This window comes from Streptomyces sp. NPDC006487 (assembly GCF_042870555.1).
GTDB lineage: Bacteria > Actinomycetota > Actinomycetes > Streptomycetales > Streptomycetaceae > Streptomyces.
In genome coordinates, this window is the sequence record NZ_JBIAHN010000003.1 from 169339 (window position 1) to 284017 (window position 114679).

General features: G+C 72.2%; 96 protein-coding genes, 4 pseudogenes and 1 riboswitch (2 of these 101 running past the window's edge). Of the genes and pseudogenes, 44 read left to right on the plus strand and 56 right to left on the minus strand.

What is annotated here, in order from left to right:
* From ACFYM0_RS05965 to ACFYM0_RS05975, 3 genes are all read right to left on the minus strand, one after another.
* Positions 1-144, minus strand: the 5' end (the start) of a protein-coding gene (locus ACFYM0_RS05965; RefSeq protein WP_388497036.1) for an SGNH/GDSL hydrolase family protein. 750 nt of this gene lie to the left of the window's left edge; only the first 144 of its 894 coding nucleotides appear in the window; its start codon is at positions 142-144; its stop codon lies beyond the left edge, outside the window.
* 109 nt (positions 145-253) lie between these two features.
* A complete protein-coding gene (locus ACFYM0_RS05970) occupies positions 254-1408 on the minus strand; it encodes a winged helix DNA-binding domain-containing protein (protein ID WP_388497039.1) in 1155 nt (384 codons plus the stop codon).
* A gap of 66 nt (positions 1409-1474) precedes the next feature.
* A complete protein-coding gene (locus tag ACFYM0_RS05975; protein WP_388497041.1) occupies positions 1475-2467 on the minus strand; it encodes a LysM peptidoglycan-binding domain-containing M23 family metallopeptidase in 993 nt (330 codons plus the stop codon).
* A gap of 4 nt (positions 2468-2471) precedes the next feature.
* Positions 2472-2666, minus strand: a riboswitch (cyclic di-AMP (ydaO/yuaA leader).
* 345 nt (positions 2667-3011) lie between these two features.
* On the opposite strand from ACFYM0_RS05975, the gene ACFYM0_RS05980 reads away from it, so the two are divergent.
* On the plus strand, positions 3012-3833 hold the full coding sequence (locus ACFYM0_RS05980; protein ID WP_388497044.1) for a tyrosine-protein phosphatase: 822 nt from the start codon (positions 3012-3014) through the stop codon (positions 3831-3833).
* Between the two features lie 19 nt (positions 3834-3852).
* Here the strand turns inward: ACFYM0_RS05980 and ACFYM0_RS05985 are convergent, their stop codons facing one another.
* From ACFYM0_RS05985 to ACFYM0_RS06055, 15 genes are all read right to left on the minus strand, one after another.
* The gene (locus tag ACFYM0_RS05985) at positions 3853-5235 is read right to left on the minus strand and encodes an aspartate aminotransferase family protein (RefSeq protein WP_388497045.1); all 1383 of its coding nucleotides are present in this window, start codon (positions 5233-5235) and stop codon (positions 3853-3855) included.
* A complete protein-coding gene (hpnH, locus tag ACFYM0_RS05990) occupies positions 5232-6266 on the minus strand; it encodes an adenosyl-hopene transferase HpnH (protein ID WP_388497046.1) in 1035 nt (344 codons plus the stop codon). Before hpnH ends, ACFYM0_RS05985 begins: the two co-directional genes overlap by 4 nt.
* Before the next feature lie 5 nt (positions 6267-6271).
* Positions 6272-6955, minus strand: a complete 684-nt coding sequence (locus ACFYM0_RS05995; RefSeq protein ID WP_388497047.1) for a 1-hydroxy-2-methyl-2-butenyl 4-diphosphate reductase — start codon at positions 6953-6955, stop codon at positions 6272-6274.
* The gene (gene shc, locus ACFYM0_RS06000; protein ID WP_388497050.1) at positions 6955-9039 is read right to left on the minus strand and encodes a squalene--hopene cyclase; all 2085 of its coding nucleotides are present in this window, start codon (positions 9037-9039) and stop codon (positions 6955-6957) included. Before shc ends, ACFYM0_RS05995 begins: the two co-directional genes overlap by 1 nt.
* A 125-nt stretch (positions 9040-9164) precedes the next feature.
* Positions 9165-10259 carry a polyprenyl synthetase family protein gene (locus tag ACFYM0_RS06005; protein ID WP_388497705.1) on the minus strand — a complete coding sequence of 365 codons (1095 nt, stop codon included), beginning with the start codon at positions 10257-10259 and terminating at the stop codon, positions 9165-9167.
* Between the two features lie 92 nt (positions 10260-10351).
* Positions 10352-11725 carry a hydroxysqualene dehydroxylase HpnE gene (gene hpnE, locus ACFYM0_RS06010; RefSeq protein ID WP_388497053.1) on the minus strand — a complete coding sequence of 458 codons (1374 nt, stop codon included), beginning with the start codon at positions 11723-11725 and terminating at the stop codon, positions 10352-10354.
* 91 nt (positions 11726-11816) lie between these two features.
* On the minus strand, positions 11817-12770 hold the full coding sequence (gene hpnD / locus ACFYM0_RS06015) for a presqualene diphosphate synthase HpnD (protein ID WP_388497055.1): 954 nt from the start codon (positions 12768-12770) through the stop codon (positions 11817-11819).
* A 53-nt stretch (positions 12771-12823) separates the two neighbouring features.
* Positions 12824-13783, minus strand: a complete 960-nt coding sequence (gene hpnC, locus ACFYM0_RS06020; RefSeq protein WP_388497056.1) for a squalene synthase HpnC — start codon at positions 13781-13783, stop codon at positions 12824-12826.
* A 364-nt stretch (positions 13784-14147) separates the two neighbouring features.
* The gene (locus ACFYM0_RS06025) at positions 14148-14924 is read right to left on the minus strand and encodes an ABC transporter ATP-binding protein (RefSeq protein ID WP_388497059.1); all 777 of its coding nucleotides are present in this window, start codon (positions 14922-14924) and stop codon (positions 14148-14150) included.
* A complete protein-coding gene (locus ACFYM0_RS06030; protein ID WP_388497061.1) occupies positions 14917-15846 on the minus strand; it encodes an ABC transporter permease in 930 nt (309 codons plus the stop codon). Before ACFYM0_RS06030 ends, ACFYM0_RS06025 begins: the two co-directional genes overlap by 8 nt.
* A 96-nt stretch (positions 15847-15942) precedes the next feature.
* Positions 15943-16815 (minus strand): glycosyltransferase family 2 protein, encoded by an 873-nt coding sequence (locus tag ACFYM0_RS06035; RefSeq protein WP_388497707.1) that lies wholly within the window; start codon positions 16813-16815, stop codon positions 15943-15945.
* Between the two features lie 35 nt (positions 16816-16850).
* Complete coding sequence (locus ACFYM0_RS06040; protein WP_388497063.1) at positions 16851-17630, minus strand: CDP-alcohol phosphatidyltransferase family protein; 780 nt, start codon at positions 17628-17630, stop codon at positions 16851-16853.
* On the minus strand, positions 17608-18669 hold the full coding sequence (locus ACFYM0_RS06045; protein ID WP_327256158.1) for an iron-containing alcohol dehydrogenase family protein: 1062 nt from the start codon (positions 18667-18669) through the stop codon (positions 17608-17610). The genes ACFYM0_RS06040 and ACFYM0_RS06045 overlap by 23 nt, the downstream gene beginning before the upstream one ends.
* A complete protein-coding gene (locus ACFYM0_RS06050; RefSeq protein ID WP_388497064.1) occupies positions 18657-19409 on the minus strand; it encodes a sugar phosphate nucleotidyltransferase in 753 nt (250 codons plus the stop codon). Before ACFYM0_RS06050 ends, ACFYM0_RS06045 begins: the two co-directional genes overlap by 13 nt.
* Positions 19406-21196, minus strand: a complete 1791-nt coding sequence (locus ACFYM0_RS06055) for a DUF5941 domain-containing protein (RefSeq protein ID WP_388497709.1) — start codon at positions 21194-21196, stop codon at positions 19406-19408. Before ACFYM0_RS06055 ends, ACFYM0_RS06050 begins: the two co-directional genes overlap by 4 nt.
* A gap of 512 nt (positions 21197-21708) precedes the next feature.
* On the opposite strand from ACFYM0_RS06055, the gene ACFYM0_RS06060 reads away from it, so the two are divergent.
* Together ACFYM0_RS06060 and idi are read left to right on the plus strand one after the other, a co-directional pair.
* Positions 21709-22956: a methyltransferase domain-containing protein gene (locus ACFYM0_RS06060; protein ID WP_388497712.1), complete on the plus strand. Its 1248-nt coding sequence runs from the start codon at positions 21709-21711 to the stop codon at positions 22954-22956.
* 161 nt (positions 22957-23117) lie between these two features.
* The gene (gene idi, locus ACFYM0_RS06065) at positions 23118-23717 is read left to right on the plus strand and encodes an isopentenyl-diphosphate Delta-isomerase (RefSeq protein ID WP_388497067.1); all 600 of its coding nucleotides are present in this window, start codon (positions 23118-23120) and stop codon (positions 23715-23717) included.
* A gap of 92 nt (positions 23718-23809) precedes the next feature.
* Here idi and ACFYM0_RS06070 read toward each other — a convergent pair whose 3' ends face one another.
* Positions 23810-24328: an ATP-binding protein gene (locus ACFYM0_RS06070; protein ID WP_388497715.1), complete on the minus strand. Its 519-nt coding sequence runs from the start codon at positions 24326-24328 to the stop codon at positions 23810-23812.
* 130 nt (positions 24329-24458) lie between these two features.
* A complete protein-coding gene (locus tag ACFYM0_RS06075) occupies positions 24459-25160 on the minus strand; it encodes an HdeD family acid-resistance protein (protein ID WP_388497070.1) in 702 nt (233 codons plus the stop codon).
* Positions 25161-25283: 123 nt separating this feature from the next.
* Here ACFYM0_RS06075 and ACFYM0_RS06080 point away from each other — a divergent pair, with 123 nt between their 5' ends.
* Positions 25284-26033: an enoyl-CoA hydratase/isomerase family protein gene (locus tag ACFYM0_RS06080; protein WP_388497072.1), complete on the plus strand. Its 750-nt coding sequence runs from the start codon at positions 25284-25286 to the stop codon at positions 26031-26033.
* 36 nt (positions 26034-26069) lie between these two features.
* On the opposite strand, the gene ACFYM0_RS06085 is transcribed toward ACFYM0_RS06080, so the two are convergent.
* Together ACFYM0_RS06085 and ACFYM0_RS06090 are read right to left on the minus strand one after the other, a co-directional pair.
* A complete protein-coding gene (locus ACFYM0_RS06085; protein WP_388497075.1) occupies positions 26070-26717 on the minus strand; it encodes a DJ-1/PfpI family protein in 648 nt (215 codons plus the stop codon).
* Between the two features lie 47 nt (positions 26718-26764).
* Positions 26765-27727 (minus strand): GlxA family transcriptional regulator, encoded by a 963-nt coding sequence (locus tag ACFYM0_RS06090; protein WP_388497078.1) that lies wholly within the window; start codon positions 27725-27727, stop codon positions 26765-26767.
* A 201-nt stretch (positions 27728-27928) separates the two neighbouring features.
* Here ACFYM0_RS06090 and ACFYM0_RS06095 point away from each other — a divergent pair, with 201 nt between their 5' ends.
* The 3 genes from ACFYM0_RS06095 to ACFYM0_RS06105 all read left to right on the plus strand — a co-directional run bounded on the left by ACFYM0_RS06095 (position 27929) and on the right by ACFYM0_RS06105 (position 32839).
* A complete protein-coding gene (locus ACFYM0_RS06095; RefSeq protein WP_388497718.1) occupies positions 27929-29179 on the plus strand; it encodes an SLC13 family permease in 1251 nt (416 codons plus the stop codon).
* A 65-nt stretch (positions 29180-29244) separates the two neighbouring features.
* Positions 29245-30882 (plus strand): ABC-F family ATP-binding cassette domain-containing protein, encoded by a 1638-nt coding sequence (locus ACFYM0_RS06100; RefSeq protein WP_388497080.1) that lies wholly within the window; start codon positions 29245-29247, stop codon positions 30880-30882.
* A 52-nt stretch (positions 30883-30934) separates the two neighbouring features.
* On the plus strand, positions 30935-32839 hold the full coding sequence (locus tag ACFYM0_RS06105; RefSeq protein WP_388497083.1) for a hypothetical protein: 1905 nt from the start codon (positions 30935-30937) through the stop codon (positions 32837-32839).
* A gap of 33 nt (positions 32840-32872) precedes the next feature.
* Here ACFYM0_RS06105 and ACFYM0_RS06110 read toward each other — a convergent pair whose 3' ends face one another.
* From ACFYM0_RS06110 to ACFYM0_RS06135, 6 genes are all read right to left on the minus strand, one after another.
* On the minus strand, positions 32873-33652 hold the full coding sequence (locus ACFYM0_RS06110) for an SDR family NAD(P)-dependent oxidoreductase (RefSeq protein WP_388497086.1): 780 nt from the start codon (positions 33650-33652) through the stop codon (positions 32873-32875).
* A 62-nt stretch (positions 33653-33714) separates the two neighbouring features.
* Positions 33715-34896, minus strand: a complete 1182-nt coding sequence (locus ACFYM0_RS06115; protein WP_388497088.1) for an MAB_1171c family putative transporter — start codon at positions 34894-34896, stop codon at positions 33715-33717.
* The gene (locus ACFYM0_RS06120) at positions 34886-35431 is read right to left on the minus strand and encodes a hypothetical protein (RefSeq protein WP_388497091.1); all 546 of its coding nucleotides are present in this window, start codon (positions 35429-35431) and stop codon (positions 34886-34888) included. Before ACFYM0_RS06120 ends, ACFYM0_RS06115 begins: the two co-directional genes overlap by 11 nt.
* Positions 35432-35671: 240 nt before the next feature.
* Positions 35672-38164 (minus strand): Tex family protein, encoded by a 2493-nt coding sequence (locus ACFYM0_RS06125; RefSeq protein WP_388497093.1) that lies wholly within the window; start codon positions 38162-38164, stop codon positions 35672-35674.
* A gap of 145 nt (positions 38165-38309) precedes the next feature.
* Positions 38310-39173 (minus strand): hypothetical protein, encoded by an 864-nt coding sequence (locus ACFYM0_RS06130; protein ID WP_388497096.1) that lies wholly within the window; start codon positions 39171-39173, stop codon positions 38310-38312.
* A 258-nt stretch (positions 39174-39431) separates the two neighbouring features.
* On the minus strand, positions 39432-40007 hold the full coding sequence (locus ACFYM0_RS06135) for a cysteine hydrolase family protein (protein WP_388497099.1): 576 nt from the start codon (positions 40005-40007) through the stop codon (positions 39432-39434).
* Between the two features lie 296 nt (positions 40008-40303).
* On the opposite strand from ACFYM0_RS06135, the gene ACFYM0_RS06140 reads away from it, so the two are divergent.
* Entirely contained in the window at positions 40304-41830 is a 1527-nt protein-coding gene (locus tag ACFYM0_RS06140) for a M1 family metallopeptidase (RefSeq protein ID WP_388497102.1), read from the plus strand.
* Positions 41831-41864: 34 nt separating this feature from the next.
* On the opposite strand, the gene ACFYM0_RS06145 is transcribed toward ACFYM0_RS06140, so the two are convergent.
* Complete coding sequence (locus tag ACFYM0_RS06145; RefSeq protein ID WP_388497105.1) at positions 41865-42728, minus strand: oxygenase MpaB family protein; 864 nt, start codon at positions 42726-42728, stop codon at positions 41865-41867.
* 95 nt (positions 42729-42823) lie between these two features.
* Between ACFYM0_RS06145 and ACFYM0_RS06150 the strand changes: the two genes are divergently transcribed.
* Complete coding sequence (locus tag ACFYM0_RS06150) at positions 42824-43072, plus strand: hypothetical protein (RefSeq protein WP_388497107.1); 249 nt, start codon at positions 42824-42826, stop codon at positions 43070-43072.
* A gap of 131 nt (positions 43073-43203) precedes the next feature.
* Positions 43204-44193: a sphingomyelin phosphodiesterase gene (gene sph / locus ACFYM0_RS06155; RefSeq protein ID WP_388497110.1), complete on the plus strand. Its 990-nt coding sequence runs from the start codon at positions 43204-43206 to the stop codon at positions 44191-44193.
* Positions 44194-44504: 311 nt separating this feature from the next.
* Here the strand turns inward: sph and ACFYM0_RS06160 are convergent, their stop codons facing one another.
* From ACFYM0_RS06160 to ACFYM0_RS06175, 4 genes are all read right to left on the minus strand, one after another.
* Positions 44505-46163, minus strand: coding sequence for a bifunctional aspartate transaminase/aspartate 4-decarboxylase (locus ACFYM0_RS06160; protein WP_388497112.1), 1659 nt, complete (start codon positions 46161-46163; stop codon positions 44505-44507).
* A gap of 81 nt (positions 46164-46244) precedes the next feature.
* Positions 46245-47948, minus strand: a complete 1704-nt coding sequence (aspT, locus tag ACFYM0_RS06165) for an aspartate-alanine antiporter (protein ID WP_388497115.1) — start codon at positions 47946-47948, stop codon at positions 46245-46247.
* A gap of 43 nt (positions 47949-47991) precedes the next feature.
* On the minus strand, positions 47992-49674 hold the full coding sequence (aspT, locus tag ACFYM0_RS06170) for an aspartate-alanine antiporter (RefSeq protein ID WP_388497117.1): 1683 nt from the start codon (positions 49672-49674) through the stop codon (positions 47992-47994).
* A gap of 121 nt (positions 49675-49795) precedes the next feature.
* The gene (locus ACFYM0_RS06175) at positions 49796-51688 is read right to left on the minus strand and encodes an AMP-dependent synthetase/ligase (protein ID WP_388497120.1); all 1893 of its coding nucleotides are present in this window, start codon (positions 51686-51688) and stop codon (positions 49796-49798) included.
* A 97-nt stretch (positions 51689-51785) separates the two neighbouring features.
* Between ACFYM0_RS06175 and ACFYM0_RS06180 the strand changes: the two genes are divergently transcribed.
* Together ACFYM0_RS06180 and ACFYM0_RS06185 are read left to right on the plus strand one after the other, a co-directional pair.
* Positions 51786-52562 (plus strand): MerR family transcriptional regulator, encoded by a 777-nt coding sequence (locus ACFYM0_RS06180; RefSeq protein WP_388497123.1) that lies wholly within the window; start codon positions 51786-51788, stop codon positions 52560-52562.
* Positions 52525-53196: a 1,4-alpha-glucan branching protein gene (locus tag ACFYM0_RS06185; protein WP_388497126.1), complete on the plus strand. Its 672-nt coding sequence runs from the start codon at positions 52525-52527 to the stop codon at positions 53194-53196. The genes ACFYM0_RS06180 and ACFYM0_RS06185 overlap by 38 nt, the downstream gene beginning before the upstream one ends.
* Before the next feature lie 128 nt (positions 53197-53324).
* On the opposite strand, the gene ACFYM0_RS06190 is transcribed toward ACFYM0_RS06185, so the two are convergent.
* From ACFYM0_RS06190 to ACFYM0_RS06215, 6 genes are all read right to left on the minus strand, one after another.
* Positions 53325-55496: a 3-hydroxyacyl-CoA dehydrogenase NAD-binding domain-containing protein gene (locus ACFYM0_RS06190; RefSeq protein WP_388497128.1), complete on the minus strand. Its 2172-nt coding sequence runs from the start codon at positions 55494-55496 to the stop codon at positions 53325-53327.
* 53 nt (positions 55497-55549) lie between these two features.
* Positions 55550-56764: an acetyl-CoA C-acetyltransferase gene (locus tag ACFYM0_RS06195; protein ID WP_385371577.1), complete on the minus strand. Its 1215-nt coding sequence runs from the start codon at positions 56762-56764 to the stop codon at positions 55550-55552.
* A gap of 76 nt (positions 56765-56840) precedes the next feature.
* Positions 56841-57983, minus strand: coding sequence for an acyl-CoA dehydrogenase family protein (locus tag ACFYM0_RS06200; RefSeq protein WP_388497131.1), 1143 nt, complete (start codon positions 57981-57983; stop codon positions 56841-56843).
* An 11-nt stretch (positions 57984-57994) separates the two neighbouring features.
* On the minus strand, positions 57995-59020 hold the full coding sequence (locus ACFYM0_RS06205) for an LLM class F420-dependent oxidoreductase (RefSeq protein ID WP_388497133.1): 1026 nt from the start codon (positions 59018-59020) through the stop codon (positions 57995-57997).
* The gene (locus ACFYM0_RS06210) at positions 59020-60174 is read right to left on the minus strand and encodes a CaiB/BaiF CoA transferase family protein (RefSeq protein WP_388497136.1); all 1155 of its coding nucleotides are present in this window, start codon (positions 60172-60174) and stop codon (positions 59020-59022) included. Before ACFYM0_RS06210 ends, ACFYM0_RS06205 begins: the two co-directional genes overlap by 1 nt.
* Before the next feature lie 104 nt (positions 60175-60278).
* Entirely contained in the window at positions 60279-60680 is a 402-nt protein-coding gene (locus tag ACFYM0_RS06215; RefSeq protein ID WP_388497138.1) for an MmcQ/YjbR family DNA-binding protein, read from the minus strand.
* 248 nt (positions 60681-60928) lie between these two features.
* Between ACFYM0_RS06215 and ACFYM0_RS06220 the strand changes: the two genes are divergently transcribed.
* Positions 60929-62134, plus strand: coding sequence for a saccharopine dehydrogenase family protein (locus tag ACFYM0_RS06220; protein WP_388497141.1), 1206 nt, complete (start codon positions 60929-60931; stop codon positions 62132-62134).
* Between the two features lie 13 nt (positions 62135-62147).
* Here the strand turns inward: ACFYM0_RS06220 and ACFYM0_RS06225 are convergent, their stop codons facing one another.
* Entirely contained in the window at positions 62148-62828 is a 681-nt protein-coding gene (locus ACFYM0_RS06225; RefSeq protein WP_388497143.1) for an endonuclease V, read from the minus strand.
* 26 nt (positions 62829-62854) lie between these two features.
* Here ACFYM0_RS06225 and ACFYM0_RS06230 point away from each other — a divergent pair, with 26 nt between their 5' ends.
* The 3 genes from ACFYM0_RS06230 to ACFYM0_RS06240 all read left to right on the plus strand — a co-directional run bounded on the left by ACFYM0_RS06230 (position 62855) and on the right by ACFYM0_RS06240 (position 65748).
* Entirely contained in the window at positions 62855-63154 is a 300-nt protein-coding gene (locus ACFYM0_RS06230; protein WP_388497146.1) for a YciI family protein, read from the plus strand.
* A 277-nt stretch (positions 63155-63431) separates the two neighbouring features.
* A complete protein-coding gene (locus ACFYM0_RS06235) occupies positions 63432-63848 on the plus strand; it encodes an SsgA family sporulation/cell division regulator (RefSeq protein ID WP_388497148.1) in 417 nt (138 codons plus the stop codon).
* 259 nt (positions 63849-64107) lie between these two features.
* Entirely contained in the window at positions 64108-65748 is a 1641-nt protein-coding gene (locus tag ACFYM0_RS06240; protein WP_388497149.1) for an ABC-F family ATP-binding cassette domain-containing protein, read from the plus strand.
* Between the two features lie 55 nt (positions 65749-65803).
* Here ACFYM0_RS06240 and ACFYM0_RS06245 read toward each other — a convergent pair whose 3' ends face one another.
* Entirely contained in the window at positions 65804-66271 is a 468-nt protein-coding gene (locus ACFYM0_RS06245) for an ATP-binding protein (protein WP_388497151.1), read from the minus strand.
* 212 nt (positions 66272-66483) lie between these two features.
* Between ACFYM0_RS06245 and ACFYM0_RS06250 the strand changes: the two genes are divergently transcribed.
* The 6 genes from ACFYM0_RS06250 to ACFYM0_RS06275 all read left to right on the plus strand — a co-directional run bounded on the left by ACFYM0_RS06250 (position 66484) and on the right by ACFYM0_RS06275 (position 70990).
* A complete protein-coding gene (locus ACFYM0_RS06250; protein ID WP_388497153.1) occupies positions 66484-67335 on the plus strand; it encodes a helix-turn-helix domain-containing protein in 852 nt (283 codons plus the stop codon).
* 67 nt (positions 67336-67402) lie between these two features.
* Positions 67403-67642 (plus strand): hypothetical protein, encoded by a 240-nt coding sequence (locus tag ACFYM0_RS06255; protein ID WP_388497154.1) that lies wholly within the window; start codon positions 67403-67405, stop codon positions 67640-67642.
* A gap of 166 nt (positions 67643-67808) precedes the next feature.
* The gene (locus ACFYM0_RS06260; protein WP_388497157.1) at positions 67809-68780 is read left to right on the plus strand and encodes an acyl-ACP desaturase; all 972 of its coding nucleotides are present in this window, start codon (positions 67809-67811) and stop codon (positions 68778-68780) included.
* A gap of 95 nt (positions 68781-68875) precedes the next feature.
* On the plus strand, positions 68876-69187 hold the full coding sequence (locus ACFYM0_RS06265; RefSeq protein WP_388497159.1) for a hypothetical protein: 312 nt from the start codon (positions 68876-68878) through the stop codon (positions 69185-69187).
* A complete protein-coding gene (locus tag ACFYM0_RS06270; RefSeq protein WP_388497161.1) occupies positions 69180-70340 on the plus strand; it encodes a hypothetical protein in 1161 nt (386 codons plus the stop codon). Before ACFYM0_RS06265 ends, ACFYM0_RS06270 begins: the two co-directional genes overlap by 8 nt.
* Complete coding sequence (locus ACFYM0_RS06275) at positions 70337-70990, plus strand: hypothetical protein (protein WP_388497164.1); 654 nt, start codon at positions 70337-70339, stop codon at positions 70988-70990. The genes ACFYM0_RS06270 and ACFYM0_RS06275 overlap by 4 nt, the downstream gene beginning before the upstream one ends.
* Positions 70991-71067: 77 nt before the next feature.
* Here the strand turns inward: ACFYM0_RS06275 and ACFYM0_RS06280 are convergent, their stop codons facing one another.
* The gene (locus tag ACFYM0_RS06280) at positions 71068-71322 is read right to left on the minus strand and encodes a WhiB family transcriptional regulator (protein ID WP_388497167.1); all 255 of its coding nucleotides are present in this window, start codon (positions 71320-71322) and stop codon (positions 71068-71070) included.
* A 110-nt stretch (positions 71323-71432) separates the two neighbouring features.
* Between ACFYM0_RS06280 and ACFYM0_RS06285 the strand changes: the two genes are divergently transcribed.
* Positions 71433-72203, plus strand: coding sequence for a TetR/AcrR family transcriptional regulator (locus ACFYM0_RS06285; RefSeq protein ID WP_388497170.1), 771 nt, complete (start codon positions 71433-71435; stop codon positions 72201-72203).
* Here ACFYM0_RS06285 and ACFYM0_RS06290 read toward each other — a convergent pair.
* Both ACFYM0_RS06290 and ACFYM0_RS06295 read right to left on the minus strand, forming a co-directional pair.
* Positions 72166-73668: a DHA2 family efflux MFS transporter permease subunit gene (locus ACFYM0_RS06290; protein ID WP_388497172.1), complete on the minus strand. Its 1503-nt coding sequence runs from the start codon at positions 73666-73668 to the stop codon at positions 72166-72168. The two genes, ACFYM0_RS06285 and ACFYM0_RS06290, sit on opposite strands and share 38 nt — an antisense overlap.
* Positions 73665-74555, minus strand: a complete 891-nt coding sequence (locus ACFYM0_RS06295; RefSeq protein WP_388497175.1) for an alpha/beta fold hydrolase — start codon at positions 74553-74555, stop codon at positions 73665-73667. Before ACFYM0_RS06295 ends, ACFYM0_RS06290 begins: the two co-directional genes overlap by 4 nt.
* A gap of 244 nt (positions 74556-74799) precedes the next feature.
* On the opposite strand from ACFYM0_RS06295, the gene ACFYM0_RS06300 reads away from it, so the two are divergent.
* Entirely contained in the window at positions 74800-76260 is a 1461-nt protein-coding gene (locus tag ACFYM0_RS06300) for a S41 family peptidase (protein WP_388497178.1), read from the plus strand.
* A gap of 45 nt (positions 76261-76305) precedes the next feature.
* Here the strand turns inward: ACFYM0_RS06300 and ligD are convergent, their stop codons facing one another.
* On the minus strand, positions 76306-77325 hold the full coding sequence (ligD, locus tag ACFYM0_RS06305) for a non-homologous end-joining DNA ligase (protein WP_388497180.1): 1020 nt from the start codon (positions 77323-77325) through the stop codon (positions 76306-76308).
* A 75-nt stretch (positions 77326-77400) separates the two neighbouring features.
* Between ligD and ACFYM0_RS06310 the strand changes: the two genes are divergently transcribed.
* Both ACFYM0_RS06310 and ACFYM0_RS06315 read left to right on the plus strand, forming a co-directional pair.
* Positions 77401-78471, plus strand: a complete 1071-nt coding sequence (locus tag ACFYM0_RS06310) for an ATP-dependent DNA ligase (RefSeq protein WP_388497183.1) — start codon at positions 77401-77403, stop codon at positions 78469-78471.
* A 117-nt stretch (positions 78472-78588) separates the two neighbouring features.
* Positions 78589-79104 (plus strand): NUDIX domain-containing protein, encoded by a 516-nt coding sequence (locus tag ACFYM0_RS06315; protein ID WP_388497186.1) that lies wholly within the window; start codon positions 78589-78591, stop codon positions 79102-79104.
* 80 nt (positions 79105-79184) lie between these two features.
* On the opposite strand, the gene ACFYM0_RS06320 is transcribed toward ACFYM0_RS06315, so the two are convergent.
* The 4 genes from ACFYM0_RS06320 to ACFYM0_RS06335 form a co-directional block, all read right to left on the minus strand.
* Positions 79185-79844: a GPP34 family phosphoprotein gene (locus tag ACFYM0_RS06320; protein ID WP_388497188.1), complete on the minus strand. Its 660-nt coding sequence runs from the start codon at positions 79842-79844 to the stop codon at positions 79185-79187.
* 131 nt (positions 79845-79975) lie between these two features.
* Positions 79976-82054: an MDR family MFS transporter gene (locus ACFYM0_RS06325; protein WP_388497190.1), complete on the minus strand. Its 2079-nt coding sequence runs from the start codon at positions 82052-82054 to the stop codon at positions 79976-79978.
* Positions 82055-82155: 101 nt separating this feature from the next.
* On the minus strand, positions 82156-83505 hold the full coding sequence (locus ACFYM0_RS06330) for a 6-phospho-beta-glucosidase (protein ID WP_388497193.1): 1350 nt from the start codon (positions 83503-83505) through the stop codon (positions 82156-82158).
* 64 nt (positions 83506-83569) lie between these two features.
* Positions 83570-84559: a helix-turn-helix domain-containing protein gene (locus ACFYM0_RS06335; RefSeq protein ID WP_388497195.1), complete on the minus strand. Its 990-nt coding sequence runs from the start codon at positions 84557-84559 to the stop codon at positions 83570-83572.
* A gap of 225 nt (positions 84560-84784) precedes the next feature.
* On the opposite strand from ACFYM0_RS06335, the gene ACFYM0_RS06340 reads away from it, so the two are divergent.
* The 3 genes from ACFYM0_RS06340 (at position 84785) to ACFYM0_RS06350 (ending at position 87250) form a co-directional block, all read left to right on the plus strand.
* A complete protein-coding gene (locus ACFYM0_RS06340; protein WP_388497198.1) occupies positions 84785-85453 on the plus strand; it encodes a helix-turn-helix domain-containing protein in 669 nt (222 codons plus the stop codon).
* A gap of 64 nt (positions 85454-85517) precedes the next feature.
* A complete protein-coding gene (locus tag ACFYM0_RS06345) occupies positions 85518-86075 on the plus strand; it encodes a toxin-antitoxin system, toxin component (protein ID WP_388497200.1) in 558 nt (185 codons plus the stop codon).
* Positions 86072-87250, plus strand: a complete 1179-nt coding sequence (locus tag ACFYM0_RS06350) for an MAB_1171c family putative transporter (protein ID WP_388497203.1) — start codon at positions 86072-86074, stop codon at positions 87248-87250. Before ACFYM0_RS06345 ends, ACFYM0_RS06350 begins: the two co-directional genes overlap by 4 nt.
* Positions 87251-87307: 57 nt before the next feature.
* On the opposite strand, the gene ACFYM0_RS06355 is transcribed toward ACFYM0_RS06350, so the two are convergent.
* Both ACFYM0_RS06355 and ACFYM0_RS06360 read right to left on the minus strand, forming a co-directional pair.
* The gene (locus ACFYM0_RS06355; protein WP_388497204.1) at positions 87308-88087 is read right to left on the minus strand and encodes a hypothetical protein; all 780 of its coding nucleotides are present in this window, start codon (positions 88085-88087) and stop codon (positions 87308-87310) included.
* A gap of 47 nt (positions 88088-88134) precedes the next feature.
* Positions 88135-88719, minus strand: a complete 585-nt coding sequence (locus tag ACFYM0_RS06360; protein ID WP_388497207.1) for a hypothetical protein — start codon at positions 88717-88719, stop codon at positions 88135-88137.
* A 348-nt stretch (positions 88720-89067) separates the two neighbouring features.
* Here ACFYM0_RS06360 and ACFYM0_RS06365 point away from each other — a divergent pair, with 348 nt between their 5' ends.
* Positions 89068-90489, plus strand: coding sequence for a M20/M25/M40 family metallo-hydrolase (locus ACFYM0_RS06365; RefSeq protein WP_388497210.1), 1422 nt, complete (start codon positions 89068-89070; stop codon positions 90487-90489).
* Positions 90486-92057 (plus strand): YfcC family protein, encoded by a 1572-nt coding sequence (locus ACFYM0_RS06370; protein ID WP_388497213.1) that lies wholly within the window; start codon positions 90486-90488, stop codon positions 92055-92057. The genes ACFYM0_RS06365 and ACFYM0_RS06370 overlap by 4 nt, the downstream gene beginning before the upstream one ends.
* 119 nt (positions 92058-92176) lie before the next feature.
* Here the strand turns inward: ACFYM0_RS06370 and metG are convergent, their stop codons facing one another.
* Together metG and ACFYM0_RS06380 are read right to left on the minus strand one after the other, a co-directional pair.
* Positions 92177-93892, minus strand: a complete 1716-nt coding sequence (gene metG, locus ACFYM0_RS06375; protein WP_388497215.1) for a methionine--tRNA ligase — start codon at positions 93890-93892, stop codon at positions 92177-92179.
* A 329-nt stretch (positions 93893-94221) separates the two neighbouring features.
* A complete protein-coding gene (locus ACFYM0_RS06380; protein ID WP_388497217.1) occupies positions 94222-96393 on the minus strand; it encodes a hypothetical protein in 2172 nt (723 codons plus the stop codon).
* A 313-nt stretch (positions 96394-96706) separates the two neighbouring features.
* Here ACFYM0_RS06380 and ACFYM0_RS06385 point away from each other — a divergent pair, with 313 nt between their 5' ends.
* Both ACFYM0_RS06385 and ACFYM0_RS06390 read left to right on the plus strand, forming a co-directional pair.
* On the plus strand, positions 96707-97234 hold the full coding sequence (locus tag ACFYM0_RS06385; protein ID WP_388497220.1) for an RNA polymerase sigma factor: 528 nt from the start codon (positions 96707-96709) through the stop codon (positions 97232-97234).
* A gap of 812 nt (positions 97235-98046) precedes the next feature.
* Positions 98047-98817, plus strand: a pseudogene (locus ACFYM0_RS06390) (IclR family transcriptional regulator C-terminal domain-containing protein); the annotation flags it as partial.
* 450 nt (positions 98818-99267) lie between these two features.
* On the opposite strand, the gene ACFYM0_RS06395 reads toward ACFYM0_RS06390, so the two are convergent.
* Positions 99268-100917, minus strand: coding sequence for a protein kinase (locus tag ACFYM0_RS06395; protein WP_388497222.1), 1650 nt, complete (start codon positions 100915-100917; stop codon positions 99268-99270).
* Here ACFYM0_RS06395 and ACFYM0_RS06400 point away from each other — a divergent pair.
* The 5 genes and pseudogenes from ACFYM0_RS06400 to ACFYM0_RS06420 all read left to right on the plus strand — a co-directional run.
* A pseudogene (locus tag ACFYM0_RS06400) lies at positions 100838-101518 on the plus strand (hypothetical protein); the annotation flags it as partial. The gene ACFYM0_RS06395 and the pseudogene ACFYM0_RS06400 sit on opposite strands and share 80 nt — an antisense overlap.
* 268 nt (positions 101519-101786) lie before the next feature.
* Positions 101787-104279, plus strand: a complete 2493-nt coding sequence (locus ACFYM0_RS06405; protein WP_388497226.1) for an NACHT domain-containing protein — start codon at positions 101787-101789, stop codon at positions 104277-104279.
* A 127-nt stretch (positions 104280-104406) separates the two neighbouring features.
* The gene (locus ACFYM0_RS06410; RefSeq protein WP_388497228.1) at positions 104407-104988 is read left to right on the plus strand and encodes a TetR/AcrR family transcriptional regulator; all 582 of its coding nucleotides are present in this window, start codon (positions 104407-104409) and stop codon (positions 104986-104988) included.
* 395 nt (positions 104989-105383) lie between these two features.
* Positions 105384-106342: pseudogene (locus ACFYM0_RS06415) on the plus strand (agmatine/peptidylarginine deiminase).
* A gap of 83 nt (positions 106343-106425) precedes the next feature.
* Positions 106426-106833 (plus strand): annotated as a pseudogene (locus ACFYM0_RS06420) (urease subunit gamma); the annotation flags it as partial.
* Here the strand turns inward: ACFYM0_RS06420 and ACFYM0_RS06425 are convergent.
* Both ACFYM0_RS06425 and ACFYM0_RS06430 read right to left on the minus strand, forming a co-directional pair.
* On the minus strand, positions 106785-107381 hold the full coding sequence (locus ACFYM0_RS06425) for a GNAT family N-acetyltransferase (protein ID WP_388497231.1): 597 nt from the start codon (positions 107379-107381) through the stop codon (positions 106785-106787). The pseudogene ACFYM0_RS06420 and the gene ACFYM0_RS06425 sit on opposite strands and share 49 nt — an antisense overlap.
* Positions 107382-107453: 72 nt before the next feature.
* Positions 107454-108026 (minus strand): TetR/AcrR family transcriptional regulator, encoded by a 573-nt coding sequence (locus ACFYM0_RS06430; protein ID WP_327256079.1) that lies wholly within the window; start codon positions 108024-108026, stop codon positions 107454-107456.
* A 253-nt stretch (positions 108027-108279) separates the two neighbouring features.
* Between ACFYM0_RS06430 and ACFYM0_RS06435 the strand changes: the two genes are divergently transcribed.
* The 6 genes from ACFYM0_RS06435 to ACFYM0_RS06460 all read left to right on the plus strand — a co-directional run.
* Complete coding sequence (locus ACFYM0_RS06435) at positions 108280-109293, plus strand: agmatine/peptidylarginine deiminase (RefSeq protein WP_388497233.1); 1014 nt, start codon at positions 108280-108282, stop codon at positions 109291-109293.
* Between the two features lie 112 nt (positions 109294-109405).
* Entirely contained in the window at positions 109406-111127 is a 1722-nt protein-coding gene (locus ACFYM0_RS06440; protein ID WP_388497236.1) for an ABC transporter substrate-binding protein, read from the plus strand.
* Positions 111124-112083, plus strand: coding sequence for an ABC transporter permease (locus ACFYM0_RS06445; RefSeq protein ID WP_388497239.1), 960 nt, complete (start codon positions 111124-111126; stop codon positions 112081-112083). The genes ACFYM0_RS06440 and ACFYM0_RS06445 overlap by 4 nt, the downstream gene beginning before the upstream one ends.
* On the plus strand, positions 112080-112934 hold the full coding sequence (locus ACFYM0_RS06450) for an ABC transporter permease (protein WP_388497243.1): 855 nt from the start codon (positions 112080-112082) through the stop codon (positions 112932-112934). Before ACFYM0_RS06445 ends, ACFYM0_RS06450 begins: the two co-directional genes overlap by 4 nt.
* Positions 112931-113968 (plus strand): ABC transporter ATP-binding protein, encoded by a 1038-nt coding sequence (locus ACFYM0_RS06455; RefSeq protein ID WP_388497245.1) that lies wholly within the window; start codon positions 112931-112933, stop codon positions 113966-113968. The genes ACFYM0_RS06450 and ACFYM0_RS06455 overlap by 4 nt, the downstream gene beginning before the upstream one ends.
* Positions 113965-114679 carry the 5' portion of an ABC transporter ATP-binding protein gene (locus ACFYM0_RS06460; RefSeq protein WP_388497247.1) on the plus strand. Its footprint extends 125 nt past the window's final position, so only the first 715 of its 840 coding nucleotides appear in the window; its start codon is at positions 113965-113967; the stop codon falls past the right edge of the window. The genes ACFYM0_RS06455 and ACFYM0_RS06460 overlap by 4 nt, the downstream gene beginning before the upstream one ends.

The window sequence follows — 114679 nt, forward strand, 5'->3', positions numbered from 1 at the left end:
CGCCCAGCCGAGGAAGGTGCCCCCCGGTCCCGGGTCCCCCACGCCCTCGGTGAAACTGTCCCCGAGCGCCGCGTACGAGCCAATGGTCTTGGTCTTGGATGTCGTCGTCGCTGCCACGGGACCCCATACTTCACCGCGGATCATGACCTACGCGACCGTAGCCAGGGCCTTACGGACCGTGATCTTCACCACCCCCCGTGCGGGGAATAAGAAAGGTGGGACCGGGACCCCCCTCCGGTCCCGGCCCCACGGCTCAGACGAGCAACCGGGTCTCGGCGCTCGGCAGTTTGCTCCACCAGTGGCCGTACCGCCGGTAGACCTCCGGTTCGCGGTCGGCCAGGAAGGCCGTCAGCGCCCGGGCCTCGCCCGCGAGCGCCTCCCAGACCTCCTCCGGCAGGGAGTGGAAGGCGGTCGCCTCGATCCCGCCGCCGGGCCCGGCCGGGCGCCACACCCCGGCGACGTGCCCGTCGACCAGCAGGGTCGCCAGGGTGTCGCCGTTCATCCGCGCGACGAGCTTGCGGTACTGCGGCGGGACGATGCGGCTCCGGTCGGAGTACGCGAGCAGCACGCTGTCCCACATGGCCATCAGCCGGGGCGGCGCCGGCGTGTCCTGCGCCGGGCGCGGTGCGCCCCGGACGTCGAACAGCTCCTCCCCGTCCGGCCCCTCCAGCCGGTCGAGCCTCCCGGAGAGCTCCAGCGCCCGCAGCGCCTGGCGGACCCTGACCCGCTGGACCAGGGAGAACTGCGCCACGTCCGCCGCCGACGCCGGCCCGAACCCCTCCAGGTAGCGCAGGACCAGCGTCCGCAGGGATTCCTCCGCCGCCTCCGGGTCCGCCGGTACGGTGCGCGGCCGGCACGGGGGCGCGACGTAGGACGGCCGCTCCCCGAACGACCACGGCGCGGCGGTGGGCGCGTGCAGCAGCGGTGCGTACTGCCGCAGCCCCCACCAGGCTCCGGGCCGCGGCGCCACTCCCAGCCGCTGTCCGAGCCAGTCCTCGCACTCCGCCGTCGTACGGGGCCGGTCGGCGAAGTCCAGCAGCTGCGGCACGAGGAGGTCGGCGTCCGCGGCCGTCAGCCCGGAGTCCGTGAAACGGGTCCCGAGCCGGGCGGCCCGTACGGAGGGCTGCACGGCCTCCCGGAAGGCCGGGTAGTCCTCGGCGTGCACGGCGTGCAGGGTCAGCCGCATCAACGTCGACTTGACGACCTCGCGCCCCGTGAAGGCGGCGTCGAGGTCTGCCGGGTCGAAGCCGGCGAGCCGGTTCCACAGCGCGAGGTACGGCGAGGCGGCGTGCTGCGCCTGCAGGGCGACCACCCGGCGCACCGCGTCGCCCACGTCCATCGCCTCGCGCCCCAGCAGCAACTGCCGTGCGAGCGTGGAGCGGTTGAGCTCCCCGGCGCTGACCTTCATGCCATGACCGTCCCGTCCCCTGTCGGAACGGGCAGCCTAACCGGCACCTCCGACAGCGCCTCGGATTCAGATGCTGACGCCCTTGGACCGCAGGTAGGCCAGCGGGTCGATGTCCGAGCCGTACGAGGGACCGGTGCGGATCTCGAAGTGCAGGTGCGGGCCGGTCACGTTGCCCGTGGCACCGGAGAGGCCCAGGGTCTGCCCGGCGCTGACGCTCTGCCCGGTCGAGACGGAGAGCTGGGAGAGGTGCGCGTACTGGCTGTAATTGCCGTCCTCGTGCCGGATCACGACCTCGTTGCCGTACGCACCGCCCCAGCCGGCGGAGACCACGGTGCCGGCGCCGACCGCCTTGACGGTGGTGCCGGTGCTCGCGGTGAAGTCGACACCGGTGTGGTAGCCGCTGGACCACATGGAGCCGGCGGTCTTGTAGGCGGTGGACGGGCCGCCGCTGACCGGGGCGACGAAGCCGGTCGGCGCGGAGCCGCCCTGCTGCTTGGCGGGCACCTTGGCGGCGGGCACGGCCTCTTCGGAGGAATCCGACGAACCGGCAGAATCATCCGAAGCAGCGGAGCCGGAGGAATCCGATGAACCGGAAGAAGCGGAGTAAGCGGACTTCTTGGCCGGCTTCGGCGTTTCGGCCGGCGCGGACTCGGCCGCCGCGGCCGGAGCCGCGCCCTTCGCGCCGAGCGTGAGCTCGAGGCCCGGGTGGATCAGCGACGGGTCGGTGCCGACGGCCTCGAGGTTGTCCGCGTAGAGCTGCTCCCAGCCACCGGCGAGGTGCTGGCGCTCGGCGATCTTGGAGAGGTAGTCGCCCGGCACGACGGTGTAGACGGTGGGGGCGGCCTGCACGGCGGCGGGCGCGGCCGCGGCCCGGAAGGCCACGGCCTGCGGAGCCTGGACCGGAGCGGCGGCGGGCGCCGCGGCCGGGACACCCGCGGCATGGGCGCCGGTGGCGCCGAGCAGCGGAAGCGCGAGGGCCGCGCCACCGGTGCCCGCGACGGCGAACCCACGGGATATCGAGCGGGACTTGGGACGGCGGTGCTTACCCGTTCCGGACATGGCGAATTCCTCTCCGACGCCTGCGAGGTGAGCTGTCGGGTTCGGACTGGAGATGTCCGGCGGTGTATGTACCGGTGAACAGCACATGCACGGCTTCACCCCGAGCTGTCCCGTTGTAAAGATCCCGAAGGAGCTCCGGAACAGCGGCTTACCTGGTTCCCCCGCTCCTGCCGCGCGCGTGAATAGTCGGGTGCGGTTTCCGGACGGCGGCAGGATTAGGCGGTCCATCCGGATCGATCGCGAAGGTAATCGAGCCCGGCCGCAAGGAACAAGTCCCGAATTCCCCGATGGATTCCCAGTGATGATGGACCGACGGAATTACGGTCACCCTGTGTCCATTCCCCTCGCCCAACAGCCGTCCGGACAGGGGAATTCGCCATTCGCGATCAGACACTCACGGTCACCGTATGATCTGGCTCACGGGGACGTGTCCGATCTCGCCTCTCGCTATGGCAAGTTGGCCTCAAGTGGCGTAATTCGGACACGGGCGACGGCGAGCAACGAAGAGCGGCGACGACCGCACGGACGACACGGAGGAGCCCCTGTGACCCAGCAGATACCCCAGAGCGCCCACACCGATCCGGCAGCGCCCGAAGCGGCACTGACCGGAGTGCGCAACTTCCGCGACGTGGGCGGCTTGCCGACCACGGAGGGGCGAAGGGTCAAGTCGGGACGACTGTTCCGAAGCGGACATCTGGCGCATGCCACCGAAAGCGATGCGGAATTCCTCGGGTCGCTCGGACTGCACACCGTCTTCGACTTCCGCAACGGCGCCGACCACGCGCTGGAGGGGGCGGACGTCGAACTGCCCGGGGTGCTCAACGTCAACATTCCGCTGTCGGATCCGGCCGACGGAAGCGAGTTCTGGAAGATGGTCCGCGACGGGGACCTGGCGCAGCTCCGCGAGATCCTGGGCGAGGGCAAGGCCGCCGCGCGGATGTCCCGTTCGTACCGGACGATGATCCGGACCCGTACCGCCGAGCACAGCCGGGTCGTGCACGCGCTCGCCGAGGACAGCGTCCCGGCGCTGATGCACTGCGCCGCCGGGAAGGACCGGGCCGGCCTGTCGATCGCCGTCACCCTGCTCGCGCTGGGCGTCGAGCGGGAGGCGATCCTCGCGGACTACCTGGAGTCGAACGCCCCGCACAACCGCTACCGGGTCCGCCGGGGCAGCGACTCCCCCGAAGCCCGCGCCCCCGAGGTGATGGAGCTGCTCGCCCCGCTCTTCGACGCCCGCGCCCCGTATCTGACCACGGCCTTCGACACCATCGACGAGGAGTGGGGCGGGGTGGAGCGCTACCTCGCCGAGGGCCTCGGGCTCACGCCCGAGACCCTCGACAGGCTCCGGGGCCGGCTGCTGGACTGACGCCCCACGAGGTGGGCCGTCAGCGGTTCGCGACGGCCTGCCTCACCAGTGTCCGGCCGAAGTCCCACATCAGCGCGCCGCCTCCGTGGGCCTCGTCCATGACCGCGCGGAAGGCGCCGACGAACCGGTCGACGTCCGCCTCGTTCACGATCAGGGGCGGGATCAGCTTGATCACCTCCAGGTGGTCGCCGGAGACCTGCGTGAGGATCCGGTGCTTCTGCAGCAGCGGTACCACCACCATCTGCGCGAACAGGCCCTTGCGCGCCGCCTGCAGCATGCTCCAGCGGCTCCGCAGCCCCAGCGAGGACGGCCGGCCGAATTCGATGCCGATCATCAGCCCGCGCCCCCGTACCTCGTGGAGCAGTTCGTACTCGTCCACGAGCGCGGCGAGCCGGCCGCGCAGCAGGTCGCCCATCGCGCGGGCGCCCGCCACCACCTGCTCGTCCTCCATGACGGACAGGACGGCGAGCCCGGCCGCCATCGCCTGCGCGTTGGAGCCGAAGCTGGCGGAGTGGACGAGCACCCGGTCCATGGAGGAGTAGACCTTCTTGAAGATCCAGTCCTTGCCCAGGGTCGCACCGACGGGCACGTAGCCGCCGGAGAGCGCCTTGGCCACGCAGACCAGGTCCGGTTCGACTCCGGCCTCGTGCTGGTAGGCGTAGAAGTCGCCGGTCCGCCCGAGGCCGGTCTGCACCTCGTCCGCGATCAGCAGTGCTCCCCGCCGGTGCAGCAGCTCCTGCGCGGCGAGCAGGAACCCGGGCGGGGCGGCGAGCACCCCCTTGCCCTGGATCGGCTCGACCACGAAGGCCGCGACGTCGCCCTTCTTCAGCTCCCGCTCCAGCGCGGCCAAGTCCCCGAGGGCGACCTTGGTGTCCGGCAGCAGCGGCGCGAACCCGTCGCGGAAGCCGGCCTCGCCGTTGACCGAGAGCGAGCCCGTGGTGAGCCCGTGGAAGGCGTGGTCGCAGTAGAGGACTCTGGGGCGCCCGGTGGCGTACCGGGCGAACTTCAGGGCGGTCTCCACCGCCTCGGTGCCGCTGTTGCCGAAGAAGACCCGGTCCAGGTGCGGACTGTGGGAGAGCAGCTTCTCGGCCAGCAGCCCGGGCAGCGGCTGGCAGTCGAAGCGGGTCAGGTCGGCGAGCTGAGCGTCCAGCACGTCGTGCAGGGCTTGTCTGACCACCGGATGGTGGCGGCCCAGGCCCATCACTCCGAAGCCGGCCAGCATGTCGAGGTAGTCGTTGCCCTCGGCGTCCCAGAAGTGGGCTCCTTCGGCCCGCTCGTAGACCTTGTCGAAGCCGATGGTGTGCAGCATCCGGGGCAGCTGGTGGTTGAGGTGGCGGGCGTGCAGTTCGTACCGCTCGCCACCCCTCTCGGCCAGCAGGGCGCCGAGATCGAAGCCGGTCATGCCGACTTGTCCCGGTTCCCGCCCCCCACGGTCTCGCGGACCGCCCGCAGCGACTCCTTCAGCGACCCCATGGTGGCCAGGACGGCCGTGGGCTCGTACCCGCAGTGCGCCATGCAGTTCGCGCAGCGCGGGTCCTTCCCTCGGCCGTACTTGCTCCAGTCGGTTTCCTCGATCAGTTCCCGGTACGTGGGCACGTACCCGTCGCTCATCAGATAGCAGGGGCGCTGCCACCCGAAGAGCGAGTAATTCGGAATGGCCCAGGCGGTGCAGGGGAAATCGGCTTTGCCTTCCAGGAAGTCCAGGAAGAGCGGGGAGTGGTTGAGCCGCCAGCGCCGCCGGTTGCCGCCCGCGAAGGCCTTCTTGAAGAGTTCGCGGGTCTGTTCGACGCCGAGGAAGTGCTCCTGGTCGGGTGCCTTTTCGTAGGCGTAGGCCGGCGAGATCATCATCTCGTCCACCTGGAGATCGTCATTGAGGTAGTTCAGGACCTCGATGATGGTCTGCGGGGTGTCGGTGTTGAAGAAGGTGGAGTTGGTCGTCACCCGGAATCCGCGCTTCTTCGCCTCCTTGATGGCCTCGACCGCCTCGTCGAAGACGCCTTCCTTCGCCACCGACTCGTCGTGGCGCTCGCGCAGACCGTCGATGTGCACGGCGAAGGCGAAGTACGGGGAGGGCGTGAACTTCTCGATCTTCTTGCGGAGCAGCATCGCGTTGGTGCAGAGGAATACGTACTTCCGCTTCGCCACCAACTGGCGCACGATCTCGTCGATCTGCGGGTGCATCAAGGGCTCGCCGCCCGCGATGGACACCATCGGCGCGCCCGATTCCAGCACGGCGCCCACCGCCTGGGCCACGGGCATGCGCTGCTTGAGCACCCCGGCCGGGTGCTGGATCTTCCCGCACCCCTCGCAGGCCAGGTTGCAGGCGTACAGCGGTTCCAGCTCGACGATCAGCGGGAACTTCTCACGCTTGCGGAGCTTCTGTTCGAGCAGGTACGTCCCGACCCTGATGGTCTGTCGCAGTGGCATGGCCATCTGGCTCACCTCCTGGGGAGCAGCAAAGAACGGTGCCATTCATAAAACGCGGGCAGTACGGCACGCAGTACGCGAAAGGCCGATATTCCCCCGCGAACGGTGCCGATACGGACGAGCTCATGCTCCGGAGCGTCCACGATCACCCGGACGGCCGCAACCGGACGGTCCCGGGCTCCCGGGGCGCTCCCGCCCCGGGTCGCGGTCCACAGGGTGGCGGCCGATTCCATGTCGACCCCGATGGCGCCGCCGGCGCGCAGCTGCGCGCGCTCCTGGCCCCGGACGACGTGGTCGGATCCGGTCAGTGCACCGAGGTGTACGGTCCGGCCGGGTACGGCCCGGGCCAGCGCCTCGGCGAGCAGGGCGGTACCGGCGCAGGCGACCGTGCCGCGCGGGTCCCGGGTCTCCTCGGCGACGATCAGGTCGCCGGGGCTCATGCCGGGCAGCAGCCCGGCGCAGAATCCGGTGGCGAGCACGGCGGCGCCGTGCAGCTCCGGCTCGGCCAGCTTCCGGCCCACGGCGCGCTCGGCCGCGCGCGGGCCCATGCCGGTGCGCAGGACCTCGTACCGCTCGGGCGCGCCCCGTTCCCGGCCGCCCCGGTACGGGGCGCTGCGCAGGGCGGTCCGTTCGATGCGCAGTGCGCAGGCGATCAGCAGCGGCGGCGGGGTCGCCTCGGCGGCGGGGCCGGCCATCAGGCCTCCCCGGGGGACGGGGCCGCGTGCGGGAGGGCTGCGGGATCCGCGTACCGCCCGCCCGGGCCGAACGGTTCTCCGTGCAGGTAGCGGCCGAGCGCGGTGAGCGGGAAGACCTGGCGGTACAGGTGGTAGTTGATGGAGAAGTCCCAGGGGAAGCCGGTGCCGGTGAAGTACGGCTCGTCCCAGGTTCCGTCGGAGCGCTGGGTGGAGACGAGGTAGTCGATCCCCCGTTCCACGGCGGGCGCGTCGCGCTCCCCGGCCGACAGCAGGGCCATCAGCGCCCACGCCGTCTGCGAGGCGGTCGAGGCGCCCTTCCCCGCCCAGGACGGATCCTGGTAGGAGCGCTGGTCCTCGCCCCATCCACCGTCCTCGTTCTGTACGGATTCCAGCCAGTGCACGGCCCGCCGGATCGCGGGGTGCGAGGAGGAGAAGCCTGCGGCGGTCAGGGCCGGGATCACGGACCCGGTCCCGTAGACGTAGTTGGTGCCCCAGCGGCCGAACCAGCCGCCGTTCGGGTCCTGTTCGGCGAGGAGCCAGGCGATGCCGCGCCGGGTCCGCGCGTCGCCCGCACGGCCCTCGACGGCGAGCATCTCCACCACGTGGGCGGTGACGTCGGCCGAGGGCGGGTCGATGACCTCGCCGAAGTCGCAGAAGGGCAGCTTGTTGGGGAAGGGGCTGGTGTTGTCGGCGTCGAAGGCGCCCCAGGCGCCGTTCTTCGACTGCATGCCGAGGTTCCAGGACACTCCCCGGGCGATGGCCCCCTCCAGCCGTGCCGCGTCGGGGTGCTTGATCCGGCGCAGGGCGAGGACGACCTCGGCGGTGTCGTCGATATCGGGGTAGTTGTCGTTGTGGAACTCGAACGCCCAGCCGCCCGGGGCCAGTCCGGGCCGGCGCACGGCCCAGTCCCCGCTGCGCACGATCTCCTCGCCGAGCATCCAGTCGGCGGCCTTGACCAGGGCCGGGTGGTCGGGACGCAGCCCCGCGTCGGCCAGGGCGATGGCCGCGAGGCAGGTGTCCCAGACCGGGGACTGGCAGGCCTCGATCATGCGGGCGCCGTCCGCGCGCCAGACGGCGAAGCGGTCCAGTGACTCCAGTCCGGCGCGCATCACCGGGTGCCGGAGGTCGTAGCCGAGCAGGTGCAGGGCGATGACGGAGTACACGGCGGGCGGCTGGATGCCGCCCCAGCAGCCGTCGTTCTCCTGCCGTTCCACGATCCAGCGGCCGGCGCTCGCCATGGCCGCCGCGCGCAGCCGGCGCGGGGCGAACCGGCGGTAGACGTGCAGGGCCTTGTCCATGCGCTGGAAGGCGCCGCCCCAACTGGTCAGCGGAGCGAGCTTCTTGACGGGGTACGGCGTCCGCGCGTCGGTGTGCAGTTCGTCCAGGGCGAAGGGGGCCGGGCGGACCGGGCGCAGGGCGGAGACCACGGTGAGCGGGACGATCGTCTGCCGGGCCCAGCAGCCGAAGTCGTAGATGTTCAGCGGCACCCAGGGCGGCAGGAACAGCAGTTCGGGCGGGAGTTCGGGCAGGTGGTCCCAGCTCCACCAGCCGAACAGCGCCAGCCAGATGCGGGTGAACACGCGGGCTCCCGCGACTCCCCCGTGGGCCCGGATCCACGCCGAGGCGCGGGCCATGTGCGGGGCGTCGGGCGCGTCTCCGGCGAGGCGCAGGGCCACGTAGGCCTCGATGGTGGCGGAGAGGTCGCAGGGGCCGCCGTGGAAGGTGGCCCAGGTGCCGTCGTCCTGTTGCTCTCCGCGGATGAACAGGGCCGCGGCCCGGGTGGTGGCCTCGTCCCTGATGCCGAGGAACTGGCGCAGCAACAAGTCCTCGGCGTCCATGGTGACGTTGGTCTCCAGGTCGCCCTTCCACCAGCCGGCCGGGTCCTGCCGCCCGAGCAGGTCCCGGACCGCCCGCTCGGTGGCCTCACGGACCCCGCGCACCCCGGCGGGGCCGGGGTCCGGTCCGGCTCCCGGAGCAGGGCCGGCTCCGGGAGCCGGGCCCGGCGGCCCGGCTCCGGGCCCGGGAACGGGTTCGTTCGGGTCGGCGCCGCAGGCACTGGCGCCGCCGTCGGTCGTCGCAGTCATGGCTTCCCCTTTGCGTGCAGTGTCCTCTGCTGTCATCCGCTGTACTGGGGGCCGCCGTCGGCCGGTACTACTGGCAGGAAGTACCGGCCGGCGACTCGCGATTCATATGCGCGTACGGGTGGCGATCACCTCTTGCGCACGACGACGAAGTCGGCGAGCGCCACGAGCTGGTCGCGCACGCGCTGGTCCATGTCCACGTCGTCGAGGGCCTTGATGGCAATCTCGTACTGGCGGCGCGCCTCGTCGGCGGTCCACCGGCGGCCGCCGGCGGCCTCGATGAGAGCGGCGCGGGCCGCGAACTCCTCCTCGGAGAAGTTCTCGAAGTCGTTGCTCTTGGCATCGGCGGCGAGCAGCTCGGTGAGTTCCTCACTGGCCGGTCCGCCGGCGGCGAGGGCGGCGACGACGGGCAGCGACTTCTTGCGCTGGCGCAGGTCGCTCCAGGTCTGCTTGCCGGTGGACTCCGGGTCGCCCCAGATGCCCAGGAGGTCGTCGACGGCCTGGAAGGCGAGGCCGAGGTGGTAGCCGTATTCCTCCAGCTTGTCGGCCGTACGGTCGTCCGCGCCGCCGAGCACGGCGCCGATGGAGACCGCGCAGGCGAGCAGGGCACCGGTCTTGTTGCCCTCCATCTCCAGGCACTCTTCGACGGTGACGCTCTCGCGGTGCTCGTAGGAGATGTCCTGGGCCTGTCCGTCGATGAGCTTGCGGCTCGCCGTGGTCAGGCGGCGCGCCGCGCGGCCGGCCTCGACCGTGCCGAGCTCCAGGAGCACCTCGTTGGCCAGGGCGAACAGCGCGTCGCCGACCAGGATCGCGAGGGCGGGTCCGTGGACCTTCCACACCGTGTCGCGGTGGCGGCGCTGCTCGTCGCCGTCCATCAGGTCGTCGTGCAGCAGCGAGAAGTTGTGGACGAGCTCGACGGCGACGGCGCCGGGGATGCCGACCTCGGCGGCGGCGCCGGCGGCCTCCGCCGAAAGCAGCGCGAGGGCGGGGCGGACGGCCTTGCCGCCGTCGCCGTCCGCCGGGTTGCCGTGGGCGTCGATCCAGCCGAAGTGGTAGGCGGCGACGGTGTCCATGGGCGCGGCGAGCCGGTCCACGGCGGCGCGGAGCACGGGCGTCGAGAGCGTACGGCCTCGTTCGAGGAGGGCGAGCGTGTCCGCCTTCTCCCCGCCGGCCGGGCCCGCACTGGCGTCCGTGTTCTCGACGGCCGGATTCCCCGGGTTCACTGGCTCTCCTCTGGTTCCTGTACGTACTGCGGTGCGTGATGCGGTGGTGCCGGTCGTGCCGGTACCGGTGGCGCCGACGGTGCCGGTGGTGGTCATACCGCCTCCTGCAAGGGGTGTTCGCGGTGGCGGCCCAGCGGGACGAGCGCGGCATGGGCCGCGCTCAGTCCGCTGCGGACGGCGCTCTCCATGGTCGCGGGCCAACCCGTCGCGGTCCACGCACCGGCGAGGAAGAGCCCCGGCGTGTCGGTCCGGGGTCCGGGCCGCAGCCGTCCGACGCCGGGAGTGGGGGCGAAGGTCGCGGTGCGCTCCCGGGTGACGAAGAAGTCGCGCACCTTGGCTCCGCGCGCGGCGGGCAGCAGCCGTTCCAGCTCGGGCAGGTACTTGGCGCGCAGGACCGAGACGGGTTCGTCGATGTCCTCGTGGGCGACCGACTGGGACAGCGCCAGGTACTGGCCGCCGTCGGGCAGTCCGGACGAGTCGGTGCGGTCGAAGACCCACTGGACCGGGGAGCCCAGAGCGGCGAAGAAGGGCTGCTTGAGCACCTTGCGGTCGTACACGACGTGCACGTTGAGGATCGGCGCGGTGCCGATGTCGAGCAGCTTGTCGGGGTCGGCGAGCGCTCCGGCGGGCAGCAGCCCGTGCGCCTCGCGCTGCGGGACGGCCAGCACGACGGTGCCGGCGTCGAAGGACCCGCCCTCGGTGGTCACCCGCCAACCGTCCTGCGGGGTACGGGAGATGTCGGTGACCCGGGTGCGCAGTTCGGTGCGCACCCCGGCGGCGTCCAGGGCCTTGCGGGCCAGGGTGTCGTGCAGGTCGCCGAGCGGTACGCGGGCCCAGCCGATGTCGGCCGCGCCGTTCTCGGAGAGCAGGCCGGTCTTGAAGACCATGGCGGCCAGGCCCAGCGAGGACTGCCCGGCGGTGGCGTTGAGGGTGGCGATGCCGACGAGGTCCCACAGCGCCTCGATGGTGCGCGGGGACTGGCCGTACCGGCCGAGCCAGGTCGCGAAGTCCACGCCGTCGAGGGCCGGGTCGGCGGGGTCGAGGCGGCGCAGCGCGAGCGCGGCGCGCCCGACGGACGCCCGCTCGGCGAGCGAGAGGTGCGGGTACCGGGCCAGCGAGCCGGCCAGGTGCAGCGGTACGGGCAGGGCGCTGCGGCGCAGCCGGCCGAGCCGGGGGCCGCCGGGGTGGGCGACGTCGAGCACGGGTACGTCGAGCCGGTCCTGCAGGGGCGCCAGGCCGGCGCCGTCGACGCGGTCGAGGAACCACCGGTAGGCGGTGCAGCAGCGCAGGTAGACGTGCTGGCCGTTGTCGACGGTCAGCTCGCCGCGCTTGAAGGAGAACGCCAGGCCGCCGAGGCGGGGCCGGCCCTCCAGCAGGGTCACCCGCAGGCCCGCGTCGGCGAGTTCCAGCGCGGTGGTGACGCCGGCGAGCCCGCCGCCGACTACCACGGCGTGGTGCGCGGTCATGCGTCCTCCTCTGTCGCTCCCACAGACGCCGCCGGGCGCTGCGGGGTTGCTCCCGTCCGCCCCTGCGGCACGGCTCGCCGGCCCGCCGTCATCAGAGCCGCCTCCTGGTGCTCTGGCGCGCGATGGTCCGCGCGTCCAGGCCGGAGAGGCCGCGGACGGCCACGTACGCCTTCTCGTGCGGCGGCAGCGAGACCCGGCCGCGGAGCACCGCCTCCGGCTCGCGCTCGATGCGGTCGAGGAGGCGCCGGTAGATGCCGGCCATGGCCGCGACGCAGGCGCCGCTGCGCCGGTCGAGCAGGGGCAGCAGCCGGTAGCCCTCCACGAACAGGGCGCGGGCGCGCCGCACTTCGTGGTGGACGAGTCCGGCGAAGTCGGAGCCGCTGGGCATCCGCTCGCTGCCGAAGCCGTCCGAGCAGCCGAACTTGGCGAGGTCCTCGGCGGGCAGGTAGGTCCGGCCGTTGCCCGCGTCCTCGCGAACGTCCCGCAGGATGTTGGTGAGTTGCAGGGCGAGACCGAGGGTGTCGGCGTACTCGCCCGCCCGTGCCGCGTCGTGCGCGCCGGAGCCGGCCGTGCCGCCGGAGGTGCCGAACACGCCGAGCGAGAGCCGGCCGATGGCCCCGGCCACGCAGCGGCAGTAGACCTTGAGGTCGTCCCAGGTCTCGTACGTCTCGCCGCGGACGTCCATGAGGACGCCGTCGATGAGTTCGTCGAGCCCTTCGAGGGGGATCGGGAAGCGGCGCGAGGCGTGCGCGAGGGCGACCGCGACCGGGTCGGTGTCGTCCTCGTCGATCTCCTCGGCGCGGATCCGGCCGAGCAGGGTGCGGGTCTCCTCCAGCCGGGTCAGCTTGACCTCCGGCGGCAGCGTGCCGTCGCCGATGTCGTCGACCCGCCGGGAGAAGGCGTACAGCGCGGACATCGCCTGCCGCTTGTCCGCGGGCAGCAGCCGGATGCCGTAGGCGAAGTTGCGCGCCTGCGATCCGGTCACGGCCTCGCAGTAGCTGTAGGCGGCGGAAACCGGTGAAGACATTGCAGCCGGTGCGGACATCGCTGTCGGCGCGTCCGGTGCGGACGCGTGTGTGGGGCCCTCCACGGTCGGGCTCACCCCTTTCTCGGCGCTGTGCGCAGGACGGTGGCCACTTCACGGAGCAGGCCGCTCTTGGTGGCCTTGGGCGGGCCGGGAAGGACGTCGAAGCCGGCGGCGGTGACGGCTCGCAGGGCGGCGCGTCCTCCTCCCACGAAGCCCGCGAGCAGCAGCCGGAGCCTTCCGTGGACGCTGCCCACGAGCGGTGTTCCTTCGTCGAGGAGTTCCCGCGCCCGTTCGGTTTCGAAGGCGACGAGGGCGCGTACGGACGCCCCCGCGGACGGGGCCTTCAGGTCGGTCTCGGTGACGTGGAAGCGGCGCATGTCCTCGCCCGGGAGGTAGATCCGGTCCCGGGCGAGGTCCTCGGCGACGTCCTGGAGGTGTTCGGCGATCTGCAGGGCGGTGCAGACGGCGTCGGAGCGGCGGATCCGCTCGGGGGTGCTGGTGCCGGTGAGGTCGAGGACGAGGCGGCCCACCGGGTTGGCGGACAGCTCGCAGTAGCCGAGGAGGTCGCCGTACGTCGCGTAGCGCGCGACCCGCTGGTCCTGGCGGTTGGCTTCGATGAGACCGAGAAACGATTCGGGAGTGAGCCCGTGGGTGCGCACGACGGGCTGCAGGGCCAGCATCAGCGGGTGGCGCGGAGGCCCGTCGGTGCCGCCGAAGACGCGTCCGAGGTCGGCTTCGAGGGCGTCGAGCATCGCGGGCCGGTCGTCCGCGGCGGCGGGGTCGAGACCGAGCAGCACGGCGTCCTGTCCGCCCGGGGCGAGGTCGCCGTCGCCGATGTCGTCGACCAGGCGGGCATACCCGTAGACCGCCATCAGGCCCTCGCGCCAGGCGCGGGGCAGGAAGGCGGGGGCGACGGGGAAGTTCTCGGAGCGCGCCTTGCCGAGGGTGGTGGCGCCCGGGTGGACGGGGAAGGAGGCGGAGGCGTCGGGCTGCTCGTGCGGCCGGGGGCTGGTGCCGTGCCCCGGGGTCACCGCCCGCCGCCCGCGGGGACGGCCGTCGTGCCTGGGGGCCGGAGAATTCCCGTAGCCATTGCCGTCACATCTCCCGTTCTACACTGCCAACCCAATACATCCTATTTCGGACACGCCGCCGGGTTTTCCCCGGGGCGTCCTGGGCTATTCACCTATGGGGGAATCGCCCCCTCTTGCCCGCGATTGAGGCCTGGCCCAGCTTACGCTGTACAACGCCGCCGGGCCTCGACGGGTATTCGGTCCACCACACAATGTCGCCCGCACGCCACCGCGGGAAAAGGGGGCCGCCCTGTGCGCCCGGCACCCGCACGGCATGCGACGGCCCCCGCCGCCGGACGCGGTGGGGGCCGTCGGTGGAAATCCGTCAGCTGGTCGCCTTCTCGTACGCGGCGACGACTTCCTCCGTGGGACCGTCCATGAGGAGTTCGCCCCGCTCCAGCCACAGCACCCGGTCGCAGGTGTCGCGGATGGACTTGTTGTTGTGACTCACGAGGAAAACGGTTCCGGCCGTCTTGCGCAGTTCACGGATGCGGGCCTCGGAACGCACCTGGAACTTCCGGTCACCGGTGGCCAGCGCCTCGTCGATCATCAGGACGTCGTGGTCCTTCGCCGCGGCGATGGAGAAACGCAGGCGCGCGGCCATGCCGGAGGAGTAGGTCCGCATCGGCAGGGAGATGAAGTCCCCCTTCTCGTTGATGCCCGAGAAATCGACGATGCCCTCGTAGCGTTCCCGGATCTGCGCGCGGGTCATGCCCATCGCGAGACCGCCGAGGACCACGTTGCGCTCGCCGGTGAGGTCGTTCATCAGCGCCGCGTTGACACCCAGCAGCGAGGGCTGGCCGTCGGTGTAGACCTTGCCCGACTCGCAGGGCAGCAGACCAGCGATGGCACGCAGCAGGGTGGACTTGCCGGAGCCGTTGGAGCCGATGACACCGATGGCCTCGCCCCGGTACGCCGTGAAGGAGACCCCGCGCACGGCGTGGACCCGGCGGACTCCCGGTGCGTCGCCGCGCCGGCGGAGTATCTTGCTGAGCGCCGCCGTGGCGCTGCCCCTGCCGGAGCTGCCGGTGTTGACCCGGTAGACGATGTGCACGTCGTCGGCGATGACGGTGGGGACGTGCCCCTGGTTGTTCTCAGCCACGGCCGTAACGCTCCTCAGCCTTCCAGAAGTACACGAATCCGCCGACGCCGAGCAGCAGGGCCCAGCCGACCGCGAAGGCCCAGACGTGCGGCGGCAGGTTCTCCCGGCCGTACCCGTCGATGAGCGCGAAGCGGATCAGGTCCATGTAGATCGCGGCCGGGTTCCACTGCAGGACGTCCGCGATCCACGCGGGCTTGCCCTCCAGCTGCGTGGTGATCGAGAACATGACGCCGGAGGCGTACATCCACGTACGCGTCACGAACGGCATGAGCTGCGCGAGGTCGGGGGTCTTGGACCCCATCCGGGCGAAGACCAGGGCCAGACCGGTGTTGAAGCCGAACTGGAGGATCAGCGCCGGGATCACGAGCAGCCACGACAGGGACGGGTAGTTGCCGAACCCGATCGTGACCACGAACACGACGACCATCGAGAACATCAGCTGCTGGAGCTGCTGCAGCGAGAAGGAGATCGGCAGCGAGGCGCGCGGGAAGTGCAGGGCGCGGACCAGGCCGATGTTGCCCGGGATCGCTCTGACACCCGCCATCAGCGAGGTCTGCGTGAAGGTGAAGACGAAGACGCCGATCACCAGGAAGGGGATGTAGTCGTGCTTGTCGATGCCCCGGCCCGCCTCCAGGATCAACCCGAAGATCAGGTAGTAGACCAGCGCGTTCAGCAGCGGGGTCGCCACCTGCCAGATCTGGCCCAGCTTCGCCTGGCTGTACTGGGCCAGCAGCTTGGCCCGGGAGAACGCGATGATGAAGTGGCGGCGCTCCCACAGCTGGCGCACGTAGGCGGTCAGACCCGGCCGCCGTCCGCTGACGGACAGGCCGTACTTCCTGGCGAGCTCCGCGGGGCTCAGCCCGGCGTCTTCGGACGGCCGCTTGCTCGTGGCAAGGGTTCCGTCCTGGGTTGTGTCACTCACAAGATGAAACTTTCCGTCTTCATGATGCGGCAGAAGGTGGCATCGGGCCTGAGTCGATCGGATCGTGATCGCGCCATGGTCTCAGACCCGGACGTGTCAGATGACAGGCGGTCGGCCCAGCCGGGTCAGCCGCCAGACCGTACGCCATTTCATGGGGCGCCGCGGACCACAGGGGGTGGTCCAGCCCTCCTTGAAACCGCCGAACCAGGCCTTGAGCGCGGGCCCCGAGGGCTTGCGCAGGAGCGTCAGCAGGAGCCAGACGCCCACGTAGACCGGGACCAGCGGGGCGGGCAGGTTGCGGCGGGCGAGCCACACCCGGTTGCGAGCCACCATACGGTGGTAGACCGCGTGCCGGGAGGGGGCCGTGGCGGGGTGCAGGAGGACCATGTCCGCCCGGTAGTCGATCAGCCACCCGGCGTCGAGCGCCCGCCAGGCCAGATCGGTTTCCTCGTGCGCGTAGAAGAACTGCCCCGGAAGGTCTCCGACCTGTTCGAACACCTTCGTGCGGACGGCGTTGGCACCGCCCAGGAAGGTGGTGACGCGCGAGGAGCGCATCGGGTCGGCCGCCCGCAGCCGGGGGACGTGCCGGCGCTGGGTCTCGCCGCTCTGCGGGTCGGCGATCCGGAAGCTGACGATGCCCAGCTCGGGGTCTTCGGTGAAGGCCTGCCGGCACAGCTCCGCGGTGTCGGTGCGCTCCAGCAGTCCGTCGTCGTCCAGGAAGAGCAGCACGTCCGCGTCGAATCCGTCCGAGCCTTCGGCGCCCGCGGTGCGGAAGGCCTCGATGCCGACGTTGCGGCCGCCCGGGATGCCCAGGTTCTCGGGCAGCTCGACGGTGCGCACGCCGGCCGCCGGGTCCGCCAGGCCGGGGAGCCGTACGCCCTGGCCCACGACGACCACCTCGACCGGGGCCCCGTCCTGCCGGGCCACCGAGTCGAGGAGCGCCTTGAGCTCGTCCGGGCGGTTGCCCATGGTGATGATGACGGCGCCCAGCCGCAGCGGCGCCGTCACTTGAGCCTGCTGGAGGCCAGGACCGAGACCAGGTGCAGCACCGTCTGCAGCAGGGCGATGCCGGCGAGCACCGCGACGCCGAGGCGGGAGAAGTAGAGGTCTCCGCGGACCTGGTCCAGGACGGCCAGCACCAGGATGAGCAGCGAGGCCTCGATGCCGAGGACCAGGCGGTGGAACTTCAGCGCGGCGGCGGCCCGGCGGGCGAAAGCCATGCCGGAGGAGCGCGGCGTGGCCGCGGCGTCCTGGACCACGGGCTTGCCCGCCTGGTGACGGGCCACGCCGACCAGGTCGGTCTCGGCCTTGATCAGGATCGCGCCGAGCGCAGCGAGGGTGCCCAGGAAGGCCCACAGCCAGTCGATGCGCCCGGTGCCCCACAGGTCGGATGCGCGCAGACCGAAGCCGACGAGCACCGCCGCGTCGCACAGGTAGGCGCCGACCCGGTCCAGGTAGACCCCGGACAGCGAGAACTGCTTCTTCCAGCGGGCGACCTCGCCGTCGACGCAGTCGAGCAGCAGGTACATCTGCACCGCGACCACGCCGAGGACGGCGCCCCAGACGCCCGGCACCAGCAGGGCCGGGGCGGCGAGGACTCCGGCGAGGGTCATCACGTAGGTCAGCTGGTTCGGCGTGACCTTGGTGGTGACCAGGAGGCGGGTGATGCGCAGGGAGATCTCGCGCATGTAGAGGCGCCCGCCCCAGTGCTCGCCGCTGACCCGGTCCTTGACGCCCGCCGGGTGAACGACGGGCCGGAGTTCAGCTACGGATGGTCTTGGCATAGTCGGCGTAAGCGTCCCTGATCTCGGCTGCGGACAGGTTGAGGTGCTCCAGGATCGTGAAGCGTCCCGGTCGGGTCTGAGGGGCGTACTCGACGGCCGCGACGAACTCGTCCACGCTGAACCCGATCTCTTCGGGCAGGACCGGCAGCCCGTGACCGCGCAGCACCCGGACGAAGAGCTCGGACTTGTCCGTGTCCCCCCGCAGGTGCATGGCGAAGGCCGCGCCGATGCCGACCTGCTCCCCGTGGAGCGCGGAGCGCCCCGGGTAGAGCAGGTCGAAGGCGTGGCTGATCTCGTGGCAGGCGCCGGACGAGGGGCGGGTGTCCCCGCTGATCGCCATGGCGATGCCGGAGAGGACCAGCGCCTCGGACAGCACGGTGAGGAACTCGTCGTCGCCGACCCCGCCGGGGTGGCGCAGTACGGACTCGCCCGCGGTGCGGGCCATGGCGGCGGCCAGGCCGTCGACGGGCTCGCCGTTGAGGCGGTGCGAGAGCTCCCAGTCGGCGATGGCCGAGATGTTGGAGATCGCGTCGCCGATGCCCGCGCGGACGAACCGCGCCGGGGCCTCACGGATGACGTCGAGGTCGACGACCATCGCGATCGGCATGGGCACGCCGTAGGAGCCGCGGCCGTTGTCGTTGTCCAGGATGGACACCGGCGAGCAGATGCCGTCGTGCGAGAGGTTGGTGGCGACGGCCACCATGGGCAGCCCGACCCGCGCCGCGGCGTACTTCGCCACGTCGATGATCTTTCCGCCGCCGAGGCCCACGACGGCGTCGTAGCGGTTTCCCTTTATGTCGTCGGCGAGCTTCACCGCGGAGTCGATGGTCCCGTCGATGACGGAGTACCAGTCGGCGTGCGGCAGCACCGGCTCCAGCTTCGCCCGCAGCACGGCGCCGGAGCCGCCGCTGATGGCGATCGCGAGCTTGCCGGACGCGGAGACGCGCTGGTCGGCCAGGAGGCCGGCCAGATCGTCCATCGCGCCGCGGCTGATGTCGACGACTACGGGCGAGGGGATGAGCCTCGTCAGTACTGGCATGCGATCGTCCGGCCCTTGGCGAGGTCGTCGTGGTTGTCGATCTCGACCCACTTGACGTCGCCGATGGGGGCCACGTCGATGGTGAAACCGTCGTTGACGAGCTGCTGGTAGCCGTCCTCGTAGTAGAGGTCGGGGTCGCGCTCGAAGGTGGTCTTCAGCGCCTCGGCCAGCGCCTCGGCGGCCTCCGGCTCGATGAGGGTGACGCCGATGTACTCGCCGGTCGCGGTGGCGGGGTCCATCAGCTTGGTGATCCGGCTGACGCCCTTCTCACCGTCGGTGATGACCTTCATCTCCTCGTCGGCCAGGCTCTTGACCGTGTCGAGGGCGAGGATGATCTTCTGGCCCTCGCCGCGGGCGGCGAGCAGGGTCTTCTCGACGGAGACGGGGTGGACGGTGTCGCCGTTGGCGAGGATCACACCCTGCTTCAGGACCTCACGCGCGCACCACAGGGAGTAGGCGTTGTTCCACTCCTCGGCCTTGTCGTTGTCGATCAGCGTGATCTTGACGCCGTACTTGGCCTCCAGGGCCTCCCGGCGCTCGTACACGGCTTCCTTGCGGTAGCCGACGACGATGGCGACCTCGGTCAGGCCGACCTCGGCGAAGTTGCCGAGCGTCAGGTCGAGCACCGTGATGCTCTCCTCGGCCCCTTCGGGACCGACGGGCACGAGGGCCTTGGGCAGGGTGTCGGTGTAAGGACGCAGGCGGCGTCCGGCTCCGGCAGCGAGGACGAGGCCGATCATGCTGGTTCTCCTTCGTCATGTACGGCGGGTGCCCCGGAGGACACCCAGAAGCGGATGCTCTCCACGAGCACCACGAGTGCCACGAACACGGCGAGGGCCGTGAGCGCGACGGGGAAGTCCACGGCGCGCGACGCCAGGACGGCGGCCAGGACCGTGATCAGCAAGATCCGGCCTTCGTGCCCGCCGATCGTCCGCACCAGCCAGTGCGGGGGCGCGCCGGTGCCACCGCGGATGCGGTAGACCGTGTCGTAGTGATGGTAGGCGACCGCCGCGACCAGTCCGAATGCCGCCGGAAGGGCCCCGGGGACGTCCGCCTTGGCGGCGAGGATCAGGACGGTGGTGTATTCGGCGGCCCGGAAGACGGGCGGCACGAGCCAGTCGAGGGCGCCCTTGAGGGGGCGGGCGACGGCCGCGCCGGCGAGTACGGCGTAGAAGACGGCGGCGACGATCACCTGGCGGGCGCCGAACTCGTACGCCCAGGCCGCCCACAGCAGCGCGACCGATCCGATCACGGCTGCGGCGATCCCGGCGCCGGGGGCCATCCGTCCCACCGCGCGGCCCGCGAGCTCGGCGACCGGGCCGGAGTCCGCGAGGTCCGCCAGGGCCTGGGCGGCCCGGTCGGTCCGCCGGGCCTTGCGGGTCAGCGAGCGCAGGACCCGGCCGGCCGTGGTGTAGAGCGCGCCGAAGGCGCAGCCGACCAGCAGGGCGTAGAAGACGATCCGCGGGGTGGTGCAGGCGATGAGGACGGCGATCATGGCCCAGCGCTCGCCGATCGGCAGGATGATCATGCGCCGGACCCAGACCGTCCAGCCGACGCTGTCCAGCTTGTCGGAGAGGGCCGCGGTGGGGCTTGTGTTGGCCGTGGCGTCGTGATTGGCCTCGTTGAAGGCGAAGTCCACGACGTGCCGGCAGGTCATCAGGATCATGGCGCCGAGGGCCAGGGCCCACACGTCGTCGCCGTTGCGGGCCGCGCCGAGCGCGAGGCCCGCGTAGAAGGAGTACTCCTTCGCGCGGTCGAAGGTGGCGTCGAGCCAGGCGCCCATCGTCGAGTACTGGAGCGAGTAGCGGGCGAGCTGCCCGTCCGTGCAGTCCAGCACGAAGGAGACGAGCAGCAGCACGCCGGCGGCGACGTAGCCCCAGCGGTCTCCGGTCGCCGCGCAGCCGGCCGCGATCAGCGCGGTGATCAGCGAGGCGGTGGTGACCTGGTTGGGGGTCAGTCCGCGGCGCGCGCACCAGCGGGCGATGTAGCGCGAGTACGGGCTGACGAAGAAGGTGGTGAAGAACCCGTCGCGGGACTTCACGGCGGTGCGCAGCCGGACGGCCTCGTCGTCGACGGCCGCGACGGCGGCGGCGGCCGCCCGGCGCTCGGCGGTCGTGGCGGGCACTGCGGCGACGAGGGTGCCCAGCTCGGGGCGGTGCACCGGGGTGCCGGCGGTCTCGACGGCGGCGGCGAGCCGGTCGGGGTACGGGCCGTCGCCCACGGGGGCGGACGCGTCGAGCGCGGCGGCCCGGTCCAGGGCCGCGCGGGCACCGGGCTGCACGGCGAGGGCCCCGGTGACGGCGCAGGCGTCGAACCGGGGGTCGGTCAGCGCGAGCCGCAGCGCGTGCACGTGCCCGACGAACTCCCCGTCCACGACGGCCACCCGCTGGTCGGCGGGTACGAGCGCCAGCGCGGCGGCCGTGTCCGACGGGGTGGCCGCGGGTCGGACCTCGAAACCGAGGGAGCGCAGCTCGTCGGCGAGCGCTGATCCGGGCACCGGCAGGCCGGTAAGGATGACGGTCGGCAGACGAACTCACTCCTTGCACGCACACGGGTTGACGGGCGCCGGGTGGACCGGCGGCACGTCGCCAGAGGCTATCGGATGAACGGAAGCAGGGGTTCACTGCCTGTTTACGCATCGATAAGCCGAAAATCACGGGCCTGTCGACCCTGTGCCGATCATCATTGACGATCGGGAGGAGCGATCACAAACCGCTGTCGGGGCCGCTGCTGTTAGGCTGGTCGCAGACGCGTACGAGTTTCGCGAAAGCGTCCCAATCGCCCGAATGTCACACGGGATGTGACGAAAGAAAGAAAGAGGTGGGGTTGATGACCGTCGCAGGCGTCGCCGCCCAGCGCAGCGCACTCCGGTTCATCCCCCTCTCCTTCCGGGCGTCCGGCCGGGTCTGATCACACCGATCACCCCCGTCGGCCGGAGCCCCCTTTCAAGGGTTCACGTTGACCGACAACACCGGTAACACCAGCAACTCCCACACCGCCGATTTCAGCACCCAGAGCGACCTCTTCTTCGAGGCGTTCCTGGAGCTGCACCGCGGCCTGCCCCGGCAGTCCCCCGGTTCCGAGGCGACCACCCGCCACCTGCTGTCCCTGTGCGGACCACTGCCCGAGCGGCCGCGCGCCCTGGACCTGGGCTGCGGTCCCGGCCCCAGCGCCCTGCTGCTCGCCGCGGAGGCGGGCGCCCACGGGGCCGACGTCATCGGCGTCGACCTCCAGGACGGCTTCCTCGACGAGCTCCGTGCGGCCGCCTCGGCCCGCGGGCTCACCGACCGCGTCCACGCCGTCAGGGCGGACATCGGCGACCTCTCGGCATACCCGGACGGTTCCTTCGACCTGGTCTGGGCCGAGGGCTCCGCCTACAACATCGGCTTCGCCACCGCGCTCGCGCGGTGGAAGCCCCTGCTCGCCCCCGGCGGCACCCTCGTTCTGAGCGAATGCGAATGGACCGTCGACGAGCCCTCCGCCGGAGTCCGCGCCTTCTGGGACCCGCACTACGCCCTGCGCTCCACCGCCCGCAACCTGGCCGCCGTCCAGGCCGCCGGGTACCGGGTGCTCGGCGTCCACCGGCAGCCCGACTCCGACTGGGCCGCCTACTACGGTCCGCTCGGCGAGCGGGCGGCCGCGGCTGCGGCTGCGGAACCCGCCGGGCCCGATGCCGCGGCCGCGCTGGGCTTCGTACGGGAGGAGATCGACGTACGGGAGCGGTACGGGCACGAGTACGGATACACCGCCTACGTCCTGCGGCCGGTGACGGCCGGAGACGGAGGCGCCTGGTCCGTCCGCCCCGAGGCCGACGGGGACGCGGCCGCCGTGCACGCGCTGAACTCGGCCGCCTTCGGGACCCCGGCCGAGGCCGACCTGGTGGACGCCCTGCGCGCGGACGGCTCCTGGCTGCCCGGTCTCTCCTGCGTGGCCGAGGGCCCGGACGGGTCGATCGCGGCGCACGCCCTGCTCACCCGGTGCGAGGTGGACGGGGCCGCGGCCCTCGCGCTCGCCCCGGTGGCCGCCGCTCCCGCTCTCCAGCGCTCGGGCGCCGGCAGTGCGGTCGTACGTGCGCTGCTCGCGGCGGCCGCGGAGCGCGGGGAGAGCCTCGTGCTGGTCCTCGGGCATCCCGAGTACTACGCGCGCTTCGGGTTCGTGCCGGCTTCGCGCTTCGGCATCAGGGCACCCTTCGAGGTGCCCGACGAGGCCATGATGGCGCTGGTGCTCGACGATTCCGCGCCGGTTCCCACGGGCACGATCAAGTACCCCTCCCCCTTCGGGGTTTGATGCGGGATCCGGCCCGCTGCCGGATGAACCGACCGTTCGGCGCGCTCCGCCCCCCGTCGCATATCACGCGGCGGGGGGCGGACATGCGCGGATCACCGAAGTGGGGGCAATCCCGATTTGTACGGCAGACTGAAAGCCGAAGTCCGAAGCGAAGGATGGGTATGCCGACCACACCAGCCACCGCCGCGAACAGTGCGACCACCGGCACCGGCGCTCAAGAACCGATCATGCTCGAACTGGTCGACGAGGCCGGCAACACCATCGGTACGGCGGAGAAGCTCTCCGCCCATCAGGCGCCCGGCCAGTTGCACCGGGCGTTCTCGGTGTTCCTCTTCGACGAGCAGGGACGGCTGCTGCTCCAGCAGCGCGCCCTCGGGAAGTACCACTCCCCCGGTGTCTGGTCGAACACCTGCTGCGGCCACCCCTATCCGGGGGAGTCGCCGTTCGCGGCGGCCGCCCGGCGGACCCACGAGGAGCTGGGGCTGTCGCCCTCGCTGCTCGCGGAGGCGGGGACGGTGCGCTACAACCATCCGGACCCGGCGTCGGGGCTGGTGGAGCAGGAGTACAACCACCTGTTCGTGGGACTCGCGCAGCGGTCGGTGCGGCCGGATCCGGAGGAGATCGCGGACACCGCCTTCGTGACCGCGGAGGAACTCGCGAAGCGGCACGCGGAGGTCCCGTTCTCGGCGTGGTTCACGACCGTGCTGGACGCGGCCCGGCCGGCGATCCGCGAGCTGACGGGCGACGCGGCGGGCTGGTAGCAGCCCGCCCCGGCCGGTGGAGCGGGGGCGGCGCAGGCGGTGCCCGGTGCGCACCGGGAACCCGTGGCGGCCGGCCGCGGCCCCTCGCGGGCTCAGACCGCCGAGGTCGGGGTGGCGGCGGGTGACGCGAGGGCCGTGGTGAGCGGCAGGGCCGCCCAGATCACCTTGCCGCCCGTGGAGGTGTGCTCCACGTCGCAGACCCCGCCGGCCTCCAGCGTGATCTCCCGGACGAGGAGGAGGCCCCGGCCGCCGGTCTGGCCGAAATCGGCCTCCAGCGCCTTGGGGCGGTACGGGTGGTTGTCCTCGACGGCCACCCGTACCCACTCCCGGCCGATGGCGACCTCCACCGCGACCTCCGGCGAGAGCAGGGCCGCGTGCCGGACCGAGTTCGTCACCAGTTCGGAGACGATCAGCAGCAGGGAGTAGACCAGGTCCCGGTCGGCCGGGACCTCCTGGCGGCCGAGCAGGTCACGGACCGCACGGCGGGCCTGCGGAACGGATTCTTCTACCGCGGGTGCCGTGAATCGCCACACTCCCTCGTACGCGAGGGGGGCGGCCGCGACCTCCGGCTCCTCCCCCTTGACTGGCGGGACGCTCCCGCTCACATCCATCTCCCGGCCCCCGTCTTCACGCTCGATCGTCTGCACACGTCAAGAGTGGGGACCGGACCGCTCCGGGCCCGACCACTGACCAGAAGTCAGCATCAATCGGACACTTTCTGACCGCTGGCGTATGACAGAGTCAGTTGTTCGACCGTTCCTGATCTTCTGGGGGAAGCTTCTCGGCCGCCTGGCCTGTCTCGGGCGCGGCCACCCCCGCCCCCGCGGGCGTCACCGGAACCTCGTCGTCCCTGACCAAGCCCAGGATGCGGCGGGCTCCCATGCCCACGGCGATCAGGCTCAGGCCGTCGAACAGCAGCGCGAGGGAGAAGAACGCTCCGATCACGTACAGGCTGCTGCCGGGCCAGTTGGCGAGGATCAGGAGGCCCAGCAGGATGCCGAAGGCGCCCTGGACGAGGGTCAGCCCGAGGTGCGCGCCGCGCACCACGACGGCGCCGGCCAGCCGGAACACCCCGCCGGTGAGGAACAGCAGCGCGGCGAACATCGTGAGCGCCTCCGCGCTCGCCTCCGGGCGGCGCAGGATCACGAAACCGGCCGCGATGTTGATCGCGGCGACGATGACGGCGAGCCAGAAGTAGTTGCTCTTGCGGGACTGGATCGCCTGGAACAGTCCCACCACGCCGCCGAACAGCAGCAGCCAGCCGAAGAGGAACATCGTGGTCAGGGTGGCGACGCCGGTGTAGACGAGGCCCACCAGCCCGGCCACCACCAGGAGGGCCCCGAGCAGGGCCATCCAGGCGAAGCTCCGGCTGACCTTCTTCTTGTCGGCCCTGACGTCCTGCGGACCCCTTCGGTCCGCACGCTCGGCACGGTCTGCGCCCATGGACGCCACCTTTCAGCTGCCCCCGACGGACCCTCGGACCCCGCGACTGCCTGCCGGTCCACCGAGCTGCCGGGGACCGGTCTCTTGATCATAGGTTTGACCGTCCGGGATAGCATCCGGCGCATGGACGCCGCCCTGCTCTCCTCCGTCGCCGACTGGGTCGCCACCGTCGTGATCTCGCACCCCGCCAAGCGCAACGCCATGACGGCCGCGATGTGGCGCGGGCTGCCGGAGCTGCTGGCCGGGCTCGCGGCGGATCCCGCCGTACGGGTGCTGGTCCTGACGGGGGCCGGCGAGACCTTCTGCGCGGGGGCCGACATCTCCTCGCTGACCGGGGACGAGGACCCGCAGGCCCTGGCCGTGGCGGCGGAGGAGGCGCTCGCCGCCTTCCCCAAGCCCACGCTCGCCGCGATCCGCGGGTTCTGCGTGGGCGGGGGCAGCCAGCTGGCCGCCGCCTGCGATCTGCGCTTCGCGGAGGAGGGCGCCTCCTTCGGGGTGACGCCGGCGAAGCTGGGCATCGTGTACCCGGCCTCGTCCACCCGGCGCCTGTCCTCCCTGGTGGGCCCGGCTGCCGCCAAGTACCTGCTCTTCTCGGCCGAGTTGATCGACGCGGAGCGGGCACTGCGCACCGGGCTGCTGGACGAATTGCTCCCTGCGGGGCAACTGGCCAAGCGTGTGGCGGAGTTCGCCCGGATCCTGGCCACGCGCTCCCAGCTCACGCAGAGTTCGGCGAAGGAGTTCGCGGACGGCCGCACGGACCGGGACGCCCACTGGGCCGCCCAGGCCGCCTCGAGCGGCGACATCGCGGAGGGCGTGGCCGCGTTCCTGGAGCGACGCCCGCCCGCCTTCACCTGGACTCCTCCCTCGGAGTGAGCCGGGCTTCGGAGCGAGCCGGGCCTTCGGAGCGAGCTAGTCCTTCGGAGCGAGCGAGGCCTTCGGGGTGAGCGAGCGGAGCAGCGCGACGATCTCGGCGGGCGCCTTCTCGGGGGAGCCCGCGTCGTAGGGCGGCTGCGGGTCGTACTCGGTCATCAGCTGCACGGTCTGCGCGTACTCGTCTCCCGCGATGCGGCCGAGCAGCGCGAGCCCCATGTCGATCCCCGCGGACACCCCGGCGGCCGTCACGTACTTCCCGTCGAAGACCACCCGCTCCGAGGTGGGCTCCGCCCCGAAGGGGGGCAGCCGGTCCAGGTACAGCCAGTGGCTGGTGGCCCGGCGCCCGTCGAGCAGGCCCGCGGCGGCGAGCAGCGTCGAGCCGGAGCAGACGGAGGTGGTCCACGTGCTGGTGGCGTCGACGGTCCGCAGCCAGTCGAGGACCACCGGGTACTTCATCTCCCGGTCGGTGACCACGCCGCCGGGCACGAGGACGATGTCCGGCCGGGTCACCTCGTCGAGCCCCTTGTCGGCGACGAGTGCGAGCGACTTCTGGTCGGTCCGTACGGGCCCCGGCCGCTCGGCCACGAACACGGTCTCGGCGCCCTGGAGGCGGCCGAGGGTGTCGAAGGGCCCGATGGCGTCGAGGGCGGTGAATCCGTCGTAGAGCAGTACGGCGATCTGCATGGCTCCTCCGGAGCGGTTGTCGGGCCCGCCGGGTGCGGGTCCGGTGGTCAGTGGTGGGTGCCGAAACGGCGGCGGTATTCGGACGGGGGCTGGCCCAGGGTCTTCACGAACGCGCGGCGCAGGGCCTCCGGGTTGCCGTAGCCGCAGGCCCGGGAGATCTGGGCGATGCCCTCGCCGCCCTCCTCCAGCAGCCGCCGCGCGTGCTCCACCCGTACCCTTTCCACGTACCGCCCCGGCGTCACACCCGTCTCCGCCTGGAAGGCCCGCGCGAAGTGCCGGGTCGACAGCGCGGCCCGCGCGGCGAGGACCTCCACTCTCAGGTCCGCCCCCGGGTGTTCCGTGATCCAGTGCTGCACGTCCCGCAGCGGCTCCCGCAGAGCCGTCTGTGCCGCGAGCTGCGCGCTGAACTGCGCCTGGTTGCCGGGCCGCCTCAGGAAGACCACCAGGTGCCGGGCGACGGACAGTGCCAGCTCCCGTCCGTGGTCCTCCTCCACCAGCGCCAGTGCGAGGTCGATGCCCGCCGTGACCCCGGCCGAGGTGGACACCGGCCCGTCCCGGACGTAGATCGGGTCGGGCTCCACCGTGACGGCCGGGTAGTCCCGGGCCATCCGCTCGCACACGTACCAGTGCGTCGTCGCGCGCCGTCCGTCCAGCAGCCCGGCCTCGGCCAGCAGCAGGCCCCCGGTGCACACCGACACCAGCCGCTCCGCGGACCCCCCGTGTGCGCGGAGCCAGTCGGTGAGTTCGGGCGCGAAGTCGGCGGTGTACCGCCCGCCCGGCACCAGGAGCGTGGTCCCGGCTCCCGGGTTCTCGCCCTCCAGGGGCCCGTCCGGGACGAGCCGCAGTCCGCTGCTCGTACGGACCGGGGCGCCGCCCGGAGAAACGGTGCGCAGCGCGTACCGCGGCGGACCGGGGTGGCGCTCGGCGCCGGAGAACACCTCCATCGGCCCCGTGACGTCCAGGCTCTGTACTCCGTCGTAGAGGACGACGAGCACGTTTCGCATCGGCATGACCTCATCGTGTGGCACCCCTCCGGCGGCTGCAATGACGTGCACCCCACCTATCCGGTCATGCCGGTCCCGGTGCGATCCTGTCCTGTCGCGGTCCCCGCGCCCCGGGCACCGCAACGCCGTGCGCGGGGCCGGCCGCGGCCGGCCCAGCCCTCCCGTCCCGCTCCGGAGCCCGTCCTGTATCCCGTCGCCGCCGCGTGTCTGTCCGTCGCCCTCCTCCTCGGAGTGCTGGCCTTCGCCGTGCTGCGCCCGCGCGGGCTGCCGGAGGCCGTGGCCGCCGTGCCCGCCGCCGGGCTGCTCGTCGTCCTGGGCGTCGTACCGCCCGCCGACGCGTGGGAGCAGACCCGCGAGCTGCTGCCGGTGGTCGGTTTCCTCGCGGTGATCCTGGCGCTGGCCCGGCTCTGCGCCGACGAGGGGCTGTTCGAGGCCGCCGGGGCGGCGGTGGCCCGGCGGGCGGCGGGGCGCGGGCCGGTGGCACTGCTCGGCGGGGTGTTCGCCGTCGCCTCCGTGGTCACCGCCGCGCTGAGCCTGGACGCCACCGTGGTGCTGCTGACCCCGGTGGTGCTGGCGACCGCCTCCCGGCTGGGGGCCCGGCCGCGCCCGCACGTCTACGCCACCGCGCACCTGGCGAACTCCGCCTCGCTCCTCCTGCCCGTGTCCAACCTCACGAACCTGCTGGCCTTCGCCGCGAGCGGGCTGTCCTTCACCCGGTTCGCGGCGCTCATGGCCCTGCCCTGGCTGGCGGCGATCGGCGTGGAGTACGCGGTGTTCCGCCGCTACTTCCGCACCGACCTCGCCGCCGCCCCCGAGCACGTACCGCAGGCCGCTAAGCCGGCCCCGCTGCCCCGGTTCGCGGCCGGGGTGCTCGCGGCCACCCTGGGCGGCTTCGCGCTCGCCTCCTTCGCCGGGGCGAGCCCCGCCTGGGCGGCGCTCGCGGGGACGCTCGTCCTGGCCGTACGGGCGCTGTGGCGCCGGGAGACCACGCCGGCCCGGATCCTGGGCTCGGCGGCGCCGGCCTTCTGCCTATTCGTGCTGGCGCTGGGGGTGGTGGTGCGGGCCGTCGTGGACCACGGACTCGGGGACGGCCTGGAGCGGGTGACCCCGGCCGGGGACTCGCTGCCCGCGCTGCTCGCGGTGGCGGCGGTGGCCGCCGTGCTGGCCAACCTGATCAACAACCTGCCCGCGGTGCTCGCCCTGCTCCCGGTGGCCTCGGCCGGTGGCGCGGGGCCGGTGCTGGCCGTGCTGATCGGGGTGAACATCGGGCCGAACCTGACGTATGCGGGCTCGCTGGCCACGCTGCTCTGGCGGCGGATCCTGCACGGGGACGGCGGCGGTGGCGCCGGTCTGGTGACGCTCCGGGACTTCACCCGGCTCGGGGTCCTGACCACCGTCCCGGCGCTCGCGGCGTCGGTGGCGGCACTGTGGGTGGCCCTGCGCCTCCTGGGCCCCTGACCGCCTCCGCCCGTTGACCGGGGCGGCGAGGGCGGGGGCGGGGGCGCGGATAGAATCGGCAGATCATGACTGCAACCCTCGTCGCCAAGAAGCTCACCGCCGCGCACGGTGAGCGCACGCTCTTCGCCGATCTCGACCTCGTCGTCGCCCCGGGCGACGTCATCGGCCTCGTCGGCGTCAACGGCGCCGGGAAGTCGACCCTGCTGCGGATGCTCGCCGGGCTGGACGCCCCCGAGACCGGTGAGCTGCGTCTCTCCCCGCCCACCGCGGCCGTCGGCCACCTGCCGCAGGAGCCCGAGCGGCGCCCCGGCGAGTCGATCCGCGAGTTCCTGGCCCGCCGTACCGGTGTGGCCGCGGCGCAGGCCGAGCTCGACGCGGCGACGCAGGGTCTGGTGGACGGCACCCCGGGCTCGGACGACGCGTACGCGGACGCCCTCGACCGGTGGCTGAACCTCGGCGGGGCCGACCTCGACGAGCGGGCCCTGCAGGTCGCCGGCGAACTCGGGCTGTCCGTCGGCCTGGACCTGCCGATGACCGCGCTGTCCGGCGGCCAGGCCGCCCGCGCGGGCCTGGCCTCGCTGCTGCTGTCCCGCTACGACGTCTTCCTGCTCGACGAGCCCACCAACGACCTCGACCTCGACGGTCTGGAGCGCCTGGAGCAGTTCGTCAAGGGGCTGCGCGCCGGCACGGTCGTGATCAGCCACGACCGCGAGTTCCTCACGCGCACCGTCACCAAGGTCCTCGAACTCGACCTGGCCCAGCAGCAGATCAACCTCTACGGCGGCGGCTACGACGCCTACCTGGAGGAGCGCGAGCGCGCCCGCAACCACGCCCGGGAGGAGTACGACGAGTACTCCGACAAGCGCTCCGCCCTGGAGGACCGGGCGACGATGCAGCGCGGCTGGATGGACAAGGGCGTGAAGAACGCCAAGCGCAAGGCCACCGACAACGACAAGTCCGCCAGGAAGTTCAGCGCCGACGCGAGCGAGAAGCAGGCCTCGAAGGCCCGCCAGACGCAGCGCGCGATCGAGCGCCTCGAGGTGGTCGAAGAACCCCGCAAGGAGTGGGAGCTGCGCATGGAGATCGCGGCGGCCCCGCGCTCCGGCTCGGTGGTCGCCACCCTGCGCGAAGCGGCCGTACGGCGCGGGGACTTCACCTTCGGACCGGCCGGCCTGCAGATCGACTGGGCGGACCGGGTCGCCATCACCGGCGCCAACGGGGCCGGAAAGTCGACCCTGCTGGCCGTGCTCCTGGGCCGCCTCGCCCCGGACTCCGGCTCCGCCACCCTCGGCTCGGGCGTACGGGTCGGCGAAGTCGACCAGGCCCGCGGCCTGTTCCTCGGTGACGAACCCCTCATCGACGCCTTCTGTGCGGCCGTCCCGGACACCGAACCGGCCGAAGTCCGCACCCTGCTGGCCAAGTTCGGCCTGAAGGCCGCGCACGTGACCCGCCCGGCGGCCACCCTCTCCCCCGGCGAGCGCACCCGGGCGGCCCTGGCGCTGCTCCAGGGGCGCGGGGTGAACCTCCTGGTGCTGGACGAGCCGACGAACCACCTCGACCTGCCGGCGATCGAGCAGCTGGAGTCCGCGCTGGACTCCTACGAAGGCACCCTGCTGCTGGTCACCCACGACCGCCGGATGCTCGACGCGGTCCAGGTGACCCGCCGGCTGCACGTCGCGGACGGCAAGGTCACCGAGCTCTGAGGGCCCCCGTCCCTCGTCTGCCTCGCCTCCCCCGTCGATTAGGCTCCCGAACATGGACGAACGGGGGGCCGGGACACCCTGGCACGAGCTCGAAGGGGTGGCGGCGGGGCGGGAGAAGGTTCCCGGGCTGCTGCGCGGACTGCGGATACCGGGGCTGCGGCGCTCCTCCTGGGCCCAGCTGGAGAAGCTGATCGGCTGGCAGAGCGACGAGCCGCTGTTCGTGGAAGTCACCGGGCGGCTCATCGAGCTGCTTCCGCGCCTCGACCAGCGCCGACGGGCCCTGGCCCTCGAGGGGCTGGCCCGGCGCGCCCAGGGCATCGGCAAGCGCCGCGTCGGCGTGCACCGCCCGGCTTTCCTCGCCTTCGCCGCCCGTGCGCACCACCTCGTCCCGCTGCTGTCGGACCGGTCGGCCCGGGTCCGGACCGGCGCGGCCTGGGCGCTGCGCGAGCTCGGGCACGAGGACCCCACGACGCTGGACGCTCTGCGGCGGCAGGCCGCGGTGGAACGCGACCCGACGGCGCTGGTCTCCCACCTGCTCGCGGTGGGGGTGCTGTCGGGAACGGACGACCGGGCGGCCGCCGCGGAGTGGGCCCGGGCCTGGCTGGACCACCGGCACGCGCTCGTACGGCTGGCCGCCGCGCGGGTGGTGCTGCTGACGGCCGCCCCCGGGGGCGCCGAGGGCGCGGGCAGCCGCGTCGCCGGGGTCTTCGCCGAGATCGGTACCGGCCTGCTGCCGGTGGTGCCCTGGTTTCCCGAGGGCTACGCGGCGATGGACCGGTTCGCGGTTCAGGTCGCGGCACATCCGCGCGAGGGGGAAGCGCTGGTCGAGGGCCTGGCCCGGCACCGGGATCCGGCCCTGCGGACCCAGGCCGTCCGGGCGGCCGGCCTCCAGCTCCGCTCCTGGCGCCACCCCGCGGCGCACCTGTGGGAGACGGTGGCCGGCGGACTGGAAGACGAGCCCGAGGTCGCGGGCGAAGCACTGATGGCGCTGGCCGACTGCGGGACGGCGGCGGCCCCGTACGCGGACCGGATCGTGGGCGCGCTCCAGCGGCCCGCCGGTCGCGTCTGGCCCGACTCGCACGCCGCGGTACGGGCCCTGGTCCACATCGGAGACCAGCGGGCGGTGCCCCTGTACCGCGAGCTGTTCGGGGACTCCTTCCTGAAGGTCGGCGCGCTGCCCGTGCAGTGGGCACCGGAGCTGCTGCCCGTCTTCCGGGACCGGCTCGCGGACGGTCCCGGGGCCCCCGGCGCCGACAGCGTCCTGCGGATCCTCGCCCGGTGGGGCCCGGCCGCGGCTCCGGCCGTGCCGGAGCTGTCCGGTCTGCTGGACGGCCGGGCCGCCCGGCCGGCCGCCGAGGCCCTGGGCCGGATCGGACCGGCCGCCTCGGCCGCCGCCGGGGCGCTCGCCGGGCTCGCCCGGGGTGACGCGGTCCCGTGGCGCTTCGGCCCCGGCGGCGAACGCTCGCCGAAGCCGTGGCAGGGTGCGCAGACAGCGGCCTGGGCGTACTGGCGGGTGACGGGCGACCCCGAACCGGCGCTGAGGGCGGGCGGACCGGCCGCCCGGGCGCGATTCGGCCGCCCGGTGCTGCGCTACCTCGCCGACCTCGGACCGCTCGCAGCCCCGTACGCCGACTCCGTGCGGGCCCTGCTCGACAGCCCGGGCGAGTGGACCAGGGTGGGCGCGGCCGAAGCCTGGTGGCGGATCACCGGTGACCCGGCCCCCGCGGTTGCGGCGCTGCTGCCGGAGCTGGCGCCGCTGGCAGGACACCGCGTCACCGAGGTGACGCTGCGGGCCGTACGCGCGCTGGGGGTGATCGGCCCGCCCGCGGCGGCCGCCCTGCCGGCGCTGCGGGCCGTGGTGGCGGGGCCGCCCCGCCGGTACGGCGCGAGCTTCCTCATGGACGAGGAACTGCTCCGGGACGCGCGGGAGGCGCTGGGCCGGATCGGCGGTCCCTGAGGGCCCGGCCCCGGGGAGGCGGACGAGCCGGGCTTATCCCGCGTCCGCCGGAGGGCGGCGCGTGCGGGCCATCTTGCGGGCCACGAAGGCCCGCGGGAGGTGGCGCACCGCCAGGGCGTACGCCCGGTAGTGCCGGCCCGTGATGCTCACCGGCCGGCGCCGGGCCAGGTCCTTCAGGGCCTGGGCCACCACGTCGTGCGGCTCCAGCCACACCGCGTCGCGCAGGGCGGTGACGTCCATCCCGGCGCGCTCCTGGAACTCGGTGCGGGTGAATCCCGGCACCACCGCCAGCACGCGGACCCCGTACGGCTCCATGTCCACGCGCAGCGATTCGCTGAAGGCCGTGATCCAGGCCTTCGCGGCGCCGTAGGTTCCGGTCGGGAGCAGTCCGGCCACCGAGGAGACGTTGAGCACCGCGCCGCGGCGGCGCTCGCGCAGGCCCGGGAGCACCGCGTGGGTGAGCCGGAGCGGTACCTTGACCAGCAGGTCGAGCATCCGCTCCTCGTCCTCGACCGGGCTGTACGGGAAGGGCGCGGGGAGTCCGAAGCCGGCGTTGTTCACCAGGATGTCGACGGGCCGGGCCGGGTCGGCGAGCCGCTCGGCGACGGATCCGAGTCCGCCCGCGTCGAGCAGGTCGGCGGGCAACACCTCGCAGACGGAGCCGAATTCCCGGGCGAGTTCAGCGGCGACGGCTTCGAGGCGGCCCTTGTCCCGGGCGACGAGGACGAGGTCGCAGCCCTTGGCGGCGAACCCGCGGGCGAAGGCCGCGCCGAGTCCGGCGCTGGCCCCTGTGATCAGTACGGTGGTGGTCAAGAGACGTTCGCTTCCTGGCTGTCGGGCACGTTCGGGGTCCTACTGGTTCGGCTCCGTCGGCTTCACGCGGTGAAGCCCGCCGTGGCCGGTGAGGCGTAGGCCTGGGCCACGTCCACCAGGAAGCGGGTCTCGCCTTCCAGGTCTCCTCCCTCGGCCGAGGTCTGGAGGGCCGCGGGCAGCTCCAAAGCGTCCTCGTCGGACCGCTGTTGCGGGATCCCGGCCAGCTTCGCCTGCCGTGCCTCCTTCAGTACGCAGGCCAGCGCGGCCGCACTGGCCCGCCGTTCGGGTACTCCGCTGCCGGCCACGTGGCTGCGCGCGAGCTCCGGCACGCCCGGGGCGACGTACTCCCCCAGGATCAGGATCGCGTCGCGGGTCTCGATGACCTTGCGGTAGACGAGCAGGTTGCGCGGGACCGGCGGCCACAGCAGTTCCAGCACCCGGCCGGCGCGCGGCTTGTTGAGGGCGACGTGCGGGACGGCGTGGACCAGGTCGCGCCAGAGCGGCCACAGCCGCCAGGCGGTGGTGATGTCGGCGGCCGTGCGGCGGAAGGTGAACAGCGTCGGGACGAGGATCGCGGCGGCGCGGAGCAGTCCGTGCACGTTCATCAGCAGGGGGTTCGCGGGCATCGCCCAGGTGAAGCCGAACAGCGCCTTGAGCAGGTACACGAACCAGAACACCCCGGCGAGCGCGGTGCCCAGGCCGAACAGCAGCAGCCCGGCGGCGAGGCCCCGGCTCTCGGCGCGGCGGCTGTAGCGCCAGCAGACCAGTACGCAGACGGTGTTGGCGATCAGGTGGGCGGAGATCAGCACCAGCCAGTACGCGAGGGAGGGCACCGGGTCACCGGCGGGCGGGATGGTGTGCGTGCCGTGGTCGGGCGCGGCCGCGTCCAGGACGACGAGGACGGTCAGCCACAGGACCGTGCCGGCCCCGGAGGCGATCTGGAGCCGGCGGCCCCGGGTGGCGGCGGCCACGAAGTAGAGCACGGCGCCGGCCGAGAGGACGCCGATGAGGTTGCGTGCCAGCCCGATGCCGTGCGCGTAGCCCGGATCGCGGCCCATGGCGTAGGCGACGACGTCGGGGAGGTTCAGGGTCATGGCGGCCGCGGCGGTGGCGACGGCGAGCCACAGGCCGCGCTGGTGCGGGGCGCGCAGGGCGCCGGGCGCGCGGAGCAGGACGGCGATCCAGAGGCAGACGACGCCGGGGACGGCGAGCGCGTCGCCGAAGGCGATCAGGTCAGAGGCCACGGTGAACCGGCCCCCGTCCGCGCCGCTCGTAGCCCATGGCGGACTCCAGCCGTGCGAGGGTGTCCCGGCCCGCGGCCCCGTGGCCGGGGTGCGGGGCGCTGGTCCCCGTGCGGATGCGGATCATGCTGGCGAGCATCTCCGCCTCCCGCTCCTGGCGGGTGGTGTAGTTGGTGCGCCCGAGCACGGTGGGTACGGATCCGTCCACCCCGCCGGCGCCCGGGGCGTCCTCGTCGGGGGCTTCCAGCGAGTGGTGCCCGAAGAGGATGTGGCCGATCTCGTGGAGCACGATGTGCTCCCGGTGCAGCGGGGTGGTCTGGGCCTCGTAGAAGACGTAGTCGACGGCGGCGGTGCCGACCCACAGTCCGCACACTCCGGACTCCGCGGCCTCCTTGGGCAGCGGGTGGAGCCGGATGGGACGGCCCCGCTGCTCGGCTATCCGCTCGCACAGCCCTTCGAGCGAGAAGGGGTGCGTCAGTTCAAGACGGCCGAGAATCGCCTCACACCGTTTGCGCAGACTGGGTTGAGGGTGGCGCATGTGTTCCCTCTTCGGACCCTTTCTCGGGCAACGGTGATAGGTGTGCGTGGGCTGGGGCATGACGTCCTTAGCCTTCAAGGCGACCCCGGGAGTGCGGTCCCGGGGGGAAACAAGGAAGCCCGCTCGCCGAAAGACGAACGGGCGTTCCGTCATCCCTACAGATCATCCGGATGAGTTGGCAAGGTTTGTCCCCATGTCGGGTGCCTATTCAGCCAATCCGGCACGCGCTGCCACGAATGGCTAGCGCTTGCGGCCACCCCGCTCGTCGGGGCCGCTGAGCCCCGCACGGCGCAGGGCGTCCGCCATCGCGCTGTTGGCCGGGGCCGGAGCGCCGCCGCCCTGACCGCCCTGACGCTGGCCGCCACTGCCCTGACCGCCCTGTCGGCGGCCCTTGCCGCCGTCGCGGGAGCCGCCCTGGCCACCCTGGCTGCGCTCGCCGCCGCCCTGGCCTCCCTGGCCTCCCGCCGGGCCGCGCTGCTGCGGGGGCCGGCCGCCGCCCCGCCGCTCGCCCCGATCCTCGCGCTGCCTCGGGGCGCCGCCGTCGGCGCCGCCCCGCTCCGCCTCGTCCTCCAGGCGCAGCGTCAGCGAGATGCGCTTGCGCGGGATGTCCACGTCCATGACCTTGACCCGGACGATGTCGCCCGGCTTCACCACGTCCCGCGGGTCCTTGACGAAGTTCTTCGACAGGGCCGAGACGTGCGCCAGCCCGTCCTGGTGGACGCCGATGTCGATGAAGGCGCCGAAGGCGGCCACGTTGGTGACCACGCCTTCCAGGATCATCCCGGGGGCCAGGTCGCCGATCTTCTCGACGCCCTCCTTGAAGGTCGCCGTCTTGAACGCCGGCCGCGGGTCCCGGCCCGGCTTCTCCAGCTCGCGCAGGATGTCGGTGACCGTCGGCAGGCCGAAGGCCTCCGTGACGAACTGCTCCGGTCGCAGCGAGCGCAGCACACCGGTGTTGCCGATCAGGGCCGCCACCTCGCTGCCCGCCGTCTTGCCCATCGTACGGACCACCGGGTAGGCCTCGGGGTGCACGCTGGAGGAGTCCAGCGGGTCGTCCCCGCCGCGGATCCGCAGGAAGCCCGCGCACTGTTCGTACGCCTTCGGGCCCAGCCGGGCCACGTCCTTGAGCCCCTTGCGGTTGCGGAAGGGGCCGTTGGCGTCGCGGTGCGCCACGATGTTCTCGGCGAGTCCGCCGCTGATCCCCGACACGCGCGAAAGCAGCGGCGCGGAGGCGGTGTTGACGTCGACGCCGACGCCGTTCACACAGTCCTCGACGACGGCGTCGAGCGAACGCGAGAGCTTCACCTCGGACAGGTCGTGCTGGTACTGGCCCACGCCGATCGACTTCGGGTCGATCTTCACCAGTTCGGCGAGCGGATCCTGCAGGCGCCGGGCGATGGAGACCGCGCCGCGCAAGGACACGTCCATGTCCGGGAGTTCCTGCGAGGCGAAGGCGGACGCCGAGTACACGGAGGCGCCGGCCTCCGAGACCATCACCTTGGTGAGCTTCAGCTCGGGGTGGCGGGTGATGAGGTCCGCGGCGAGCTTGTCGGTCTCCCGGGAGGCCGTGCCGTTGCCGATGGCGACGAGCTCGACCGCGTGCTCCTTGGCGAGGCGGGCCAGCTTGGCCAGCGCGTCGTCCCACTTGTTCGCGGGCACGTGCGGATAGATGACCTCGGTGGCGACCACCTTGCCGGTGGCGTCCACCACGGCCACCTTCACGCCGGTGCGGAAGCCCGGGTCCAGCCCGAGCGTCGCACGGGTGCCGGCGGGTGCGGCGAGCAGCAGGTCGCGCAGGTTGGACGCGAAGACCCGTACCGCCTCGTCCTCGGCGGCCGCGCGCAGCCGGGAGCGCAGGTCGATGCCGAGGTGCACCTGGATCTTCGTGCGCCAGGCCCACCGGACGGTGTCGGCGAGCCACTTGTCGCCGGGTCGGCCGCGATCGCCGATCCCGAAGCGGCGGGCGACCATGCCCTCGTACGTGGACGGCCCGGGGGTCTCACTCGGCTCTTCGGGCTCCAGGGTGAGGTCGAGCACGTCCTCCTTCTCCCCGCGCAGCATGGCGAGCACGCGGTGCGAGGGAAGGGCGGTGAACGGCTCGGTGAAGTCGAAGTAATCGGCGAACTTGGCGCCCGCCTCCTCCTTGCCCTCGCGGACCTTCGCGGCGAGCCGCCCGCGGCCCCACATGCGCTCGCGCAGTTCACCGATGAGGTCGGCGTCCTCGCCGAACTTCTCGGTGAGGATGGAGCGGGCGCCCTCCAGGGCGGCGGCCGCGTCGGCCACGCCCTTGTCCGTGTCGACGAACGCGGCGGCCGCCACGGCAGGTTCCTGCGAGGGATCGGCCAGCAGCCCCTCGGCGAGCGGCGCGAGGCCTGCCTCGCGGGCGATCTGCGCCTTGGTGCGGCGCTTGGTCTTGAAGGGGAGGTAGATGTCCTCCAGCCGTGCCTTGGTGTCGGCCGCGTTGATGCGTGCCTCCAGCTCGGCGTCGAGCTTGCCCTGCTCCCGGACGGAGTCGAGGATCGCCGCCCGCCGGTCCTCCAGCTCGCGCAGGTAGCGCAGGCGCTCCTCCAGGGTGCGCAGCTGGGCGTCGTCGAGCATCTCGGTCGCTTCCTTGCGGTAGCGCGCGATGAACGGCACGGTCGAGCCGCCGTCGAGCAGCTCGACGGCGGACTTGACCTGCCGCTCCCGTACGCCGAGCTCCTCGGCGATCCTGCCTTCGATGGACATCGTCACTGTGCGGTCCCGCCTGCCTTCGTACGTGTTCGTGCTGCTGGTCCGAGCTGCGTGGTGCGTGCAGCCTGCAGCGTGCTGCGTCGGAAGGCTGCCAATTGTGGCAGGTGGCGGCGGCGGACGTCGGGAGCCGGGCCCGGTCCGGGTCTCAGGCCTTGCCCATGAGGTCCCGGGGGAAGGCTCCGGCGACGAAGGCCTGGAGGGTGAAACCGCCGCCGATCTCCGCGAGCCGGGCGACCGCGGCCGCGCCGAGGTGCTCGTACGGAGCCGCGTCCAGGCGGTCGGTCTCGGTCTCCAGGGCTTCGCGCAGCTCCGCTCCCTCGGGCGTGAGCTCGCCCCCGGCGTCGAGCAGGCCGCGCTCGCGCAGCCGGCCAGCGGCCGCGTCCAGGTCGGACTGGTCCCACCCGCGGATGTACTTCAGGTACTTCGGCGTCATGCCGTGGCCGCTGGCCGTGTGGCTGACCAGGGCCTCGACCGGGTCCAGACCGAGGGTGAGCAGGGCGACGAGGTGCCCGTCGCCGCGGTGTTCGCGCAGCAGGGTGGTGGCGTGCCACAGCCTGAGGTGGGGCTCCTCGGGTACGGGGAGGTCCGCGTGGGCCGAGTAGAGCGTACGGGCGTGCCGGGTACAGGCCTCGGTCGCGCGCATCGCCAGTTCGGCGGCCTCGGCGATCTCGGGGGAGGCGATGGTCTCCTCGCCGAGGAGACGGCGCAGCGTGCTGTCCGCGGCCCGCAGCCGGGCGGCGAGGACCTGCCCGGGGGTGGCGATGTCCCAGACGGCGGGCAGGTGCCGGGCGATGAGGTCGTGGCGGTAGTTGTAGAAGGTGGCCGTCACCGTGCCAGCGGCGACCGCGCCCATGGCCGCGGAGCGGGAGGCGAGGTTGACGGCGTTGCGGTCGGTGATCCCGAGGGCGGCGAATTCCTTGCCGAGGTCGGGCGAGAAGTAGACGGTGGAGTGCAGCGGGTTGATCGCCCCGTGCCAGCAGCTGCGGGCGGCGTGCTCCGGAAGAGTCATGCGGGCAGGCTAACGACTGCTTGGTATGGAGAGAAGTGCGGGGCGCCGCGCCTCCCGTGGACCGGGGCCCGCGCTGCGGAAACCCCCTCTCCGACCCCGTCCGTCGAAGGGATGGAACGGAGTAGGGGGCCGCTGACTGATGAGCAGAAGGACCGCCATCGCTCCGCGGCTACGGAAACGGGCCTTGCCGACGTATCACCACCGAGACGGTCGGACGGCCGTGGTGGCAACCTCCTCCTTTGGGGAGGGGAGCGGAAGTCACTTCAGTTCGGCTCCGGTGGCGACGACCACTCCGTAGAGCTCGGCGACCGTGGCGAGGGCAGCCTGGTGGATCTGCCGCGCGGTCAGGGCGCCGGCCGGGCTTTCCAGCGCTCGCGTCGCCGAGGCGTCGGCGACGACCGTCGGGGCGTAGCCGTGCAGGAAGGCGCCCTCGGTGGTGAAGAGGGTGCACATGTTGGTCATGAACCCGGCGATGATCAGGTTCTTGCGGCCGGTGGCCTCGATGATCTCGTGGAGATCGGTGCGGTGGAAGCCGTTCGGGACGGACTTGGTGACGACGGCCTCGCCGGCCAGGGGTTCGACCGAGGCGTGAAGGGTGCCCGGCTCGGTGTCGACGCCGTATCCGCCGTCCCGGACGTGGACGACGGGGGTGCCGGCCTCGCGGGCCCGGGCCAGGAGCCGGGAGGCGGAGGCCAGCGCGGGTTCCCAGCCGTCGAGTTCCATGACGCCGCCGGTGTAGGTGTTCTGGTAGTCGACGAGGACCAGGACGGCGTCCTCGAAGGTCGCGGGGGTCTCGTCGAAGCCGTTGAGCTGACGCAGGGTGGTGGTAGCCATGGGGGTGCCGTTCTCGCGAGGGTGGGGTTTGCGGCCGACTCGGGGGCCACGACGACAACGCTAGGACGCCGCGAACGCGCGGGCAATGACGGCTGAACCGCAGATCAGGACATCGATCCACGCAGGCCGGGAGCAGTGCGCGGGGTGTCTCGGCGGCCCGGATCGGGCGCGTTCCGCACGGGCGTCTTTCAGACGCGTGGCGATCGTGTGACAGGAGGCGCCGTAGCCATGACGTGGGGTCCCGGGCGTGAATACGGTCGAACGGAAGCCACTCCCCAACCCCTTTGGAGTCAAAGGTGCACCGCAAAGTCATCGCCCCGAGCGTGCTCGCCGCCTCCCTTCTGCTGGTGATCCCGGCGTCGGCGGCGAGCTCCGTTCCGGGCGCACCGGGTATCGGCGATCCCTACTACCCGGCCAGCGGAAACGGCGGGTACGAGGTGTCCCATTACGACCTGCGCCTCCAGTACCAGCCGAAGACCGACCTGCTGGAGGGCACCGCCACCCTGCTCACCACCGCGAAGCAGGACCTGTCCCGCTTCAACCTGGACTTCGGTCTGGACGTCAGCGAGATCCGGGTGAACGGGGTCAAGGCGAAGTTCGCCAAGTCCGGCACCCAGGAGCTGGAGGTCACCCCGGCCACCCCGCTCCCGCGCGGCAAGCAGTCGAGCGTGGTCGTCAAGTACGCGGGCAAGCCCTCGGAGTTCAAGGTCGACGGCTTCACCGCCTGGCAGCGCACCCCGGACGGCGGCATCGCCGCGCAGGAGCCCGATTCGGCGATCTGGTGGTTCCCGAGCAACGACCACCCGCTCGACAAGGCCACCTTCGACGTGTCGGTGAACGTGCCCGACGGCACCCAGGCCATCAGCAACGGCGTGCTGCAGTCCCAGAGTTCGCGGCTGGGCTGGACCCGGTACAACTGGCGCTCGAACAAGCCGCAGGCCACGTACCTGGCCACCCTCGCCATCGGCAAGTTCGACATCACCACCGACAAGACGGCGAGCGGGCTGCCGATCCTGAACGCCTACAGCCAGGACCTCGGCGACAACGCGGGCGCGGCGCGCGCCAGCGTGGAGCGGACCGGTGAGGTCGCGGAGTGGCTGGAGGGGGTGTTCGGTCCGTACCCCTTCAACGCGCTCGGCGGTTACGTGCCGAACGTGCCCACCGGGTTCGCGCTGGAGACGCAGACCCGGCCGTTCTACAGTCCCCGGCAGTTCGCGAACGGCGCGAACGTGTCCGTGGTCGTGCACGAGCTGGCCCACCAGTGGTACGGGGACAGCGTGTCGGTCGACGGCTGGAAGGACATCTGGGTCAACGAGGGCTTCGCCCGCTACAGCCAGTGGCTCTGGTCGGAGAAGGAGGGCGAGGGCACCGCTCAGGAGCTCGCGGAGTGGGCGTACGGCCTGCGGCCGGCCGAGGACCCGTTCTGGCAGGTCAAGCCGGGTGACCCGGGTCCGGAGAACCAGTTCCACGGCGCCGTCTACGACCGCGGGGCGATCGCCCTCCAGGCCCTGCGCAACCAGATCGGCGACGAGAAGTTCTTCCGGATCCTGAAGGGCTGGCCGACCGAGCGCGCCTACGGCAACGCCAAGGTCGGCGACTTCGTCCGCTACGCGGAGAAGATCTCGAACCAGCCGCTCGCGCAGCTCTTCGAGACCTGGCTCTACACCCCGGGCAAGCCGGACGCCTCCGCGCTGAACACGACGAAGAAGCTGCCTGCCGCGACTCCGGGCACCCGTACCCTGCGCTCCCCGGCCGCCAAGCCGGCTGCCGAGCCGAAGTCCTGGAAGAAGATCTCCGCGACGGACTCCGTGCACGACCACTGACCCGACGCCCCGCGAAGCCGCGCGCCGCCGCCCCTCAGCGGGCGGCGGCGCGTACGCGCGCCCGGGCGGCGCGGGCGATCGGGAGGTAGCGCAGGCGCTCCGGCAGGAGGGGTACGAGGAGGCGTACGGCCGTGCTGAAACGGCGCAGGCGGCGCTCCTGGGCCGGGGTCCATTCCAGGCCGATGGCGGCGCGCGCCTCGGGCGGCATGTAGCCGGCGGTGACGAAGGCCCGGAAGTGCAGGAAGGCGGCCCGCAGGACGGGCCATGTCAGGCGCAGCAGCAGACGGACCGGCAGCGCGCCTCCGGCGGGGCGGGGCAAGGGCGCGTCGGTGGCGAGGAGTTCACGGGCGACCTTGGTGGGCTCGATCTCCTCGGCCAGCATCCGGTGGTAGTACGGCCAGTACTCCTCGATGCTCTGCGGCATGTCCCGGTCGCGCAGGCCGAGGATGCGGCCGACCTGGAGCCACTCCTGGTAGAGCCTGCGCTCCTGGGCGGGGGTGAAGGGCCGCAGCAGGTAACGGCCCGCGTACAGGTAGACCGGGAAGCCGGTGGCGTGCACCCAGGCGTAGCAGGCCGGGTCGAGGGAGTGGTAGCGGCGCCCCCGGGTGTCGGTGCCCTGGATCTCCTTGTGCAGGCGGCGCACCCGGCGTCCCTCGGCCGCGGCGTCCGCCCCGCCGTAGACCCACAGCTGGACGGAGCGCAGGGAGCGCTCGCCGCGGCCCCAGGGGTCGGTGCGGAAGACCGAGTGCTCGTCGACCCCGGCGCCGATGGCGGGGTGGGCGACCTGCATGGTGAAGGCGGCGGGCAGCATGAGCAGCGCGCGGACGTCTCCGGCGATGGTCCAGAGCACTCCCCCGGGCGGCGGGGGTTCGGGGTCGCTCTGCTCCTTCGTGCCCATCCGTGTGCTCCCGAGGTGTCGAAACTGCCGTTCTCCCAGTATGCAGGGGGTCCGGCGGCTTCCGCCGGACCCTGTGGACGGTGCATCCTGCGGCCATGAACCTGTCCCCCGAGGCCGTGCTGAAGTCCCTGGCGCCCTGGATGCTTGCCGGCACCGCCGTGACGCTGGCCCTGGTCTTCGCGGTGCTCTTCGCGCTGTTCGCGGTGCCGTACTTCCTCCTGCGGTTCGGGCGGCACCGGGAGAACGCCTCCGGCGCCTCCGACCCTTCCGGCGGGCCCGGAGCGGGCGGTCTCGGTGGTTTCACCTGGACCTCCGCGCAGGACGACGACCGGCGGGCCGGCTGAGGGCGCGGGCCCGGAACCCCTAAGAAGTACGACTGCGTCCAGAAACCCGTGTCACAGGTGTTACCGCGAAGTAACCCTGGCTGCTTGGATGGCGGAGCCGATCTTCCCCCACAGGAACGAGGGAGACCTCCATGCCCCAGATCCAGCCCCGCAGGGCCCGTACCGCCGCCGCGGCCGTCGCCGCGATCGCCGTCGGATCGCTCGCCCTGACGACGACTCCGGCCGCCACCGCGGCCGAGAGCGCCGCCGCACCGCGGCTCAGCGTCCTGTCGTACAACGCGTTCCTGATGAGCAAGAGCCTGTACCCCAACTGGGGCCAGGACCACCGGGCGGCCGAGATCCCCAAGGCCTCCTGGTACCAGGGCCACGACGTGGTCGTGCTGCAAGAGGCCTTCGACAACGGCGCCTCCGACGCGCTGAAGGCCAACTCGGCCGCGCAGTACCCGTACCAGACCCCCGTCGTGGGCCGCAGCAAGAGCGGCTGGGACGCCACGGGCGGCGCCTACTCCTCCACCGCCCCGGAGGACGGCGGCGTCACGATCGTCAGCAAGTGGCCGATCGTGCGCAAGGAGCAGGTGGTCTACAAGGACGCCTGCGGCGCCGACTGGTGGTCCAACAAGGGCTTCGCCTACGTCGTGCTGAACGTGAACGGCACCAAGGTCCACGTGGTCGGCACCCACGCCCAGTCCACCGACCCGGGCTGTGGCGCGGGCGAGGCGGCGGAGATGCGCGCCCGCCAGTTCCGGAACATCGACGCGTTCCTGGACGGCAAGAACATCCCGGCGAGCGAGCAGGTCATCGTGGCGGGCGACATGAACGTCGACTCGCGCACCCCGGAGCTCGCCACCATGCTGGCCAACGCCGACCTGGCGGCCTCCGACACCCGCACCGGGCACACGTACTCCTTCGACACCGCGCTGAACTCGATAGCGAACTACCGCTACCCGACCGACCCGCGCGAGGACCTGGACTACGTGCTCTACCGCAAGGGCAACGCCCGCCCGGCGAACTGGGAGAACAACGTGGTCCTGGAGCAGTCGGCGCCCTGGACGGTCTCCAGCTGGGGCACCTCGTACACCTACAACAACCTCAGCGACCACTACCCGTTGATCGGCCGCTGATCGGCCGCTGACCCGCCGCCGATCCGCCTCCGGGTCATGGGAAAGGGGGGTGGGGGGCCGGCGCCCGGGGGGCCCCCCCCCCCCCCCGGCCGCGGGGGGGGGGGGGGGGGCCGGCGCCGCCCCTCCGCGTTGGCTTTTTTAGCGTGTCTCGCCCGGCGCGGGCCCCCCCCCCCCGGGGCCGGGGGCCCCCCCCCCCCGCGCCCCGGCGGGGGTTTGGGGGCGGGGGGGGCGCCGCCCCCCCCCCCCCCCCCCACCCCCCTTCCGTCGGGCCTCGGGCTCGGGCCTCGGGCTCGAGCCGCAGCCGTCAGCCGTCAGTCGTTCGCCTTCGCCCGCTCCCACTCGCTCGCGTAGTCGTTGAAGATCGCCCGCAGGTGGTGGCCGATCTTCAGGTAGTCCAGGTCGTCGAGGTTCGCCAGCGAGACGCGCACCGACCACTGGGGGCCGTCGAAGCCGCCGCCGTTGAGGAGGACCACCGAGGTCTGTTCGGCGAGCCGGAACAGCGGGTCGACCGGCTCGTAGTTCTTCTCCAGGAAGTCCGCGAAGTCCTTGCCGTGGACCCGTTCCGCCTCGGCCAGCAGGTCGAGCTCGATGTAGTACCCGGCCCGCTTGTCGTCCTCGGAGATCTTCATCTGGGCGCCCTCCAGCAGCAGGTCAAGCCTGCGGTGGACGATCTGCCGGATGCGCTCCTTGTACGCCTGGCCCTCGTCCAGCATGTCGAAGAGCGAGAAGAGCACCATCATCGTCTGCTGCGGCAGTGAGAGGCCGGCCGTGTGGTTGAGGGCCACCGAACGGGAGTCCGCGACGAGCCGGTCGATGAAACGGATCTTCTCCGGCTCCAGGCTGAGGGTGCCGTACCGCTTGGCCAGGCGGTCCTTCTGCTCCTGGGGGAAGCCCGCGACCATGTCGTCGATGACGTTGCCGTCGTGCAGCCCGATGACGCCGAGCCGCCAGCCGGTGCAGCCGTAGTGCTTGGAGTACGAGTACACGAGCAGGGTGTTGCGGGGCAGGTCGGCGGCGATCGAGCGGAAGCCGGGGACGAAGGTGCCGTACACGTCGTCCGTGACGATCAGCAGGTTCGGGTTGGTGGTGGCGACGATGTCCTTGATCTGGTTCGCCACCCGGTCGCTCAGCGCGAGCGAGGGCGGGTTGGACGGGTTGACCAGGCAGACGAGCTTCACGGAGGGGTCGGCCAGCTTGGCCACCTCCTCCTCCGGGTAGCGCCACTGGCGCACGCCGGTCTCGGCGAACAGGCTCGCGGAGACGTTGACCACCTCGAACTCGAAGGTGTCGAGCTCGGGGATCTCGATGTACGGGGTGAACACCGGGGTCATCAGGGCGATCTTGTCGCCCTTCTTCAGGATCCCGTTCTTCATCAGGGAGTCGAAGATGTAGCACATGGCGGCGGTGCCGCCCTCGGTCGCGAACAGCGACAGGTTGTTGCCCTCCGGCGGCTTCTTGCCGAACATCTCGTCGGCGACGTAGCCCCGCACGATGTGCTCCGCGTGGGTCAGCATCCGGTCCGGGACCGGGTAGTTGTCGCCCGTGATGGAGTCGGTCAGCTCGTGCACGAAGGCGTCCTTGTCGAACGGCCAGCGCTTCAGGGCGTACTGGACGCAGGCGGACAGCATCTCCACGCCCGGCAGGTCGGGGTGGCGCCGGGCCCAGGACTCGAAGCGCTCCCCGATGCCCTTCTTCTCCGGCATCCCGCCGAGGTTGTCGGCGGTCCACACCCGCCGGGACTCCTCCAGCGCGAAGTAGCCGAGCGCGTAGAAGGCCTCGCGCGGCCCGGTGGCGATCCAGTTCGGGTTGCCGCGGCCCGCGTTGAGCATGGCGCGGGCGGTGGTGTCCTTCTGCCCCGGCTTGTCGGCCTGGGCGGCCGTGGCGAGCTGGATGAACTTGTCCTTCAGCTCGAAGGGGCTGAGCTGCGCGAAGGACTGGATCTCCTCGCGGCTGAAGGTGGTCTTCGGCACGGTGGCTTCCTTTGGTTCGAGGGGGCTTTGGTTCGAGGGGCTTTGCGTCGAGGGGTCGTTCAGAGCGCGCGCAGCGGTCGGTCAGTGATTGAGGATGACGATGACGGCGCCCCAGATGGTCAGCAGCACGTTGCTGATCGCGTAGGGGATCGTGTAACCGAGCGTCGGCACCTGCGATTTGGACTGTTCGTTGACCGCGCCGATCGCCGCCGTGGTGGTCTGGCCGCCCGCGAGGACGCCCATCAGGATCGGGAAGCGGATCTTCTGGACGTGGTGGCCGACGAGGAAGCCGACGAGGAGCGGGATCAGCGTGGCGATGGCTCCGAAGAGCAGCAGCCCCCAGCCGGCGGTGGCCAGCCCGCTGGTGAAGCTGGGCCCGGCGTTGATGCCGACGACCGCGACGAACAGGCAGAGCCCGAGGGTGTCCATGAACCACTGGGCGCCGGGCGGGACGTTGCCGTACGTCGGGTACTTGCCGCGGATCCAGCCGAAGACCAGGCCCATGATGAGCGCGCCGCCCGAGGTGGACAGCGAGATCGGGACCCCGCCCGCGGTGAGCGCCGGGATGCCCAGGCAGCCACCGAGGAAGATGCCGAGGCCCACCCAGATCATGTCGGTGGCGAAGCTGGTGGGCACCGGCTTGCCGATGGCCTTGCCGGCCGGGTCGACGAGCCGCTTGGGGCCGCTGAGGATCACGGTGTCACCGCGCTCCAGCGGGGTGGAGAGCCGGTAGGGGAACTCCGCGCCGGAGCGGTAGAGCTTGTCGATGAAGACCCCGACCATGAAGGGCTCGGCCCGCAGCTCGGCGATGGTCTTGCCCATCTGCGCCTTCTCCGAGGCGACCACGTGCAGCGTCTCGGTCTGGTAGCCGAGCAGTTCGACGTCGTCGGTCTCGGGGCCGATGTGGGTGCGGGCGTCGAAGTCGACCAGGGATCCGCGCAGGGCACTGACGGCGACGACATCGCCCTCGAGCAGCGTGGTCTGCTGGGTGTGGTCGAGGATCCGCCCGTCCCGGCGGACCCGGGTGAGGTAGATGCGGTGGCCCAGTGCCTTCTGCTGGTTCTCGAAGTCGTCGATGGTCCGGCCGACGAGATCGGGCCGCTGGATGGTGTAGGCCCGCAGGACGATCTCGTAGTAGCCCTCGTGCAGATCGGGGTTGTCGCTGGGAGCGTCCATCTCCTTGGCGATCCGGGCGCTCTCGGCCGCGAGGTTGCGCCGGTAGAGCCGGGGCAGCACGTTGGCCAGGAGCATCGCGCAGAGGATGGTGCCGAGCGGGTAGGTGACCGCGTAGCCGACGGCGACGAAGTCCTGCTGTTCCTTGATCTGGTCGGCCGAGAGGCCCGGCAGGTTCCCGATCGCGTCCTGGGCCACGCCGATGACGGCGGACTGGGTGAGCGCGCCGCCCAGCAGACCGGCGCTGAGCCCCGGACCGTAGCCGAGCATGACGGCGAACCCCCAGGACACCAGCAGGCCCGTGACGCAGACGATGACCGCGTTGAGGACCTGCGGGAGGCCGTCCTTCTTCAGGCCGCGGAAGAACTGCGGCCCGACCTTGTAGCCGAGGGCGAAGAGGAACATCGTGAAGAAGAGGTTCTTCACGGTCCCGTCGATGGTGATCTTGAACTGGGCTCCGAAGACGAGTCCGACGATGAGGCAGCCGGTGACGGCGCCCAGCCCGATGGCCTTCCAGCGCAGCTTCCCGACGAGGAACCCGATCGCGACGGTGATGAAGACCAGGAGTTCGGGGTGTGGCTGGAAGATGTTCCTGTTCAGGAAGTCGATCATGTGGACGCCGTCCGGGTGGGGTTGGGGGCGTGGGCGGGCGCCGTCAGGCGCCTAGGATCCCGACGAGGATCGGTCCGGTCAGTGGGAGCAGGAAGTTGGAGAGCGCGTAGGTGATCGTGTAGCCGAGCATCGGCACCGAGCTCTGGGCCACTTGCGTGACCGAGGTGATGGCCGGTGTGGAGCACTGCTGGCCGGCGATGGCGCCGATCAGCAACGGCTTCTCGATCTTCAGGAGCTTGCGCCCGACGACCAGCGAGATCGTGGCCGGTACGAGGACCATGGCGATCCCGGCGAACGGCAGCAGGGCTCCGTACTCCTTGAGCAGCGGCCAGGCCTGCGGACCCGAGGTCAGCCCGGTGCAGGCGATGAACACCGCGAGCCCCATGTCCTTGATGGTGGTGGCGGCTTGCGGCGGGAAGGCGCCGAAGGTCTGCCTGCGGGAGCGGAACCAGCCGAAGAGCAGACCCGAGATCAGGCAGCCGCCGCCGGTGCCGAGCGAGAGCGGGACCCCGCCGAGGCGGACCACGAGCTGGCCGATGAGCGAGCCGAGCGCAATGCCGAAACCGAGGTAGATGAAGTCGGTGGAGTCGTTCTTGGCCACCGTGCCGATCTTCGCCACGATCCGGTTCAGGCCCGAGCGGGCGCCCACGAGGGTGACGACGTCACCGCGCTCGACGACGGTGTCCGGGTTGGCGGGCAGGTGCTGCTCGCCCCGGAGCACGTCGGTCACGTACACGCCGCTGCGCCCGAACTCCGCGTGGGTGGAGCGGATCTCGTCCAGCGACTTGCCGGCGACCGACTTGTCGGTCATGGCGACCTGCCGGGTGGCCAGCGGGGTGTCCACCCCCGGGATGCCGGGGGTCTCCGGGCCGATGGCCCGGCCCGCCGCGATGGCCTCGGAGCGCCGGCCGACCACGAGGACGAGGTCGGAGAGGACGAGTTCGAGATCCGGGGCGGGCGTGAGGTCCTTGGAGCCGCGCCGGACGGCCTCCACGGTGACCCCGCCGCCGAAGGCCGCCTCCAGGTTCCCGACGGTGCGGCCGTCGGCGAGGGTGACCAGGTGGGTACGCCCGACCAGGCCGGGCATGGACTCGCGCTCGTCGCTCTCGAGGCCGCCGGAGCCGCCGCCGCGCATCTTCTCCCACAGCTCTCGCGAGGCGTCCGCCAGGTTGACCCGGAGGAGCATCGGCATGATCTGGCTGGTGTAGATGACGATGGTGACCAGCCCGAAGAGGTAGCAGACCGTGTACGCGGTGGCCACGTGGCCCTGGTACGTGGAGATCTGCTCCGCGGTCAGGTCGGGCAGTTTGCCGATCGCCTCGGTGGCGGTGCCGACCACAGCCGATTCGGTGGCGGCTCCGGCGAGGATGCCGGAGGCGGTGCCGACGTCGAGGTCGAAGGCCTTGGCCAGCAGGTAGGCCAGGCCGAGCACGCTGACCAGCTCGATGAAGCAGAGCGCGAAGAAGCGCAGGCTCTTGCGGTTGAGGTTGGCGAAGAACTGCGGTCCGGCCATGTAGCCGAGTGCGAAGATGAAGAGCGCGAAGAATATCGTCTTCACATCTGCGTCGATCTCGATCTTGGCCCAGGCGCCGAGCAGCAGCGACACGATCAGCGTGCCGCAGATGCCGCCGAGGGTGATCGGGCCGACGCGCACCTTGCCGAGGAGGTAGCCGGCCGCGAGGCAGAGGAACAGGGCGAGTTCGGGATGGTCTTGCAGCACACCCATGGGCGATCAGCCGCCCTTGCCGGGCGGCGTGGCGAATTCAGGGCATATACACATTCCCTCACCCTTGCCCGGTGGGCGATCATCCGCCCACCGGGCAGGGCCGTTCGTGTGACGGACCTTCCTACGAAGCTTCGTGCTCCTGCCCGGATGGCGGCACGGATGGCAGCTCGGAATGCGGCGCGGAATGCGGCTCCGCGTACAGCCCGTCGATCAGCTCCGCGTACTTCTCCCGGATCACCCGGCGGCGCAGTTTCAGGGAGGGGGTCAGCTCCCCCGACTCCGGACCCCACTCCTCGGTCAGCAGCCGGTAGCGCTTGATCTGCTCGGTGCGGTTGAGCCGGGCGTTGGCGGCTTCGACGGCCCGGGCGATCTCCTCCCGTACGGCCGGGTGCGCGGCGAGCTCCGCGGGCGTGGCGGCCTCGATGCCGCGGGCCTGCGCCCAGGCCGGGGCGAGTTCGGGGTCCAGGACGAGGAGGGCGACGAGGTAGGAGTGGCCGTCTCCGTGCACCAGCGCCTGCCCGATCAGCGGGTGTTCCTTGACGGTGTTCTCCACCAGGGCGGGCGAGACGTTCTTCCCGTTCGAGGTGATGATCAGTTCCTTCTTGCGGTCGGTCAGCCAGAGGAACCCGTCCTCGTCGAGCCGCCCGACGTCCCCCGTCGGGAACCAGCCCGCCTCGTCGGAGGCGCTCTCCACCGAGCCGTCCGGGCGGAGGTACCCGCCGAAGACGGTCTCTCCGCGCGTGAAGATCTCCCCGTCCTCGGCGATCCGCAGCTCCAGCCCGGCGATCGGGCGGCCCACCGAGCCCAGCCGGAAGGCATCGGGGCTGTTGACCGTGCACACGCCGGAGGTCTCGGTCAGCCCCCACGCGTCCATGATGGTGATCCCCCAGCCCGCCCAGAAGCGGACCACGTCGATCGGCATCGGCGCCGTGGCGCTGGCCGTCCAGACGAGGCGGTCCAGCCCGGCCAGCGTCAGCAGCGGGTCCAGCACGCGCTCCTTGGCCCCGGCGTACGAGGCTTCGAGCCCGGCCGGGACCTCCTCGCCGCGCTCCCGGTGCCCCGCCCGCTCCCGCGCCAGGTCGTTGGCGGCTTCGATGGCCCGGCGCTGCTCTTCGGGCAGCCGCCCCAGCACCGCCCGTACGGAGGCGGCCAGCTTCTCCCACACCCGGGGCACCCCGAAGAACTGCACCGGGTGCAGCTCGCGCACCGCGACCGACACGGCCGCCGGGTCGGCGCACAGCCGGACGTGGGCGGCCCGCAGGAGCGGGAGGTAGATGCCGAGGATCCGCTCGGCGATGTGCGCGAAGGGCAGGTAGCAGAGGTGCTCGGCGTGCTCGGGCAGCTCGACGTGCAGGTCGAGGCGGACGGACTGGAGCACGATGTTGCGGTGGGTCAGGCGCACCCCCTTGGGGTCGCCGGTGGTGCCCGAGGTGTAGACGACGGTCAGCGGGTCCTCGGAGCGAGACTCCCGCCAGGCCTTCTCGAAGGCCTCGGAGCGGTGCAGGTGGACTCCGCCGGCGTACACCGACGCGTACGTCGGGTGCGGGCCCGCTTCGGAGGCCTCGGCCACGACGAGTCGTTCCAGCGGGGTCGCGGGGTCGGCCAGCAGCGGCTCCCACCGGGCCAGCTCCCGGGCCCCCTCGACCACGGCGAGCCTGGCGCGGCTGTGGCGGGCTATGTGGGCGATCTGCTCGGGCGCGGAGGTTCCGTACACGGTGACGGGGACGGCTCCCAGGTGGACCAGGGCGAGGTCGCTGAGCCAGTGCTCGGGGCGGTTGCCCATCATCAGCAGGACGTGCTCGCCGCGTTCGACGCCCAGGGAGGCGTAACCGGCGGCGAGGACGGCCACCTTGCGGCGGACGTCCGACCAGCTGAGGGTGGTCCAGGCCGTGCCGTCGGGGCCTTCGCGCCACGAGAGGGCGGGCAGTGCGCCGTACTCGGCGGCGTTGCGCGCCAGCAGGGCGGGCAGGGTGAGCTCGTCGGGGGGTGCGGGCAGTCGCAGTTCCGTGGGCATGGGCAGCTCCTCGCCGTTTCACATCGTTGGTGCGACAGCAATACTGTTGAACACGAACCGTGTCGACGCGCTGATCAGAGAGCAAGGCGGAGAGCCCATGACCACCCAGGCACCGGAGCCGGCGTCGCTGACCGTCGACGAGCTGGCGGCCAGGGCGGGTGTGACCGTCCGCACCGTACGGTTCTACAGCACCCGCGGGCTTTTGCCCCCTCCCGTGATCGGACCCCGTCGGGTGGGCCGCTACGGCCCGGAGCACCTGTCCCGCCTCGCGCTCATCGAGGAGTTGCAGCACCAGGGCATGACCCTCTCCGCCATCGAGCGCTACCTCGACGCCCTGCCCGACGATCTGAGCGCGCACGATCTGGCCATCCACCGCGCACTGGTGGCGACCTGGGCCCCGGACGCCGCGCTGGACTCCTCGCGCGCGGAGCTGGAGAAGCGGGCCGGGCGGTCCCTGACGGAGACCGACATCCGGCGCCTGACGGCCATGAACGTGCTGTCGCCGACCCCGGAGGGCTTCCGGGTGGACATGGGGCTGCTGCGGCTCGGGGTCGCGCTGCTCGACGTACCGATCGCCCACGAGACGATCCTGGTCGCGCGCGAGGTGCTGCTCGGGCACGCACGGACGGCGGCGCACCAGCTGACCGCGCTGTTCCGCGACGAGGTGTGGGGGCCGTTCACGGAGGGCGAGAGCGACCCGGAGCGGGTGGAGTCGATGAAGGCGCTGTCCGCGCACATGCAGCCGATGGTGGTGCAGGCCCTGGTGACCGCTTTCCAGCGCTCGCTGAAGGAGGAATTGCGGGCCGCCTTCGTCTCGGAGCCGGTAGATTCCGGCCATGGCGATGATCTACAAGACCACCATGAAGCCCGGTAAGACGGAGCTTCTGACTGCCTGGCTCCCGACGCGGCCGTGGTACGCGTCCACCGGACACACCCCCGAGCTCGACCGCTCGGGCGGGTTCCGGCTCGACGACCCCGAGGGTGAGGTCGGCATCGAGTTCATGGTGCTCACCGACCACTCGGGCGGCCGGGAAACCTCCTACCTCGTGCCGCTGACCTACCGCGGAGCCCCGCTCGACGGGGCCGGAGCCGCTCTGGTGGGCACCTCCGAGCACGGGGTGCTCGGCACCCGCTGGATCTACGACGGCGCCCACGACCCGGTGCTCGTGGGCCAGTTGGTCGCCCTGCTCCAGGGCCGCGCCGTGGCGCAGGACCAGAGCGACAGCGGAGTGAGCGACCCCTCGGTCACCGCGTGGTACGAGGGCCCCGAGCTTCCGGCCGCCCCCCAGGCGTGGCCGGAAGTCACCGACACCGCACGGGGCACGGACGTGCGGCTGCCGGGCGGCCTCGTGCTCGGCCTGACCCGCGTCCTGCGGCCCGGGGACGCCGGTCCGCAGGACGCTTCGGAGATCGTGGGCCGGCTCACCGCCGGCTGGACCACGCTGGACGGCGCGTCCTACCGGGGCCCGTTCGCGGAGCTGCGTACCGCCGGGCACTCCACCAACTGAGGTGCACGGACGCGCGGTTCCGGGGCCGGATGCCCCGGAACCGCGCGCCGGCCGTCGGGTCCGTCGGTCCGTCAGGTCCGGTTTCGGTCCGTGAGGTCCGTCAGGTCCGTCAGGTCCGTCCCGGAGGCTCAGTCGGCGTACGTCTCTCCCCGCTCGGCCTTCGCCACCAGGGAGGCGGGCGGGGCGAAGCGCTCGCCGTACTTCTCGGCCAGCTCGCGGGCGCGGGCCACGAAGCCGGCGAGGCCGTCCTCGTAGCCGTTGATGTACTGGATCACGCCGCCGGTCCAGGCCGGGAAGCCGATGCCCATGATGGAGCCGATGTTGGCGTCGGCGTACGAGGTCAGGACCCCCTCGTCGAAGCAGCGGACGGTGTCCAGCGCCTCGGAGAAGAGCATCCGCTCCTTCATGTCCTCGAAGGGGATCCGGTACCCGTCCTTGGTGAAGTGCTCCCGCAGCCCCGGCCAGATCCCGGCACGCTTGCCGTTCTCGTCGTACGCGTAGAACCCGCCGCCACCGCTGCGCCCGGGGCGCCCGAACTCGTCGACCATCCGGTCGATGACGGTGTCGGCCGGGTGCTCCGGCCAGTCCCGGCCCTCGGCCTCGAAGGCCTTGCGGGTCTCGTTGCGGATCTTGCGGGGCAGCGTCAGGGTCAGCTCGTCCATCAGGGAGAGCACCTTGGCCGGGTACCCGGCCTGGGCGGCGGCCTGCTCGATGGAGGCGGGCTCGATGCCCTCGCCGACCATGGCGACGCCCTCGTTGATGAACTGGCCGATGACCCGCGAAGTGAAGAACCCGCGCGAGTCGTTGACCACGATCGGCGTCTTGTTGATCTGCCGTACGAGGTCGAAGGCGCGGGCGATGGCCTCGTCGCCGGTGCGCTCGCCCTTGATGATCTCGACCAGCGGCATCTTGTCCACGGGCGAGAAGAAGTGCAGTCCGATGAAGTCCGCGGGCCGCGAAACCCCTTCCGCGAGGCCCGTGATGGGCAGCGTGGAGGTGTTGGAGCAGAGGAGCGCGTCGGGAGTCAGGAACTCCTGGATCTCCTGGAACACCTTGTGCTTGAGGGCGGTGTCCTCGAAGACGGCCTCGATGACGGCGTCGCAGCCCGCGAGGTCGGCGGGCTCGGCGGTCGGGGTGATCCGGGCGAGCAGCTCGGCCCGCTTGGCCTCGGTGGTGCGGCCCCGCGACAGGGCCTTGTCGAGCAGCTTCTCGGAGTACGCCTTGCCCTTGGCGGCGGCCTCGGGGGTGACGTCCTTCAGCACCACCTCGATGCCCGCGCGGGCGCAGGAGTAGGCGATGCCCGCGCCCATCATGCCGGCGCCGAGGACGGCCACCTTGGTGACCTTGCGGGGTGCCACGCCCTGCGGGCGGCTGCGGCCGGCGTTGACGGCCTGGAGGTCGAAGAAGAACGCCTGGATCATGTTCTTGGCGGTCTGCCCGGTGACCAGCTCGGTGAAGTAGCGGGCCTCGATGGTCAGTGCCGTCTCGAAGTCCACCTGGGCGCCTTCGACGGCGCAGGCCAGGATGTTGCGCGGGGCCGGGTACGGGGCCCCGTTCAGCTGCTTCTTCAAGTTGGCGGGGAAGGCCGGGAGGTTGGCGGCGAACCGCGGGTTGGACGGAGTGCCGCCCGGGATCTTGTAGCCGGGGACGTCCCACGGCTGCTTCGACTCCGGGTTCGCGTCGATGAAGGCGTGCGCCTTGGCGAGCATCTCCTCCGGCGTGGCGGCCAGTTCGTGCACCAGGCCGTTGTCCAGGGCGCGCTGGGGGTTGTACTGGGTCCCCTGGAGCAGCACCTTCAGCAGCGCGTCGGCGATGCCCATGAGGCGCACGGTCCGGGTGACGCCGCCGCCGGCCGGGAGCAGACCGAGGGTGACCTCGGGCAGGCCGATCTTGGAGCCGGGCGCGTCGAGGGCCACCCGGTGGTGGGAGGCCAGGCAGATCTCGTACCCGCCGCCGAGGGCCGCGCCGTTGATGGCGGCCACCACCGGCTTGCCGAGGGTCTCGATGCGGCGCAGCGAGCGCTTGATCTCGGTGCCGGTGTCGAAGGCGAGCTGCGCGTGCTCGGGGCGCAGCCGGATCATGTCCTTCAGGTCGCCGCCCGCGAAGAAGGTCTTCTTGGCGGAGGTGAAGATGATGCCGCGGATGGAGTCCTTCTCGGCCTCGGCGCGGTCCGCGACCCGGGCGATGGAGTCCTTGAAGGCCTGGTTCATCGTGTTGGCGGACTGGTTGGGGTCGTCGAGGACCAGGGTGACGACGCCGGTCTCGTCCTGTTCCCAGCGGATCGTGGTGGACTCGCTCATGGTCACTGCTTTCGTTTCGGAAGGTCCGGGGGGGCAGGGATGCAGGACGGGATTCAGAGGCGTTCGACGATGGTGGCGACGCCCATGCCACCGCCGACGCAGAGGGTGACGAGGCCGTAGCGCTTGTCCTGGCGCTCCAGTTCGTCGACGACGGTGCCGAGGATCATCGCGCCGGTGGCGCCGAGCGGGTGGCCGAGCGCGATGGCGCCGCCGTTGACGTTGACCTTGTCGAGGGAGACGCCCATGTCCTTGACGAAGCGGAGCACGACGCCGGCGAAGGCCTCGTTGATCTCGATCAGGTCGATGTCGTCGATGGTCAGGCCGGCCTTGGCGAGGGCCTTGCGGGTGGCCGGGGCGGGTCCGGTGAGCATGATGGTGGGCTCGGAGCCGGAGACGGCGGCCGAGACGATCCGGGCGCGGGGCGTGAGCCCGTTGCGCTCGCCCGCCTCGCGGGAGCCGATCGCGACGAGGGAGGCGCCGTCGACGATGCCGGAGGAGTTGCCCGCGTGGTGGACGTGGTCGATCTTCTCCACCCAGTGGTACTTCTGCAGCGCGACGGCGTCGAAGCCGCCGAGCTCGCCGATGTCGGCGAAGGAGGGCTTCAGCCGGGCGAGGGTGTCGGCGGTGGTGCCGGGGCGGACGAACTCGTCGTGGTCCAGGACCACCAGGCCGTTGCGGTCGGTGACCGGGACGACCGACTTGGCGAAGCGGCCGTCCTTGATCGCGGCGGCGGCCCGCTCCTGGGACAGGGCGGCGTACTCGTCCACGTCTCGCCGGGAGAATCCCTCGATCGTGGCGATCAGGTCGGCGCCGATGCCCTGCGGGACGAAGTCGGTGTCCCAGCCGGTCATGGGGTCGTTGAACCAGGCTCCGCCGTCCGAGGCCATCGGAACCCGGGACATGGACTCCACGCCGCCCGCGAGGACCAGGTCCTCCCAGCCGGAGCGGACCTTAGCGGCGGCCATGTTGACCGCTTCGAGGCCCGAGGCGCAGAAGCGGTTCTCCTGGACGCCCGCGACGGTGTCCGGCAGCCCGGCGGCGATCGCCGCGATCCGGGCGATGTCGGAGCCCTGGTCTCCGACCGGGCTGACGACGCCGAGCACGATGTCGTCGATGGTGGCGGGGTCCAGGCCGGGGTTGCGCTCGCGCAGGGCGTGGATGAGGCCGACGACCAGGTCGATCGGCTTGGTGCCGTGCAGGGAGCCATTGGCCTTGCCCCGTCCGCGCGGCGTGCGGATCGCGTCGTATACGTACGCTTCGGTGCTCACTGGTCAAGCCTTTCGGGGGTGCGGAGGCGTGGGGAGGGTCAAGGAACGGGGAGGGTCGAGGGAAGGCAGGGGGAGGTCAGCCCAGCAGGGAACGGCCGATGATCTCCTTCATGATCTCGGTCGTGCCGCCGTAGATGGTCTGGATGCGGCCGTCGGTGAAGGCCCGCGCGACCCGGTACTCGGTCATGTATCCGTATCCGCCGTGCAGTTGCAGACAGCGGTCGGCGACCCGCTTCTGGAGTTCGGTGGCCCACCACTTCGCCATCGAGGCGTGGACGTGGTCCAGTTCCCCGTGGGAGTGGTCGGTGATGCAGCGGTCGAGGAAGGTACGGGTGACCGCGCACTCGGTGGCCATCTCCGCGATCTCGAAGCGGACGTGCTGGAGCTTGGAGAGCGGCCGCCCGAAGGCCTCGCGCTCCTTCACGTACTGCGTGGTGATCTCCAGCAGGTACTCGGCGGCGGCGATGCCGGCCATCGCGATGCCCATCCGCTCCTGCGCGAGGTTGGTCATCAGGTGGACGAAGGCGCCGTTGAGTTCGCCGAGCAGGTTCTCCTTGGGGACGCGCACGTCGTTGAAGAACAGCTCGGCGGTGTCCTGCGCCTTCTGGCCGATCTTGTCGAGGTTGCGGCCGCGCTCGAAGCCCTCGGTGCCGCGCTCCACGACGAGCAGCGACATCCCGTGCGCCCCGCCCTCGGGGGTGGTCTTCGCGACGACGATCACCAGGTCGGCGAGGATGCCGTTGGAGATGAAGGTCTTGGAACCGTTGAGCACCCAGTGGTCGCCCGCGTCCTCGGCGGTGGTCCGGATGCCCTGGAGGTCGGAGCCCGCGCCCGGCTCGGTCATCGCGATGGCCGTGATGATCTCGCCGGAGCAGAAGCCGGGCAGCCAGCGGCGCTTCTGCTCCTCGGTGGCCAGCGAGGTCAGGTACGGCCCGATGATGTCGTTGTGCAGGCCGATCGCGAGTCCGGCGGCGCCCGCCCGGGTGAACTCCTCGGCGATCACCGCCGCGTACCGGAAGTCGGTGTTCCCGCCGCCCCCGTACTCCTCCGGGACGGCCAGGCCCAGCAGTCCCTGCCGGCCCGCGGCCCGCCAGGCCTCGCGGCTGACGATCCCGTCCTTCTCCCACTGCTCGTAGTGCGGCAGCACCTCCTTGGTGAGGAAGGTGCGGACGGTCTCCCGGAACGCCTCGTGGTCGGCGTCGAAGAGCTGGCGCTTCATCAGACGGCTCCTTACAGCCAGTTCTTCACGGTTTCGATGAGCCGGGCCGGCTCGGGGCCCACGGGCGTGACATTGAGCATGGTCACCCCGGCGGCCCGGAAGGCCTCGACGCGCTCGCGCACGTAGCCCTCGGGCCCGCACAGCGTGGTGAGTTCGCACAGCTCGTCCGGTACGGCGGCCGCGGCGTCGCGCTTGTGCCCGGAGAGGTAGAGCTCCTGGATCTTGCGGGCCTGGGCCCCGTACCCGTAGGCGACGGCCAGGTCGTTGTAGAAGTTCTTGCCGACCGCGCCCATGCCGCCGACGTACAGGGCGATCTGCGGCCGCGCGAGGTCGCGCAGGGCCGCCGCGTCCTCGCCGATCGCGAGCAGTCCGCCGGCCACCGTCCGCAACGGGCCGAGCTCCGGCGCGCGCAGGGCGGCGCCCTCGGTGAGCGCGCTCCCCCACACGGCGCCGGCCTTCTCCGGCACGAAGAGGGTCGGCAGCCAGCCGTCGGCGATCTCCGCCGTCATCCGCACGTTGGCCGGTCCCAGCGAGGCCACGTAGACGGGGATGTCCGCACGGACCGGCCGGGTCAGCATCTTCAGCGGCTTGCCGTGCCGGCCTCCCTTCCCGGGCGGCAGCGGCATGTCGGTGATGCCGTGGTGGTCGATGGTCTCGCGGCGCCAGATGCGGCGGCACAGCTCGACCGTCTCGCGGGTCCGGCCGATGGGCTTGTCGTACGGCTTCCCGTGCCAGCCCTCGACCACCTGCGGGCCCGAGGCCCCCAGGCCGAGCATGGCCCGGCCGCCGGACATCGCGTCCAGGCCCGCCGCGGTCTGGGCGATGAGGGCGGGGGTGCGCGAGTAGACGTTGAGGATGGCCGAGCCGATCTTCATCCGCTCGGTGCGGGCGGCCAGGTACCCCATGATCGTCGGGGCGTCGAAGCCCCAGGCCTCGGCCACCCACACCGCGTCGAGCCCGGCCGTCTCCAGCCCTGCCGCCGCGTCGGCGGCGCGGCGCGGGTCCGCGGAGTAGTCGAGCATCATCGAGAGTTCCATCAGGCGCCGGACTCCTTGCCCAGCAGCCCCGGTACGCCCCAGTCGGCCGCCACCGACTCCGTGTGCGCGCCCGGCAGCGCCGGCCCGCCCACGACGGTGGCCGGAGTCGCGGAGAAGCGGGGCGCGGGGGCGGGCTGGGTGATCCCGGCGGCCTCGACGAAGGTGCCGCGGGCGGCCAGGTGCGGGTGGTGCGGGGCCTCGCGCAGGGAGAGCACGGGCGCCACGCAGGCGTCGGTGCCCGCGAAGACGGCCGTCCACTCCTCGCGGGTACGGGACTTGAAGCGCGCGGCGACGGCCTCGCGGAGCTCGCCCCAGCGGGCCAGGTCCTTGCGGGCGGGGGCCTGGTCCTTGATGCCGAGCAGCTCCACGAAGGTGTCGTAGAACTGCTGCTCCAGCGCTCCGACCGCCATGTACCCGCCGTCGGAGGTCTCGTAGCTGCCGTAGAAGGGGCAGCCGCCGTCCAGCAGGTTGGCCCCGCGCCGGTCCTGCCAGCCGCCGGCGGCCATCATCCCGTGGATCATGGCGGTGAGGTGGGCGGTGCCGTCGACGATGGCCGCATCGACGACCTGGCCGGTGCCGCCGGGGGTGCGGGCGTGCTGGAGGGCGGCGAGTACGCCGATGACGAGGTAGAGCGAGCCGCCCGCGTAGTCACCGACCAGGTTGGCGGGGACGGCCGGGGGTTCGCCCGGGTTGCCGATCATGCCGAGGGCGCCGGTGACGGCGATGTACGCGATGTCGTGCCCGGCGGTGTGGGCGAGCGGGCCGTCCTGGCCCCAGCCGGTCATCCGGCCGTAGACGAGCCGGGGATTGCGGGCGTGGCAGTCGGCCGGTCCCACGCCGAGCCGTTCGGCGACCCCGGGGCGGAAGCCCTCGACGAGCACGTCGGCGCGCTCGACCAGGTCCAGTACGCGGGCCGGGCCGTCGGGGGACTTCAGGTCGACGAGGACGGAGCGCTTGTTCCGGTTGGTGATGTCGTAGGCCGGGTTCACGGCCAGCCCGCCGCCGCCGGGCCGGTCGACCCGCACCACGTCGGCCCCCAGGTCGGCGAGGAGCATGGCGGCGAACGGGCCCGGCCCGATGCCCGCCAGCTCGACGACGCGGACGCCCGCGAGCGGGCCCCCGCCGCTCCCGGGCGCGTTCCCTGTCACTGCCATCGAGCCCCCAGCATCCGGTGGCACCACTGCCGCCACTGTGTGACACAACTGATGTAACACCAGTGATGCTAGGAACCCGTTCCACTCAGCACAAGAGCAAGCGCTTAGCCGGTTGGGGCGTTTCGCGCGTCGAGCTCCTTGAGGTCCCGCTTGAGCGCGACGGTCCGGTAGCTCTCCTCCACCCATTCGCACAGCACCTCGGCGGAGGGCGCCCCCTTCTCCCCCAGCGGCACGGAGACCCAGCCGGCCTTGCCCAGCCCGTAGCCGGTCGGCTCCGCTCCGGGCGCGGTCATGGCGTGACCGTGCAGCGCCTCGTCCTTGAGCTTCACGGAGATCCCGGGCGACGGGCCGTCGGCGTTCCCGAGGAAGACGAAGATCTTCTTGTTGACCTTCACGACACAGTCCTCAGGACCCCAGGGGAACTCCTCCCGCGCCTGCGGCAGCCCCAGGGCGAACGCCCGGACCGCCTCCCACCTGCGCACCCCAGCCTTCACGCGAACCTCCACTCATCGCAGGCCGCACCCGCCGGCGCGGACCGTCCCTCCCCACGCTAGGCCGTCCGCGGCGCGGGCGGAGGAATCGACGCCCGACACGGCCGGCCGCAGGACGGACGGTGCACCGGCGGCGGATCCGGGGCCGGCACCGGGGCGGGTACCGGGGCGGGTACCGGGGCGGGGCCGGTACCGGGGCGCTGTCCGCCGTACGGCCGCCACCCGCTAGCCTCAGCCACCACCGACACCCTGGGAGGCTCCCGATGAACGCAGCTGTCCGGCACGAACCGCGCACCGCGGAACGGGAGTACGACCTCGTGCTCTTCGGCGCGACCGGGTTCGTGGGGGCGCTGACCGCCGAGTACCTCGCGGCGCACGCCCCCTCGGACTGCCGCTGGGCCCTCGCCGGGCGGGACCTCGCGAAGCTGGAGCGGCTGCGCGAGCGGCTGACCGCCCTCGACCCGCGCTGCGCGGACCTGCCGCTGTTGCGCGCCGACGCCCAGGACGCCGCGGCGACGCGCGAACTGGCCGCCTCCACCCGGGTGCTGGCCACGACCGTGGGGCCGTACGTCTTGTACGGGGCGCCGCTGGTGGCCGCCTGCGCCGCGGCGGGCACCGACTACCTGGACCTGACCGGCGAGCCGGAATTCGTGGACCGGATGTACGTCGAGCACGACGCGCGGGCCCGCGAGAGCGGCGCCCGGATCGTGCACGCCTGCGGCTTCGACTCCATCCCGGCCGACCTCGGGGCGTACTTCACGGTCGGACAGCTGCCGGCCGGCGTCCCGCTGACCGTGGACGGCTTCGTGCGTTCCAACGCCCTGTTCTCGGGCGGCACCTTCACCACCGTGCTCACCGCACTGGGCCGCGGACCGCAGAACCTGGCCGCCGCCCGCGCGCGCCGGATGCACGAGCCCCGGCTGCTGGGCCGGCGGGTGCGGGTCCCCGTGGGCGCACCGCGCTTCAGCCGGGAGACCGGGACCTGGGCCCTGCCGCTTCCCGTACTGGACGTCCAGGTCGTGGCCCGCTCGGCGGCGGCGCTGGAGCGGTACGGCCCGGACTTCCGCTACCGGCACTACGCCTCCGTACGGCACCTGCCCGTCGCCGTGGGCGGTACGGCGGCGGTCGGCGGGGTGGTGGCCCTGGCCCAGATCCCGCCGGTGCGCCAGTGGCTCGCGGGCCGCTGGGAGCCGGGCCAGGGCCCGGACGCGGAGCGGCGGGCGCGCAGCTGGTTCAGCGTGCGGTTCGTGGGCGAGGGCGGCGGCCGCCGGGTCTTCACCGAAGTCTCGGGCGGCGACCCGGGGTACGGGGAGACCGCGAAGATGTTCGCGGAGTCCGCGCTCTGCCTCGCCTACGACGCCCTGCCCGAGCTCTCCGGCCAGCTGACCACCGCCGTGGCGATGGGCGACGCCCTGCTGGACCGGCTCCGGAAGGCGGGCATCCGCTTCCGGGTGGCGGCCTCGGACTGAGGCGTCGGGCGGCTCAGGCCGTGGCTTCGCGCAGGGCCCGCCGGCACAGGGAGTCGGCGTGCCGGGTGGTCTCCGGGATGCGGAAGCGGGGGCTCAGCGCCAGGGCGTGAGCGCAGGCGTTGTCCAGGGAGACCCGGTGGCCCACCGATACGTACACGGGCTTGATCCCGTCCTGCGTGCGCAGCGCGCGCCCGACGACCTCGCCGTCGGGCGCGCGGAGGAGGGAGAGGTCCCCGCGCCGGGCACCCGGTTCCTCGTAGGTGAAGGTGAACGGGTTCTTCGCGACGCCGATGGCGGGCAGTCCGGTGACCACCCCGAGGTGGCAGGCGAGTCCGAAGCGGCGCGGGTGGGCCAGTCCGTAGCCGTCGCAGACGACCAGACCGGGCGTGACCGTCAGTGACTCCAGTGCGGCGAGCACGGTCGGCAGCTCACGGAAGGCGAGCAGGCCCGGGACGTAGGGGAAGCTGACGCGGCCGACGGAGGTGGCCTCCTCGACGACCTCGAGGGTCGCGGCGTCGAGGACGACGGCCGCGGCGGCCACCAGGTCGCGCTCGTCGTCGTAGGCCACGTCCACACCGGCGATCAGCCCTTCGCCGGGCGGGGGTCCGGTTTCGGCCAGGACGACCCGGTCACGCAGTTCGTCCTGTATCGCCTTGGCCTCGGCCTCGTCGGCGGGGTTCTTCGCACTCGTCATAGTGGTGCGAGAGTAGCCTGGCGATCATGTTCGTCATGGAGCTCACCTACACCGCGCCCGTCGAAGCCGTCGAAGAGGAGATGGACGCGCACATCGCCTGGCTGGACGGCTACTACGCCGCCGGCATCTTCCTCGCCTCGGGCCGCAAGGTCCCGCGCGACGGGGGCGTGATCCTGGCCGGCGGGATCTCCCGCGCGGAGGTCGAGAAGATCGCGTCCGAGGACCCCTTCACCGTGGCGGGCGTCTGCGCCTACCGCATCACCGAGTTCCTCGCGACGAAGACGTCCTCGGACCTGGCGACGGTACGGGAGAACCCGGCGGTGTAGCGGGGCGCGCGGGGGCCCGGAGCGGGTGGCCCGGAGTGTGCTTTGGGCCTGTGGAGTGAGCGGGAACCGGCCGTACTGGGAGGCCCCGGGGCTTGCCGATGAGCCCCGGATGCCCCTGCCACCCGTCACCCTGTGCGATCACACAGGCACGTTCAGGCCATTCGGTGACACAGCTCACTCCGACTCGCGTGCACGGATTCGCCGAATCGCGCGTCTATCCCGTTGCCGGGCCCCCACCCCGCGGTCCGGCACGAGATCCGCCGCAAGGGAGCGAGCCTTGATCACTGTCATCGAGCAGGCCGTGCAGGCCCGACTGGTCGCCACCGCACCGAAGGTCGACACCGTACCGGTCACGCTCTGCTACGACCGGTCGGATCCCTTCGCCGTCCGGATGGCCTTCCCCGCGCCCGCGACCCTGGAGGGCATCGAGGTCTCGTGGACGTTCTCCCGCGAGCTGCTGGAGTCCGGGCTGGCCCGCCCCTCCGGCTGCGGGGACGTGCGCGTGCGCCCGTACGACGCAGACCGGACCACCGTGGAGTTCCACGCCCCCGAGGGGGTCGCGATCGTGCTGATGATGACGGCCGAGCTGCACCGCTTCCTGGAGCGGGCCTCCACGATCGTGCCGCCGGGCCTGGAACACCTGTACCTCGACATGGACCAGAGCCTCGCGGATCTGATGCGCGGCTCCTGCTGACCTTCCACCCTTGCGCGCCGGATCCGGTCCCCTCCCGCGGACCGGCCCCTCCGCGGACCGGCCGCATCGCTCCCGCCCGCTCTTCTTAATTCGTTTGCCGGCGGCTCCGGCCGCCCCGTAGCTTCGTAGACGCCCCATCGCCGTCGAAACGGAGCAGGACGTTGCTTCTCTGAGGTCCGAGACACCGACCACCGCCCTCACCCGCGGTGCGCTGTCTCCCCCGCGTTGCACTCACCACTCACGCAACCTGGAGGCCTCCATGAGTCCTGCTCCCACCTTCATCACCTGCTCCGGCCTGTCCTTCGACTGGCCCGACGGAACGCCCGTCTTCGAGGGGTTCCAGTTGACCGTCGGCCCCGGCCGTACCGGCCTGATCGGGCGCAACGGCTGCGGGAAGTCCACCCTGCTGAAACTCATCGCGGGGGAACTTTCGCCGACTGGCGGCCAGTTGGCCCTGTCCGGCACCGTCGGCCACCTTCCGCAGACCGTCACCTTCGACACCGCCCTACGGGTCGACGAGGCGCTCGGCGTCCACACCGCCCGGGCCGCCCTGCACGCCATCGAGGCGGGCGAGGCGACCGAGGCGAACTTCGCGGCGGTCGGCGACGACTGGGACGTGGAGGAGCGGGCCCTCGCCACGCTCGACCAGCTCGGCCTCGGCCGGATCGGCCTGGACCGCACCACCGGCGAACTGTCGGGCGGAGAGTGCGTGCTGCTCCGGCTGGCGGCTCTGCTGCTGAGCCGTCCGGACGTCCTGCTGCTGGACGAGCCGACCAACAACCTCGACCTGCGGGCCCGGCGCCGGCTCTATTCGGCCGTCGAATCCTGGACCGGGGTGATGCTCCTGGTCAGCCACGACCGGGAGCTGCTGGACCGGGTCGACCAGATCGCCGACCTGCACGAGGGCGAAATCCACTGGTACGGCGGCAACTTCACGGACTACGAGGAAATGCTCGCGGCCGAGCAGGAGGCGGCCGAGCGGATGGTCCGGGCCGCGGAGGGCGACGTGCAGCGGCAGAAACGCGAACTGGCGCAGGCACACACCAAACTGGCCCGGCGCAAGCGGTACGGCCAGAAGATGTTCGATTCCAAGCGCGAGCCGAAGATCGTCATGGGTGCCCGCAAGCGTGCGGCGCAGGAGTCGGCGGGCAAGCACCGCATCATGCACACCGAGAAGCTGGCCGAGGCCGAGGAACGCCTCGACCAGGCGGAGCTGGCGGTGCGCGACGACGCCGAGATCCGGATCGCACTGCCCGCCACCCAGGTCCCGCCGGGCCGCCGCGTGTTCACTCTGAGCGGGTTGCACCCGGTCCACGGCGGCGCCGTAGCGGGCGAGTGGGAGCTGCGCGGTCCGGAGCGGATCGCACTGGTGGGAGCCAACGGCTCGGGCAAGACGACCCTGCTGCGCACGATCGCGGGGGAGCTCGCCCCGCTGTCCGGCGAGTCGGTGACCCACGTCCCGGCCCGGTTCCTGCCACAGCGGCTCGACGTACTGGACGACGAGCGCTCGGTCGTGGAGAACGTGGCGCGGTTCGCCCCGCACGCGACGAACAATCTGATCCGGGCGCGGCTCGCGCACTTCCTGTTCCGGGGTGCGCGCGCGGACCGGCCGGCCGGCACCCTGTCGGGCGGCGAGCGGTTCCGGGCGACGCTGGCGGCGCTGCTCCTCGCGGAGCCGGCCCCGCAGCTGCTCATGCTGGACGAGCCGACCAACAACCTGGACCTGGCGAGCGTACGGCAGTTGACCGGTGCGCTGGATTCCTACGAGGGGGCGCTCGTGGTGGCGAGCCACGACGTGCCGTTCCTGGAATCCATCGGCATCACGCGCTGGCTGCTGCTCGACGACGGGCTGCGGCCGACGACGGCCGAGGAGGTCCACCGGTCGCTGTGGCACGGGTGACGGGCACGGGTGACGGCACTGGTGAGGGGCACGTCCGACGGGGACGGGTGACGGGCTAACGCGGCATGGGCAGTAACGCCCAGGACTTGGTGCCGCCCATCGGGGTGAGCACCGGAGTGAGTCCCCAGTCCCCGCCGCAGGAATCGACCACCGCCGCGAGCAGCCACATCCCGCGGCTGCGCCGGCGCCGGCACTCCTCGCTCGCCTCGGGCGAGGAGTGCGCCGGGTGCTGGTCGAAGACGACGATCCGCAGGGCGTCGAACTGCCAGCGGACTTTCAGCACCATCTCCTTGTCGGGCGTGAACCGGTAGGCGCAGGCCACGAGTTCGGAGGCGGCCAGGGCCGCGGTGTCGCACAGGTCCGGCAGTCCGTGCCGGTCGAGCAGGGACCTCAGGGCGCCACGGGCGCTGCCCGCACAGTGGGCGCCGCCCGGCAGGCCTATGGAATAGCTCAGTTTCTCCGCCCCCGGCGGGGCCTGCCGGAACTCGTGGACCGACCGCAGGCCACAGAGAGTGCCCGTCATCGTGCTGCTCCAAGGTGCTGAGGTGCTGAATGCGTGGATGGCCGTGTGGTCATACAAGAGCTGGAGGTCGCCCCGTGTGAGACTTGCGCTACCGACCGTAGCGCAACGTGGTGCACAGTGCTACTACTTGTACGACGACTTGATGATTTCTCAGGGCATTTCCGGACTCGTGAGGCGCTCCCACATGCCCCGGCCGGAGGAGAGGGGGACCCGTGCCACCGAGGAGTACGCCGACCGCGCGCCAGCAGCGCCTGGGCTCCGAGCTGCGCAAACTCCGCGAACAGTCGGGCATGTCGGTACAACAGGCGGCGGCGCTCATGGGGGTGGACCGCACCCGGATCCCCAACATCGAGTCCGGCCGGATCGCGATCAGCGCCGAGCGTGTCCGCACCCTCGCCTTCAACTACGACTGCCCCGACACGGGGCTGGTCGACCTGCTCGCCTCGATGGCCCGGGAACGCGACAAGGGGTGGTGGGAGCAGCACCGGGGGCTGCTGCCGCCCGCACTCCTGGACATCTGCGAACTGGAGCACCACTCCGTCGGGTTGCACACCGCGGTGACCACGCACATACCCGGACTCCTGCAGACCGAGGCGCACGCGCGGGCCGTCTTCGACACCGCCGACCCGCCGCTGCCCGCACCCGACCTGCAGGCGCGGCTCGCCCTGCGGATGCACCGCCAGCAGGTGTTCGCGCGCGAGGCACCGCCGCTGTACGAGGCGGTCGTGCACGAGGCGGCGCTGCGCATGCAGTTCGGCGGCCCGAAGGTGGCGCGGGCGCAGCTCGAACACATACTGGAGCAGTCGGAGCGGGCGCGTACGACCGTGCGCGTCATTCCGTTCACCGCCGGCGGGTTCCCCGGCGCCGGCCAGTCCTTCACCTATGCGGCCGCCACGATCAGCGAGCTCGACACCGTACAGCTGGACAGTTCGCACGGCTCGATGTTGCTGGATTCGCAGATGAAGCTGCTCCGCTACCGGGGTCTGCTGGAGCGGCTGCGCTCCCTGGCACTGCCGGCCCGCGACTCCCGCGATTTCATCCGCGCCATCGCACAGACCCTCTGACCGGACCGACCGTCCGACCGGCCGACTGACCACGGAGCCGGATCTGACGAGGAGACGAGAGAACGACATGGGCACGACGACCACGACCGCGACCACCCCGGCGGCCCCGTCGGCGACGGCCGGCATCGCCTGGGACGAGGCATTCTGCAGCGAGGGGGCGAACTGCTTCCGCTTCGGACGGGACGCCGAGGGGAAGGCGTACATCGGCACCACCGAGTCCGCCGCCTACGTCACCGACTCGATCGACGCGCTCCGTGCGCTGATCTCGGCCGTCAAGGCGGGAGCCGCGGACCACCTACTCGCATGACTTTGGTCCCTTCAAGCCACGCCATGCCCCCTTCAAACTGCACAAATAACGTGACGTAACCGGACATAGTCACCTGTGGGGCTTGGCTGGTCTTGATGTCGCGCTTAACCTACGACTCCGTAGGCTACGGAACCGTAGGTAATTCGCTTTGCACTCAGGAGTACCCGTGACGATCACCTCTCCCCACCTCGGCAGCTCGGAGGCGTGGACGGACGCCAAGCTGCTGTTCGCGCTGGAAGAGGTGGTCGAGAAGGAGCTCAACCGCCATCTGACGGTCACCAAGGACTGGATGCCCCACGAGTACGTCCCGTGGAGCGACGGACGGAACTTCCCCGGTTTCTTCGAGGACGGCGAAGCCTGGGACCCGAAGCAGTCGAAGGTCACCGAGATCGGCAAGATCGCGCTCGTCGTGAACCTGCTGACCGAGGACAACCTCCCCAGCTACCACCACGAGATCGCCTCCCTTTTCGGCCGCAACGGCGCCTGGGGCACCTGGGTGCACCGCTGGACCGCCGAGGAGGGCCGCCACGGCATCGTGATGCGTGACTACCTGCTGGCCTCGCGCGCCGTGGACCCGGACAAGCTCGAGGCATTCCGGATGCAGCACATGTCGGAGGGGTTCGAGTCCGACAACCGCCATTCCATGCTGCACTCCGTGGCGTACGTGGCCTTCCAGGAGCTCGCGACCCGCATCTCGCACCGCAACACCGGCCACCAGTCCGGTGACCCGGTCTGCGACCGCATGCTGGCCCGCATCGCGCAGGACGAGAACCTGCACATGATCTTCTACCGCAACCTGCTGGGCGCGGCCTTCCAGATCGCCCCGGACCTCACCATGCAGGCCGTACGGGACGTCGTGGTCGACTTCCGGATGCCCGGACACGGGATGCCCGGCTTCGAGCGGATGGCCGCACAGATGGCGATCGGCGGGGTCTACAACCTGCGGATCCACCACGACGACGTGCTGAGCCCCGTGATCCGCTTCCTGAAGATCATGGACATCGACGGCCTCGGCCCCGACGGCCAGAAGGCCCAGGAAGAGCTCGGTCTCTTCATGAACGGCCTGGACTCCGAGGCCCGCAAGTTCGACGAGCGGCTGGCCGCCCGCGCGGCCCGCATCGCGGCCCGCAAGGCCTGATCCGGCCCCCGCGCCGCGACTGACCGGTTTCCGCTCGCTCGGGCGGGTGACGACGATTGCCCTGGCAGAGCCCCGCTCTGCCAGGGTTTCGCGTCATGACCGCCATGACACCGCTGCAGGTCGAGATCGACCAGCTGGCGCGCCTCACCAACGCCCTGGACACCTCGCTGACCGCCCTGCGCGAGGCCCGGCGGGAGCTGGACCACGTGCGGGCCGACCAGCTGGGCACGGCGGACCTCGACGCGGCGTGCGACGGCTTCCAGGACAGCTGGGGCCACGGAACCAAAGAGCTCGCCGGGCGGATCAAGGCCGTGCGCGAGGGCGTACGCCGTAGCGCCGCCGAGTACGCGGAGCTCGAAGAGGCCATCCGCGCGGCCTTCCGGCAGGCGGCCGGGTCCCGTGGCTGACTCCCGGGCCTCCGGCTCCCCCGCCGCCGACTACTCCGCGCTCGGCTTCGATCCGGCCCCGGGGAGCCCGTTCGCGGTCCTGGCCCTGGCGAAGAAGCTCCGCTCCTCGGCGGACCGCCTCGCGGAGACCTCCCGGGTCGTCGACGCCCTGGTCTCCCACAGCTCGGCCTGGCAGGGCGAGGCCGCCACCGCCTTCCGCGCCTCGCTGTCGCGCGAGCTGCCCCGCCACCTCCACGCGGCCCACACTTCCCTGGCGGAGGCCGCGCGCCGGCTGACCGGCTGGCACGACACCCTGGCCGCCCACCGCACCCTGGCCGCCCGCTACGCCTCCCGGGCCGCCGCGGCCACCACCGACGAGGCCCTCACCGACGCCCGCCGGCTGGCCGCCGAGCTGGCCTCGGAGCACTCCGCGGCGGCCCGCCGGGTCGCGGACACGCTGACCGCGACGGCCCGGCGGCTGGCGCCGAAGGAGCCCGGGGTGCTGGAGTCGGTCTGGAACAAGATCGTCGACGATCCGGCGGACGCCCTCTCGAACGCGGCGGCCATTCTGGGGGCGGCCGGTGCGGCCGTCGCCCTCTTCTTCCCGCCTGCCGGGATGGCGGTCATGCTGGTCGCGGGCGGGCTCTCGCTGGCCGCCCTGACCACCCACCTCGCGGACCCCGGCTTCCGCAAGCCGCTGACCGAGGGTCTCACCCGGGGAAAGTTCGACGCGGCCTTCTGGAAGAACAGCGTGACGCTGCTCGGCGACGGCCTCGGCGCCGTCCCGGGCGTGGCCGCCGTCGCCACGGGCGCGAGGGCCGGTACGGTCGCCGCCCGCGCGGCCATGGCGGTCCCGGAGGCCGGCGCACTGGCGGGCGTCTCGCCGGGCGCGGGTGCGTTCGCCCGCACGACGTGGAGCACGGCGGACGAACTGCGCAAGGTGGAGAGCCCGCTCACCGCGTGGGCCCTGCGGTCGTCGACACCCGAGGTCAGGGAGCGGGTGGGGGTGGCCGTGGCCGCCACCGGAGCGGCCACGGCCGCCGCCGACTACACGGGCGACAACGAATCCGTGGACCGCGGCTCCACGGCGGTGGACGGCACCCGGCTCGTCGTGGAGGACGGTCCGTCCACGGCCGCGCGGTCGGCCCGTCTCTGGACGCTGGTGCAGCCGTGAGCAACGACTCCGCCCCGCCGGTCTGGTTCCGGCTGCCGCCCGGGTTCCACGACATCGGCCCCGAGGACCGGGACGCAATTGAGGAGGTCGCCGAAGCCCTGGGGGCCCTGGGCGGCGACTCCGGTGCGGGGGCGCAGCTCGGCCGGCTGATGGACTGCCTCGACGCACTCGCCGCTCAGCCCGGCCTGCACCTGGTCCACACCGCGGTCGGCCTCCACCCCGAGGGCCCGGAGACCGTCTCCACCTCGCTGTTCTCCCTCGCCGTGCGACCCGCCGAAGACGCGGGCGCGGGGGCCGGTGCGGCGCGGGTGGCCCTGGCCCTGGCCCGGTCCGCCCTCGGGAGCGGCTCGACGCGCAGGTACCTGGACCTGGCCTCGGGCCTCCCGTGCGCGCTGGTCTCCGGGGTCCTCCCCGTCCCCGGTACCGACCGGGGGATGTTCCAGGCCAGGGCCGTCACGGCGCATCCCGACGGGCGCCACCTGCTGCTGCTCGACCTCACCAGCGCGGCGACCGAGCACGCCGACGCGTACACCGCCATCCTGGAGGCGGTCGCGCACACGATCGCCTTCGCCGACCCCGAAGCCGATTCCCGGCCGACCGGGCCGCCGGGCGGCGCCGGGACCTCGCGGATCCGGGAACTGCTGGGGTGACGCCGGTACCGTGCCGGACCCGCACGGCAAGGTCGCCGGGCGGTCGGGGGGGCCGCGCGGTCAGAGGCGCCGCGCGGTCAGGGGCGCCGGCGCAAGGCCTGGCGTTCGGATTCGGACAGGCCGCCCCAGACGCCGAAGCGTTCGTCGTTGGCCAGGGCGTAGTCCAGGCAGGGTTTGCGGCCCTCGCAGGCCCCGCACAGCCGCTTCGCGTCGCGCAGTGAGGAGCCTGGCTCCGGGAAGAAGAAGCCCGGGCCCGTCTGGGCACAGAGGGCGAGCTCGTACCAGGCCGGGACGGCGGTGACGGTATCGGTATCGGTGGTGTTCATCGACATGCCGCCGAGCCTGTCCGGCGGCGATGGACGTCCGATCAACGCCTGATCAACAGCCACGACGGCCACAGAGTGAACGACCGTGCGTGCGCTGACTTCGGTACCATGGCCGCATGGCAGACGGACGCGTGGAGCGCGGGAACCAGACGCGGCGGACGGTCCTGGAACGGACGATGAGCATCGCTTCGGTGGACGGCCTGGAAGGGCTGTCCCTGGGGAAGATCGCCACGGATCTGGGGCTGAGCAAGAGCGGCGTGTTCGCCCTCTTCGGTTCCAAGGAGGAGCTCCAGCTCGCCACCGTGCAGGCCGCCCGGGCCGTCTTCGTCGAGCAGGTCGTACGGCCCGTACGCGACGAGCCCGCCGGGCTCGCCAAGGTCTGGCGGCTGTGCGAGAGCTGGCTCGACTACTCCGGGCGCCGGGTCTTCCCCGGCGGCTGCTTCTTCTACTCCGCGTCCGCCGAGTTCGATTCGCGCCCCGGGCCCGTACACGACGAGATCGCCAAGATCCGCGGCGACTGGACGCGGTACATCGAGCGGCTGCTCGACGAGGCCCGGCTGGCGGGGGGGTTCCGCGCGTCGGCCGCGGAGGCGGGCGTGGACGTCGACACGGACGTGGGCGTGGACGTGGACGTGGACGTCGAGCAGCTCGCCTTCGAGATCATGGCGATGATGGAGCTGGCCAACGCGCACTCCGTGCTGCACGAGGACACCACTGCCTACGGCCGGGCCGCGCGGGGCATCCTCGCCCGGCTGCGCGCGACGACGGCCGCCCCGGAGGAACTCCCGGAGCGGCCGCCCGTACTCGCGTTCCCGGCCGCCGGATTCTCCGCCGGCGACGCTCCGGCCGTCAGCCTCCCGGCCGCGCCGGCTTCGCCGGACCGCTGAGCCGCATCGAGGCGCCCGCGACCGCCGAACCCAGCGCGGCGAACGCGATCATCAGGAAGACTCCGCGCCAGTGGTCCCCCGGGCCGGACCCGGTGAGCAGGGCCGCCGTGCCGGCGACGCCGAGCGCACCGCCGAGCTGGCGGGCCGTCATCAGCAGGCCGGTACCGGCCGCGAAGCGCTGCGGCGGGAGGCCGGCCGAGGCCGTCGTGGACAGCGCGGTCACCACGACCCCGATGCCGAGGCCGCCGAGGAGGCCCGCGGGCAGGAAGATCCGGGCGTACGAGGAGGACTCCCCGACCCAGCCCCACAGCAGCAGGGCATTGGCCGCGAAGAGCAGCGATCCGACGGTGACGGCTGCCCCTTGGAAGCGGGCGGGGACCCGGCGGCCGACCACGAGGGCACCGGCCATGGCGAGCACGGCTCCCGGTGTGACTCCGAAGCCGGCTTGCAGGACGGAGTAGTTCCAGCGCTCGATGAGGTAGGACGGGCCGGTGAGCAGCCATGCGTACATGGCGGCGCCGAAGAGCAGGGCGCCGATGTTGGCGCGGGCGAACAGCGGGTCGCGCCACAGGTCCCGGTCGACGGCCGGGGCGGGATGGCGGTGCGAACGGCGCAGCGCGAGGGTGCCCGCCAGAGCGCCGCCGATGACCAGGGCCAGCACCTTCGGATCGGTCCAGCCCCACTCCGCGCCCTGGGAGAGCCCCGCCACCACTCCCCCGATGCCGAGGGCGAGCGCCGTCGTACCGACGGGGTCGGGGAGCCGGCGTCCGGTGCGGGGCTCCCGGGGGATGACGCGGGCGGCGGCCCAGCCGACGGCGAGGCCGAGCGGGACGTTGACGAGGAAGATCGCACGCCAGTCCCACCACTCGACGAGCAGTCCGCCGATGCTCGGGCCGACGGCGGCGGCCAGGCCGCCCGCCGCCGACCAGGCTCCGAGGGCGGCCGCCCGGCGGGCGGGCGGGGTGTGGGCGAGTACGAGGCCCAGGGCGGCGGGGATCATCCCGGCGGCGGCGGCTCCCTGCAGGGCGCGGGCCAGGATGAGCAGCTCGGCGGTGGGGGCCGCGCTGGCGGCGAGCGAGGTCAGGGTGAAGGCGAGGACCGAGCCGAGGAACAGGGCTCGGCGCCCCAGGGTGTCGGCGAGCCGGCCGGCCGCGGCGAGCAGGGCGGCGAACAGTACGGCGTAGGCGCTGACGATCCAGGTCAGGCGGGCCAGCGACACCTCGGGGAAGGCCCGGCGCAGGTCGGGGAAGGCGACGTTGACGACGGTGGCGTCGAGGAAGGCGAGAAAGGTGACGGCACTGGCCAGCGCGAGCACCCGCCCGCCCCCGGGGCCGCCTTCGGCCCGTTGCCATCCGGAATCGGGCGCGGAGACCGACTCGCGCGAGGTGACCGACTCGGGTGCGGTGAGCGACTCGCGCGGGGTGACCGACTCGGGCGCGGTGGGTTCGGGGCGGGTGGCGGTCATCGGGTGGTTCCCGCGGCCCCGGTCGGGCTTGCCGTTCGGGCCTGCGTCCGGGTCGCGCCCAGGAACTCGACGGTGGTGGCGATGACGTCCGGGTCGAGGAGGATGCGGCGGTGGCCGAGACCGCTCGTCTCGATCAGGCGGGCCCGCTCCCCGTAGGCCGCCGCGAGGGCGCGGGACTGGCCGGGGGCAGCCGTGTCATCGTCCGCGTCGTGCACGAGCAGGATCTCCGAGGGGATCTCCTCGGGGTGGTGGCAGGCGTCGAACCGGGGCCAGATGCCGGGCTCCGACGGGAAGAGCCGGCGCTGGATGTGGCGCCGCATGGCGTCCTCGACGGCCTGGTTCACGCCCAGCATCGCGCGGAACCGCGCGGCGAGGAAGTCGAAGTCCGAGATGGCGCCGATACCGGCGATCCGGTCGGCCCGGATCCCGTCCCGCAGCGCGAAGAAGGTGGACACCACCCCGAAGGAGTGGGCCAGTACGGCCGAGAAATCCCCGTACCGCGCGTGCAGTCGGCGGATGATCTCGCGCTGGCGCAGGATGGTGGTGGCCCGGCCACCGGACGCGCCGTGACCGGGTGCGTCGAAGGAGACCACGGTCCGGCCCTCGGCCAGCAGCGCCTCCACGAACCCGGCGAAGCGCGAGGCCCGCGAGCTCCAGCCGTGCACGAGGAGAACCGGCCGGCCGCCGTCGCCCCAGCGGTACGTGGTCACGGGTATCCCGTCCACGACGAGCCGGCCGGTCACGGCCCGGGCCATGACCTCCTCTTCGCCCGGCTTCACCTTCGGCCGGCCGAGCGGCCGCACGAAGAGCGCGAACGCCACCCGCCCGACCGGGCCCGGGGCGACCCGGGCGGTGATGTTGAGGGTCGTGCTCAGGAGTGAAGCCATGGGGTGCATGCCCGGTTCTCCGGATCTCCTCAGGGTGGCCAGACGGAGCTGGCGGGTCAGGATGATGGAGAGATATTAGCACGATCGTTCGTGTTGTTATGGATGGGTCGCGCGCGGCCTGGCTGCCAGCCGGATTCGGGGGGTAGCCCCACCCCGGGCCGGGTGGGCTGCAGGATGTCCCCGACCCCGGCCGCCCCCGGATCCTGATACGGCTCAAGGGACTTCGGCGAACGGGGACAACACGATGACCGACACGGACACGGACACAGGCCCAGGCACAGGCACAGGCACTCGCGCAGGCAGGGGCACGGCCACGCACCGGCGCGCGGCCGCCGCGGCGCTGCTCCTCGCCCTCGCGGTCACCACCGCCTGCCCCGCCGCGGCCGCCACGGCCGCCGCGGGCCGCCCGCCCGCCGGGCCGGTCGGGATCTGGCAGCTCGACGGCTACGGCACCGTGCTCCGCGTGGAGTCCGGACGGCTGCAGGAGTACCAGGTCACCGGTATCAGCTGCCTGCCCGGAGCGAGCGCGCGGCGGGTCCTGGACAGCGGGAGCGCCGCCGCCTTCCGCTACGCCACCGAGGACCACGAGGTCTTCACCGTGCGCCCCGGATCGGTGCACGTCGAAGGCTCGGTCGGCGACCGCGCGACCCGCCGCCTCGGCGCCCTGCCCGAGCGGTGCCGCGAGGCCCAGGAGCCCGGCCCCGCCGCGGACCCGGTCGCCACCTTCGACGTGTTCTGGCAGACCTTCGCGGAGAACTACCCCTTCTTCGCTGCCAAAGGCGTCGACTGGAACGCGGTACGCGAGAGCCACCGCCCCCGCGTGCACGCCGGCACCACCGAAGACGAACTCTTCGCCGTCTTCGAGGAGATGCTCGCCCCCCTGCACGACGCGCACGTCCGCCTCGTCGGCGGCGACCGGCGCTTCGGCGAGGTCCGCCCGGGCACCGTGATGCCGACCCTCGAGCTCGAAACCCGCGTCAAGGCGTACATCCAGGAGGTGGACCTCGGCGGACACGCGCCCCAGGAGTTCGCCCAGGGCCGCATCTCGTACGCCGACCTCCCGGACGGCCGCGGCTACCTGCGCCTCTCCGGCTTCGGGGGTTACACCGAGAGCGGTGACTTCGCCTCCGAGAGCGCCGAGCTCGACCGCGCCCTGGAGAGCGTTTTCACCGCCGAGCGCACCGCCCGTCTACGCGGCCTGGTCATCGACCTGCGCATCAACGGCGGCGGCTCCGACGAGCTCGGCCTGCGCCTGGCCGCCCGGCTCACGGACCGCCCGTACTTCGCCTACGCCAAGCGCGTGCGCAACGACCCCGCCGACGCGACCCGGTTCACCCGCCCGCAGCCCCTGTACGTCCACCCCGCGCGCGGCCCCCGCTACACCGGGCCGATCGCCGTGCTCACCGGTGGCTCCACCGTGAGCGCGGGCGAGACCTTCACCCAGGCCCTCCTGGAGCGCCCCGGCCGGACGGTGCGCATCGGCGAGCCGACCCAGGGAGTCTTCTCCGACGTCCTCGGCCGGGCCCTCCCCAACGGCTGGGAACTCGGCCTGCCCAACGAGCAGTTCCTCACCCGCACCGGGAAGACCTTCGACGGTCCGGGCATCCCCGTCGACGTCCGCACCCCGGTCTTCACGCAGGAGGAGTTCGACGCACACCGCGACTCCGCCTTCACCGCCGCCCTACGACGCCTCCCCCGGGCCTAGGCCGTCCTGCCGCCGAACTGCCGCCGAACTGCCGCCGAACTCCCGTCAGTCCTCGTGCTTCGCGCGGCTCGGCTGGACCCGCTTGGGCTCGCCCGGCATCTTCGGGTAGTCCGGCGGGTACGGCATGTCGCCGAGGCCGTGGTCGTGTTCGTGGCGGTCGGCCAGTTCCAGCGCGGCGTCCAGGGCGAAGGCGTGCTCGTCCATGTCCGCGTGCAGATCGCCCAGTTCCGCGAAGCGGGCCGGCATCGTCACGATGTCGAAGTCGCGCGGCTCCGCCTCGTCCAGCTCGTCCCAGCGCAGCGGCGCGGAGACCGGGGCGTGCGGGCGCGGACGGATGGAGTAGGCCGAGGCGATGGTGCGGTCGCGTGCCGTCTGGTTGTAGTCGACGAAGATCCGCTCGCCGCGCTCCTCCTTCCACCAGGCGGTGGTGACCTTGCCCGGCATCCGGCGCTCCAGGTCCCGGCCGATCGCGATGGCGCACCTGCGGACCTCCGCGAAGGTCCAGCGCGGGGCGATCGGCACGAACACGTGCAGGCCCCGGCCGCCCGAGGTCTTGGGCCAGCCGCGCATGCCCAACTCCTCCAGCAGCACGCGCAGTTCGTGGGCGACCGCGACCGCGTGGTGGTAGTCGGTGCCCGGCTGCGGGTCCAGGTCGATGCGCAGCTCGTCGGGATGGTCGGTGTCCTCCCGCCGGACCGGCCAGGGATGGAAGGTGAGGCATCCCAGGTTGGCGGCCCACAGGACGGCGGCCGGCTCGGTCGGGCAGATCTCGTCGGCGGTGCGGCCGCTCGGGAAGGCGATGTGGGCGGTGGGGATCCAGTCGGGCAGGTTCTTCGGGGCCCGCTTCTGGAAGAAGGACTCGCCCTCCACCCCGTCCGGGAACCGTTCCAGGGTCGTGGGCCGGTTGCGAAGCGCGCGGGTGATCCCGTCCGCGACCGCGAGGTAGTAGGCGGCCACGTCCCCCTTGGTGAGGCCGCGCTCGGGGAAGTACACCTTGTCCGGACTGGACAGCCGGACGGCCCGGCCGCCCGCCTCCAGCTCGATCGCTTTGCCCGCTGCACCCATGTGCGCCACGGTAGGCGGACCCGCGCGGCCCCGCACACCGAGCGTGCACGGGCGTACCACCCCAGAATCGGAGACATGGATCTGCCGGTCATGCCACCCGTGAAGCCGATGCTCGCCAAATCCGTGTCCACGATCCCACCGGGCATGCAGTACGAGGCCAAGTGGGACGGCTTCCGCGCGATCGTCCACCGGGACGGGGACGAGATCGAGCTGGGCAGCCGCACCGGCAAGAGCCTGACCCGGTACTTTCCCGAGCTGGTGGAGGCGTTGAAGGCCAATCTGCCCGACCGCTGCGTGGTCGACGGCGAGATCGTCGTCATCCAGGGCGGGCGGCTCGATTTCGACCGGCTCAGCGAGCGGATCCATCCCGCCGCTTCCCGGGTGAAACTGCTCGCCGAGACGACCCCGGCCTCGTTCGTGGCCTTCGATCTGCTCGCGCTGGGCGACGAGGCCCTTCTCGACACGCCGCTCGCCGACCGCCGCGCCGCCCTGACCCGCATGCTTTCCACCGCTCGGCCCCCCGTACACCTCGCGCCCGCGACCACCGACCCCGCGCTCGCACGGGAGTGGTTCGAACGATTCGAAGGCGCCGGGCTCGACGGGGTCGTCGCCAAACCCCTCGATCTCCCCTACCGGCCCGATGCCCGCCTCATGTTCAAGATCAAGCACGAGCGTACGGCCGACGCCGTCCTCGCGGGTTTCCGTTTCCACAAGAGCGGTCCGATTGTCGGATCGCTGCTCCTGGGGCTCTACGACGCCCACGGCACCCTCCAGCACGTGGGCGTGTGCGCCGCGTTCCCGATGAAGCGCCGAGCCGAGCTGATCGACGAGCTCGAACCGCTCCGGATGCCCGACCCCACAGGGCACCCGTGGGCCGCCTGGGCCGAGGAGTCCGCCCACGAGAGCGCCCGGTTGCCCGGAGCGCAGAGCCGCTGGACCGGCAAGAAGGACCTGTCCTGGGTGCCGCTGCGCCCCGAGTGGGTCTGCGAGGTGGCCTACGACCACATGGAGGGCGACCGGTTCCGGCACACCGCCCAGTTCCGCCGCATACGGCCGGACCGGGAGCCGCGGAGCTGCACGTACGCCCAGCTGGAGGAGGTCGTCGGCTACGACCTCGCCGAGGTGCTGAGCACGAAGGCGACCTGAGGCCCGCCGGTGGCCGGGCTCCCACCGCATCGCGGCCGGCCGTACCGGACGGACGTAAGGTCACAGCCGGGCCGCACCGCACGGCGTCCCGGCACACCGATCCACCGAAGGACGCCCATGAGCACAGCACCCGGCGCACCCGCCGGACGCGCCGTCCCCCGCCCCCACGCCGTCGTCGGAGTCGGCGTGGTCGTCGTCGGCCCCGACGGCCGGGTGCTGCTCGGCCAGGCGCACGACGGGCGCTGGGAACTGCCGGGCGGCAAGGTCGACCCCGGGGAGGGCTTCGAACAGGCCGCCGCCCGCGAGCTGACCGAGGAGACCGCGCTGCGCACAGCCCCCGAGGAGATCCGGATCGTCTCCATCCTGCTCGACGCCGACTCCGGCCTGACCCAGCTGACGGCCGCGGCCGTCACCTCGGCCGCCGAGGGCACCGCCACCGTCACCGAGCCCCACAAGATCGCCCGCTGGTCCTGGTTCGCCCCGGCCGAGATCCCGGCGGCCCTCTACGCCCCGTCCGCGGCGGCCCTGCGCGCCTGGCGGCCCGACCTGGCGCCGCAACTCCCGCACGTACCGTCGTACGACTATCCGACCGCGGTCCCGCCGGACCCCGCGGGAGGCCCGGCGCTTCCCTGAGGACCTGCCCCGCGCCGGTTTCACGCCCCGTTGCGCACGCCGACGTGCCGAACGGATCAGCGGGGCGGTGGCTGTGCCCCTCAGACCACCGTCGCCACCGTCGCCGCGGTGACGGCCGCCATCGCCAGCCGCATGTCACGGATCGCGGCGCGGACGCTCTCGGCCGCCCACTGCCCCTCGGCCATCTCCGCCGTGCGCGCCTCCACCTCCTTGCGCGGGACTCCCGGGAAGGCCAGGGAGTGCAGGCCGGCCGCGTGGATCAGCGCGACGAGGCTCGCGGTGCGCCCGTCCGGCTCCGCGCCGTCGATGACCGCGGAGGCGAGCCGCTCGCGCAGTTCGCGCTCGACCGTTCCGTCGGCCTCCGGGTAGCGCCGCACGGGGAAGACTCCGAGCGCCTTGCGCCGCTCCTCCACGACCACGCCGCGTCCGCTCAGCCGCTCCACGGCCGCTCCGATGGCCTTGGCCTGGTCCTTCGTCAGCCAATCGGTGACCCGGCGCTTGCTCCGGCCGCCCATCCAGGCCCGTATCGACTCGGCCCGGCCGTCGAGCAGTTCCTCCCCGGTGGGCGAGCCGTCCACCAGTTCCAGGTACTTGCCCGAGACCCGCACCCGCTCCGCGAGGACCAGTTCGAGCAGGAGGGCGCCCGCCACGGCCCAGCCCACCGACGGCCGCTGCTTCACCGACCCGGACTCGTCGTCCAGCGACAGCAGCGTGATCTCCTCCGCCAGTGTGATCCCCATGCCCGGCATCCCCGCACCCCCGCACCCTTGGAAACGTAGAACTCCTACGTCTCAACGTAGAACTCCTACGTCTCGTAGAACCTGTCTCATGGCCAGACGTCCACGCCCGGCGGGAAGTTCCCGGGCCCGCCCTACGGCCGCCCCGCCATCGCACGCGGGGCGAAGTTCCCGTCGCCCAGGTCCTCCGCCAGCAGCCGCTTCGCGATCGCGTCCGCGGCGGCCCGCAGCTCCGCACTGCGCGGACGGCCCCGGTCCTTCTCCAGCTGGTCGCCGAGCCACGTGGCCCACGCGTCCGAGATGACGCCCGCTTCCCGCTCGCCCGCCGGGGTCTGCGTGTAGAAGCCGTTCTGCCGCGTCATGTAGCCCTCGTCCACCATCCGTTCGAAGACCGGCAACAGCACCTCCGGGGGCAGGTGGCGGCGCGACGCGATGAGTCCCAGGCTCGCGTAGCCGACGGTGCGGGTCATCAGGTCCACCTGCATCACCGCCCACGCACCCGCCATGTCCAGCCTGGTGTCCGAGGAGTTCACGATCCCGCGGGCCGTCTCCGGCCCCATGCTCCGCACCAGCTTGCCGACCGCCAGTTCCAGCAGCTTCGCCGAGTCCCCGGAGGCCGTGGCGGGCGATCCGAAGCCGTCGCCCATGTCCGTGGAACCGGCCCGCGCGCTGTCGCGCAGCTTGACCTGCTTGAGGAACAGCGCGACGACGAATCCGACCACCGCCACCGGCACGGTCCACAGGAACACCGTGTGCAGGGTGTCCGCGTACGCGTCGATGACCGGCCCGGCCGCCGCCGGATCGAGCCCGTGTACGCCCTGCGGGCTCTGCGCCGCCGCGCCCAGCTGCGCCGGGTCCTGGCCGGTGACGCGCGCGGCCTCCGCGACCCCCTTCGCCAGCGCGGGCTTCAGGGTGTTGGCGTAGATCGTGCCGAAGACGGCGGTCCCGAAGGCACTGCCGAGGGTACGGAAGAAGGTGACGCCCGAGGTCGCGGTGCCGAGATCGGCGTAGTCCACGGTGTTCTGCACGGCGATGGTCAGCACCTGCATGCACAGGCCGATGCCGGTGCCGAGGACGAACATGTACAGCGATTCCAGCCAGGCGTTGGACTGCGGCCCCATCCGCGACAGCAGGTAGAGCCCGAGGCCCATCACCGCGCAGCCGACGATCGGGAAGATCCGGTAGTGCCCGGTCTTGCTCGTGACGTTGCCGCTGAAGACCGACGCGATCAGCAGGCCGATGACCAGCGGCAGCGTGCGCACTCCGGACACGGTGGCCGAATCCCCGTCCACGTACTGCAGGTACGTCGGCAGGAAGGTCATCGCGCCGAGCATCGCAAAGCCGACGACGAAACTGAGGACGGAACAGACCGAGAAGACGGGGTTGTGGAACAGCCGCATCGGCAGCATCGGCTGTGCGGCGCGCATCTCCACCAGGCAGAACAGTGCCAGCGCCACGGCGCCGGCCGCGAAGAGCCCGACGATGAGGGGAGAACTCCAGGCGTACTCGTTCCCGCCCAGGCTCGTGGCCAGGATCAGCGAGCTCGCGCCGATCGCGACCATCGCGATGCCCAGGTAGTCGATGACCGGTTTGCCCGCGGCGCGCACGGAGGGGATCGTCTTCGCGGCCGCCACCACGACCAGGATGGCGATCGGCACGTTGACGTAGAACGCCCAGCGCCAGGTCAGGTGGTCGGTGAAGAGTCCGCCGAGCAGCGGCCCGATCACCGTCGCGACGCCGAAGACGGCACCGATCGCGCCCTGGTACTTCCCTCGTTCGCGCAGCGGGACCACGTCGGCGATGAGGGCCATCGCGGTGACCATCAGCCCGCCGGCGCCGATGCCCTGGATGCCCCGCCACACGATGAGCAGGGTCATGTTGCTCGCGAGGCCGCACAGGAAGGAACCGGTGATGAAGACGATCGCCGAGATCTGGAAGACCAGTTTCCGGCCGAAGAGGTCACCGAACTTGCCGACGAGCACGGTGGCGACCGTCTCGGTGAGCAGGTACGCGGTCACGACCCAGGACATGTGGTCCCCGCCGCCGAGGTCCGCCACGATCGTGGGCAGCGCGGTGCCCACGATCGTCTGGTCCAGGGCCGCCAGCAGCACGCCGAGCATGATCGTGCCGAACACGATGTTGCGCGATCGCCGGTCGAGCAAGGGTGGCGCCGCTGCGGATATGGCGGGGGCTGCACCTTCGGCTGTGGTCACACCTCGCACTCTCACAGCGCCCCCGCCCGGCCGCATGCGGCGTTAGCCCATCCGGGCGGCCGAGACACGGGGGGCTGCGGGAGTGACCCGCCCGCCGGCCGTCAGCGCAGGTAGCCCAGCCCCGGATGTTCCGCCGCGTACCCGGCCACCAGCCGCCGGGCCACCGCGACCGAGTCCACCAGCGGATGCAGCGCGAAGGCCTTGACGGCGTCCGCCCGCGATCCGCTGGCCGCCGCGGCGAGGACCTCCCGTTCGGCGGCCTTGACCGAGGTCACCAGGCCCACCGCGTGCAGCGGCAGCGGATCGACGGCGACCGGGTGGGCCCCGTTGGCGTCGACGAGGCAGGGCACCTCGATGACGGCCTCGGCGTCGAGCACCGACAGGGTCCCGCGGTTGCGGACGTTCAGGATCAGGGTGGCGCGCTCGTCCCGGGCGATGGCGCGCATCAGGGCGAGGGCGACCTTCTCGTACCCGCCCGACTCCAGATCGCTCTCCTCGCGCTCGCCGACGCCCGCGACCTCGCGGTTCTCGGCCATGTACGTCGCTTCGCGCTCGGCCCGGGTGCGGTCCCAGGCGGCCAGCGCCGCCCCGGGCGCCTGATCCGGCCGCGCGGCCTCGGCGTAGAACCCCCGCTGCTGGTCGCGCAGGAACGCCCCGCGCGTCTGCTTGACCTCCTGGTAGGCCCGTACGGTGTCGCGGTTGAAGTAGTAGTAGTGCAGGTACTCGTTCGGGATCGCGCCGAGGGAGCGCAGCCACTCGGCCCCGAACAGCCGGCCCTCTTCGAAGGATTCCAGGGCCTGCGCGTCGGCCAGCAGCCGCGGCAGTTCGTCGCGCCCGCCGATCCGCAGCCCGCGCACCCAGCCCAGGTGGTTGAGGCCGACGTAGTCGATCCAGGCCTCCTCGGGCCGGGCGCCGAGCAGCCGGGCGATCCGCCGCCCGAGCCCGACCGGCGAATCGCAGATGCCGATGACCCGGTCCCCGAGCTCCTCGGCCATGGCTTCCGTGACCACCCCGGCCGGGTTGGTGAAGTTGATCACCCATGCCCCGGGGGCGGTACGGGCCACCCTGCGCGCGATCTCACGCGCCACCGGCACCGTCCGCAGGCCGTACGCGATCCCGCCCGCGCCCACCGTCTCCTGGCCCAGCACTCCCTCGGCCAGGGCGATCCGCTCGTCGGCGGCCCGCCCCTCCAGGCCTCCGACGCGAATGGCCGAAAATACGAAGTCGGCGCCGCGCAGGGCCTCGTCGAGATCGGTGGTGGCCGTGACGGCCGGGGCGTCCGCGATCCCGGCGGCCTGGTCCGCGAGCACCCGTGCCATGGCACGAAGCCGGCCGGAGTCCTCGTCGTACAGGGTCACGTGTGACACCCGGCCTTCGGCGTGGTCGCCGAGCAGGGCTCCGTAGACGAGCGGTACCCGGAATCCGCCCCCGCCGAGGATCGTCAGCCGCACGCCCTTACCGCCTTTCGCAGTGCTCCGGTGCCAGGGTGTCGTGGCACCAGTCTCCCCCGCCGGATCAGTCAACCGGCGACGGCACGGCCCTCAGCCTCGGCAACCGGTGCGGCTGCGCGCCCGGACCGCCCGGCAGCGGACCCGTCGGCCGGCCCTGCGGCGTCGAGAGGACCAGCGTCATCCGGGTCAGCCCCATGCCGTCGAGCATCGGGCCGGATTCCGCCACCATCCGGCAGCGCACCAGGCCCCAGCCCGGGTCCGGGTGGCGCACGGTGCGCACGGCGCCGTCCTGTTCGGCGGCCCCGGCCCCGTGGGTCGTCAGCCAGTGCGGCACTCCGTACCGGTAGGCGGCCTCCATGAACGGGTCACGGGCCACCTCCTGACGGATGCTGCGCAGCCCCTCGTCGTCGGGGGCGGCGGCCAGCGCGGTCGCGAACCGGGCCAGCAGCGGTACGCACCAGGCCGGTTCGTGGTCCTCCAGCACGGCCGCGGCGTCCGGGTGGAACAGCACGAAGCGCAGGAAGTTGTCGTCCGGCAGGGCGGTCGGATGGGGGCGCACCGACTGGAAGAGCCGGTCGAACGCCGAGTTGGTCAGGGCCACGTCCCAGCGGTGGTCCACGAGGAAACTCGGGTAGGGAACGGCCTCCATGAGGGCCGCGTAGTCACACAAGTAGTCGCGCTGCGCGGGATCGTCGGGCAGCCGGCTGTCCTCGGCCGCGCGCCAGGTGGGCGGCGGGTCACGGTCGACCATGATCCGGAAGAGCCAGAAGCACTGCCGCTCGCTCATCTCCAGGGCTTCGGCCAGGGCGAGCAGCTTGCGGTCCGTCCACTCCTTGACCAGGCCGCGCTCCCAGTTTCCGTACGCGCGAACGCTGATGCGCAAACGCGCCGCCAAGTCTTCCTGACTCAGCCCCAGTTCCTCCCGGCGCTGGCGCAAAATCTCCTTGCGTCGCTCCGACCGCACGGCGCCGCGTGCGGACTCCTCGCCCGCGAGGCGCTCCCCACCGATGTGGGCGAGCCCTTCGGACGGGCCCACCGCTGCGAGATGTGGCACCGAGAGCTCCCCCCATCTTTATTACGGTCTGGATCTTCATTTCCGTGTGGCGATCCTGCTACCGACTTCATTCGAGTGTCAACTATTGTGGCAATTCCAGCCTCTGGGCAGCTCGATCCCGCCACAGATGTGGCACGTTCTAGCCGTACGGACAGAGACCGGATAGATTCCTGGAGCCGACCACGTGCCCGTACCCCGACCTCGCGCGATCTAGGAGAACCACTGGTGACAGACGGCTTCCCGGCTCCCGTCGCGGTGGCCAACACGTTCCTGGCGGCCACCGTCACGCGGGTCGCCGAACTCGCGGGCAAGCTGGGCCGCGACCCGAACCAGGTCTTCGACCTGCGCCGCCTCTCCGAGGCCTCGGGCGTACCCGCCGACGTGGTGCGGAGTCTGCTGGACGGCCGGCCCGCCGGTGAGCCCGATCTCCAAACCCGGTTCCTCCAGCGCCTCGACCTCCTGCGGCGCACGCGCGTCAAGCCCAACGGCCGCCGCTACACGCAGCAGGAGATCGCCGACGGCGCCGCCATGTCGCGCCAGCAGGCCGGGGCCCTGATCAACGGCGACAGACGGCCGACCATGGAACACTGTGACGCGATCCAGCGCTTCTTCGGGGTGCACGCCGGATTCCTCACCGCCCACGACGCAGACGCGCTCACGGACGCCCTCCAGCGCACCGAGCAACAGCTGCTCCAGGACTTCGCGGGCCGCGCACGGGAAACCGCACCCGCCCCGGCCGCTTCGACGGGCGATCCCCTGGCAAGACTTCTCCAGAACCACGGCGTACGGGGCATCGCCTGGCGCGCCGCCCAACTGCCCAGCGACAAGCACCGGGACAAGGTGACCGAATGGCTGGACATGCTTCTCGAAAGCGTCAAACCGAACGAATCCTGACCCAGTCGAAAGTCTGGGTCTGATCCTTGAGTCCTGATCCGGATCCGCGCCGACGGGGAGAACGGTGAGCATAGGCAGAGCGCAGCGGCGGTTGTGCGGGGAGCTGGTGGCAGGCATCAGCCTGACCGCGCCCGTGGAGCCCCTGGACCTCTACGCCGCCCTCTGTGAGGGCATGAGCAAACACCGCGGCCGCCGGGTGGAGTTCCGGATGGCCTCGTTCCCGCCGGGGACGGCCAGCGGCCTGTGGCTCGACATGGCGGACCGCGATCTGGTGGTCATCGAGGAACGCACCGCACCCGACCACCAACTGGTGATCCTCGGCCACGAGTTGTGGCACATGAAGGCCGGACACTGCAGCCACCACGTCGACGGCGCCGCCGTCGCCGCGCGGCTGCTGTCGGACGGGGCCGACATCGGCGAGACCGTGCGTCGCGTCGCCGCGCGCACGCGCGCCGACGTCCATGAGGAGACCGAAGCGGAAACCTTCGGTCTGCTGCTGGGCAGCCGCTGCCGGACCTGGCTGGCCGGGTCGGGCAGCCACCGGGCGCCGGCACAGCGGGACCAACTGGCCGGCCGCATCGAGGCCGCGCTCGGATACCGGGGGCACAGGAACGACCATTGAAAGGCCAGGACTACTACACACCGGCAGCCGCGATGGCGATCGCACTCGCCTTCAAACTGCCGACGCTACGGAAGAACTGGCGCGATCCGCTCCTGCGGTCGGTCTGCGCCCTGCTCACCCTGGCCGGCGCGATCTTCATCTTCGCCGCCCCGCCCACGATCACCGCGGTCAACCGCTGGACCGGCATACCCAACTTCTCCGCCCCGCTCGTCTACTGCCTGATCACCGCCTTCAGCGCCGCCTGCCTCGTACTGATCGTCAACTGGCGCGGCGGCCCGCCGGAGGAGACCCGGCGCGTCTCGCGGGCCTGGATCCTCGGCTACTCCGCCGTGATCGTGGCGCTGACGGTGCTGTTCTTCCTCGGTGACACCCCGGTCGAGCGGCTGCGGGACTTCGACACCCACTACGCCAACACCCCCTTCATCCGGGAGCTGATCGCCCTCTATCTGGTGGCCCACAACGTGGCCGCCTTCGTGATGGTCGCGATGTGCTGGCGCTGGTCCCTGCAAGTGCGCGGCTGGCTCCGTGTCGGCCTCGTGATCATCGTCATCGGATACGTCTTCAACCTCTGCTACGACGCCACCAAGATGACCGCCGTCGTGGCCCGCTGGACCGGCCACGACCTGGACTGGCTGAGCACCTCGGTGGCGCCGCCCGTCGCCTCCATCGGAGCCAACGTCAGCGCCGTCGGCTTCGTGCTTCCGCTGGTGTTCCAGCGGCTGTCCGACCGGTGGCAGTACTGGTCCAGGTACCGGCGGCTGGGCACCCTGTGGCACGAGGTGCGCACGTCCGGCCCCACGGGCGTCCCCGGTGTGCGGATGGCCTGGTGGTCCGCCGCGGAGCTGCGGATGATCCAGCGCGAGTCGGACATCCACGACGGCTTCCTGCACCTCGGCCCGTACTTCGACCAGTCCCACCGGGACGACGCCCTCGCACGGGCCCTCGGGGCCGGGGCCGACGAGGACACCGCGCGGGCCGTCGCCGACGCGGCCATGGTCGCCGCCGCCGTGCGCGCCCGCGCGGCCGACCCCGAGGGACGGGTCATCGGGGCCAGTGAGGAAGGGGCGCCGCCGGTCACCGACGGTCCGCGCGACCTCGTACGGATCTCGCACGCCCTGCGCAGTTCGCCGGTGGTGGCCGAATGCCGCCGGCAGGCGGCGCTGTCGGGGCACTGAGCCCGCAGGACCCGGCGCCGGGTACGCGGCCCGGGGCACGCCGCCGCCGGCGGGCGCTCAGCGCCCGGCCAGGGCCAGGGGCAGGGACGGGAACAGGTCCTGGAACGGCGCCGCCGAGTCGATCCCGTCCCGCCCGAAGGGCGCGTCGAAGCTCCACACCATGAACAGCAGGAACACGATCAGCGCGCTGAACAGCCCAGCGAGCAGCAGCTCCCGCCCCGACCGCCGGATCTGCAGGGTGAAGATCAGCCCGACGGTGACCAGCCCGCCCGCGACCAGCCCCAGCCAGACCACCCCCGGCAGCGTGGACTCGTCGCTCTGCGTCCGCTCGTGGCGGGCGTCGTCGGCGGCCGCGATGTGGTCCAGCAGCGGCTGGTAGGCCTGGGCCTGCAGCTCGTTGCCCGGGCTCTGGTGGGTGACGTCGCTGCGCAGCTTGCCGAGGAGTTCGCCGCCCTCCGGGGAAACCGGCGCCCCTGAGGTCAGCCGCGGCCAGTCCACGCTGACGGTGTGGGACACGTACGCGTTGACCTCGCCGCGGATCCGGTCGCGGACGGCGGCGGGGTAGACGTCGGCGCGCTGGGTGACCTCGTACAGGGACTGGGCCTCGCGGCGCACGCTGTCCTCGGCGGCGCCGCGCGCCTCCCAGACACCCGCGATGGCCAGGCCCAGCACGATCGCGTAGACCACGCCGACCATCATCACCATGTACTCGAGGACGTCGGGGGTTTCGCTGGTGTCCTCGTCGTCGGCGACCCGGCGGTGCCGGATCGCGGTGAAGGCGAGGACGAGGGCGCAGACGAGCGCCATGGCGATGGCCAGGACCAGCCATTCGGACACGAGGATTCTCCGTAGGTCGAAACGATCGGACTGAGGGTGGGGCCCGGCTAGCCGCGGCTCCTGGAACGGGGCCGCAGCGCGACGGCCGCGAGCACCGCCGGGGTCGTGACGACGACCATGAGCATCAGGGTCGACATGCCGTCGGGGCCGCGTCGCGCCAGGGCCGCCGAATGGTACGGGCGCACGTGGAAGCGCCCCGCCGCCCCCGCCACCGCTGCGGCCGGCCGCGGAGCCACCGCTCCGCCCGGAGCCACCCGCGCACCCCCGGGCTCCCGCGCCGCGGCCGCCCGCGGCTGCGCCGGAGCGGGCCTTGCCTGCGCCGTCGGCCCGGGGGCGCGCTCCGCCACCGCGCCGGGCGGCGCGGCGGCGGCCAGCCCCAGCCCGGGGTGGCGCACCGTCGGCGCGGCCGGGCCGGGCGGCAGCACCCGGGCGGTCGGCCGTACGGGCGCGGCCGGAACCGGCGCCGCCTCCGGGGGCCGCGGCACCGCCGGCCGCGGCCGCGACCCGGCCGGAACGCACACGTCGACCTGGGCGCCGCGCCCGTGGCCGTCTCCGGCGACCGCCACATGACCGTGCAGCGGGCAGAGCGCCGCCACCAGGCCGGCCCCGGCGAAGTACTGCCAAGCGGTCACCGCACGTTCTCCCGATTCCGCAGCAGGGATGAGGGCTACGCCTGAAGAAACGATCACGGCGGTGGTTCGATACGCGTCGGACAGGGCAAGATCCGCCCTCGGCGGTCCACTTCGCCCCACACCGGGTCTCGGCCCGGTGCCCGCCCGGCCCGGCCCCGTACCGGCGGGCGCGCCCCCGGGCACCACCCCACCGCGCCGCCGCGCGCCCCGGCCCCCGCACACCCGAGGCCGGCGTTCACCCGCCCGGCCCACTCCGCCACGGCGCCGCCCGCTCCCCCCGCCGATGATCGGAGAACCCGATCCCGCAGCTCAGCGGGGTCGCCCCGGGGAGCACAGGGACGGTGGCAGGTGGACGCGGACGGCTCGCAGACCCTCGAAGCACAGGTCGACGCCCTGATGGACGGCCTCCGGGCCGATCTGGAACGGCTCGCGTCGATCCCCTCGGTCGCCTTCCCCGGATATCCGGCGGAGCCGGTCCTGGAGGCACACGACCTGATCGTCTCCCTGTTGCGCGAGGCGGGCGTCCCCGCCGTCGAGCGGATCGACCTACCCGACACCGCCCCGGTCATCTACGGCGAGATCCCGCCCCCGCACCCGGACGCCCCGACCGTCCTGCTCTACGGGCACTACGACGTCCAGCCCGCCGGCAACCCGACCCTGTGGCTCTCCCCTCCTTTCGAGCCGACCCCCGTCCCCGGGGTCCCCGGCGCCCTGCGGGCGCGCGGGATCGCCGACGACAAGTCGAACGTGATCGCACACCTGGGCATGCTCCGGGTCTACGGCGGCCGCCCGCCCGTCGGGATCAAGCTGGTGATCGAGGGACAGGAGGAGTACGGCAGCCCCTTCGACGACTATCCGCCCACCGATCCGGACCGGTTCGCCTGCGACGCGATGGTCATCGCCGACCTCGGCAACCTGCGGCCCGGCACCCCGACCCTGACCACCGGTCTGCGCGGGGCCTGCGAGGTGATGGTGGAGGTGCGCACCCTCGCGGAGGCGCGGCACAGCGGGGAGTTCGGCGGAGCCGCCCCCGACGCCCTGCTGGTCCTGCTCCGGGCGCTGGCAGGCCTGCACGACGAACACGGAGACGTGGCGGTGCCCGGGCTGCGCCGCGATCCCTGGGAGGGAACGACCTATACCGAGGAGGAGTTCCGCGAGCTGGCCTCCGTCCGGGACGGGCTGCCGCTGATCGGCACCGGCTCGCTCGGCGAGCGGCTGTGGAGCGGACCCGCCGTCACCGTCATCGGGCTCGACGCCCCGGACGTGGCGGGCGCCGCCTCCGCCGTGGTCCCGTACGCGCGGGCCAAGCTGAACCTGCGCTTCCATCCCCTCCAGGACGCGAAGGAGGCTCGCGCCGCGCTCGTGAAGCACCTGCGCGCGCAGCGCCCCTTCGGGATCCCGCTCACCGTCACCCCGGGCGACACCGGCCCCGGCTTCGAGGCGCGGACGGGCGGGCCGGCGTACCGGGCGGCGCTGACCGCGCTGAAGGAGGCCTGGGGCACCGAGGCCTCGTACGTGGCCACGGGCGGCTCCATCCCGCTGGTGAACGGCCTGGCGCGGGCGGCTCCGGGGGCGGAGGTGCTGCTGTTCGGCGCGCAGGACAGCATGTGCAATCTGCACGCGCCGAACGAACGGGTGCTGATGTCGGAGGTGCGCAACACGGTGGTGGCGATGGCCGCCTTCGTCCGGGAGTACGCCGCCGACTTCGGCGCGGCCGGTTCCCGTGACGCCGCCCGGGACCCCTCGAACCCCTCGGGAGGCGCCCGGTGACCACCGCGCCCCCGCCGCCGGCAGCCCCGCCGCCGTCCCCGCCGGCCGCGCCGGCTCCACCCGAGGGTCCGGCGCCCGCGCGGAAGTTCTCCTTCCCCAGCGCGCTGACCATCCTGGCCATCGTCACCGTCGCGATCTGGCTGCTGGCCTTCCTCGTCCCGGCCGGCGAGTACGACCGCAACGACAGCGGCTCCCCCGTCGCCGGCACCTACCACCGGGTCGACGGCACCCAGAGCTTCACCGATCGCCTGAACGACCTTTTCCTCTCCCCCGTCAACGGGCTCTACGGTCTCCGGGACCCCAAGACCGGCGAGGTCGGCCCCACCTTCAGCGGTGATCTGTACGGCAGCGCGGGCGTGTTCCTCTTCGTCCTCGCCATCGGCGCCTTCATCACCGTCGTGTTCGCCACCGGGGCCCTCGACCGGGGCATCGCCCGCCTCGCCCACCGGCTGCGCGACCGCGGGGCCCTGCTGATCGCCGCCGTCATGGTGGTGTTCTCGATCCTCGGCACCGTGGAGGGCTTCGCCGAGGAGACCCTCGGGTTCTACGGACTGCTGGTGCCGATGATGCTGGCCCTGGGCTACGACCGGCTCGTCGCCGTCGGCGCCGCCATCCTGGGCGCGGGCATCGGCGTGCTCTGCTCCACGGTGAACCCGTTCGCGACCGGCGTGGCTTCCTCGGCGGCCGACATCTCGCTGGGGGACGGGATCGGGCTGCGCTTCCTCATGTGGATCGTCCTGACCGCCGTGACCGTCCTCTACGTGATCCGGTACGCGCGACGGGTCCAGAAGGACCCCTCCAAGTCGATCTGCGGATTCCTGCCCGGGGACCGGGAGCAGAAGGCCACCGGCGCCGAATACCCCGAGGGCGCGGAACCGGAGCTGACCCGGCTGCACAAGATCGTGCTGATCCTGCTGGTCCTCGTCTTCGCCTTCATGATCTTCTCGGTGGTGCCCTGGTCGAGCGCGCTCACCGGCAAGGCGGACGCGACCCCGTACGTCTGGGAACTGGACTGGTCCTTCGCCCAGTTGGCGGCGCTCTTCATCTGCGCGGCCGTACTGATCGGCCTGGTCACCCGCATGGGCGAGGCCAAGCTCAGCTCCACGATCATCCAGGGCGCCGCCGACTTCATCTCGCCCGCCCTGGTCATCATGCTGGCGCGCGGGGTCACGGTCATCATGAACAACTCGAAGATCACCGACACCGTGCTGCACTCCATCGAGGGCGTGGTGAAGGGGACTTCGTCCGGGGTCTTCGCGATCATCGTCTTCCTCGTGAACCTCCCGCTCGCCTTCCTGATCCCCTCCACCTCCGGGCACGCCACGCTCACCATGCCGATCCTGGCCCCGCTCGCCGACTTCGCGGGCGTCTCCCGAGCGCTGATGGTGACGGCCTGGCAGTCGGCGAGCGGGTGGATGAACCTCTGGGTCCCCACCACCGCGGTCACCATCGGCGGTGTGGCACTGGCCAAGGTCGGCTACGACAAGTACCTGCGCTTCGTCTGGCCGTTGCTCGCCATCCTCTTCGTCATGATGTGCGGGTTCCTGGCACTGGGCGCCGCGATGTGACGGCGGCGGCGCGGGCCGCGTGCGGAACGCGCGCAGGGGCGCGACCCCGGGTACCTCCCAGCGGTAGCTGGGGGACGGGTCGCGCCCCTGCGTGACGTGCTGCTCGAGGTCCGGGCCGGCTAGGCCTCCGGGTTGCCGCCGAAGCGCTCGCGGTAGGACTCCAGGTCCTCTTCGGTGACCCTGGGGAAGAGCACCGCCGGAACCGTGAACGGGGTGCCCGCCGGCACCGCGTCGAGGGACGCGGCCTGCTCCGGGGTGACCCAGGTGGCCGTGTCGCCGGCGAGCTCGAACGCGGAGCGCATGGCGCGCGCCGAGGCCGGGATGAACGGCTCGGAGACCACCGAGTAGAGGTGGATGAGGTTCATCGCGGTGCGCAGCGTGAGCGCGGCGCCCTCCAGGTCGGTCTTGACCTCCGTCCAGGGGGCCTTCTCGTCGAGGTAGGCGTTTCCGGCGGACCACAGGGCCCGCAGCGCGGCCGCGGCCTTGCGGTACTGGAGCGCGTCCATGTGGCCCTCGTACTCGGCCAGCAGTTCGGCGATCTGTGCGCCCAGCTTGGCCTCGACCTCGCCCGCGGGGCTGCCGGCCGGGACCTCGTCGCCGAACTTCTTGCGGGAGAAGGTCAGTACGCGGTTGACGAAGTTGCCGAGGGTGCCGCCGAGGTCCTTGTTCACCGTGGCGGCGAAGTGCTCCCACGTGAAGGAGGAGTCGTCGGACTCGGGCGCGTTGGCGATGAGGAAGTAGCGCCAGAAGTCGGCCGGGAGGATCTCCAGCGCCTGGTCGGTGAAGACGCCGCGCTTCTGCGAGGTGGAGAACTTGCCGCCGTAGTACGTCAGCCAGTTGAAGGCCTTGACGTAGTCGACCATCTTCCACGGCTCGCGGACGCCGAGCTCGGTGGCGGGGAACATCACCGTGTGGAACGGGACGTTGTCCTTGGCCATGAACTGCGTGTAGCGGACGTCCTCGGCCTCGTACCACCAGGACTTGTAGTCGCGGTTCGCCGGGTCGGCGTCCGCCCACTCCTTGGTCGAGGCGATGTACTCGATCGGCGCGTCGAACCAGACGTAGAACACCTTGCCGTCGGCGGCCAGCTCGGGCCACGTGTCGGCCGGGACCGGGACGCCCCAGTCGAGGTCGCGCGTGATGGCGCGGTCGTGCAGGCCTTCGGTCAGCCACTTGCGGGCGATCGAGGACGCGAGCTGCGGCCACTCCTCCTCGTGCTCCGCGACCCAGGCCTCGACCTCGACCTGGAGCTTGGACTGGAGGAGGAAGAGGTGCTTGGTCTCGCGGACCTCCAGCTCGGTGGAGCCGGAGATGGCCGAGCGGGGCTCGATCAGGTCCGTGGGGTCCAGGACGCGGGTGCAGTTCTCGCACTGGTCGCCGCGGGCCTTGTCGTAGCCGCAGTGCGGGCAGGTGCCCTCTACGTAGCGGTCCGGCAGGAAGCGTCCGTCGACCGGCGAGTAGACCTGCCGGATCGCGCGCTCCTCGATGAAGCCGTTCTTCTCGAGCTGGCGCGCGAAGTGCTGGGTGATCTCGCGGTTCTGCTCCGAGGAGCTGCGGCCGAAGTAGTCGAAGGACAGCTCGAAGCCGTCGTAGACCGCCTTCTGGGCGTCGTGGGCCTGCGCGCAGAACTCGGCGACCGAGAGACCGGCCGACTTCGCGGCGAGCTCGGCGGGGGTGCCGTGCTCGTCGGTGGCGCAGATGTAGAGGACGTCGTGGCCGCGCTGGCGGAGGTACCGGGAGTACATATCCGCCGGAAGCATCGACCCGACCATGTTGCCCAGGTGCTTGATCCCGTTGATGTAGGGAAGCGCGCTGGTGATCAGGTGTCGAGCCATCCTCGGATGCTCCATTTCATATATGCCGGTACGACGTGACGTGCGGTTCATCGTATCGAACCGCCGAAACGCCACGCCCCGCATTTCTTCGGGGTGGACTGGGGGGTACAACGCAAAACGGGGGTGCAAAACAAAAGCGAGGACTGTGACCACTCCGTCACGGCCCTCGCGCTGCGGCCATGGTACAGCGGGCCGGGCAGCCCCCGAACCGCCGTCCGCCCCCGGTGGGACACCGTCCGCGGCGGCCCCGGACGGTGCTCCGGCGAGCGGCAGCTGCGAGCCGGGGGCGGCGGGCGGCGCGGGTGCGGGGCCGCCCCGGCGGTGGGCCGTCAGTCGCGGCCGCCCCGGCCCCCGTCGATGGCGGTGATCCGGGCGCCGCTCGCGAGTCTGCCCGTCAGGTCGGGCGCGGGGCCCTGCGGACCGGCGACCGGGACGGTCAGGGTCCGGCCGGCGGCTTCCGCACGGACGGCTCCGGCCGCCGTGATGCCCACGACCTCCCGGCTGCCCGCCGCCAGGAGGTACCAGCGGCCGGCGGGCGACTTCCACCGGGTGCCCGCGAGCAGGTGCTGCCCGAACCGTCCGCACGCGGCGGTGTCGCTGGACCGCGCCACGTCCTGCGGGGGTCCGGCGGGCAGCCGCAGCTGGACCAGGACGTCACCCGGACCGGCCCAGCCGGAGGCCCGGGTGCAGGTCCAGACGGCCCGGCCCGCGCCGTCGGGGAGTTCGGAGCCGGCGAAGTCCCAGACGTTGACGGCCCGTACCGCTCCGGCGCGGTGCTCCCGCAGCCGGCAGGCGACCGGCGCCCATGCCGCCCGCGCGGCCGGACCGGTGGCCTCGCGCGGCTGGCGTGCGGCCACCGCCCCGGGACCGTCGGGCAGTGGCGTGTAGGTGAGGTGTACGGGGGTCAGCGCGCCCAGGTCGGCGAGGACGAAGGCGTGCTTCTCCACGATGCGGTCGGAGGAGGTCAGTTCCAGCACGGGCCACGCCGCACAGGCGCCGGCTCCGGCGGCGCCACCGGCACTGCCCGCGCCGCCCGCGCCGTCCGTGATCGGCACCGCGGTCTCCGCGGTGACCCCGTCGGCGGAGACGGCCAGCGGCTTGGTCCCCTCCCCCGTCCGGAGCAGGTCGCGGGTGCCGGCCCGGGCGATCCACGGCGCGAGCAGGTACCTGGCCCGGCCCCCGTCCGTACTCCCCTTCCCCGGGGTGCGGCTGAGGGTCAGCGCGGCGGCGGTGGTCACGTTCGCCTCGTCGGTACGGGCGAACGCCAGCTCCCGGCCGCGCGGCCCGCCGGTGCCACTGGTGCCGCCGGCGCCGTCAGCACCGCCCGGGCCTTCAGCCGGTTCGCCGTATCGCACCACCCGGTCCCCGTCGAGCAGCAGCACGACCGCACGCCCGGCGACGTCGCCCGCGTACAGGAGCTGCGGCGCGCGCAGCGGCGCATCACCGGCCGTCCCCGGCGCGGCCGTCACCGTCACCTCCCGGGGCCGGGCGGACCAGGCGGCGAGGGCGCGGGCGAGCAGGTCCCGGTCGGCGGTGCGGGCGCCGCGGGCGGGCCAGGCGGTGAAGTCGACGCGGGCGGTGTCCGCCCAGGCCTCGGCGGGAACGCGGACCAGCCGGGCGGGGTCCAGCGCCCCGGCGACGGCCGGTCCGGCGAGCGGCGAGGCCTCGGGCCGGGGCGGCGACCCGTCGGCCGCGAGGATCCCGGCGACCAGCGCCAGCGCGGCCGCGGCGGTCCAGCCGGCCCGGGTCCGGCGGCGCCGGCGCAGCAGGTCGGTGGGGCGGGCGCTGACCACGGCGGCATCGAACTCGACGCCGACACCGCCCGGCCCCCGCAGGAGCGTTTCCCCAGCCAGATCTCCGGTACGGGCAGGAGTGGGTGGGGCGGTACCGGTAACGCCCCACACCCCCGGCGCCTGCGAGCCCTGCCCCTCTCCCTGCGCCCGCCCCCGGCCCGGCGCCGGGGCCCACTCCCGCCAAGCGGCCAGCGCCTCCCGCACGGCGTCCGCCGGGTCGGCCACCCCGGCCTGCCCGAGCAGCCGGGCCACCGCCTCTTCGGGCAGGCCGTCCATGCCGTGCAGGACGAACGCGGCCCGGACCGGCCCCGGAGCAGCGCCCAGCGCCCGGGCGGGCTCGTCGATCCCGCCCGCCGGGGGCCACAGCCGCAGCCCCCAGACGAAGGGCGGCACCGGCGGCCAGCCGAGCCCGGCCGCGGCGAGGCGCGCCCGGCCGGACGGGGCGAGGCTCGCGCGCAGGACCCGTACCCGCACCTGGGCCAGGGGGCCGCCCGGCCCGTCGGGCCCGGCCGGAGCCTGGGTACTGCCGCGCCCGCCGTGCGGGAGTGCTCGCTGGACCGCCTTGTGTGCGAGGAGTACCCGGGTATGGCGGCCCAGGGTGACCGGGAGGGTCACGTAGGCGAGCCGTACCAGTTGGGGGTAGTGCTCGACGAGAACTGCCTCGGCCTGCTCCACGGCGGTGGAGCCGAATCGCTGTGTTGTACCCACCCTCCGACAAACGAGTGAATCTTGGGATGGTCACACGCCGTGCCGTCCGGCGGGGAACGAAACGGACGCACAGGAGAACGGCATATGCGTTTGTGCTGGTTGAGCGGGTGTGCGATCGACATCGATCATCGCGTGATCATCACCGAACGTAATTCTTCCAGCTTTCGTCTCTGCGCCCTCTGAGTGCGCCCGCGCTGATTTCCTTGCCCCGCACACGGGATGGGGTGGAGCGGTGAGCGATGGCAGCGGTCTTCCTGAGGAGTCCGGTGGCGGGGCCGTGGGTCTGCCGAGCCGGCGACGGCGGCCGGCGCCCATGAGCCAGTGGAACGCGACGGCGCGCCTGTCGTACTGGGCCTTCCACGCCGACCGGCGCCCGGCCTACATGCGGTTCGCGTACCTGCAGCTGGGCTCGGACGCGGCGGCCGAGGCGGCGGTCGACGCCGCTTTCGACTCGATCATGGGCGAATGGCTGCGGATGCTGCACATGGACCGGCTCGACGCCTACGCGTGGACCGTCCTCAAACAGCGGCTGATCGACCGCCAGTTCCGCCGCAGCCCCTGGCCGGAGCCGATGGACACCAGTGCCTTCGAGGCCGCGCTCAAGGAGGCCCACGCGGAAGCCGACCAGTACGAGGTGCTCACCGACACCATCCGCTTCTACTCCGCCGTCTCCCGGCTCGCCGAACGGCAGCGCGACGCCGTGCTGCTGCGGTACGGGCTCCAGTGCACCCCCGGCGAGGCCGCCGCGATCATGGGCGTGGACGAGGCCACGGTCCGCTCGCAGCTCGGCCAGGCCCAGCGGCGGCTCGCGCGGCTGCTCGACACCCCGGCCGAGTCATGAACCGCAACACGAGCCGCGGAACCCGTCGCGAGGACGGCGGACTCCCGCGTTCCCTCGAGCAGTTCCTGGCCAGGGCGAGCGTGCGCGACCGCTATCCGCACTACGACCTGGGCGCGGCGGAGGCCCGGCTGCTGCGGGGTGCCGACGCCCCGGCGTCGGCACCGGCCTCCGCACCGGCCCCCAGACGGGGCGCGGCCCACCCCCGGCGCCGCACGCCGGGCTGGAGCGACCCCCTGCGCGATCTGCCGCTGGACGCCGAGCGGGCCGGACGCGACCTCAAGGCCGCCTGTCTGGCCTCCGTGTGCGCCACGGGTGCCCGGGAGCGGCTCGACGCCTTCGAGAGCGGCGGCCACGCCGACCTGCCCGGAGCCGTGGTCTTCGGCTGTCTGCTGCACCTGGCCGGACTGCGCGAAGGGGCCCGGTTCTGGTGGCAGTTCGCCGCCGGGTCCGGGCGCAGCCGGACCACGCACGCCGCGTACTGCCTGTTCCTCGACCACTCGCGGCGCGGCGAACACCACGACGCCCGGGTCTGGGCCCGGGAGCTGGGCCGGCGCCGTTTCCGGCCGGGCGGGCGCCGGGAGCTCCGCGAGGTACGGCTGTGCGCGCAGGCGGCCGTCCTGCGCTACGTGGAGCAGCTCGACGACCCCGACCTGGGCCCGGTGCCGCTGCCCAGGCCCGGGGTGTCCCGGGCGCTGGACGCGTTCCGGCCGCCGGCCGCTCCGCCGAGGCAGCCCCGGGCCGGTGCGCCCCGCCCTGGTGCTCCCCGGCCGGGAACGCCCCGGCTGGGGGCGGGCCCGCTGCGCCACCCCGCGCTGACGGCGGCGGCCCGCGGGACCGTCGTCCAGCCCGGCGGAAGCGAGGCCCTGGCGGCGGCGCGGCGCGCCCTGGCCGTCGTACGGGTCCTGCAGCGGCGGCCGCTCGGCGTACGGTCCGGGCGGCTCGGGCGGGAGGCGGGCCTGGCCGAGGCGGAGCTCGGGCCGCTGCTGTCGATGCTCTGCGAGGAGGGGTACGCGTACCGCCCCGGCGTCGGGGTCTACGCCCCCGGGCCGGCCCTCGACCGGCTCGCGGCCCCGGGCGGCCGGGGTCTGGCGGCCCAGTTGCAGCGCACGCTGGCCCTGGCGCGGGACAGCGCGGGCGCGGCCGTGTACCTGAGCCGGTACGCGGAGGGGGAGGTCCGGATCACCCAGATGGCGGACGGGCCAGGCGCCCCGCCGGTGCGGGAGTGGGTGGACTTCCGGGACGCGGCGCACGCCAGCGCCGTGGGCAAGTGCCTGCTGAGCCAGCTCGACCACGACGGCCGCGCCGACCACGTGGCCCGGCACCGGACCGCCCGGCTCACCGAGCGGACCATCACCGACAGCCGGGCCCTGTTCAGCGCGCTCGACGCGGTGGCCCCTGGGGCCCCGGTCTTCGACCTCCGCGAGTACGCCCCCGGCGTGGTGTGCGCGGCGGTGCCCCTGGCGCTCGGCGATGCGGCGGGCAGCCTCGCGCTCTCGCTGCCCGGAGGGCACGCGCACCGGCTGGGCCGGGCCACCGAGGCGCTCCGGCGCAAGGCGGTTCCGGTGCTGCTGGCGCTGCTGCTGGCGGGGGCGATCCCGCCGGACGGCACGGACGGTGCGGACGGTGCGGAGGGCACGGACGACGCGGACGGTACGGAGGCCATGGACGCCGTGTTCGCAGCCGGCGTCCGGGGCGGGGCCGTCCCGGACGACGGGGCGGCCGACCCGCGGGGCCCTGTGCGGCCGGAGCCGCTGCCGGTGCCGGTCACGGCGGAGACCCTGCGCCAGCTGCGCAGCCTCTTCCGGACGCCGCTGACGCGGGTCACGGCCGGGGCGGACGGCCCGCACCTGGTCAGCGACAGCGCCTCGGAGGCGGCGTACCTCTTCGACGCACCCGAGGGCGACGGAGCCCCGGGCCTGGCGCTCCCGCGCACCTACGCCCCGCTGGTGCCGGGCAGCCTGCGCAGGACCGACGGGCTCGACGGGCTGGTGGTCCTGCGCACCTGACCGGAGCCGGTGGGAGGGAGACCGGGTTCAGGGGGTGACGGAGCCGGGCGCGCCGGGCACGAAGGTGGCCACGGCGGTGTCGAAGTGACGCTTGGCCGCGGTGAGTTCACCCACCGGGGCGGAGACCCAGATGTCGTACATCCGGCCGTTCTGGTCCCAGCAGAGGTCGTAGGTGTGCCGGGCACCCTCGGCCGGGTCGAAGCCGTTCCAGGTGAACTCCCAGAGCGCCGCCGGGAGTTTGTGGTGGGTCGTGGAGACGACCGTGCCGGTGCGGTAGCCCGGGTTGGTGTCCGGGCCCATGGCGTGGGCCTGCCGCATTACGCCGAGCGGACCGCCGAGCACCGGCATCTTCACCCGGATGCCGATGCGGAAGGCCCCGTCCGGGGAGACGTAGAAGACCCGTTGGTCGTCGGTGGCCCGCTGGTACCCCTCGGGCACGGCGATGGCGAAGCCCTGCGGGTCGGCGAAGGTCCGATAGCCGGAGGGCGGCCCGCTCGGGGCGCCGGCCCCGCCCTGCGGCGGCGCAAGCGGGGTCGCGGGCGGGGTCGCGGAGGCATCGGGGGCCGCCGCCCCGCTCCGATATCCGTGCCCCGGCTCCTCCCCGTCGAGCAGCGAGCGCAGCGGGCCGACGCCCGCCACCACCCCGGCCGCCACCAACACGGCGGCGGCGGCCGCGATCAGACCGAGGCGCAGGCCCGGCCGGATGGCGACGCGCTGCCGGGCCGTCGGGCGCGGAGCCACGGCGGGGGCGGTCAGCCCCTCGGAGGCGGAGGCGGAGGTCGACGCCCTGTCGGCGGGTACGGGTACGGGTACACGGTCGTCCGGTACGGGGCTGTCGCCGCCCGGTACGGGGCTGCCCCCGGCCAGGTACGCCGACAGCAGCCGGTCCGCCTCGGCCGCCGCCATCCTCCGCTCCGGGTCGCGTTCCAGCAGGCCCAGGATGACCGGCAGGAGCGGCCCGGCCTGGGCGGGCGGGCGGATCTCCGCGGAGACGACGGCATGCAGGACGCCGCCCAGCGAATCGCGACGGAAGGGGGACTCCCCGGTCAGCGCGGCGCACATGAGCGTGCCGAGCGACCACAGGTCGGCGGCCGGCCCGGCCTCCGCTCCCTGTATCCGCTCGGGAGCGGTGTACTCGGGCGAGCCGACGAAGGCGCCCGTCTGGCTGATGGTGGTGGCCCCGGAGAACCGGGCGATGCCGAAGTCGGTGAGCACCACCCGGCCGGTCCCCGACTCCATGAGGACGTTGGCCGGCTTCACGTCCCGGTGGAGCACGCCCCGGCCGTGCGCCGCGGTCAGGGCGCCGAGCAGGGCGAGAGCGGTCCTGGCCGTCTCGACCGGGGTGAGGGTCTTCCCGGCGGAGATCAGATCGGCGAGCGATCCGCCGTCGACCAGTTCCATGACGATGCAGGGCCGCCCGCGGTGTTCGACGACGTCGTGGACCACGACGACATGGGGGTGACGCACGTGGGCCACGGCCCGCGCCTCCCGCAGTGCCCCGGCGGCCACACCGTCCCCGTCGCCCTCACCCGCGTGCAGTTCCTTGACGGCGACCGGACGCCCGAGCAGCTCGTCGGTGGCCCGCCAGACGGTACCCATGCCGCCCCGGCCCAGCCGGTCTTCCAGGCGGTACCGCCCGGCCACCACGACACTGCCGCGCACCTCGTCCTGTGCCACCGCGCTCCCCCTCACCCGATCCCGGAGCCATGATGCCGTAGCCCGCTCCCCCGGCGGCCTGAGCACGGCGCACTCTAGAATCGCGTCGGGCGGCACCGGCACAGCTCTACGGGGGGCACACGTGGAACCCACAGCCATCGGGCTCAAGTTGGCGACGGCCGTGATCGGCCCGCTCGTCAGGAAGTTCTTCGTCGCCGACGGCCCCGGGGCGGGGCTGGTCGACAAGCCGGTCCGGCTCTCCGGATACGTCTCCTTCAAGGGCGAGAAGCGCACCCTCACCGAGTCCGACGTACGGACCCTGGCCGCCACCCTCGTCCAGCAGGCCCTGGGCACGGGCGAACGCCGGATCCCGGAGGACGAGCACGAGGCCGTCACCGACGCCCTCGCCACCACCCTGCACGCCCTCGGCGACCTGACGATCACGGACGTCGACGCGGTCCGCCTCGGCCCGCAAGCCTTCGCCCGCGAACTGCGCCGCGCCGCCGACCGCCCGGAGCGCCACCTCTCCGCCGACGCCACGCACTTCTACGAGGCCCTGCTCGACGTCGCCTGCCTGCACATCCTGGAGTTCTTCACCCAGCGCAAGACCTTCACGGCCCATGCCTTGGTCAGCCAGACCCGCGCGGTCGACAAACTGACGGCGAAAACGGACGAGTTGATCCGGCGCAGCCCGCGGCCGGACGCGGCGGACGCCGCGTTCGAGGCCACGTACCTGCCGTACGTGGCGAAGAAGCACGCGAAGCTCACCATCTACGGCATCGACCTGAGCAATTCGCCCGCGCGCTGGCCGCTGGACGTGGCGTACCTGAGCCTCGAGGCGGCGGCGCCGGGGCGGGCAGAGATCTCCTTCGACAGGTACGAAACCTCCGATGATTTCCACGAAGCCCAGCGGGCACTATTGCGACAGCTCCCCGAGTCCCAGCCCGCGGACCAAGCGCTGGCCCGTACCCCCCCGCGTCCTCCTGCGGGGCGAAGCAGGTTCGGGCAAGACCACGCTCGTACAGTGGCTGACGGTCAGCGCGGCACAGCAGGACCGCCCGGACCGGCCTGCCTACCTCCGGGACCGGATCCCCTTCGTACTCCCGCTCCGCACGCTCACCCGCCACGGCGAGCGGCTGCCGACCCCCAAGGACTTCCTCGCCGCGGTCGACTGCCCCCTCACGGGATCCCAGCCCGCAGGATGGGAACACCGGGTGCTCACCGCCGGGCGGGGGCTGGTCCTCGTGGACGGCATCGACGAGGTCCCGGAACCAGAGCGGGAGCGGACCCGCCGCTGGCTGCGGGACCTCATCGGCACATACGACGACAACAACAACCGCTGGCTGGTCACCTCGCGCCCGTCGGCCGTCGGCCAGGACTGGCTCGCCGAGGAGGGATTCGGCGAACTGACGCTGTCCTCCATGGGACCTGCCGACACCGCCACCTTCGTCAAGCGCTGGCATGCGGCCGCCCTCGGTGAGTCGGAATCCGAGTCCGCAGCCGAACTCAAGGCGTACGAGGCGCAGCTCCTCACCGCCGTCCGGACCAAGGCCGACCTCGGCAGGCTGGCAACCAACCCCCTGATGTGCGGCCTGATCTGCGCTCTCCACCGCGACCGGCGCGGCTATCTCCCCCACGGACGCAAGGACTTGTACGAGGCAGCGCTGTCCATGCTGATCAGCCGCCGCGACCGGGAACGGGACATGAAGGTCCCCGACCTCCGGGAGGAGCCGCAGCTCGAACTCCTCCAACGGCTCGCGTACTGGCTGATCAAGAACGGCCGTACGGAGATGGACCGCTCCCAAGCCGAGGACATCATCGGCCGGGCCCTGCCCGCCGTACCGGAGGCAGCGGCACTGGGCGCGGCGCCAGCCGTCTTCGACCACTTCCTGCAGCGCAGCGGCCTGCTCCGCGAACCGGCCCCGGGCACGGTGGATTTCATCCACCGCACTTTCCAGGACTTCCTGGGCGCCCGGGCGGCCGTGGAAGAAGGGGACTTCGGCCTGCTCACCGCGCACGCAGCCAACGACCAGTGGGAAGACGTCATCCGCATGGCGGTCGCCCTGGCCCGCCCCCGTGAGCGTGTGGGCCTGTTCGAAGAGCTGGTCTCGCTGGGCGACCGCACTGCCGACCGGCGCACCCGAGACCGCGTCTACCTGCTCGCCGCCGCCTGCCTCGAGCATGCCACGACGTTGGAGCCGTCCGTGCGCGAAGCCGTCGAGCAGCGCACCGCCACGCTGATCCCACCGCGCGACTTCCAAGAGGCCCGCGCCCTGGCGGAAGTCGGCCCGCTGATTCTCGACCTCCTACCCGGCCCGGAAGACCTGGACATCGAAGCCGCCTTCCACGTGGTCATCGCGGCCTCCCATGTGACGTCCGATGCGGCCCTGCCCTTCCTGGCCCGGTTCGCCCAGCATCCAGGGCTCCCGATCCGCAGCCAGCTCATGTGGGCGTGGGCCCGCTATGACCAGACTCGGTACGCGGACGAGGTCATCGCGCGACTCGAACCGGCCGGCCTCGACTACACCGTCACCTCCGACGAGCAACTGGAACATCTGGAACGCCTGGGTGCGAGGCCGCACTCGCTGGACGTCAGACCCGGTGTGTCCGCGGCCTCGCTCGACTCCTATCTCAGCCGGCACGCACTGGCCAAACTCACCTTCTCGGATCCCATGGCGACCGATCTGCACTTCTTGCGGACACAGCCGGAGATCGAGGTACTCGACGTCGAGGGTTCTCCCCGCCTCGTGGACCTGTCCGCTCTCGGCGGGCTCCCGGTCCGGACCCTGCGCCTGAGGGTCGGGTTCGGCATGAACCTCGACCAACTGTCGCAGCTGACCGAGCTCGAAAGCCTGACGCTCTCCAGCGGTTCGCCGGATTCGAAATGGTCCCCGGACGCTCTTCCGGCCCACGCGCCTCTGTCCCACTTGCACATCGAGGCTCAGCTCCGGCCGAAAGGCGGACTCACCGGGCTGCGCCGCCTGTCCCGCCTGGCGCACCTCCACCTCTGCCCCGCCTCCAGCCCTTCCTCAGCCGCCGACTGGCATGAGATCTGCGGCCTACCCGACCTCACCCTGCTCACCGTGGGCAGCGCCTCGTTCGGATCCCTCCCGAGCACGGCGATCCTGTCGGAGGTGTTCGACCTCTTCGTCAACGCGGGGACCAGCAAACGCGGCGCACAGGACGCGATCGACCGGCTGCCGCGGGCGTTCCCCCGACTCCGCCAGTTCCAGTTCTCGGGGGCTGATCCGACGGCCGGCGACATCGACGTTCCGCCGCTGGCCACACTGCCCGACCTTCAAGTGATCAGCATCGACATGCCGCGCGATCGCGTGCACGGCACCGCTTCCTTGCCCGCCGTGACGCTCCACACCGCGGACTGACCCGTCAGGACCACCCGGCCGGCCGAGGTCGACGGTGTCGACGCGCTGTCCCACGCAACCGTCCGGGCCGGCCAGAAGTTCAGTCAGCCCAGGCGGCCCGAGCAGCCCTCCGGGTAAGGTGCGGACCGTGGCTGATCGTCGAACGGCAATCATGGAAGGCGCCGCGCGGGTCATCGCCCGGCGCGGCGTCCGCGGCCTGCGCGTGGAGGAGCTCGCCGCCGAGGCGGGCGTGTCCACGGCCTTGATCTACTACCACTTCAAGGACCGCGCGGGGATCCTCCGCGCCACCCTGGAGTTCATCAACGACCGCGCCGGCCGCTACACCACGGAGCGCGACCCCGCCGGTCCTCCGCTCGACGCCCTGGGCGAGCTGGAGCAGACGCTCCTGCTGGAGTTCCAGGACGACCCCGGGGTACGGGAGAACAGCACGGCCTGGGGAGAACTGCGGGCCAGCGCGGTGTTCGACCCCGACCTGCGGGAAGACCTCGCCGGCGCCACCCGGGTGTGGATCCAGGAAGTGAGCGACCTGCTCGGGCAGGTCCGCCCCATGGCCGCGGCCGGCGCCCTCTCGAGTGCCGCCGAGCGGCTGACCGCCCTGGTGGAGGGGCTGAGCTCGCGCTGGCTCAGCGGCAGCCTGCCCCTGGCGCACGCCCGTGAGCTGATGGTGTCGTCCATCGCCGCCGAGCTGGACCGCCTCGCCCGTAGCTGACCGGCCCGAGCCGCAGGCCTCGTAGGGCCTCGTAGGGCTTCACAGGGCTTCACAGGGACCCTCCCCACCCCGGCCGGGATCACGCACACCCTGCGCCTTGACTGAATTTTCAGTCAGTGACAGAGTTCTGGCCGTGGCCGCTCCCGGCCCGCACCCCCACTCGATCCGGAGGCCCCTCGATGCACGACTCCCCCGACGACAGCCGCTCCCTCCTCGGCCGGCTCTTCGGCTCCGCCCCCTCCCGCAGGATCGTCCTGGGGGCCGCCGGACTGGGAGCGGCGGGAGTCGCGCTCGGGACCGCGGCCGCCGCGGTCCCGGGGGCGGTCCGGGCGCCGAGCGCGGGGGTGCAGCGGTGGCGGGTGGACATCGATGACGTTCCCCACGCCCGCACTTGGATGTCCTGGCCCTCGCGCTCATCGATCTGGGGCGGCCGCGCGCTGACCGGAGTCCAGGAGGACATCGCGCTGATCGCGAAGACGATCGCGCGCTTCGAGCCCGTCGTCATGTGCGCCCCGGACGCGTACACGGCCGCAACCGCCCGCTCCTGGTGCGGCCCGGGCGTGACCGTGACCACCGCCATCGGCACCGACGACCTCTGGATGCGCGACATCGCGCCGGTCTTCCGCCGGGACGGCCACGGCGGCCTCGACGCGATCGGCCTGAACTTCAACGGCTGGGGCAACAAGCAAGCCCACTCCTACGACGCCCACGCGCGGAGAGCGTCGCCTACGAAGCCCATCTCCCCTTCGGCAAGACCGACTTCGTCGGCGAGGGCGGATCGATCGAGACCGACGGCGACGGGACCGTGATGGCCACGGAGAGCAGCCTCGTCAACAAGAACCGCAACCGGGGCTGGAGCCGGGCCGAGGTCGAGGACGCCGTGCTCCACGCGTACGGGGCCGACAAGATGATCTGGGTGCCCGGCATCAAGGGCAAGGACATCACCGACGACCACATCGACGTGACCTCGCGCTTCATCCGTCCCGGCGTGGTCATGGTCCAGGTGCCGCCGGCGAGCCGGGACGACATCTGGGCGCGCGATGCCCGTGAGCAGTTCTCGATCCTCTCCGCGGCCACCGACGCCCGGGGCCGGCGGCTGACCGTCATCAAGGTCGACGGTCCCGACACCACGCGCTCGAAGAACCCCGATTTCGTCGACTCGTACATGAACTTCCACGTGGTCAACGGGGCCGTCATCACCGCCCAGTTCGGCGACACCGTGAAGGACGCGGCGGCGAAGCGGGCCCTGGCGGCCGCCTTCCCCGGCCGGACCGTGGTGCAGCTCGACGTCGACCGGCTGATGGCCGGGGGCGGCGGCATCCACTGCTCCACGATGGCCGAACCGCGCCCGTAGACCCCGCCCGTGCCGGCACCCGGCAGGACCGGCACCCGCAGTACACCGGGGCGGCCGGTCCTTCCCTTCACAGATGGGGCCGTATGCGACTGACACCGACCGAGCGGGACCGGCTGCTGATCTCCACGGCGGCGGAACTGGCCCGCGCCCGCCGCGCGCGCGGCGTGAAGCTCAACGTCCCCGAGGCCACCGCGCTGATCACCGACACGGTGTGCGAGGCGGCACGGGACGGCCGCCGGCTGGCCGAGGCGATCGCGGCGGGCCGCCACGTGCTCAGTGCCGAAGAGGTGCTGCCCGGGGTTCCCGACGTGGTCACCTCGATCCAGGTCGAGGCCGTTTTCGACGACGGTACGAGGCTCTGCGTCATCGACGACCCCTTCCGGCAGGAAGGTTCGCTCGGGGCCGACGCCCCCGGCGCGGGTCTGCCCGGCGGCGGAAAGGGCTACGGGGCTGCCGCGCCGACGGTGCGGCTGGCCGGGCGGAAGTCCAGCATGCAGAACACCTTGTCGTAGCGGCGTTCGCCGACGGCGACGAAACGGGGCAGCCGCCCGTACTCGGTGAAGCCGAGGGAGGCGTAGAGCCGCAGCGCCCGGGTGTTGTCGCCTCGCGCATCCAGCGTGAGGACCTCGATCCCGGCCCGGCGGGCGTCCTCGACGAGGGCGGCGGTCAGCGCCCGGCCGAGCCCGAGCCCGTGGGCCCCGGCGGCGACCGCGAGCTTCTCCAGGTCCGCGTGCGGCCGGTGCGTCGGGCGGGCGTAGCGCTGCCAGTACCCGAGCCCGACGAGCCGGTCTCCGAGGCAGGCGGCGCGCAGGCCCGCGTCCCCGGTCCGCACGGCGGCCACGACGCGGTCCAGCAGCTGCGCCACCTCGTCCGGCCCGGGCGGCTCGACCCACCCCAGCGCGGCTCCCCCTGCCACCAGCTCGGCCAGGATCCGGTGCGCCGAGGCGGCGAACCGAGCCGCCGCCTCCGGGTCGGACACCAGCTCGAGGGCGTCCACGACCACCGCTCCGGCGGCCGAGCCGCCCGTCTCCCGATCCATGCCAGGAAGCCTAGACGGCCACTGATCCGTGACGGGCGGCGCCGGCCGGCCACCGACCCGCGACCGGCGGCTTCAGGCGGACAGTTCCCCGTCGATCGCGTCGGCGAGGAGCCGGCGTGCGTGGTCCAGGGGCAGCGAGCCGCTCAACCACCGGACGCTGAGGCCTTCGAGGAGGGCCGTCAAGCGTTCGGCGGCGGCCGCGTGCTCGGGGGCCGTGCCGGTGGGGCGGGCCTGGGCGAGGAGGTAGGAGATCTCGTGGACCCAGCTGTGCGTGGCCTTGGCCACGTCCTCGCGCAGGTCGGGATCGAACACGGCGCTGGCCCTCAGCTCACCCCAGGCGGTGCTGTTCTCCCGCACCTCGGGGGTCTCCTGGAGTTCGAGGAGCAGGGTCCGCTTCAGCTCGTCCGGGGGGCTCTCCGGATCGTCCGAGCCGTCCTCGCGTTCGGCGGTGTAGCGATCGGCGCGGTCGCTGATGAACTCCAGCGTGCGGCGCAGGATCCCGGCGCGGTCGGTGAAGTGGTAGTAGATCAGCGAGGTGGACACGCCCGCTTCGGCGGCCAGCTCCCCCACGCGGAGTCCGCGCACGCCGCGTCGCGCGATCACTCGCGTGGCTGCTCTGAGTATTTCCGTTCGACGGTCTGACACGAAGGGTCACTCTACCCGTCGAGTCCGTCACCTGGGGCTTTTCCTGACCGTAACATCAGGCGCCCGTTTCCGGCATTAACTCCGTGATCATGCCGATTCGGACGCCCCTCAGACCTTCTCCGCACCCCGTCCGATACGCGGTGTGACCGATTCCGCAGCAGCTTGGCCAGAACCATTGACTGAATTTTCAGTTCGGTGGAGGATGCGGGCACCCCTTACGAACACTGACTGAATTTTCAAACAGGAGTGGATCATGACGAGTTTCCGCATGCCGGCCGAGTGGACGGACCACGAGGGCTGTCTGATGGCGTGGCCGACCCGGCAGGAGCTGTGGGGCGACGTCTTCGACGAGGTGAAGGTCGAGTACGCCCACGTCGCCAACGCGATCGCCGCCTTCGAGCCGGTCACCATGGTCGCCCTGCCCGGCAGCGGAGACGAGGCCCGCGCCCTGTGCGGTGAGGGGGTCGAGGTCATCGAGCTCCCGCTGGACGACTCCTGGTTCCGGGATTCCGGGCCGATCTTCGTGCTCGGTGAGGACGGCCGGCGGGCGGGCGTGGACTTCCGCTTCAACGCCTGGGGCGGCAAGCACTTCCCTTACGACACCGACGACAAGATCGCCGCGGCCCTGCTGGCACACCTGGGCGTGGACCGCGTCGACTCCCCGATGATCCTCGAGGGCGGCGCGATCACGGTCGACGGCGAGGGCACGCTGATCACCACCGAGCAGTGCCTGCTGCACCCGAACCGCAACCCGGACATGACCAAGCAGGAGATCGAGGCCGAGCTGATCGCCCGCCTCGGTGTCACCAAGGTGATCTGGCTGCCGTACGGCGGTCTGCTGGACACCGAGACCGACGGGCACGTGGACGGCGTCTGCGCCTTCGTCGCCCCCGCCACCGTCCTCGTCACGGTCCCGAGCGACCCCGAGCACCCCGACTACGAGCGCATGCGCGTCAACCGCGCCGTCCTGGAGGGGGCCACCGACGCCGCCGGCCGCCCCTTCACGATCATCGACCTGCCGCAGAGCTCCTTCGTCGAGGTCGACGGCAGGGAGACCGAGGTCGGCTACCTGAACTTCTACATCGCCAATGGCGGAGCCGTCGTCCCGGTCGCCGGCACCGACGCGGACGAGGGCGCGCTCGCCGTCATCGCAGCCGCGCTGCCCGGCCGCAAGGTCGTCGGAGTCCGCTCGCGCGTGATCGCGTGGGGCGGTGGCGGCGTGCACTGCATCACCCAGCAGATCCCCGCGGCCGGCCGCACCGTCTGACCGGCTCGCCCCCTTCGCCGTGCCCGGGCCGGCGGCCCGCACCCGGATCTCCCTCCTCGCCCCGCTGGCCGCCTGCCCCACCTCCCCGCCCCGCATGGAAGCGAGAGCACCGATGCCCAGATCCCTTCCCTGGTCCAGAGCAGCCAGGTCCTCCGGTCACGCCCCGGCCGGCGACGGCTCCACCGGTCGCCCGTCCGCCGCCCGCCCCGCCGCCCGCCGGTACGCGCTGCCCGTCGCCGCACTGGCCGTCGTCGGCCTGGTCGCCTCCTGTTCCGGCCCTCCCAAGGGTGACGGGAGCCGGAAGGACGCAGCCTTCAAGCTGTCCGCCGGTACCCCCGCCGCCGCGGGTGAGCTCGACTCGTTCACCTGGGCCGTGTACGCGGAGCCGCCGACGCTGGACTACATCTCGGCCTTCGACTACCCGGCGAACACGATCCTGTCGAACGTCTGCGAAAGCCTCATGCGGTGGACCCCGCAGCTCACGACGGCTCCGGGGCTGGCCGAGAAGGCCACCAACCCCAATGACCTGACCTGGGTCTACGACCTGCGCGCGGGCGTGCGCTTCCACGACGGCGGCACGATGACCGCCGACGACGTGGTCTACAGCCTGGGCCGTCAGATGGACCCGCAGAACGGGGCCGCCTGGAACAGCAACTTCTCCAACGTCGAGGCGATCACCAAGACCGGCCCGCTCCAGGTGACGGTCAAGCTGAAGCAGCCCGACTCGCAGTTCCCCCAGTACATGGCGACCGCCGCCGGCGCAGTGTCCTCCAAGGCCGGGGTGGAGAAGGCGGGCGAGGACTACGGCACCACCGGCAGCCTGGACTGCACCGGTCCCTTCAAGCTCGGCACCTGGAACAAGGGCCAGTCGATCGAGCTCCAGCGCTTCGACGGCTACTGGGGCGCCAAGGCCAAGTCCGCGAAGGCCGTCTTCACCTTCCTCACCGACGCCAACGCCCGGACGAACGCCCTGCTGAGCGGCGAGGCCGACGGCGGCTACCTGATCCCCACCGAGAGCTACGACCGGCTGCGCGCGAGCGGCGCCGGCACGCTCTACTTCGGCGAGGGCCTCAGCACCGTCAACGTCAACGTCACGAGCATGAAGGGCGCGCTCGGCGACGTCCGCGTCCGCCGGGCCCTGTCCCTGGCCCTGGACCGCCGCGGCTTCGTCCAGGCGGGTCTGGGCGGCGCGGGCACCGTCACCAGCTCGCTCACCACCAAGGCGGTCTGGGCCGGCGCCCCGGCCGCAGCCCGCGCGTCCGCCTTCGACACCCTGCCCTCCCCCGAGCAGAACATCGAGGCGGCCAAGCGGATGGTCGAGGAGGCCGGCGCCACCGGCAAGACGCTGACCATGGCCACCAGCTCGATCGGCCAGGACGTCTCGGTGCTGGCCACCGCGGTCCAGGACGCCGGCACCAGGATCGGCCTGAAGATCGAGCTGAAGACCATCGCCCCCAACGCGTTCACCTCGCTGTTCACCGACCCCGCGGCGCGCGAGGGCATCGACATGTTCCCGGAGACGTACTACGACTCCATCACCGACCCGATGGACCTGCTGAGCAACTTCCAGACCGGGGCCTACCAGAACTACGCCGGCTACAGCGACGCGTCCTACGACGCGCTGACCGACAAGGCCCGCTCCGCGTACGACCCGGCCAAGCGCTTCTCGGCGGCCGCCGAACTCCAGAAGAAGGCCTCCGACCAGGTCCTGTGGATCCCGGTCGCCGAGTGGCCGACCGCGGTCTTCCTGAACAAGCGGATCACCGGCGCCCCCACCACCATCTCCTACCTCTATTCCCCGTGGGCCGCCGGCGTCGGGGCGGCCGCGCGATGAGTTTCCTGCGCTTCGCCGTACGGCGGCTGGCCGAGATGGCCGCCACCCTGCTCGGCGCCTCTTTCGTGATCTTCGGCGCTCTGTACCTGGCTCCGGGCAATCCGGCGAGCTTCCTCCTGGGCGGCCGCTCGGCCTCCCCGGAGGCACTGCAGGCGATCAACGAGCACTACCACCTGGACGACCCCTTCGCCGTGCGCTACCTGAACTGGCTCGGCCAGGTGGTGCAAGGGGACTTCGGCCGCTCGATCACGTACCGCACCGACGTGTCGCGGCTCCTCGCGGACCGGCTGCCCAACACCCTGATGCTGATCTCGATGGCGCTCGTACTGGTCCTCGTGTTCGGGCTGCTCCTGGGCTGGATCGGCGCCGTCCGCGGCGGGGCCGCCGACTCCGCGATCCTGGTGACGACCACCGTCGCCATCGGCACCCCGTCGTTCGTCGCGGCGGTCCTGTTGCAGGGCCTGTTCGCGGTCAAGCTGGGCTGGTTCCCCACCGGCGGGGCCGGCGACGGGTTCGGGCAGATGCTGTGGCACCTGACCCTGCCCGCCATCGCCCTGGCGCTCTACCTGATCGGGATGCTCGCCCGGGTCACCCGGGCCGCGATGCTCGAAGTCCTCGGCCAGGAGCACGTCACGGTCGCCCGCAGCCGGGGCGTGTCCGCGAGCCAGGTCATCCGGCGGCACGTCTTCCGCAACGCGCTGGGCACCGTGCTCACCACCGGCGGGCTCATCGTCTCCACACTGCTGGTCTGCACCATCCTGGTGGAGTCGGCGTTCAGTGTGGGCGGCATCGGCCAGCTCCTCGAACTGTCCACCACCACCAAGGACTTCCCCACCGTGCAGGCCATCTCCCTCATCATGGTCGCGCTGTTCATGACGGTGAACCTCGTCGTCGACCTGCTCCATCCGCTGGTCGATCCCCGGGTCACCCTCGGCCCCGCGAAGAAGGCCTCGTGAGCTCCGTCCTGGTGCGCCGGCCGGGCCTCGCCCGGCTCCGGACCTCCCGCGCCCCCCTCTCCCTGTTCTGTACGGGCTTCGTCGCCCTCGTCGTCCTCGTCGCGGTGCTCGCCCCCTGGATCGCGCCCTACGATCCCAACTCCGTCGACCTGGCCAACGCCCTCGCGGGCCCTTCGGCCGATCACCTCCTGGGCGTCGACGCCTCCGGGCGCGACACCTTCTCCCGGCTGGTCCTGGGAGCCCGTACCTCGCTCCTCGGCCCGCTCGGCGTGGTCACCTTCTCCACCGCGGCCGGCGTGGCGATCGGCACCGCCGCCGCCTGGCGGGGCGGCTGGCTGGACTCGGTGCTCTCCCGCAGCACCGAGCTGGTCTTCGCCTTCCCCGGCATGCTGCTGGCGATCCTGATCGTCTCGGTCTACGGCGAGGGCCTGCTGGCCCCCGTCATCGCCCTGGCGATCGCCTACCTGCCCTACGTCAGCAGGCTGACCCGTTCCCTCGTCCTGGCCGAGCGCGCCCGCCCCTACGTGGAGGCGTACCAGGTCCAAGGACACTCGGGGGCGCAGATCTGCCTGCGCCACGTGGTCCCCGCCGTCATGCCCGTCGTCCTCGCGCAGTCCGCGATCAACTTCGGCTACGCCCTGATCGACCTGGCCGGCCTCGCCTTCCTCGGGCTGGGCGTACCGGCCCTGACCCCCGACTGGGGCCGCATGGTCTTCGACGGCAACGCCGCCATCCAGGCCGGCTACCCGCTCGCGTCGATCGTGCCGTGTGCGGCCATCGTGCTGACCGTGGTCGCCTTCAACGTCGTCGGCGAGGCCTGGGCCGACAAGGTCGCAAGGAGAGCCCGATGACCTCACTGAACACCCTTGAGATCGAGGGCTTGCGGCTCCACCTGCCGGGCACCGTACGGCCCGTCCTCGACGGCGTCGGGCTCACCGTCGGCGCCCGGGAGACCGTGGCCCTGGTCGGCGAGTCCGGCTCGGGCAAGAGCCTGACCTCGCGCAGCGTGCTGCGGCTGCTCCCCGAAGGGGCCCGGACGGAGGGCGAGGTGCGGGTGGCCGGGGACGACGTGCTCACCATGACTCCGGGACAGTTGAAGGTGCTGCGCACCAGCACGGCGGCGATGATCTTCCAGGACCCCCGGGCCGCGGTCAATCCGATGCGCCGCGTCGGGGACTTCCTCACCGAGAGCCTGCGGCTGAACGCCAAGGCGACCAAGTCGGTCGCCGAGGACCGGGCGGTGGCCATGCTGGAGGCCGTCGGCCTCACGGCGGGCGCCCTGCGCAAGTACCCCGGGCAGCTGTCCGGCGGCATGCTGCAACGGGTCGTGATCGCCGCGGCGCTGATGGGCGATCCGGCCCTGATCCTCGCCGACGAACCCACCACGGCACTGGACGTCACCACGCAGGCCGAGGTGATCGGCCTCCTCGGCGATCTGCGCGAACGCTTCGGAACGGGGCTGCTGTTCGTCACCCACGACCTCGGCCTCGCCGCCGCGATCAGCGACCGGGTGTACGTGATGTACGCGGGCCGGATCGTGGAAACGGGCCCGGCCGCCGAGCTGTTCGCCCGTCCCCGCCACCCGTACACGGCGGCCCTGCTGAACTCCACCCCGCGCCTGGACGCCCCCCGCGGGCGGCTCGCGGCGATCGAGGGCCGGCCGCCGAGCCTGCGGGAGGAACTGAGCGGATGCCCGTTCGCCGCGCGCTGCGCGCTCGCGACCGGCGTGTGCACGCGGGAGGCTCCGGCGCTGCTCCCGGTCATCGGGGAGCCGGACCGGCTCGCCTCCTGCCACCACGGCGAGCTGATCGCCGAGCAGGAACGCGAACGGGAACGGGCGGGGACCCAACGGACGGGGACACAGCGGAAGGAACTCCACCCATGAGTACCGCTACTGGCACGAGCACCGGCACCACGACCGCCGCGACGAAGACCGTCCTGGAGGTCCTGGGCCTGCACCGGACCTACGGGAGCGTCCGGGCCGTGGACGACGTGTCGTTCCGGCTGGCCGAGGGCGGCTCCCTGGGCATCGTCGGCGAGTCCGGTTCGGGCAAGACGACCACGGCCCGCATCGTGGTGGGTCTGGAACGCGCGGACGAGGGCCGGGTGTTGATCCAGGGCCGCGACCGGGGCGACCACGCGCGCGGCAAGGCGCGCCGGCTCGCCCGGGCCCGCGAGGTCCAGATGGTCTTCCAGGACCCCTTCTTGTCCCTGGACCCGCGCACCACGGTGGGCGCGGCCCTGCGGGAGACCCTCGCCCTGCACTTCCCCGGCGCCGACCACACGCGCCGGATCACCGAACTGCTCGACCAGGTCGGCCTCGGCGCCCGCGAGGCGGACGCACAGCCCCGGCAGCTGTCGGGAGGACAGCGCCAGCGCGTGGCGATCGCCCGCGCGCTGGCGGTCGAGCCGGCCGTCCTCGTCCTCGACGAAGCGGTGGCCGCCCTGGACGTCTCGGTGCAGGCGCAGATCCTGAACCTGCTCTTCGACATCCGCGAACAGACCGGCATCGGCTATCTGTTCATCACCCATGACCTCGGCGTCGTGCGCTGCGTGACCGATGACGTGATCGTCATGCGGAGCGGCCGGATCGTCG

Excerpts from the sequence above, each read along its gene's own strand:
- hpnD (WP_388497055.1), bottom strand. The coding sequence starts at position 12,770 with ATGTCCGCACCGGCTGCAATGTCTTCACCGGTTTCCGCCGCCTACAGC.
- ACFYM0_RS06100 (WP_388497080.1), top strand. The coding sequence starts at position 29,245 with ATGACTGCAACCCTCGTCGCCAAGAAGCTCACCGCCGCGCACGGTGAG.
- ACFYM0_RS06185 (WP_388497126.1), top strand. The coding sequence starts at position 52,525 with ATGGCGATGATCTACAAGACCACCATGAAGCCCGGTAAGACGGAGCTT.
- hpnE (WP_388497053.1), bottom strand. The coding sequence starts at position 11,725 with ATGACCGCGCACCACGCCGTGGTAGTCGGCGGCGGGCTCGCCGGCGTC.
- ACFYM0_RS06180 (WP_388497123.1), top strand. The coding sequence starts at position 51,786 with ATGACCACCCAGGCACCGGAGCCGGCGTCGCTGACCGTCGACGAGCTG.
- ACFYM0_RS05970 (WP_388497039.1), bottom strand. The coding sequence starts at position 1,408 with ATGAAGGTCAGCGCCGGGGAGCTCAACCGCTCCACGCTCGCACGGCAG.
- shc (WP_388497050.1), bottom strand. The coding sequence starts at position 9,039 with ATGACTGCGACGACCGACGGCGGCGCCAGTGCCTGCGGCGCCGACCCG.
- ACFYM0_RS06425 (WP_388497231.1), bottom strand. The coding sequence starts at position 107,381 with ATGGATCGGGAGACGGGCGGCTCGGCCGCCGGAGCGGTGGTCGTGGAC.
- ACFYM0_RS05995 (WP_388497047.1), bottom strand. The coding sequence starts at position 6,955 with ATGGCCGGCCCCGCCGCCGAGGCGACCCCGCCGCCGCTGCTGATCGCC.
- ACFYM0_RS06105 (WP_388497083.1), top strand. The coding sequence starts at position 30,935 with ATGGACGAACGGGGGGCCGGGACACCCTGGCACGAGCTCGAAGGGGTG.
- aspT (WP_388497115.1), bottom strand. The coding sequence starts at position 47,948 with ATGATCGACTTCCTGAACAGGAACATCTTCCAGCCACACCCCGAACTC.
- ACFYM0_RS06225 (WP_388497143.1), bottom strand. The coding sequence starts at position 62,828 with ATGACGAGTGCGAAGAACCCCGCCGACGAGGCCGAGGCCAAGGCGATA.
- ACFYM0_RS06090 (WP_388497078.1), bottom strand. The coding sequence starts at position 27,727 with ATGCCGATGCGAAACGTGCTCGTCGTCCTCTACGACGGAGTACAGAGC.
- ACFYM0_RS06045 (WP_327256158.1), bottom strand. The coding sequence starts at position 18,669 with ATGCCAGTACTGACGAGGCTCATCCCCTCGCCCGTAGTCGTCGACATC.
- ACFYM0_RS05975 (WP_388497041.1), bottom strand. The coding sequence starts at position 2,467 with ATGTCCGGAACGGGTAAGCACCGCCGTCCCAAGTCCCGCTCGATATCC.
- ligD (WP_388497180.1), bottom strand. The coding sequence starts at position 77,325 with ATGGGTGCAGCGGGCAAAGCGATCGAGCTGGAGGCGGGCGGCCGGGCC.
- ACFYM0_RS06220 (WP_388497141.1), top strand. The coding sequence starts at position 60,929 with ATGAACGCAGCTGTCCGGCACGAACCGCGCACCGCGGAACGGGAGTAC.
- ACFYM0_RS06050 (WP_388497064.1), bottom strand. The coding sequence starts at position 19,409 with ATGATCGGCCTCGTCCTCGCTGCCGGAGCCGGACGCCGCCTGCGTCCT.
- ACFYM0_RS06120 (WP_388497091.1), bottom strand. The coding sequence starts at position 35,431 with ATGCGCCACCCTCAACCCAGTCTGCGCAAACGGTGTGAGGCGATTCTC.
- ACFYM0_RS06255 (WP_388497154.1), top strand. The coding sequence starts at position 67,403 with ATGGGCACGACGACCACGACCGCGACCACCCCGGCGGCCCCGTCGGCG.
- hpnH (WP_388497046.1), bottom strand. The coding sequence starts at position 6,266 with ATGGCCATGCCACTGCGACAGACCATCAGGGTCGGGACGTACCTGCTC.
- ACFYM0_RS06210 (WP_388497136.1), bottom strand. The coding sequence starts at position 60,174 with ATGGCAGTGACAGGGAACGCGCCCGGGAGCGGCGGGGGCCCGCTCGCG.
- ACFYM0_RS06315 (WP_388497186.1), top strand. The coding sequence starts at position 78,589 with ATGAGCACAGCACCCGGCGCACCCGCCGGACGCGCCGTCCCCCGCCCC.
- ACFYM0_RS06075 (WP_388497070.1), bottom strand. The coding sequence starts at position 25,160 with ATGGGCGCAGACCGTGCCGAGCGTGCGGACCGAAGGGGTCCGCAGGAC.
- ACFYM0_RS06150 (WP_388497107.1), top strand. The coding sequence starts at position 42,824 with ATGAACCTGTCCCCCGAGGCCGTGCTGAAGTCCCTGGCGCCCTGGATG.
- ACFYM0_RS06385 (WP_388497220.1), top strand. The coding sequence starts at position 96,707 with ATGAGCCAGTGGAACGCGACGGCGCGCCTGTCGTACTGGGCCTTCCAC.
- ACFYM0_RS06190 (WP_388497128.1), bottom strand. The coding sequence starts at position 55,496 with ATGAGCGAGTCCACCACGATCCGCTGGGAACAGGACGAGACCGGCGTC.
- ACFYM0_RS06435 (WP_388497233.1), top strand. The coding sequence starts at position 108,280 with ATGACGAGTTTCCGCATGCCGGCCGAGTGGACGGACCACGAGGGCTGT.
- ACFYM0_RS06175 (WP_388497120.1), bottom strand. The coding sequence starts at position 51,688 with ATGCCCACGGAACTGCGACTGCCCGCACCCCCCGACGAGCTCACCCTG.
- idi (WP_388497067.1), top strand. The coding sequence starts at position 23,118 with ATGCCGACCACACCAGCCACCGCCGCGAACAGTGCGACCACCGGCACC.
- ACFYM0_RS06280 (WP_388497167.1), bottom strand. The coding sequence starts at position 71,322 with ATGTCGATGAACACCACCGATACCGATACCGTCACCGCCGTCCCGGCC.
- ACFYM0_RS06455 (WP_388497245.1), top strand. The coding sequence starts at position 112,931 with ATGACCTCACTGAACACCCTTGAGATCGAGGGCTTGCGGCTCCACCTG.
- ACFYM0_RS06035 (WP_388497707.1), bottom strand. The coding sequence starts at position 16,815 with ATGGGCAACCGCCCGGACGAGCTCAAGGCGCTCCTCGACTCGGTGGCC.
- ACFYM0_RS06290 (WP_388497172.1), bottom strand. The coding sequence starts at position 73,668 with ATGACCGCCACCCGCCCCGAACCCACCGCGCCCGAGTCGGTCACCCCG.
- ACFYM0_RS06245 (WP_388497151.1), bottom strand. The coding sequence starts at position 66,271 with ATGACGGGCACTCTCTGTGGCCTGCGGTCGGTCCACGAGTTCCGGCAG.
- ACFYM0_RS06145 (WP_388497105.1), bottom strand. The coding sequence starts at position 42,728 with ATGGGCACGAAGGAGCAGAGCGACCCCGAACCCCCGCCGCCCGGGGGA.
- metG (WP_388497215.1), bottom strand. The coding sequence starts at position 93,892 with ATGGCTCGACACCTGATCACCAGCGCGCTTCCCTACATCAACGGGATC.
- ACFYM0_RS06265 (WP_388497159.1), top strand. The coding sequence starts at position 68,876 with ATGACCGCCATGACACCGCTGCAGGTCGAGATCGACCAGCTGGCGCGC.
- ACFYM0_RS06300 (WP_388497178.1), top strand. The coding sequence starts at position 74,800 with ATGACCGACACGGACACGGACACAGGCCCAGGCACAGGCACAGGCACT.
- sph (WP_388497110.1), top strand. The coding sequence starts at position 43,204 with ATGCCCCAGATCCAGCCCCGCAGGGCCCGTACCGCCGCCGCGGCCGTC.
- ACFYM0_RS06200 (WP_388497131.1), bottom strand. The coding sequence starts at position 57,983 with ATGAAGCGCCAGCTCTTCGACGCCGACCACGAGGCGTTCCGGGAGACC.
- ACFYM0_RS06440 (WP_388497236.1), top strand. The coding sequence starts at position 109,406 with ATGCCCAGATCCCTTCCCTGGTCCAGAGCAGCCAGGTCCTCCGGTCAC.
- ACFYM0_RS06285 (WP_388497170.1), top strand. The coding sequence starts at position 71,433 with ATGGCAGACGGACGCGTGGAGCGCGGGAACCAGACGCGGCGGACGGTC.
- ACFYM0_RS06080 (WP_388497072.1), top strand. The coding sequence starts at position 25,284 with ATGGACGCCGCCCTGCTCTCCTCCGTCGCCGACTGGGTCGCCACCGTC.
- ACFYM0_RS06085 (WP_388497075.1), bottom strand. The coding sequence starts at position 26,717 with ATGCAGATCGCCGTACTGCTCTACGACGGATTCACCGCCCTCGACGCC.
- ACFYM0_RS06240 (WP_388497149.1), top strand. The coding sequence starts at position 64,108 with ATGAGTCCTGCTCCCACCTTCATCACCTGCTCCGGCCTGTCCTTCGAC.
- ACFYM0_RS06310 (WP_388497183.1), top strand. The coding sequence starts at position 77,401 with ATGGATCTGCCGGTCATGCCACCCGTGAAGCCGATGCTCGCCAAATCC.
- aspT (WP_388497117.1), bottom strand. The coding sequence starts at position 49,674 with ATGGGTGTGCTGCAAGACCATCCCGAACTCGCCCTGTTCCTCTGCCTC.
- ACFYM0_RS06130 (WP_388497096.1), bottom strand. The coding sequence starts at position 39,173 with ATGACTCTTCCGGAGCACGCCGCCCGCAGCTGCTGGCACGGGGCGATC.
- ACFYM0_RS06135 (WP_388497099.1), bottom strand. The coding sequence starts at position 40,007 with ATGGCTACCACCACCCTGCGTCAGCTCAACGGCTTCGACGAGACCCCC.
- ACFYM0_RS06205 (WP_388497133.1), bottom strand. The coding sequence starts at position 59,020 with ATGGAACTCTCGATGATGCTCGACTACTCCGCGGACCCGCGCCGCGCC.
- ACFYM0_RS06295 (WP_388497175.1), bottom strand. The coding sequence starts at position 74,555 with ATGGCTTCACTCCTGAGCACGACCCTCAACATCACCGCCCGGGTCGCC.
- ACFYM0_RS06320 (WP_388497188.1), bottom strand. The coding sequence starts at position 79,844 with ATGGGGATCACACTGGCGGAGGAGATCACGCTGCTGTCGCTGGACGAC.
- ACFYM0_RS06230 (WP_388497146.1), top strand. The coding sequence starts at position 62,855 with ATGTTCGTCATGGAGCTCACCTACACCGCGCCCGTCGAAGCCGTCGAA.
- ACFYM0_RS06405 (WP_388497226.1), top strand. The coding sequence starts at position 101,787 with ATGATTTCCACGAAGCCCAGCGGGCACTATTGCGACAGCTCCCCGAGT.
- ACFYM0_RS06070 (WP_388497715.1), bottom strand. The coding sequence starts at position 24,328 with ATGGATGTGAGCGGGAGCGTCCCGCCAGTCAAGGGGGAGGAGCCGGAG.
- ACFYM0_RS05985 (WP_388497045.1), bottom strand. The coding sequence starts at position 5,235 with ATGACCGGCTTCGATCTCGGCGCCCTGCTGGCCGAGAGGGGTGGCGAG.
- ACFYM0_RS06040 (WP_388497063.1), bottom strand. The coding sequence starts at position 17,630 with ATGCCAAGACCATCCGTAGCTGAACTCCGGCCCGTCGTTCACCCGGCG.
- ACFYM0_RS06445 (WP_388497239.1), top strand. The coding sequence starts at position 111,124 with ATGAGTTTCCTGCGCTTCGCCGTACGGCGGCTGGCCGAGATGGCCGCC.